The following is a 115343-nucleotide window of genomic DNA, read 5'->3' as shown; positions in this document are numbered from 1 at the left end:
AACCTTGGGTGATGGTATTAGTGGCGTCTTTAGAGGGGTTGTTACCGATGTTGGTGGTGTCCACATAGGTACGCTGTATATTGACGTGAATGCTAAAAATGGTGAGTCGTGGAGAATTCCGTTAACGCAAGCGACGGCAAAATTTGATGATAGCGGAAGGTTTAGGGGGACCGCCCGAATTAAGAGCCTTAAGTTAGGTAATGGTGATGGCGAACAGTTAGATTTTGGGCAAGAGGTTGAGCTGGATTTTGGGATTGATCAAGGTAAAAATTTATCAAATTTAGATGTGCCTTTGGTAGATGAAAAAGATTATGTCTTTTTCAAGTTTAAAAACGAGACAGTTTTGAAGCTTGGCGATATTGCTTTAAATTCAGGCCTTGTTCCGCAACAAAAAATTACCTTAGCAATGGATCCTAATGACCCCTTCTTGTACGGTCGTATTAATGGTTCTAGCGAATTAAGTGGGAGTAAGTATTTTTCGTCTATTGATAATGTAGGGATTGGTATTTCTACCCAGGGTAATATCCCCTTCGAGGCCGATGTTGGCCTGCTCGAAAATATTACAATTTCCGATAGCGATAAAGAAGTGCTAGGCGCATTTGACAATGCTAACTTGTTACTGCGGGGTGATATTCCATTAAAGCAGTTCCCTGGGGTGACTGTTGGCGGTGATATTTATGTTTCTGCACCGATGGATGATGTCTTTAATGGTGATGCTTCTGGTTTTGCTTTTGGGGCTAATGGCACAGTAACGTTTAGCACAGCATTATCCGATGATGAAAATTCACTATTATCACTGCTAAATGCTGATTTAAAGCTTGGTCAGGCAACGGTTGGGGCATCTTCTGATGGTTTGATTGTAGCGGGTATTTCTAAATCGCTGAGTGCTGCGAATCTGTTGCCAGACGAAATTGCCGATATTTTAGGCTTTGGTCAAACCACAGAAACCGAGCTACTTGCAAAAATATCGGCCGATAATATTTCTGATTCGTCTTTTGAGTTTTATAACGATGTGAGTTTTGCAGCACCGTTACTAAAAGATTTGGGTATTATTAAAACAAGCAGCATTCCCATTGCCTCAGCATATTTTAAAATCGATTCCGATGCCGTTAGTTTTTCGGCCAAGAACCGCACAAAAATGCTGTCTGGGTCAGCTTCAAGAGAAATCGACTTCTCCGGTACTTTCCCGCTTAAAGAGGATGACTGGGATGAGTGGGAATTAAAAATCGTCGGTCGAGTCAGTACGGGTATTCCGGGTATTAGTTTTGATAGTGATGCAACCGCAGTGTTACGCGCGGACAAATTCACCATTGAGGGGAAATCGGATTTTGCTGGCTTGGCTAATATTAAGCTGAAAGGGGAGGCGACACGCAAAGACCTGACATTAACGGGGTCTTCCTCGGTGAAAATTCCGTTGTATATAATTATTGCCGGTGAACGCACCAAAGTGGCCGAAATTTCCGCCAAATCTAAATTCACGGTCAGCACGAAAAAAGGCGTCACCGCAAAAGTTTCAGGCTCGATAAGAGACGGAAATGGCAAGGTCATAGCCAGCTCAAAACTGTCGGCATCCGTTAGGGGGGATTCTATGACTATTTGTGTTGATTTGGGCGATATCTTAGGTAAAGCCTGCGGAACCATAGATTAAGTTAAATAAACGTTTCAAAGCTCATTGAATCCTTATCGCGAGGCTTGCCTATTTATTAAAATGGGCAAGCTACATTTTTTGGGGCAGTGGGCCTGCAGTCTCGAACTCTACCCTATTCGATTGAATATCATTGTGAGCTTTACCACCCCTTTTACTCAACATAGCGAAGTTTAATGATTTAGCCGCGTGGGCAACTGCCCCTTGATTCCTGACGAGAATGATGGCCTCTTCTTGCAAGTTATCGAATACCGCTTGTATTGGCGTTTCTGGTTTATAACGCACTGCAATAATTGAGGAGAATTGCCTCTCATTAACGTGCTCGGTGGTATTAGATTGTGGGCGGTGGTATGGGGCACCGGTTTGGTTCCCGCAATATGAATTGAATTAGTCCATAAATTTAATTAGTAAGCTAATGCGGGTTTATGCTTACGCAGGATCTTCGGAACCCTGTTTGTCAGAAGCTAGCAGAAACTCTGTTGACATAGCCGAACAAAATTTGTTTTATAGGTATCGCCTATTTAGAGTGTGAGTTTAGGTTTATCGCCGAACGCTTACTATCCGAATTCATCCATCAAAAAATCAATGAAGCAGCGTACTTTTTTCGATAGGTACTTCCTATGGGGATAGATGGCGAATAGACCAAATTCAAGTGTTCTGTAATTGGGTAATACTTGAGTCAACGTGCCATTCTTCAATTCTTCTTCGACAATAAATCGAGGAATCATACCGATGCCTCCATGCGCTAACGTCATTTCCTTCACGGCTCTTGGGCTATTTGCAGAAGCGCGAGACATCACATCAATGGATGCCGTTTCGCCGCTAGGTGTGACAAAAGGCCACTTCTTACCAATACGGAAATTACTGTCGATGATGCAAGTGTGATTTTTTAGATCGTTTGGAGAATCTGGTGCTTTTTTTGATTCTAAATAAGTGGGTGACGCGCATAGTATCAAGGGAAAGGTGTTGATGGATCTTGCCACCATGCTGGAATCATCAACGCCACCGATTAGAATACGGACATCAATACCTTCTTCAAGCATATCAATTGCTTTGTCACCCAAAAGTAGTTCGACCTGCATCTCTTTATGCTTATCGAGAAATTGGGGTAACACTGGAGATAGCTTCATTTCGCCAAAGGTTTGCGGGGCGCTAACCCTAAGCAACCCCCTTGGTGATCCCTGTTCTCCTGTGACATCATCGACCAGTGCATTAAAGCTATCAATCAGGGGAAGTGCGTTTTCATAATAATTTTGCCCGGCTTCGGTTAGCGCTAATCGACGGGTAGACCGGTTAAATAGCCTCACCCCCAATTGTTTTTCCACCTCTCCGACATATTTACTGACCAAGGCTTTCGAAAGCCCTAGCCGGTCGCTTGCTGCGGTAAAAGAGCCGGTTTCAACTACGGCCACAACCGTTCTCAATCCATCTAATGTATCCATGATTGTCAATATATCATTGACAATCATTCAACAGCAAGCCGGTTTTTCCCAAAGTCGATTTTTTGGATACTGATCTTCATCGGCAGTAAGCACCAAGTTGAGTGCTGAAACAACAGGAGGCCAGATATATGAACAAAATTGAAATTTACACAAGACCAGGATGCGGCTATTGCACGCATGCTAAACGTCTTCTTGAAAGTAAAGGTTTGGACTACAGCGAGTATGACACTTACGCGCAGCCTGAGAAATTCCAAGAGCTACGTAGACGTACTCAAGCGCGAACCTTTCCTCAAATTTTTGTTGATGATCTGGCGGTAGGAGGGTTCGAAGACCTTTTAAAGCTTGAGCAGCAGAATAGATTGCCTAAGTAAAGTAAGCCGCTTGCAACAGAAACTTAAGTAAAAACTTTTTAATCACAAACTCACTCAGGAGCTAAATCATGTCAACAATCAAACTATATCGTCATCCACTTTCCGGTCACTCACATCGCGTTGAGGTGTTCTTGTCATTGCTTGGTTTACCGACCGAGTTAGTGAATGTGGACTTGGCAAATGGCGCACACAAACAAGCTGACTTCTTGAAAAAAAATCGCTTTGGTCAGGTCCCGGTAATTGAGGATGGTGAAGCAACGCTTTCAGATTCTAATGCCATCTTGGTTTATTTGGCCAGTAAGTATGACACTAACCACGAATGGTTACCTCGAGACGCGAAGGCAGCTGCAGACGTTCAACGCTTCTTATCTCTAGCGGCAGGAAAGATCGCTTTTGGTCCTGCGGTCGCAAGACTGGTTAACGTGTTTGGTGCTGGTTTGGATCATGAAAACGCCAAGGCTATCGCACACCATACTTTTGAGCTGCTTGAAGCTCATCTATTGGAGCAAGATTGGTTAGTGGGCAGTACGCCGACTATTGCTGACGTTGCCAACTATACGTATACCGCTCATGCACCGGAAGGTGATGTGTCACTTGAACCTTATCCGAATATTGTCGCGTGGTTGAATAGATTTGAAGCGCTTGATGGCTTTGTGCCAATGCAAAAAACGGCCGTTGGCCTGAATCGATAAGACAATCAAAATGTCGAAATGATTAGGAGATGAAACTATGATCACTGAAATTCAAATGCTTGCTGGTGCAGGCGGACTACTACTCGCGCTCACCCTTATTCAAGGTACGCGCAACGTTATACTTTTAGGGCTTCCGGTTGCTGCAGGCAATCAACACGACATTGCACCTTGGTCCGGTTGGAATGATAGGCTGAATCGAGCCATCCGAAACTTGATTGAAGCCATCGCCATATTTGCGCCCATCATGCTAGCAGTGCACGGGTTAGGATTAAACAATGACGTCAGTGCCTTGGGTGCTCAGATTTTTCTGGTGAGCCGCATTGTGCATGCGGTGATCTATACACTTGGGGTGCCTTGGATTCGCACACTTGCATGGTTTACCGGCATCATAGGTATTGTGATGGTGGGCGCTCCACTTTTCACATAAGTCGTATCTAAAACGGTTTACCTAATGATTCAAAAGGGTCAGACCAAGGAGGAGTCTCCGATGGTCGGCCCAATAAAAATTATGTGCATATACTTAGCCAATTAAGTGCATAGTCAGTTAAGTTCTGCGTAGTGAGGATTACCTTATGACAAACTCAATACAGGATATTAAACCTTCACCCTTTCATTCGGGCGAACAAAAAATCCAGGCTCGCATGGGCGTTAGGGAAAAAATGGAACGTTTTGGTCGAAAGGTTATTCGAGACTTTATGCCAGATCAGCATCGAGAGTTCTATAATCAGTTGCCGTTTGTCTTTGTCGGGCATGCCGATGGTGAAGGTTGGCCGTGGGCTTCCATCTTGTTCAATTCACCTGGGTTTATGCACTCGAAAAATGAACGCTCGCTATCGATTAATACCTTACCTGTAGAAGGCGACCCTCTTCAGGAAGCCATTGTGCCTAAGACTCGACTCGGTTTACTCGGAATAGAATTGCCAACACGGCGGAGGAACCGATTAGCGGCACACATTAAGCGTAAAACGGAACAAGGGTTTGAGCTGAATGTAGATCAAGCGTTTGGTAACTGTCCACAATATATTCAAACTCGTGAATTGGAATGGCTGGGTGCTGATTCAATACCGAAGCCTGAAGTTCAAGAAATCACGTTGTTTGATCAGGGTGTACAGGCGCTGATCTCGAATAGTGATACTTTTTTTGTGGCTAGCTACCTTGCTAATGGTAGTGAAGAGGCCAGCGAAGGTGCAGATGTTTCTCATCGAGGCGGTCGGCCAGGTTTTGTCCGGGTGGATGATGACAAGACGCTGACCATTCCAGATTACATGGGCAACAACCACTATAATACGTTTGGGAACTTTATTGAAAATGCCAAGGCTGGTTTGCTCTTTCTTGACTTTGAAAACGGTCACCTTGTGACATTGACAGGCACCGTAGAGATTTTGTGGGATTCGCCTGAGACAAAGTATTTTGAAGGTGCAGAGCAGCTATGGAGATTCCACCTTGATCATGGGCGAAAACTCAAATATGCACTTCCGCTCAGATGGAAATTGCAGGCGTTTTCTCCTAACACGTCTTTGACAGGTAGCTGGCAAGAAGCCAAAGCATCGGAAGATGCTGCAAAACTTAAGAACGAATGGCGGCCTTATAAAGTTGAGAAGATTGTTCGGGAAAGCAGTGTCATCAAATCCTTCTATCTCTCTGCTGTTGGGCATCAGGCGCTAAAGTTTATCCCTGGGCAATTTCTTACCCTGAAGGCTGAACTTGAAGGTAAAAAACAAATACGTACTTACACCTTGTCGAGCGCGCCGGCTGATCATCAGTATCGAATCAGTGTAAAGCGCGAAGATTCACCAGATGGTAAGCGCCCTAAAGGGACTTTTTCCAGTTACTTACATTCAGACATAAATGTAGGGGATACGATACTCGCTAAAGCCCCCACGGGAGCATTTCAATATAATTCAGAGAGTGATCGTCCGGCTCTGCTTCTTGCGGGTGGTGTCGGCATTACGCCGATGATCTCGATGGCACGACATGCATTGAGTGAGGGGCTTAGAACGCGAAAAATGCGTTCGATCACCTTCATTGGTGCTGCGCGCAGCCATCAACAAAGGGCATTCTTTGAAGAATTTAATGGGATTGCTGAGGCGTCTCAAAATCAGATACAAGCCTATTGGGCATTGAGTGAAATCAGTCCAGATTCAAAACCCGGAAAAGACTTTCAGCACGTCGGTCATATTTCAAAAGACCTGCTTCAAGCAATATTGCCACTGGATGAATACGATTGTTATCTTTGTGGTCCGGCCGGATTTATGCAGGCAAGCTATGATTTATTGCGCTCGTTAGGTGTCAGCGATTCTCGTATTCATGCCGAAGCATTTGGCCCGGCGTCATTGAAACGAAATGCTGATGAGGCAACGAAAAGCGTCGTATCGCAACCAGTTGCTTATCAAGCTATTGTGGAGTTTTCCAATTCTAAAGTTGAACAGGCCTGGTCAAAAGAAGATGGCAACTTATTGGAATTTGCAGAAGCGCATGGGTTTGCTCCTAAGTTTGGTTGTAGAAGCGGACAATGTGGTGCATGCAAAGTGAAACTGACGTCAGGCAAAGTCGCTTATGAAACGGAACATCCAGAGGGGGTGGACGATGGAGAGGTTTTATTGTGCTGCTCGGTTCCGGCTAGGGTTGAAGGAGAAGAGGTTGCTAGGATTTCTATTGGACTTTAGGTGTTTAGGTTTTACAAAGCGTTACTCTAGCATTTGTGAACCATTCGATTGCAGTGATTTCTATCTCGGAGGGTGGGTGATGATATTTCAAGAGCTGGTTAAGGTTCATGGCCTGAAAGCAGGGCAAGTCGCACTAACCGTAGGAACGTTATTAATATTAGTAAATCAGTACGATGGAATCTTTGGTCAGGAGAATTTTCTACTTTTGCCGGCCTTGATAACCTACGTTGTACCTTTTCTAGTATTTCTGCTGGGTAAAAGAAAGGAAGGTGTTGGATGTTAAACATAGATCTTTCCCAGCGGTTGGTGATCGAAACCTCAGCTATGAACTGGACTGAAAGCCCAGTTTCAGGTGTATCACGTAAACCGCTTGAAAGAGAGGCTAAAGAGTCTGGGCATACAACAAGTATTGTGAGGTACGAAACGGGCGCTAGTTTTTCAGAGCATGGTCATCCCTTGGGTGAAGAAATCTATGTGTTAGAGGGAGTGTTTTCCGACGAAACGGGCGATTTTGGACCGGGCACTTATATTCGCAACCCTCCAGGCAGTGTTCACTCCCCTTTTAGTAAAGAGGGCTGCACTATTTTCGTAAAACTGAATCAATTCAATCAGAAGGATTCAACTCAAGTTCGGGTCGATACAAAAACATTTCCTTGGCAACAGGGCATAGGTAGCCTAGAGGTAATGTCGCTGTACAGTTTTGAAAGTGAGCATGTCGCCTTGGTTAAGTGGCCCGCAGGGGAAGTGTTTCAGCCACATCGACACTTTGGTGGAGAAGAAATTCTGGTTCTCTCGGGAATATTTAGAGATGAGTGTGGCATGTATCCGAAGCATACGTGGATTCGCAACCCTCACATGAGCCAGCATCATCCTTATGTTCATGAGGACACCGTCATTTTGGTCAAGACAGGGCATTTGCCAATAGAGTGATTTACTTTGAGCTAGCTTTTGAGTTTGAAGGTTAATAAAAAGCCCTAAAGGCCAGTAAGGACTCATTAGGGCTTAAAAATTTGGTGGTGGGGCGGGACGCGGGTTCAGTTCCCCCTTTCGCAACTGAACAAGTCCATTAAATACCTGCGATTAGCTATCGATATTTGTGCCCCTAAACGGCCCTAATTAGCTTGATTTGATCCGTAGTTGTGAGCGTTCATGGTGGTTACCAAATTGTCCAACAAAGGAGTTTTGTAAACGTCTCGCCAGCCACACCTTTTAAGCTTTATTCAAACGCCAAGGCATAAGCTCATCCAAGCTGCAATTTTCCTTCGGTATCTGATTTAACAGACTACGAAAAAATCTTTATATTCAATAATATAGGTTATCTATTCAACTCCCGCCGCCAACTTAACCAAAGATACTGTTGTGCTCAAGGGGCAAGATTTTGATGGGCGGCGGGAAATCCGTTTTGGGTAAAGCCAATCATGCGGTAACTAGTGGGTGCAAGGTAATTGTGCGGGCCGTCGCGTGTATGGAACACGTGTAGAGATTCCATGGATGGCTTGCGCGCCTGCGAAATGATTATCTTATGCTCGGCTGCTGGGGCTGCTGGTGGGAATTTATATTGAGCTAACTTGGTAAACTTCAAACTTCATTTCTGAATTAATTGCTCTACATCGCTTAGATTGGCTATGCTCCTTCGGTAATTGATTACGCCCGATATGAGACATGAGACGGCTGGACCGGATATTGAGCGAATCTCATTATTGTGGCGGCGGGAATATACTCAGGGCCATCCATGGCCCTGACCCTTCGGGCGCCGTTCGGCGGTGCAAAACGTTCCGGACGTTTTGTGAACCCGCTACGTATTAGGTGCAAACCAGCGCTTTACACCACCCATAAAAAAACCCATTCAAAAAAGACTGTTGCTTCGCTGGGAGTTTATAGCGAGGCTTGATGCGGTGGCGGGAATATACTCAGGGCCATCCATGGCCCTGACCCTTCGGGCGCCGTTCGGCGGTGCAAAATGTTCCGGACGTTTTGATTTGTACCGCTCTTGCGCATCCTGCGCCCGCGGTATTAGCGCATCCATGCACGTCAACCCGTTACGTATTAGGTGCAAGCCAGCGCTTTACACCACCCATAAAAAAACCCCATTCAAAAAAGACTGAATGGGGTTTTTTTATGGGTGGTGGAGGCGGCGGGATTTGAACCCGCGTCCGTCAGCACTCCGTCTTCGGCTCTACATGCTTAGTTTCCGTTAATTAATTTAACCCAATCACTACCCAACGGGCAGGGCGTGGTGGGCGAGTTCGCTTAAAGTTTTGCAATGTTGCCACGATCTAAACAACACAGCTATCCAGTTCTATATGACAGTCGTTAACGCGGTACTGGCACCTTGCTAAAGACCGCTAGCGGCGAACCGCTAGGTAGTGCTTCACAGGCTACTTACGCAGCTAGTTGGGCACCGTAGTTGTCATCGTTGGCAACTAATTATTGTGCAGCTTTGGATTAACGTGATTGGCTACCATCACGACATGCACCTTAGATTTTGTTACCGGCGTCGAATCCTAATCGCCCCCTTTTCGGTAGCAAGCTGCTTGCACAAAATAGTGAGGTAAGCAGCTTGATGTGAAAAGTGTTTCTTTCAATGCGCGGATCTTGCATCTACTTGAAGAGTATTGCCAATAGGCTGTTAGTTGGCCTTTGGTTCATCAAGCAGGCCATTATAGGCGTGCTCGGCAGTGGCAGCAAGCGAAGTCTGCATTGTGGTGTAAATGTGTTCTATTGGCGGTTGCTTATAGAGTCTGTTTGGTTGCGGCGTAGGCCGGTAACGACTTCTTCCAGAGCTTTGTCAAACACCCTATTATTTTCGAGCGGAATAAGTTGTTCGCTTTTAATGGCAGTTATTACATCATCTATGGCCATATCGATGACTTTGATGCCATTGCGGTTAATAAAAATATAGCGATTGGTTTGCTTGATAATGGCGGCTAATTGGCAGCGGATTGTGCCTTTGTCGGGCGCTTCCCAGTTAAATAGTGCGCCGCGGGGGAATTGCGCTACCTGTTCGCGCAATAGAGCATCGGCAGGGGTGTCTTGTTCGGTTTTTGGTTGTGCCGTGTTAGCGCTTGCTGGGGTGGCCGCAGTTGTTTGGTACTGAGATTTAAGTACTCTATTCGTTTTTGGTGATACTTCTAAGCTGCCTGGTGCAGGCGCTTCGTTTTGGTGGCTATTTTTAAGCTGGTAATGTGTGGGCGCAGGCTTGCCTTTTAGGCAGCTGCACAATGTTCGGTGCAGTTCTTCGAGTATTTCGGCGGTATCGAATGCGTTGTGTGCACAAGTGGTTAGCGCTTGCTGAATGTATTGCATAGCTTTAGGTAGGGCGTTACTGCGCTCTATTTTATCGGCGGTGTTAGTGCAGGCGGTTGTTAGATGGCAAATGTCTTCGAGTAGATGAATATGTGCAAGCCATTTAGGCGAGGTAATGCTGTCGCGCATGGCGGTTACTAGCATTACGTTGCGCCAAAGTTTGGTGGCAAATGCATGTACAACCGGTGCCGCATTGGCAGTATTCAGTATTTTGGCAATAAGGGTGTCGGTGATAAGTTCGGTTTCTTTGGCTTTGGCTTTGCCTTGCGCACTACCGTGTAAGCGAATGCCCAGCAGGGATAATTGCTGGCGTTCGTTGTTAAGTGTTTTGCGTAAAACCGCGAGCGCCTCTATGAATATGGTGATATCGGTGCCGTAGTTTTCGACAATATTGTGCGTAATGCGGTCTAGGGTGCGAATAGTTTCGGACTTTAAGTGCGGGTCTTGTTTTTGTTGCCAGCCAAGGCCTGCTAAAACGAGTTCGTTTAATAAACTGCGTGCTGGGTGCTGGTTATTAATAAGAAACGTTTTGTCCAGCAGGGCAACTTTAATGGTGGTGACTTGTAGGCGGTTAATGTAACCCTTGGTCATGGGTTCTAGATTATCGTTGCGGGTGACGACCTCAAACATCACGCCAATAAGTTTGATCAATTCTTGGTCGTGGTTGCATAGCTCACCAGAAATATTTAAGCGTTTTTGCGTTTGCTGTAAAAGTTGCGTCATGCAAGTTGACGATTCTAGAGCTGTGGCGCTGCTAAGCTCGCGCTGTGCGACTTGTATAATTGTTATGAGTTCTTTGCGCGTTACCAGCTTAGCGGGCTTTTTTTCCCCAAGTACGCTATCGAGAATGCTGGCGGTCACTTCGTTGAGCGGTGCAGTATTTTTAGGTTGGCGCTGGCTAAGCTGTGATATGTGCTTGCTACTAAAGTGCTTGTCGAATTCTTTGGCTTTGGCTACGCCAATTTGGTCCAGCAGGTTATCTACAGCTTGGTAAATGTTGTGTAGCTGGTCAAATAGGGATGCTTGAAAAACATCACTAATGCATTGCATGGCCGGCGCAGGCAGTTGTAGGCGTGTTATTTGTGTGCTGTACAGACGTGATAATACCGTTGGGTGTAGCGGGTTGGTCTGGTGCGCGTCGTTACTGCTGTGTTGCTCAATATTATGGGCGGTAAGTACACCTTGTATGCGTGTACTGATGCTAGCCAGCCGGTTTTTGTTTTGCGCTATGGTTTCGTTTTCCAGCTTTTCTAAGTTAATGCTCCAGCGGCTTGCGCTATCGGTTGCTTCCGTGTTGGATGTTGGCGCGTTACTTTTGTTGTGGTTATCGACTAGCTGGCTAAAAGCAATATCAATGCCGCCGAGAAAGTGTTGGCAAAAGTGCGGCTGTTGCGCGCGCAGCAGGCGGTTAGCATCAAATAGTTGGTTTTGTATGTCGGTTGAGGTTGCGCAATCTGCGGCGTGAAAAATGCTGTCGTTGCATTGTTCGAAGCAGTGATTAAGCAGTGCCTCTAGCACCATGCGTGTTTTTTGGTTTAGGCATGTTAAAGCTGATGGTAATTTGCCCAAGTTGGCTCGCTCTTGCGGGCTGAGTATTGGGTTTAGGGCGATTACATTGGTGACTGCTTTGGCGGCTTCTGTCACTTGGGGCTCCTGTCTCACGCATCGGCGTATTACTACTGCTTCATTCTGATTTCAAAATGGAATAAAAGCGTACTTCTCTTAATTCAATATTAACAATATCACATGCTTAAGTATGAGTTGTGAGGGGCGGCTCATTTTAGAGATAAGCGTTAGATTATTAGGGCGTAAGCGGCAGTTTAAAAATACTATTGGTTATATGGGGTAGTGTAAGCGCGCTATTGCAGGCACCTTAAGTTATAAGTTGTGGTGTTTTAGGTGTTGCTTATAACTTAAGGGGAAGGAGGCAGGGGTTAGCTTATGCGGAAGTACAGTTGGTTGAGCACTTTACCGGACACTAGTATTTCGATGCGGTAACGCCCTGCTTGGGCACCGCCACGGGCAAGGTCAAAAACAAATTCGTTTTCGCCCTGTGGGCCTTTAACAAAGATATGTTTGGAGCCAAGAGGCTCGCTATTGTCGTCGCGATAGAGTTTGGCCGATAGCACAATCTTGGCGTTCTCAAAATTTTGGTAGTCAAACTTAAAAAAGATTTTGTCGTTAACAGCAATGGTGCGCGGCTGTTCGCGATCGATTTGTACTTTGGGTAAGCCCGAGGCCCGGATCGTATCGATACGAGGTTGGTGTTGGTACTGGTGCTGGGCAATAGCTTTTTGAATGTTGGCCGCTGCGGTTTGAACAACCTGTGTTTTGGGGAAGTTTTCCAGTGCATTATCGGCAAGTGCGAGTGCTTTAGTGTAGTTGCCGTCGTCTATGTGCTGCTGCGCGCTATTTTGCAGTTGTTCGGCCAGTAGGTCTCGTCGTTCTTTGGCTAGGCCGTTGCGTTTATCCAGTGCAAGTATAGCGGTGTAAGTTTGGTAGGCGTTGCGGTTTGCTGGTGCGTAATAATTGCCTTTGCTCGCGTAGCGTTGGGCTTGAATCATTAGAGCTTCGGTTTTTTCCTCAATAGAGGCCGAGCTGAGCAGGTTGCTCTCCATCTCTAGCGCTGGCACATAGTTGGGTAAAATGGTTAGCGCTTGATGGGTGTAATGGCGGGCGCCTTTAAGGTTGTTTTCACGCAGGGCGCCAGCGGCTTGCTTTACTAGCATCTTGGCAATGCGTTCTAAGCCTTCGTGTGCCGGTTTTAGTTCGGGGGCTATTGCCAACGCGGCTTGGTATGCGGCGGCGGCGTTATCTTGTTCTGGCTCTACGTAATTGCGACGTTTATATAGGCGGTGGCCATCTTCGAGTAGTTTTTCTAGTTTGCTGCGCTGTGTCATTTGGGCGCGGGCTTTATCCATTGCCGGCGAGCTATGGCCAGGGAATATTTCAAGCACGCTAGCGAGTGTGCGCTGGGCTTGTTTAAATTCGCCTTTGTTGAATTGGGGCTCCAGTTTGGCTATTTCTTCGTCAGCCAGTAATGCGAGTGTTTCTTGCGCGGTTTGGTCGTTAGGGATAAGCGTTAAAATAGCGCGGTAACTTGTAACCAACTGTTGTAGGTTTTTTTCTGAGGCGTAATTTTTGTAGGCCTCGTGAGCCTGTTCGACCTGATGGGTTAGCTGCGCATACTGGGCTTGTTGTTCTTTGCTGAGCTTGGGGTGTTTACCTAATACGAGCTGGGCTATTTTGCTTTGTGCATTGGGTGATTTCACCTGGGGGGCGGTAGCTTCAATGGCCGCCGGTTGATAACTGGCGACAAGGTAAATTCCCACTGCGGCCAAGCTGGCAACGCAACCACCGGCGACATATAAAGGCCATTTAAGGTTTAGTGAGGGTGGCTCTTCGGTTTTAAACGAAAGAGTAAAATCTTCGGGGCCATCGTCATCGCTGGGTGTGCTATCGCCATAGCGGTGAACCGGTTGCTCGCTGACCATGGTGGGGGTGTCAAAGTCAGAGGTGTCGTCACTATTGTATTGTGCGACTTGCTCTGCAATGTAGGCTAGATCTAGGTCGTCTAGCGCTTTGATAAACTCAGCGCCGCTTTGAAATCGGTCGTCAGGGCTTTTTGCCATAGCTTTATCAATTAGCCACTGCATCTCACGCGCATAGTGGGGCAGCTCGGGCACGGCTTCTGTAATGTGGCGAATACCAATGGCCACCGCCGAGTCGCCCTCAAAGGGAACATAACCGGCGGCAAGGTAAAACAAAACAACGCCCAAACTGTACAGGTCGGCTCTTGGGTCTACATCATTGCCTTTGGCTTGCTCGGGGCTCATGTAGTGGGGGGTGCCAATTGCGGTGCCGGCTTGGGTTACGCTGATGTCCGCTTCGCTGGCGCGAGCAATGCCAAAATCCATCAATACGGCGCGATTAGTGCCGCTTTCAATCATGATGTTTTCGGGTTTAATATCGCGGTGTACGTAGCCTTTGCCGCCAGAAACATCCAGTGCGCTGGCGATGTCTTTGACGGCTTGGATTTTTTCTATAAAGGTTAGGCTTTTACGGGAGTGCTTAAGGTCCGCGCCGTCGATGTATTCCATCGAGAGGTAGTAGGCGCCATTGGATAACCCGACATCGTAAACCGTGACAATATTGGGGTGTATCAGTTTGCTAACAATTTGTGCTTCGCGCATAAAGCGCTGACCAAAAGTTGGATCTTCGGTGAGCGCTTTCGACATAACTTTTAGCGCGACTTCGCGCTCGAAAATATCCTGCACTGCCAAATAAACAGTGGCCATGCCGCCTTTGCCCAGGGTTTTGATGATTTTGTAGCCTGGGATCTCTACCGCCATGATGTGTCGTGTTCCAGTCAAAGGTATTGGTGTATTTGTGGGTGGCCATCATAGCCTAAGCGCCCACGGTTGAGTAGTTCGGCGCATAATCGATCGAGGGTTTTGCGGGCAATTGCTGCAGCGCGCATCAATACGGTGCAGCATCGCAGTGGTGGCGAATTATTCGTAGTGTGGGTCGTACATTCTTTGGGCGATGGTTTCTCGCAGGTTAAGTGGTGGCTCGGACTGAGCGAGTGCTTGTGCGTAGGCTGTTTTGGCAACGGCCACGGCAATATCTAGCGATACCTCACGGATGCGCGTTAGCTTGGGGTAAACCGAGCCTGCGGCTACTTCTTCTTCGGTGACGCATTGGGCTAGTGTGCTTGCGGCGGCTAAAAACATTTCGTCAGAAATCAACTTCGCCTCGGCCACAATAGCGCCTAGGCCAATACCTGGGAAAATGTAAGCATTGTTACCTTGGCCCGGTTGGTAGCGGTTGCCGTCATATTCCACCGGCGCAAAAGGGCTACCACTGGCAAAAATGACGTGGCCATTGCTCCAAGCATAAGCTTGTTCGGCAGTGCATTCTGCTTGAGAGGTTGGGTTTGATAGGGCAAATATCACTGGGCGTGCATTGTGTTCGCACATTTTACGAATCACGCTTTGGTTGAACGTGCCGGGGCAGCCTGTTGCACCGATTAGCACATCGGGCTTGATGTCTTCTATGGCTTCGATAAAAGGCATTTGCGTGTGTGCGTGGGCATAGGGCAGGTTGTGGGACATTAAGTCGGTGCGGCCTTTAACGACTAAACCGCTAACATCAACAAACCACAGTCGGGCCAAGGCTTCGGGTTCACTAAGACCTTCGGCCATTAAGGCGACTTTTAATAGGTCGGCTATCCCTGTAGCGGCAGAGCCTGCGCCTAAAAACATTACTTTTAGGTCTTTGAATTGCTTGCCGGCTGGTTTGCAGCTGGCATATACGCCGGCAAGTGCTACGGCTGCCGTGCCTTGAATGTCGTCGTTAAAACACAGCACTTGATTGCGGTAAGTATTTAATAATGCGTAGGCATTGGGCGTTAGGAAGTCTTCAAATTGAATTAAAGCCTTGGGGAAAGCATCTTGAATAGCGGTAACGAATTCGTCGACTAACTGAATGTAGTCTTCCCCGCGAATGCGCGGTATCGGTGTGCCAAGGTAAAGTGGGTCTTCACGTAGGGCTTGGTTATTAGTGCCAACATCCAGCATAACAGGTAGGCATTGCTCCGGTGGAATGCCAGCGCAAGCGGTGTAAAGCGCTAGCTTGCCAATGGGGATGCCCATGCCATTGGTACCTAAATCGCCTAAGCCGAGTATGCGTTCACCGTCGGTGATAACGACAACGCGAATGTCTTTTTCGGGCCAGTTATTCAGAATTGTACGAATGTCGCCTTTATCGCTAGGGCTAATATAAAAGCCGCGCGGTTGGCGAAATATATGGGCAAACTCGCGACAAGCTTGGCCTACGGTGGGGGTGTAAATAATGGGCATTAGCTCTTCTATGTGGTCAATTACCAAGCGATAGAACAGCGTTTGGTTGCGCCCCATAAGCGACTGCATAAATACGTAGCGTTCGATGTCGCTGTCTTTTCGCCGAATATTGGCCAGCGCTCGGCGCTTGTGATCGTCCAAGCCAAAAACAGCGGGCGGTAACAAACCGCGCAGCCCAAGCGCTTCGCGCTCTTGATGATTAAAGGCAGTACCTTTGTTGTGACGAACACTGGAGAGCAAGTCAAAACCGCGAAGGTTATGTGCGCTCATTGATTTCTCCTTGACCATTTCTGGGCTTTGGTAGGGCGTGCTTGCTATAAGTATGTGCGCTAATTGGCATTTTTCCCAACACTCAATAGAGATTTATTTACTCAAGTGTTGCTGCTGCAGGCTATGCGCGCTAGCGCAAGCCACACATTAACCTAAGAACAGCAGGAATTAGGCCACTTGCCGTTGCCGCTGGCGGTATTGGGATAGTTTTATTGTGGGGGTGGGGTTGTTGTATCGGCAAACCGAAAGTGAGGGCGGCAATGCAAGATGCCAATGGTCGAACGGCTTTAGCCTAATAGCTTTGTTTTTTAAATTGTAACTATGCAGGCATCTACGAATTTGTGCTTCGCTAAAGCGGCCCTGACAGTCAAGACCAATTTCACTCTCCCGCAATGTCTACCTTCACGCATCCTTGCTGAGGCTGAGGCTGGGCTCTATGTACGCGATCTTGATACGTGAATGCCTAGAAAGTAATCAGTCAGCTCTCCGAGTGAGCAATTTTTTTTTATGGCTGAATAGTGACTTCAAATTAATAGAACAATAAGTGATATAGCTGCCTTTTAAGGCATTACTTCGGTTTTGTGGCCTCTTATTATCGAATTTGACGCTAAGCTTTAGGAGGCTGGGGCGAAGCTTTGCCTATTGGAAGCTGTGAGTCTTGCCGTGTGGCATGCAAGGTGAACTTAGTGAGTTGTAAGTTTTAATGGGTTAATAGCTTAATGGGTGTATTAAAAAGTACCGAGAAACCAAACCAGAGCGAGCGTATTTTTGCCGCTTTGTTGCGCGGCGTAAATATTGTGCACAGCCCATTTACCGGCTGGTTAGTGCTTGGCTTGTCTTTGCTGATTACAGTATCGGCATATTGGGTGGCTAGCCGGCAAATGGATATTCTTGCGAAGCAGCAGTTTCACGCGCATGCCGATGAAATTCACAGCGCCATTCGAGAGCGCATGCTGGTATACGAGCAAGCATTGCACGGTGCGGTTGGGCTGTTTAACGCATCGCAAAAAGTTGATCGCGATGAATGGCGCTCGTATGTGAACTCTATGAATTTAAAAACGCGCTTGCCGGGTATCCAAGGGGTTGGCTATGCCGCGCAGCTTTCCCCCGAGCAATTGGCCTCCCACGAAAGCGAAGTGCGCAGTGAAGGCTTCCCCGATTATTCTGTGCGGCCGCAAGGGGCGCGCGAGTACTACTCTTCGATTGTCTACTTGGAGCCATTTGATTGGCGCAATAAGCGGGCCTTTGGTTATGACATGTGGTCTAACGAGGTCCGGCGTGAAGCCATGCGTCGTGCGCGTGATACCGGTGAGGTGGCCACCTCAGGCATTATCACCCTAGTGCAAGAAACCGATAAAGACGTACAAAAAGGTTTTTTAATGTATCTGCCTTACTATGGTGGCCATCAAAGTTTTACGGACTCTTCTGAAATACACAACATTCAAGGGCGGCGTAAGCATTTTGCCGGCTGGGTTTATGCTGCGTTTCGTGCCAATGATTTAATGACCGGAATTTTAAATGGCAATGATCCAAATCTAGGTTTTACGATTTACGATGGTGACAGCGTTGTGCCTGAAGAAAAATTGTATCGCTATCGAAAAGCCAGCTCGACCGCGCGGACTAATACATTTTCGTTAATAAAACCTATTAACGTTCAGGGGCGGCTGTGGTCAGTTGCTTACGAAGGTGATGCAAGTGCCATGTTAAGTTTGCAGCAGGCGCAGCAGCCTTTTTATATTTTAATGGCAGGCATTGTTATTGATGTACTGCTGTTTTACGTGATTATGTCGCTTCACTTCGTGAATAAATATGGCCGAGAGCAAGCCTTAAAATTACAGCAATCACAAGAAGCCAGCGAGAAAAATTTAGCGCATCAGGCCCGTTTAATTGACGAGGCCGAACGCGCATCGCAAACGTTTTTTGAAATAGCACCCGATGCACTTCTGGTGGTTTCGGCTGACGGGCATATTGTGCAAGCTAACCAGCGAGCCCACGACCTTTTTGGCTATTTACCGAATGAGCTAACAGGGAAAAATATCGATGCTTTAGTTGATACGTCTGTAGCTGGACGGCATGCCGAGTTACGTGCTTCTTACACGGCAAAGCCGGTTTCTCGCAACATGGGAGCAGACAGCGCATTGGCTGCGGTTAAAAAAACTGGCGACTCGTTTCAGGTAACGGTTAATCTTGTGCCTTTAGAGTACCGAGGTGAATTGCATACTGTGGCTGCGGTACACGACGTAACCGATCAAAAAGCTGCTGAAGAAGCCCTAGCGCAGGCGAAAGAAAAAGCCGAATTAGCCAATCAGTCAAAAAGTGAATTTTTGGCAAATATGAGCCACGAAATTCGTACGCCATTAAATGCAGTGCTGGGTTCGGCGCAGCTGCTGGAAAAAACGTCTCCATCTGCGGCGCAGCAAAAATACGTCAGTATGATTAGAGGGGCGGGTGAATCATTGCTCGGTATTATTAACGATATTTTGGATTTTTCTAAGGTCGAAGCCGGTTGCATGGAGTTGTCGGCCGCACCGTTTGATTTGGATGAACTGCTAGAGCGCTTATCGATGATGATGAGTGTTAATGCGGGCGATAAAACCTTACAGCTGGATATTACCGTTGCGCCTTCGGTGCGTCGTTCCTTGGTTGGGGATGCGCTGCGGTTGCAACAAGTACTAATTAATTTAACCTCTAACGCGATTAAATTTACAGCGCAAGGCAGCGTTAAAGTATTAATTGAAGGTGATTTTAACGCGCAAAATCAGCTACAGAATATTGTATGTACGGTATCTGATACTGGCATTGGCATGACTCCTGAACAGCAGGGGCAATTGTTCAGTGCATTTTCGCAAGCCGATGGTTCTATAACGCGTCGTTATGGCGGTACGGGTTTGGGGTTAGTAATTTCTAGCCGCATTATAGATTTAATGGCGGGCCGAATTTTTGTGACCAGCGAGGCTGGCACAGGCACCGTTTTTGGCTTCTCGATTGATTTACCCGTAGCGCAACAACAGCCGCGCATACCTTTTATTACCGATAAGCCCTCGCGGGTATTATTGTGCAGCGGGCACGAAGGTACTTGTGCGAGCATAAAGGCAAGCATTGCTTATTGGCAGTGGCAGTTAAGTGTTCTTTCGCCCAAGCAGTTGTTGAATGCGCAGGGGCTAAACGGTGTGGATTTAACCTCGGTCGATTTTGTGTTAATCGATGTTGATGAACTTGGCTGTACCTTGGCGCAAGCGCATGAAAGCCTAATAACGCTAGGTTTATCGGCGAATACGCCGTTTATTATTTTGTTGAGTGGCTGCCAGCGTGGAATACTTTTAGAAGAAAATAATCACTCTTATTTTTCAGCGCATGTGACCAAGCCGGTTGCAGCCCAAACATTATTGGCAGCGCTTAATGAAAACTATATGGCCAGCCATAATAATCATCGTTTAGTGGCCGAAAAACATGACGATGAACACGTGTTGACTTCGTTGCATGGCATAACGGTTTTATTGGTAGAAGACAATATACTCAATCAAACGATTGCACTGGATGTGTTGTCGGATTTTGGTGTTACAGCCACTGTGGCAAACAATGGTCAAGAAGCTATTGATGCTTATCTGGCGGCCTTAGCTTCTGATAATGGTGTGCGATATTCGGTGATATTAATGGATGTCCAAATGCCGGTAATGGATGGTGTAACAGCGACTAAAATACTAAAAAATGAACATCAGTGCGCTTTACCCATTATAGCGATGACAGCTGGGGTGCTGGAGTCTGAGCGTGAACAGTACAGCGCTGCAGGCATGGATGGCTTTGTCGCTAAGCCTATTGATCATGACGAACTGTATCGTGAAATAAAAAAATGGCTACACAATGCGCCGGCTGATAATGACGATAGTCAGCAATTGCAAACAGTGAGTGACCAACAAGAAGGAGAAAATGTGGAAATATTAAACCTTGAGCGTTTAAATGATTTAACGCGTGGCCGCGCGTCTAGAGTTACGCGTTTATGCCAGTCGCTTAGCGCTGTTATTGAAAGTGGTGATGTGCCGCTAAGTGATGCCGAGCGCGCTGTAAATGAAGGCGATTATCAACAGGCCAAGTTTTCTTTGCACAGTTTAAAAGGCCTGGCAGGCAATTACGGCGCAGACCGCTTACATACACATATTCAAAATGTAGAGGCCATGATTGAAAGCGATCAAGTGCAGAGTTTAGGGCAGGAAATCGAAGTATTAAAAACTGAAATGGCCGAATTTATTGAGTGTGCTCAGCGCTGGGTTGATGATAATCAATCGGCTTAAAAACTAGATAACTTATAGCGCCTACCAAAGGCGCTATAGCGTTGAGTGCCTTGTGAAGGGCTTTTAGTCAGGTAGCAAGTGCGGTTACAGCTTGATATCAGGTACAGGGCAATCGAGCACTAATGCGACCATGCGCAGTAATGTAATTTCATCGTCGGTAATGGTGCCATCACTTTTTATGCAGGCCACTAAAGCTTTCAGTAATGCCGGTTTGCTAAGCGGTTTAAGTTGACTTAGTTCGGTGAGCGCCGCGTCTAATTTTTTTAGCGATACAGCTTCTGGGGGTGTTAGGTTGACCGCTAAAATAGTATTTACATTATTCAATAATTGTATGCGCTCGGCAGCATTGGTATGGCTGGCGGCATAGTAAAATAGAACGCCCAGCGCTTGTGCGCAGTCACTCAGCTTCTTATTACCGCTTAAGCTTGCCTTAAAAGGTGCAATGGCTAATCGGTAAATACACCACTCAAATAACGAAAGTTGTTTATCTGCTTCAATCAGCGCTTTAGCGCAGGATTTAAAAACACCGGCTTGCGTAGCGGATTGATCTTGCAGCGCACTTTCTGCCATTAATAAAAGGTTGTAACAATCGCTTTGGCTAAGGGGGTATATTGCCGGCAACAAATTGGCTAGGGCTTTAACGGTTGCTGGGTGTGCATTGTTACCTAGGTGGTTATGTTGTGCTTCATGAAACGCTTTGGGGGTGTTAGCGATGATCAGCCCGTAAATTAAGGCGCGGGCACTGAATGCGTTATGGCTAGCTTCAATTAACGCGCTAGGTAGCTGTTTGATATGGGCTTTGGCGGCGTTAAGGTTTTGTGCAGACGGTTGGCCCACACAATTGACCAGTGCATCGCCGGCTTGTGCTGCCGTCATGGTATGCGCAGTAGCGCTGCCATTTGATCCGGCAAAGCCCACTGTATTGTCCATGGTACTGTCGGTTGCGGTGTTACTGAATTGTTGGTGTTTGTTGCTGCCAGAAGCGCTTGCATCTAACGAGTGACCAAGCCGGCTTATGCGCTCTTCAATATCGGGGTGAGTGGAAAAGAGGCGGCTAAAAAAACGTGCATGCAAGCTTGAAAAATAGAAGTGACTATACTGCTCGGCATTTTCAGCATCAATGCCGGCATCAGCTGGTCCGCGCGCGATTTTTTTTAAAGCATTGGCTATGCCCTCGGGGTTGCGGGTAAATTGCACGGCGCTGGCATCGGCTAGGTACTCGCGCTGGCGACTAACGGCGGCTTTAATTATATTGCCACAAAAAGTGCCGGCATAACCTATGGCCATTAACGCAAGCCCAACCCCTGCTGATTTATTATCCGAGCGTGACCTACTGCTGTGATACCGCCGGCGGCCAAACATAGAGCCGCCCACCATGTGTTGGCCTATCAGACCAATTAATAAAATGCCGTGTAATAGCGCAACAAGGCGCATATTGATTTTCACATCGCCAAAGTTGATATGGCTAAATTCATGGGCAACAACACCTTGTAATTCGTCGCGGGTAAGCTGCTCCAGCGCGCCTTCAGTAGCAGCAACAACAGTTTGGTGGCGATTAAACCCCGCGGCGAATGCATTAATGCCTTGGCCGGGGATTACAAAAACCTTAGGCACAGGGTTGCCAGATGCTAGCGCCATTTCGGTCACTATATTAAAAAACTGTTTGTGTTGCGGGTTGTCGGTTTCGGGGTGAACGTGTTTGGCGTTCATAGACAGTGCGACTTCAATACCGTTGCCGCCAAGCTGAAAGCTTTTATAGGCGCTGCCTAATAGTATTACTGTTAATGTCCCCAGTGCGGACCAGGCGAAAACAGGGCTGGTAAATAAGGTGGTTAAGTAGTCTAGGTTTGTCCATTGGGTGCCCATTGCGGTTTGTGTTTGAAAATAAGAGACAACGCCAGATACGACAATGGCCGTAAATAATGCAACGGCGGTTACCGCTAAAGCGAGCAGCAGCACAAGGCGAGTGGTTTGGCGTCGGGCTTTATCTTGATGTTCAAAAAAGTTCATGGCGGCTATTGCATCTCGGTCGATGAATAAACAGCCCGTAATGTTAGGGCTGTTTATGGCAGCTAGGCAGGGGACATCGTCTTGTTAGAAAGACACCCGTTAAAAAGACACTTTAGGCGCTTCTGCAATGGCGGCGCTGTCTTCAAATTCTAATAAGGCGGCTTTTTGATTATGGCCAAACATGCTGGCAAAAATAACAGTAGGGAAGCTTTCGCGAAAAATGTTGTAAGCCATAACGGCATCGTTAAACGCCTGGCGTGCAAAACTAACGCGGTTTTCGGTAGATGATAGTTCTTCGGTTAATTGTTGCATGTTGGTGCTGGCTTTAAGGTCGGGGTATGCCTCCATTACCATGTTAAATCGGCCCATGGCTTGCCCCAATATTTGCTCTGCACCGGCAAGCGCATGAATGTGGCTGCCATCACCGGGGTTTTTACCTGCCGCGCTAAGCTCGGAGGCTGCCGCATTACGTGCTTTTACTACTGCCTCTAAGGTTTCGCTTTCGTGCTTAAGGTAGGCCTTAGCGGTTTCGACAAGGTTAGGGATTAGGTCGTAACGGCGCTTAAGCTGGACTTCGATCTGGGAAAAGCCATTTTCAAATTGGTTTTTTAGTTTGACCAGTTGGTTGTATAGGTAGATGACGTAAAGTGCAAAAATCACAACAACGCCAAGAGTTATCAAGCCTGAGGTGCCCATAATCAATTCCTGTTACATGTAAGTTTTTGGTGAGTCTAATCCAGTTTTACGTGACTGCCAAGCCTTTGTTGTTCGGTGCTAGGTTGTTGTCAGTCGTTTCGCAGCGTTAGCAACTTGAAGCGTAGCCGCCAAAGCAGCACAAGGCTAGGGGTAACCATTAAGGCCGTAATGGCGAAAAAGAGCGCCCAGTCACCGTTGAAAATATCGACTAATAAGCCGCTATTGCTGGCTAATAGTGTCCTCCCTAGATTGCCAAGCGAGGCCAAGAGTGCGTATTGCGTTGCCGAAAATTGGTGGCTACAAAGATGTGAAATAAAGGCCACAAAAGCAACCGTTGCCCAAGCACTGGTGAAACCATCAATAACGACAGTGACAAAATAGAGCCATTCAACGGGCCCAGCGATGGCTAGCAGGCAAAACATTAAGTTGCTCGCAGCCATAAACAGGCCGCTAACCATTAGGCCTTTTAGTAAACCTAGGCGAGCATTAAGTATGCCGCAGGGGATTACGCAAGCCATGGTTACAAGCCATGTGAGCATTTTAGAATAGGTGGCTATTTGTGTTTTGCTAAAGCCAATTTCTTTGTAAAACACTATCGACATTCGGCCTAAAAATGCTTCGCCAATTTTGAATAGAAAAATAAACCCCAGCAAGCTAATGGCAATGGCCGGGCCGTTGCGCATAAAAAAGTCGCGCAGCGGCAGAATAAGGGTGTGGTAAGTGTTGGCGAGTAGTTTTTCATTAAATGAAGCGGCATGTGATAACCCTTGGCTGGGAAGCTGGCTAAGGGTGTGCAGCAAAAAGCCAGCAAGAAAAATCTCGATAGCGATAATTACCGGGATAAACCCTTGTGATTGCTTAAAGCCTGCGGGAATACCCCAGCCACCAACAGCCCAGATGGCAATGCACCATGGCAGGGCCATTAATAGGAGTAGAGCCTTTTGGTGAATTTTTGAGCGACACTGGGGCAGTAGCAATGCTGCTGCTTCAGGTTGAGATGTCGTAGTTTGGGCGGCGGGCATTAAAATGCATAGCACTGTTGTGATCGCGGTAATTGTGGCTAGTAGCAGGTATAAGCTTGGCCAGCTCCAGCCGACATCCGATAGTGCCAAGGGAATAAAGCCAATAGCCGCGTAACCTGTCCACCAGCCGCCGGTAGCGGCCGCGGCACCGGCAGAAATTAAGGCTTTTTCTTGCGGTTTAAAGCTTTGTACTCGGTAGGCATCAATGGCGATGTCTTGCGTCGCAGAGGCGCAAGCGAGTATTAAGGCAATAAGGATGAGTGTCTTGGCTGCATCTGTTGGGGCAAAAAGGCTCATGCTTAAACAGCAACAGGCAATAATAATTTGACAGGTAATAATCCAGCTTTGCTTATTGCCGGTTTTGTTGCGCGTACCCAGTACGCGAGCAAGTGAAAAACGATCGACCAGCGGCGCCCATAAAAAGTTGATGGAGTAGACGGCAAATATTAGACCGGCAAAACCGATGCTGCTGCGGCTTAACCCGGCTTCTTGCAGCCAAAGTGTTAGCGCAGAGCCAATCATTACCCACGGGAGACCGCTAATAATGCCGAGTAAAAAGATACTAATGATGCGGCGATCTAAATAAATATTTGCTGTTTTAAACGTTGTGAGCACAAGAACCACTCGTGTTATCTGATCGAAACTGCGGTTTTTGGTGGTTACCTCAGCATGAGAGCCATAATGTAGCAGGAATTTTGAGAGGAGAGTCTCACTAAAAAGCATTTTCGGTTATTATGCACACATTCTAATCTGTTGGGAGACGCGTCCGTGAAGTTAATTTTAGGTATTGCATCGAGCTTATTAGCTGCATCTGCTATGGCTGGTCAAATTGAATTGAAAAATGGTGACAAAATAGGTGGCCAATTAAAATCTGTACACGGTGAAAAGCTCGTGTGGAAGGCCGATAAAGTGGGTGAAGTGACTGTCCAAAAAGCGGACATTCAAAACATCACCTTACCGGAGCCGGTAAAACTGCGCGGCTACGACGAGCCTTGCCAGCTAACCGAATTCGCCGGCGGTATGGTTCGTTTTAACTGTGCTGAAGAAGCAAAAGAGTATTCTCTATTAAGTTTGCACGATGTTGTGCCTTTTTCGTCTTATGAAGATTCCCTGCACAGCTACAGCGGCAAGCTAACACTGGTTGGTACTGAAAAAAGCGGTAACGTTGAATCGAGCGACTGGTTGGCTGCATCGCAGGTTAAGTTGCGCATCAACGACTTTAGGCACGATTTTGAATTGCGCTACACCGGTGAATATTTAAAGGTTGAAACCGAAGAGGGGCAGGCCCCAGTGAGAAGCAGCGTGAGTGAATACTACAAAGGTTTTTATGGTGTTAACTGGTTCTTTAAGCCGCGCTGGTATTTGTTGGGTGATTTAACCGCCGAAAAAGATGATGCCAAACAAATTTCAGAGCGCTATGTGCTTGGTCTGGGTTCGGGTTTCCAGTGGTGGGAATCGGATATTACCGCGCTTAAATTGGAGGCCAGCTTACTAGAGACCAAAGAGCACTACGACCTAAGCGCTGCCGATATCGCTTTGGGCACTGAAGGCCGCAAAGAGTTTTCTTCTGGCCGTATTGCTGTTGATTTTCGCTATTTGTTTGCTCGCGATATTGCCTTTTTTCACCGCAGCAATGTATCGCAAAACCTAGACGACAGCGATGATTGGCGTGCTAATGCTGATACGGGCTTATCGGCTCCATTGGGCTTTGGTATATCGGCGAGCTTACTAATGACATACGATTACTTGAATCAGCCTCAAGAAGGCGTTGAGAAATCTGATACCACTTACCGTGTGGGTGTTACCTATAAGTGGTAGAGTACTGAATAGATAGGCTTGCCTTGAACTTTATGCTGTAAGCCTCATTGTTGTTTTACGACAACCCATAAAAAACCCCGTCTAGTACGGGGTTTTTTATGGGTTCAACTTTATACATGGTGTTGTTATGCGTGGGTTTTTACTGTTTGTGGTGTTATTGCCGGTTTTTGACCTGGCCCTAATGGGACACTTAATTGGCTTTTGGAATACCATTTTTCTTGTCTTGGGCTCTGCCGTTATAGGCTTTGCGTTGATTCGCTATCAAGGTATAGCGGCGTTGAATGCAGGCCGGGCCAAACTTGCCGCTGGGCAAATGCCTTTATCGGAAATGACAACGGGGTTGTTTTTGGCGTTTGCTGGCGTGCTGTTTATTCACCCTGGCTTTATTACAGATTTGCTGGGGCTCATTTGTTTGATTCCTGGTGTGCGTCAACTGATGGCAAGTTGGGCTTTGGTGCGTTTTTCGAAAGGAGGGCGCAACCCCTTCGAGTCGCAAGAGACAATCCTTGAGGGGGAGTTCGAGGAAGTTAGGCCCCGAGATGCAGCGCACATTGAGCAACACGAATCGAAAAAAAACTAAAAAAAACAGTTTGCGGGTGTTGAAATCGATGATTCCGCTCCCATCATGGCTGCACATCAGTTCTGCGTAGTTGTTGAGTTGTCACTGCGCAACCCCGCATCTGCGGTTTTAATAACAGTTCTACTCTATTAAAAGGTAGAACCATTTACAGTAAATCGTACACTTTGGAGATTCGTCGATGAAAATTCGTCCCTTACACGATCGTGTTGTAGTGCGTCGCAAGGAAGAAGAAAAAATGAGCTCAGGCGGTATTGTGCTTCCTGGTTCAGCCACGGAAAAACCTAACCAAGGTGAAGTGGTTGCCATTGGTTCTGGCCGAGTGTTAGACAATGGCGAAAACCGTCCTCTTGACGTTAAAGTGGGTGACATTGTAGTTTTCGGCAAATACGCCGGTACAGACACCATTGAAGTTGATGGCGAAGAGCTGATCATTATCAGCGAGAGCGACATCAAGGCCGTTGTTGAAGCATAAATCGCAATAGCGATATCTCTTCCAACTCATTGAATTATAACCCTACTGACAAATTAGTAAGGAACCAGGATCATGGCAGCTAAAGAAGTATTGTTTGGCGACAGCGCTCGTCAGAAAATGTTAAAAGGCGTGAACGTATTAGCGGACGCAGTAAAAGCAACTTTAGGCCCCAAAGGCCGTAACGTTGTATTAGAAAAATCTTTCGGCGCACCAACAGTCACCAAAGATGGTGTTTCTGTTGCTAAAGAGATCGAGCTTAAAGATAAGTTCGAAAACATGGGCGCGCAAATGGTTAAAGAAGTTGCATCACAAGCTTCAGACGAAGCGGGTGACGGCACAACCACAGCGACTGTTTTGGCTCAATCTATCGTTAACGAAGGCCTTAAAGCAGTAGCCGCTGGCATGAACCCGATGGATCTGAAGCGCGGCATCGACAAAGCAGTTATTGCAGCGGTTGCACACATCAAAGAAATTTCTAAGCCTTGTGAAGACACTAAGTCTATTGCACAGGTAGGTACTATCTCTGCAAACAGCGATACCGCTGTGGGTGACATCATTGCTGAAGCCATGGAAAAAGTGGGTAAAGAAGGTGTTATCACTGTAGAAGAAGGCAGCGGCCTTGAAAACGAACTCGACCTTGTTGAAGGTATGCAGTTTGATCGTGGCTACTTGTCGCCTTACTTCATTAACAACCAAGACAGCATGAGTGTAGAGCACGATTCGCCGTTCTTGCTTTTGGTTGATAAGAAAATCTCTAACATCCGCGAACTTCTTCCTGTATTGGAGGCTGTTGCTAAAGCTGGCAAGCCTTTGGTTATTGTTGCTGAAGATGTTGAAGGCGAAGCGTTGGCAACTTTGGTTGTTAACAACATGCGCGGTATTGTTAAAGTTTCTGCTTGTAAAGCGCCTGGTTTTGGTGACCGTCGTAAAGCGATGTTGCAAGATATTGCAACTTTGACTGGCGCTACTGTTATCAGTGAAGAAGTTGGCCTAGACCTAGAAACCACAACGCTTGAGCACCTTGGTCAAGCTAAGCGTGTAACTATGTCTAAAGAGAATACAACTATCGTTGATGGCGCTGGTAATGCAGACGAAATCAAGGGTCGCGTTTCTCAAATTCGCGCGCAAATCGAAGATACTTCTTCTGATTACGACCGTGAAAAACTTCAAGAGCGTGTTGCTAAATTAGCTGGCGGTGTAGCCGTTGTTAAAGTTGGCGCTGCAACTGAAGTCGAAATGAAAGAGAAAAAAGCACGTGTTGAAGATGCATTGCACGCAACACGCGCCGCTGTAGAAGAGGGCGTTGTGCCTGGCGGGGGTACTGCTTTGATTCGCGCTGTTGCTTCTATTGTTGACCTTGTTGGTGACAACGAAGATCAAAACGCGGGTATCGCTATTGCACGTCGTGCGATGGAAGCGCCTTTGCGTCAAATCGTAGCAAACGCTGGTGAAGAAGGCTCTGTTGTTTGTGACAAAGTGAAGTCACAAAACGAAGCGACTTATGGCTACAATGCCGGTACTGGTGAGTACGGTGACATGATCGCAATGGGTATTCTTGATCCTGCGAAAGTAACACGTACTGCGCTTCAAGCAGCGGCTTCTATTGCTGGCTTGATGATCACTACCGAAGCTATGGTTGCTGATGCACCTGAAGATAAGCCTGCAGCAGCTCCAGACGCTGGCGGCATGGGTGGTATGGGCGGCATGGGCGGCATGATGTAATCTTTGCTCCCACGCAAACCAAAAAAAGCGGCTTTTTAGCCGCTTTTTTTTGGTTTAAAAGTGGGTGTTTTATGCGCTAGCTAAAGTTGCTCGCGCTTGTTTTTATAGCTGTCGTAATTGGGAATCATACGCTCCAGCGGGCTATTAAATAGCGGGCTTGAAATAATCAGGTCGGCGCTTGCGCTATTGCAGGCAATGGGAATATTCCAAACGGCGGCTAAGCGCAACAGGGCTTTTACATCTGGGTCGTGGGGCATTTGAGTGAAAGGGTCCCAAAAAAAGATTAAGCAATCAATTTTCCCTTCTGCGATTTTACTGCCAATTTGTTGGTCGCCGCCGAGCGGCCCACTTAAAAACTGTTTAACCTGTAAGCCCAGCGCAGTAGCGACTTTGCCGCCAGTGGTGCCCGTACCGCATAAGTGGTGGTGTTCGAGTAGCGCTTTATGTTTAGCTACCCAGCTTAATAAATCTGGTTTTTTATTGTCGTGGGCAATCAGTGCGATGGTTTTTTTAGCGGGCAATGCAGCTGCAATATATTCCATAAACCTACCTGTTGAGTGATTACTGGGGTTTTGTTGCTCTTATTACAACACGTTTTGGGGCAGGGTAGCCTTCAATGGTTTTGCTGGTGTCGTTAGGGTCTAAAAAGTCCTTCAGTGATAAAAATTGCATCCATTGTGTTGCGCGCTGCTCATCAAGGCTAGTGGTATTAATATCAAGACAATGGATGTCCTTAAAGCCCGCTCGCCTTAACCATAATTCCAGCGTTGGTATCGAGGGTAAAAACCATACATTGTTCATCATTGCGTAACGCCCTTCAGGCATTAGGCTGTAGCCGAGCTCACCATCAGCAATAAGGGTTTCTAGTACCAGTTCGCCGCCAGCTTTTAGGGTGTCTTTTAGCTCCCTTAAATGATCAATAGGTGAGCGCCGATGGTACAGCACGCCCATTGAAAAGGTCGTATCAAAAGCGTTTAGCGAGCTGGGCAGTGCCTCAATGCCCATAGGCAGTAAGTCAACCGGGGCCGTCGCTAAATACTTTTTGATTTGATGAAATTGGACAACAAATCGTGGCGACGGGTCGATGCCTATGACGCGTGCGGCGCCTTCGCCATACATTCGCCAGCAGTGGTAGCCGCTGCCGCAACCTACATCTAAAACCGTTCGGTTTTTCAGTGGGCTAATGCCTTTAATCACTCTGTCCCACTTCCAATCAGAGCGCCATTCAGTGTCAATGAAAGTGCCAAACACCTGAAAGGGACCTTTACGCCAAGGGATTAGTGCGCGCAAGCTAGCATCTAGTTGCGCCTGTTGTTCGCCGGTGAGGTCTTCAGGTAAACCGATTTGTACGCGGTCGGTCAGTGTGACTTGGCTTGGATTTATTTCTGGCATAGCAGCAAGCGCATCTAGCCAGCTTGGCAGGTCGCCATAGCGTTTGGTGCAAAGCCCATTTTGGGCGGCGCTTGGGATGGCATCGGCAAGGGCTTGCAATTTGCTGCCTTGCAGGGCGGTAATTAAAGGGCTGTAATCAATCATAGGTGCTTATGGGCCATTATTTAAAAGCAATCATGGAGGCAAAGTTAAAGCATTGGAACCATAGCTCAACACCGCTAAAACCTGCTTCTTTTAGGCGCGCTTGGTGGCTGGGGAAGCTTTCGGGGATAAGTACGTTTTCGAGTGATTGGCGCTTCTGGGCAATTTCTAAATCACTATAGCCTTGGCTGCGCTTGAAGTTGTGGTGTAGCTCGATCATTAATTCGTGGTGACGTGGATCATCAAAGGCCAGTTTCTCAGACAAAATCAAAACGCCGCCAGGCACGAGTGCTTGCGCAATGCGCTGCAGCAAGGCTGTGCGCTTTTCGATAGGTAAAAACTGTAAGGTGAAGTTGAGTACAACAACGGACGCAGGTTTAAAGTCTACGCCGTCAATATCGGCTTCAATAATGCGAATATCAATGTGTTCGGGCGTATCCTCTTTTACCAAGCTTTGGCAGCGCGCAACCATTTGAGGAGAATTATCGATGCCGACAATATGGCATTTTTTGGCGCCTAGGCCATTGCGCATTGCCAAAGTGGCTGCGCCCAGCGAGCAGCCTAAATCGTAGCAGTGGGTATCGTGTTGCGCATACCGTGCGGTGAGCTGGCTGATCATGTGGATAATGGTGCTATAGCCGGGTACCGAGCGCTGGATCATATCGGGAAACACCGATACCACTTTGTCATCAAAACGAAAGCCTTCAACGATATCGCTAGGGCTGGCGTAAAGGGTGTCGGTGGTGGGCGTATCCGCGTGCTTGTCCTGAGTATTGTTCGATGGGGTCATTGTGGGCCTCTTATCTATGTTGCCATTTTACCTGATGCCAGTACAAAAGCCGAAATCTGCTGTTGTGCAGTGATATTGGCTTTGCTTAAGGCGGCGTGAGTAATCGGCAAGGCCTTGCCGCTTTGGCTGGTTCGGCAAAATATTGGCGATAAAAATAATTAGCGCAACCTTAATAATTTTTATATATAACAATAACTTAAAAAAATTATTGGGCGTGAAAAAGGGCTTGGCCTTGCGCTTGCATTCACCTTACTGCAAAGACAACTTTACTATTTAAGTGGGTAATAATTGACGAACCCTGCAAATAGTTAATTGAGCAGTGAGGGCTAACATGGCGATCTCGTTTAAAGACACTACCGGTATCTATGAGAGTGCGTTAAGTCTTCGTAGCAAGCGTTCCGAAGTTTTAGCGGGCAATTTAGCCAATGCCGATACCCCTAATTACAAGGCGCGCGATTTTGATTTTCACTCGGCACTCAATGCCAGCATGGCAACACCGAATGCCTCCGGTGGTCATATGCGTGTGACACATCAAAATCATTATCAAATGAATGGCGGCTCGCCTTTGGGTGGCGAGTTGGAATACCGAATACCTACCCAGCCGAGTATCGATGGCAATACCGTTGAAGAGCAGGTAGAGCATGCGGCATTTATGGAAAACACCTTAGAGCACCAAGCGGCTTTTACCATGTTGAATAGCCGTTTTAAAGGCCTTAAGGCCGCTATAAAGGGTGAGTAATTACACTTTAAGGCCGTAAAAATAGTTTTAGTGATGTATATGGGGAGTAATAACGATGAGCTTAAATAATATTTTTGATGTGGCAGGTTCTGGTATGAACGCGCAAAGCGTGCGGCTAAATACTACCGCGAGCAATATCGCTAATGCCGATACCGCATCATCAAGTACCGAAGATGTTTACCGTGCTCGTCATCCTGTATTTAAAGCGAGTTTCAACCAAATGTTAGGCCATTCACAAGAGGGGCTAAACCCGCAAGACGAAACTGCTGGCGTGGCTGTGTTGGGAATAGTGGAGTCGGATGCGCCTTTACAACCTCGTTACGAGCCGGATCATCCTATGGCCAATGAAGACGGTTATGTGTATTACCCCAACGTTAATGTTGTTGAGGAAATGACTAATATGATTTCGGCCTCACGATCTTTTCAAATGAATGTTGATGTCTTGAATTCGGCAAAACAAATGATGCAACGTGTTCTTTCTATTGGCCAATAAGCGTCGGAGTTAATATGACAGTTTCAGCGGTAGGTCAATCATCGGCGATTGATGAATTAGGCATTGCAAATAAAACGAAAGACGATCCGAAATCGGGCGAGCTAGGGCAAAAAGCTTTTTTAAAGCTCATGATTACTCAAATGGAAAATCAAGACCCGCTTAGCCCGCAGGAAAACACCGAATTTATTGCTCAATTGGCGCAATTTAGTTCTGTTGAAGCGCTTGACAGCATGAATAATAAATTCGATAACTTGACCGAAAATTTTGTCGCCAATCAAGCATTGCAAGCGTCTTCGTTAGTTGGCCGCTCGGTGGCTGTTCCCAGTGAAATTGCCCAATTAGACCCGAATAATGTCGTGGCGGCGAGCGTCGATATTCCCGCAAGCACACAAGATGTATCGGTGAAGATTTACAGCGAAGGTGGTGCCTTGTTGGATCAAGCAAATATTGGGGCGCATAGCGCCGGCGAGATGGTTGTACGCTGGAACGGTCAGCAATTGGAAGTGAATGGTACGGTAATGGATTGGGAAAGTAGTGCTGAAGGTGGTCAGCCTGCAGGTATTTATCGCATTGAATTTGAAGCCTCAATTGATGGAGAACCGACCCAGTTAGAGGCTGCGTTAAGTGCTAATGTCAATAGTGTAACCGTCGGTAAAGATGGCATGTTAACACTGAATCTAGCCGGTATTGGCCCTGTGAAAATGTCTGATGTTAAGCAGTTTAATTAAATGGCATTTCTAAATTTTTTAGCGTGATTTTTTAGTTGTAACCAAGGTGCTTTGTAAATTATTGCAATGCTACCCCCAGAAGTATAGGAGCGTTTTATGCCTTTTAATACAGCCTTAAGTGGTATTCGTGCCGCTTCCAGTGATTTAAAAGTCACGGGTAATAATATTGCGAATGCCTCGACATCGGGCTTTAAGCGGTCGCGTGCAGAATTTGGCGATGTGTATGCCATCAGTGTTTTAGGTTCAGGGTCTAATGCAATCGGTAGCGGGGTGCGCTTACAAGATGTGGCGCAAAACTTTAACCAAGGCAGTATGGCATTTACTGAAAACTCTTTAGATCTTGCAGTTAATGGCAATGGTTTTTTTGTTGTTCAGCAAGGTGGTGAACAATTTTACACTCGCGCTGGCACATTTGGTTTAGATAAAGACGGCTACATTGTTAATAATGTTGATGCTCGCTTGCAGGGGTTTCCCGCCGATGGGTCGGGGAATATCAGTGGCCTGCAAGGTGATATTCAAGTGCGCACCAGCAATTTAGCACCGCGTGCAACAACCGAAGTGAATATGCTATTAAATCTTGATGCCTCTGAACCTGTATTGCAAACAACCGGTACTGCGTTTTCTACCGATGGTAATGCGGTGGGCGTAACGCAGGCCGGTTTGAGTGATGATACGGTTACAACGATTGAGGGCACCTCCTTTACATTTCCAATAACAAATGATTTTAGTAGTACGCCGATGACATTCGATGTCGAATTAACGGCTTCAACAGGGAATAATGGTACAGCATCTGTCAATTTAACCACCGCATCTGGTACCCCAGCAACAATTACAAATTTTAATGAGTTGCGTACATTAGCTGGTGTGATAAATGCTCAATTGTCGCAGCCTACACCACCGCAATCGAGTATTGATGTACTGGCAGAAGCGGTCGATTTAGGGGGCGGTAGTTATCGCTTAGATTTCGTGGCCGCTATTTCTGGTGAAGCATCACAAGTGAGAGTATCCAATGGTTCTGCAAATACCATTGAGATTGGCATGGCGCCATCGCCTGCAATTAGTACTTCTGTTGCCGGTATCGCTGCAGTTGATAACGGCTATCCTCGGCAAGCGATTGATGTCACCGATGACGAAGGTAATACAATTACTTATACAGCGGAAAAAGGCGCTACTGCTGCTGAGACTGCATCAGAGTTGAATTCTTTAACGGGTGTAACGGCTTCTGCTTCTTCGACGTTAACAATCCCATTTAGTGGTTTTACCAATAGCAACGGCAACATGACCGTGACGGTAAACGGCGTTCCCCTTGGGGCTGATAATTTATCCTCTTTAGAATCGAATATTAATTTATTATCGCGGACAACCTTGCCTGGTATTTCGGCTTTAGTGGATCCTGACACGGGAGATTTAACGATTTCATCAAGTGTTGGCGATAATTTACAAATTAGTATTGATAGCTTGGATGATGGCGATAGTGTGGAAGTGCTGGGTAATCCAAATGCACCCGGGGCCATACTTGAAGTGGATGATGACGGCGTGTTGAATAATCCGTCGGCACTACCATCGGATGCAAATTCTGTTGTTGTTGGCGGTAGTATTGATATCGTTTTAGATGAAGGGTATTCGGTTGCCAATGCAGTGCCCCCTTCGGTAGGTTTATTTGGGCCTTTAACGAGTCAAGCTTTTTCAGATGTGGTTCTGAATGATTTCGATCCGGCCGATCAAGACACTTATAATTGGGAAACACAATTAACTATTTTTGATAGCTTGGGTAATTCTCATGTTGTTACGCAATATTATGTGCGTCAGGAGTACGATGTAGCTGATCCCGCCACGGCGCCAAACCATTGGCAAATGTTTGTTCGCATAGATGGTGAGGATGTTGGCGATCCAGATACCTCCTTACCACCGCCGGAAAATACTTTGCCTACGCGTGCAGGCTACGACGTATATTTTAATGATGACGGTTCTTTAAATCGCTTGTTAACAGAAGATATACTTATTTCGAACTGGACGCCAAAGGATGTCAATGGTGAGCCTAATGGCGCTATGGGGCCGACGAATGTATTAAATGGTGGGTCTACATTAATTCCTGATCCACCAACGAGCTCTAATTTTGTAATTAATCTTGAAGGTACAACGCAGTTTAGCAGTGATTTTTCCGTTAACGATGTTGACCAAAGTGGTTTTACTACAGGCCGTTTGTCTGGCCTAAATATTGGTGACGACGGCGTTATTTTTGCTCGCTTTACCAACGGCGAATCTCAGGTGTTGGGGCAAGTGGCGCTAGCTGATTTTGCCAACATGGAAGGGTTGCAACCTGCAGGCGATACGATGTGGGCAGAAAATTATGAATCAGGTGCCCCTAATATTGGCGGCCCCCAAAGCGGTGCTTTAGGGGCTATTCAATCCGGTGCTTTAGAAGAATCTAACGTGGATTTATCGGAAGAGTTGGTGAACCTAATTATTGCGCAACGCAATTTTCAGGCAAGTGCTAAAACAATTGAAACGGCCGATGCCGTGACGCAAACGATTATTAATTTACGATAGTTTTTCTTTAACATTTATTATTTACCACTATTTAAACGGGGCCTTTTGGCCCCGTTTTTTGTTGGCACTGGCCTTGCATTTCAACTATTGAATAGAATTTAAACAGCAAATAGTTGACGCGGGTGAATAATGGATAAAGCGCTTTATATAGCAATGACTGGTGCCAAGCATAATATGCTGGCACAAACCGCACATGCAAATAATTTAGCTAACGTCAATACAACGGCGTTTAAGTCTGATTTTGCCGCTGCGCGCAGTATGCCGGTATTTTATGGTGAAGGTTTACCTACACGGGCCTTCAGTATGACCGAACGACCCGCTACAAACCTTGCCCATGGTGCTTTACAGCAAACCGGTCGCGATCTTGATATTGCTATTGAAGGCGATGGTTTTTTAACGGTGCAAGCACCGACCGGAGAAGAAGCCTACACCCGTGCCGGCAACTTGTTTATTGATAGCGTAGGTATGTTGCGTACCGGCAACGGGTTGCCGGTAATCGGTAACGCGGGGCCCGTTGCCGTGCCGCCTAACTCTAAAGTCGAAATTGGTACCGATGGCACAATTTCCATTATTGCTGCTGGGCAGGGTGTCGACGCCCCAGCAGCAATCGATCGCATTAAATTAGTCAAGCCAGATCCCGGGACTTTAAGTAAATCTGAAGACGGTTTGTTTCGCCAATTGGATAACCCAGAGCCATTAGACCCCGACGGTGCTGTTAGTGTGATATCAGGTTTTTTAGAAGCCAGTAATGTAAGCGCTGTCAATGAATTAACCAGCATGTTAACGCTGGCACGGCAATACGAAATGCATGTGAAACTGATGGCAACAGCAAAAGAAAACTCAGAAAGCTCTGCACGTTTAATGCAGTTTAATAATTAATTCATTTTAGCCGACGTTATGTCGCTAATAGATTGGCCATTTTGGCATTGAGGTGATTTATGCACGCAGCATTGTATGTCAGTAAAACAGGGCTTTCGGCTCAAGATAAGCAGTTAACGACTGTTGCGAATAACTTGGCGAATGCGTCGACCATTGGTTTTAAACGTGATACCGCGGTATTTGAAGACTTGCTGTACCAAATTCAGCGTCAGCCAGGCGCCGATTCAACCGCTGATACTCAGTTGCCTACAGGTTTGCAGTTAGGGACGGGGGTGCGTGTTGTTGCAACGCAAAAACAATTTACCGAAGGTAGCTTACAGGTTACCGATCAAGCGCTAGATGTTGCAGTCGATGGCCGCGGTTTTTTACAAATATTGCAGCCTTCCGGTGAAATTGCCTATACCCGCGACGGCCAATTTCACTTAAATCGCGATGGTCAGTTAGTGAATGCCGGTGGTTTATTGCTAGAGCCCAATATTACTATTCCAGAAGGCGCAAATAACGTCACTATTGGTACTGATGGCGTGGTTTCGGCCTCTATTCCCGGTAACCCCACACCGCAAAACATCGGCAATATTGATCTTGTTGATTTTATTAATCCCGCGGGCCTACAAGCTATCGGTAGTAATTTATTTGTTCAAACCGGCAGTAGTGGCGACCCCATTAATGGTGCGCCCGGACAGAATGGCATGGGCCAATTAATGCAAGGTATGCTGGAAAATTCCAATGTCGATATTGTACAAGAGATGGTCAATATGATTACCACGCAGCGGGCCTATGAAATGAATTCCAAAGTGGTATCAACAGCTGATCAAATGCTGCAGTTTATTACACAGAATGTTTAATTTGAGTTATTTGGCATTGCAGGTGGTGAATATGAATTTAAAATATTTACGCATACCGTTAGCGGGCGCTTTAAGTGGTCTTGGCCTGTTACTGGTAGGCTGCGCGTCCCAGCCTACACCGCAGCCAGGCGATCCACATTTTGCACCGGTCGTTATGCCTTCTGTGCCGCCCGTACCTGCCACAAACGGCTCGCTATTTAGTGAGCGCTCAGCGATGCAGCTATTTTCCGATCAAAAGGCTAATCGCATTGGCGATTTGGTTACTGTGGTATTAAGCGAGCAAACGGTTTCAAATAAATCGGCCAATGTCGAGGTTTCGAAAGAGTCTGATATTTCGTTGCCGTCACCGACTGTTTTTGGCGCCCCTGTAACAATCGGAGGCAATACCTTAGCGACGAGTGTTTCTGCTGAGCGCGATTTTACCGGTGAAGCCGATGCTGCGCAAAGCAATAGTTTACGCGGCAATATTACCGTTACTGTGATGGATGTATGGCCAAACGGTACTTTGGTTATTCGTGGCGAAAAATGGATGACACTTAATCGCGGTGCCGAGCTTATTCGTATTAGCGGTTTAGTACGGCCAGACGATGTTTCCAGCGATAACGAAGTACTATCGACAAAAATTGCTAATGCGCAAATTACTTACACCGGTACAGGGGAATTGGCATCTTCGCAAACAATGGGTTTTATGAGCCGTTTCTTTAATAGCGGTTATTGGCCGTTCTGAGGTGATTATGTGGCAGCGTGGCTTATTATTTTTAGCGATTTTTATACACGCTTTCGGGTTTGTACCTTTAGTGTATGCCGATCGAATAAAAGATCTGGCTAGTATAGAGGGTGTGCGTGCTAACCAATTGATTGGCTATGGCCTTGTAGTAGGGCTTGACGGTTCTGGAGATAAAACAAATCAAGCGCCATTTACGACACAATCTTTTAATGCCATGTTAAAACAATTTGGCATTACTATTCCGCCGGGTACTCGCTTCCAGTTGAAAAATGTCGCCGCGGTTGCTGTACACGCAGAATTGCCGGCTTTTTCCAAGCCTGGACAAACTATTGATATTACAGTGTCCTCTATTGGCGATGCAAAAAGTTTACGCGGTGGCAGCTTATTAATGACGCCGCTTAAGGGGATTGACGGTAAAATCTATGCGATAGCGCAAGGCAACTTGGTGGTTGGTGGCTTTGGCGCCGAGGGGCGAGATGGTTCTAAAGTGACAGTGAATATTCCCAGCGTTGGGCGTATTCCCAATGGTGCTTTAGTCGAGCGTTCAGCGCCCAATACATTTGCGGAAAAAGAAACTATTGTTTTCAATTTACATACCCCCGATTTTACAACCGCTAAAAGGTTAGCCAAAAGTATCAATAACCTCGTTGGCCCAGATACGGCTAAACCGTTAGATGCCGTGTCTATTTCTGTACAGGCACCAAGGGATACAGGGCATCGGGTAGATTACTTATCGTTGTTAGAAAATATCGAAATTGTACCGGCCGAGGCCGCCGCAAAAGTCATCATTAATTCGCGTACAGGTACCATTGTCGTCGGGCAGAATGTGCGTGTTTTCCCTGTTGCAATTACTCATGGTTCATTAACCGTCACGGTTGACGAAAGCTTAGCGGTGAGCCAGCCCAATGCCTTTGCCGATGGTGAAACAGCGGTAGTACCAGAAACCGATATTGATATAGAAGAAGAGTTATTGCCCATGTTTAAGTTTGCGCCGGGGCCTACTTTAGATGACGTTGTTCGAGCGGTAAATGAAGTAGGCGCTGCGCCAGGGGATGTTATGGCCATATTGGAAGCTTTAAAACAAGCCGGTGCTCTGCGGGCAGAGCTTATAGTAATATAGAGGGTCTTTATTATGTTACCTGCATCTTCGCGCGCGCCGGTTCAAACGACAGCGGCTTATACCGATTTAAACAGTTTGCAAAAAATTAAAGCCGAAGGCGATAAAGATGTTGCCTTACACAAAGTGGCCAAACAGTTTGAATCTATGTTTGTCAGCTTACTCTTTAAAGGTATGCGACAAACCAATGCCGTTTTTGAAGAAGGGAATATGGGGCATAGCAATGCCGAGAATATGTACCGTGATATGCACGACCAGCAAATGTCGCTGAATATATCGGAAGGCCGAGGGATGGGTATCGCGGATATGGTATACCGCCAGCTTAAAGGTAATATTCAGCCTGAAAAAGTCAATTTACAGGGCTTAGATCATAGTCAGATGCATAAAAATAGAAGCTTATCGCCATCGAATAATGCTCAGCTACAAGCCACATTAAATTTAACCGATAAAAATGTTACCGAAAATCCACCGGTTAAAACTAAAACCATGGAGAAGCCGCTCGACTTTTCACCCAAAACACCACAAGAATTTGCCCAAGGCCTGTTACCTGTTGCCAAAAAAGTAGCTAAGTCTTTAGGTTTGGACCCGCTGATGATGGTTGCGCAAGCCGCATTAGAAACCGGCTGGGGTAAACATATGGTTAAAGATGCTTACGGCAAAAATGCTAATAATTTATTTAACATTAAAGCCGATTCACGCTGGCAAGGCGATAGTGTTAAAACGCAGACTATCGAGTATCGAGATGGCATTGCTGTGAAGGAGTCTGCGCGTTTTCGGCGTTACGATTCCATTGCGAGCAGTGTTCAAGATTTTGTCGGTTTTTTACAGGCTAACCCGCGTTATGGTGATGCGCTAAAAAATGCCAGTAATGGACACCAGTTTGTAGAAGCCTTACAGCAAGCGGGCTACGCAACGGACCCCCAATACGCGAATAAAATTAAAGCTGTTTATCAAAAAGTGCAGACCTTAAACGATGCCGAGCAAAAGCCAGCATCAGATAACAACACGGCTTCGACAACTGGCTGGAAAAGCTAGGAGGGCGCATGGGTAGTGATTTATTAGGCATTAGCGTTACCGGTTTACGGGTTAGCCAAGCAGCATTAAGCACTACCGGCCACAATATATCCAATGCCGGTACTGAAGGTTATAGTCGCCAGCGGGTAGATCCCATTACTAATCCTGCGACGGTTCAGGGCGGGCGCTTTGTGGGTAATGGGGCGAATGTAAATTCGGTAGATCGGATCGCCAACAGTTACGTCTCGCAGCAGTTGCGCATCGATTCTAGTTTAGCGGCAGATTTAACCGCCTTTTTTGATCAAAGCTCGCAATTGGATAACCTTTTATCTAACGAGTCAACGGGTTTAACCGGTGGTTTACAAACCTTTTTTGCGGCTATGCAAAACGGCGCCGATGATCCTACCTCAATTCCAGCTCGGCAGTTAATCGTCAGTGAGGCCGAAAATTTAGCGGATCGCTTTAATAGTATAGATGCGCGTTTTCAGGTGCTTGAAGGTGGCGTGCGCGATGGTATGGAAGTGGCCGTTGAGCGAGTTAACGCACTAGTGACTAACATTGCCCAGCTAAATTTGCGTATTACCGATGCTATTGGATTAAGTTCTGGCGGCGACCCCAACGATTTATTAGATCAACGTGATGAAGCCCTACGCCAGCTTTCTAAACTTGTACCCATACAAACATTTGACCAGGGGCGCGGGCAAACAAACGTACTTATTGCCGGTGCTTTGCCGCTTGTGGTCGGTGTAGAGGTAAATACTTTATCACTAGAGCCTGGGCGAAATGGTAGTGGCGTGGATGATGTAATTTTATCTGACGGCAAAGCAGGGCGGGTCGTTACCCAAGCTGTAAATGGCGGTGAATTAGGCGCCTTAATACGTTTTAGGGATGATAGTTTGCAGCCTGCCTACAATAGTTTAGGGCGTGTTGCAGTGGTTATGGCCGACGAATTTAATCGTATCCATCAACAAGGCATTACGCCTGAAAATGAATTTGGAAGTCGATTTTTTACAGATATTAACGACCCTGTAAATGTCCGCCAGCGTGCGATTTCATCCAGTGAAAATACATTACCAGCCGATAGGCAGCTTGGTGTTTACATTAAAGACACCGCTAACTTAACAACCAGTAATTATCTTGTTGAAATAAAATCAAATGGTTTATACAGCATTACGCGCAATGACGGTGGTGTTGAAGTTGCTTCGGGTTTATTACCCGGTGATTACCCTTTCTCAGTTGAATTTGATGGTTTAGAGCTAGAATTTGTTGGTGGTAGCTTTACAGAGGGTGACGAGTTTACATTAAAGCCTCTTGCTAATGGCGCGCGCAATTTTGGCCGTGTAATTGCAAACCCTGAGGATATTGCCTTTGCTGCACCAGTGGTAACCGATGCTGAAATTGGGAACACTGGCAGTGGTAAAATTACTGCGGGGAATGTGATCGGATTAACGAATAATGAGGGTGAAGCTTTACCGTTATTTGAGCATGTAGGGGAAATGTCGCCTCCGCTGGTTATTCAATTCACCTCTGAGCGAACTTATGATGTGTTAGATAACTCGGACCCTGCAAGCCCTAAGCAGCTCGATCCGCCAATAAGAAATCAGCGCTTTATTCCGGGCGTGAGTAACCCTATTTTCCCCACAATTGAAGGTCAGCATCAGGTATCGATGGCTGGCGAAATGGTGGGTTTGCCTGAAGGCCGTTCGCCAGTAACACAAGCGCTGGTTAACCCGCCTTACATTAATACACCGAATCCCGTATCGGGCGTTAGCGAGTTGGACTTCAGTGTTAATGATTTTTCTGGCGTTAATCAGTTTTCGTTTGTCGTCGGTTTAAGTGATACTGTTCTTGGCGCACAAGATACCTTAACGACAGTGACTGTTAGTGGTTCAGATATCTCTTCTGAAGATGAGCTTTTACGACACATAAATAGTCAGTTGGGGCCTTCTGGTGTTCGCGCCTATGTTGCCATTGATGGTGTAGGTAACCGAAGTTTGGCGGTTCATGCTGTAGATGAGGGCTACGGTAATGTAAGTATTCAAAGTTACAGTGGTCCTGCGAATGGTACAGCAAATAATTTATTGAATATTGGTATCGAAAGTGGTTTGTCTTATACCAGTAATGATGGTCTTAATGGTATTGAGGGTGTCGGAACGCTAAGTAACGGTTACCCAGCAGAGCGTATAACCTTAACTAAAGCTCCAGCGCAAGCGGGTTTACCACCTACAACTTACACTGTGTTCAGTAATTTACATGGCAGCGCAAGAGAACTAGCCAGCCAGTTAAGTAATATTCCAGGGGTGGATGCCAATGCGTTTACCTATGCGCAAATGTCAGATTTTAATTTATCTCGTAATGAACCGCTGCAAATTTCACTGAATGGACACGAACTAGTCGAGTACCGTGCCGGTGGTGTAGAGGGAAGCCGTTCGATGGTACAAAGTGTACCGGACCCCGACACAGATCCTGTGGCTTTTAATCAGTATTTAGCGGCGCGCATTAATGGCAATGAAACCTTAAAGCAGCAAGGCATTTATGCTGTTGCGGGGCAAAATACCGTAACGGGAAAAGCGGAATTACGCGTTTACAGCTCGGAAGGCGACGATTTAGCTTTTAGTGTCGTTGCGCAAAATGGTGATGGTGTCCGCGTGAGCGATGGTGAGCACAACCCTGTGACACTAATTGGTAGTGGCAATAATTCGCCAAGCCAAATTGTGGTTGGCGGCACAATGAATGTGCGTATGGACGAAGACATCACATTAACAACGCGCCCACCCACAAGTTTATTATTTGGCAATACAAGTGCGTCTGATTTTTCTGCCTCTACGTATTTGGGTATTGATGTTAGTTTGTCTGGTGTCCCTGATACTGGTGATCGCTTCACGTTGGATTTTAATCAGGATGCGGCATCCGATAACCGCAATGCCTTAGCGTTAGTCAATGTTGAAAGCGCACGTATTATGAATGGTAATACTGCAAGCTTAACCGATGCTTACGGCACGTTAGTGGAAGAAATTGGGATTACAACCAATGCCGCTAAAATTAATTCTGAAGCAGCAGAAGCCGTATTGGAGCAAACCGAAACATTACGCAATTCTATATCGGGGGTTAACCTCGATGAGGAAGCGGCAAACCTTATCCGCTTTGAACAGTTTTTTCAGGCGAATGCTCAAGTGATTTCGGTGGCACGAAGTTTGTTTGATACTTTGATCAGTTCTTTTTAACGACGGTTAATCGAGTAGGGCGCTAGTTCTATTGAGTAGGTAAACATTATGCGTATATCTTCACTGCAGGTTTTTAATATCGCCGATAAGAATCTAGCGCGCGTCAATAAAGAGGTGATTGAAACGCAAGAGCAAATGTCTACAGGCAAACGAGTATTAACGCCAGCGGATGATCCTGTGGCGGCCACTAAAATTATGCAAATTACGCAAGAGCTTGAAATAACCGCTCAGTACCAAAAGAATATTGATATTGCTGAAAATAATTTAACAATCGAGGAGTCTGCATTATCAGCTGTTAATAGCTTGTTGCAGCGCACGCAAGAGCTGGCCTTAAAGGCTGCGAATACGGCAACTTTAAGCACTGATGAATACGCTGTGCTATCGAGTGAAGTGGACGAGCAGCTAAAAGAATTATTGAATCTGGTAAATACTAAAAATGCCAATGGCGATTACATTTTTGGTGGTTACCGTACTGCGGGAGTGCCTTTTTCCGGCGACGCCTCTACGGGTTTTCGCTACCAAGGCGATGAAGGTCAGCAATTTATTAAAATAGCGAATAATACAACAGTCGCAGCGACGGATTCGGGAAAACGAGCATTTTTAGATGTGGCGAGCGAGCGCAATACCGTTAGTACTTACGAGGCCAAAGGTAATCTATCATCTCCAGCGGCCAAAATTAATGTGGGGCAGGTAGTTGATCAAGCGGCCTATGATAGGTTCTATCCTAATGATATTGTCATTACTTTTAATTCAGACGACGCAGTCTCACCAGCCAATAAAAATTACACGGTCACCGAGCGTGGCAGCAATCGTATATTAGCAGAGAATCAAATTTACTCCGGCGGCGATGAAATTGTTGTGCAAGGTGTTTCGGTGCGCATTAGCGGGTCACCAGCTTCTGGCACCCCAGTGCAGGTTGCTCGGTTCGATTATGGCGCTGAAGCGGCGCCAGTAATACCAACGGTTATTGCCGCCCCAGGGGAAACCTTTACATTGCGTGTGGGGGGTAAAGTTGAAACTTTTGTTTTAAGCGGTACCTTTAATAGCAATGCTGATATTACGGCAGCGTTAAATAATGTAGCCAATGGCAATGCAGAAAAACTGCAAAACTTAGGAGTAACGGCCAATAGTGAAGGTTTGCGCCAAAACTATGGCGTGAACATGCAGTTAGGTGATGCCTCTGGCGATATCGCTGGGCTTTTAGGGATTGCTGATCCTATCGCCGGCTATACCACCACCGACGGTGAGGTAGCCGGTGTAGGTGATCGGTTCTTTATTGATTCGTCTGAAAAACAAGATATTTTAACAACGTTAGCGCGTTTTAGTGAGGCCATGAAAAGCTATGACGGGAGTCAAAGCAGCCGCAACCAATTATCAGACCAAGTGGCCAGCACTATCGCCAACTTAAACAATGCGCAGACGAGTGTATTGGATGTGACAGCATCCATTGGCGCGCGAATGAATACGTTAGATAGTACGCGTAGCCTTCATTTTGACAGTGAGTTAGTCAGCCGCGATGTGCTTTCAAATATTCGTGACCTCGATTATGCCGAAGCCTCTACGCGTTTATCGCAACAAACGCTAATACTGCAAGCCGCTCAACAATCTTTTATTCGGGTTAGCCAACTAACATTGTTTGCCCGTTTATAATTATCTCGCCCCATCTTATAGGGTGGGTCTACTCCTTCTTAGCGCTGCAAGCTAAACGCTAGCCTCTTTAGAATTTGACTATCTAATCCGGTTAGATTACGTGATTGCTACTTCTCGACACTAGCTTAAACCATCTTTAGGTGAGATGTGCCCTTTAGGTTTTCCTGTGTAAAACGATGGCGTAAAGCTTTACTAAAAATTAGTGCTGCCAATTTTTAGCCCTTTAGTGACTGTCAAATTTCTTATTTTTAATCGAGCAGCGGAAATGTTCCGTCAAAGAAAAGCGGCAATGATTGTTCCTGTGCCTTGTTAAGCGTTGCCGCTTTGGCTTTTTCTCTATTGAAAACCCTTTAAAAACAGGGTTTTGAGCCTTTTAAACTACAAAATAAATAAAATATCAAGGTTGGCATAGTGGTTGCAATTTCCTTTATGACAAAGTCAATATTATTTTTGACATCACCCACCTATAACGTACGGGTGATTTAGTGAACACAGGAGATGAGTTATGCCTCTAGTCATTAATACTAACATTGCTTCTTTGAATGCTCAGCGACAGTTAGTGAATTCTGGAAATGAGCTGTCAACAGCAATGGAAAGGTTATCATCGGGTAAGCGGATTAATACCGCTGCGGACGATGCTGCAGGTTTAGCCATTTCTAATCGAATGACGGCGCAAGTCCGTGGCCTAAACCAAGCGGTAAGAAATGCCAACGATGGCATTTCATTAATTCAAACCGCCGAAGGTGCCCTGGATGAAACCACCAATATTCTGCAGCGTATGCGAGAGCTGGCAATCCAATCGGCTAACGGAATTTATGATGATTCCAACCGAAAAACATTGGATGCGGAAGTTCAGCAGCTTATTAGTGAGCTAGATCGTATTGCACAAACCACCACCTTTAATGGCCAAACATTATTAGATGGCAGTTTAGGGAATGTAGAATTACAAGTCGGTTCACAAGCAAATCAAACCATTGAATTTAATATTCAAGCGATGGATGCTAAAACCTTGGGTATGGGGTCTGTGAGTGTGGACGTGCTGGGGTCGGAAATTACTTCAACACTAAGCTCGTTAAGTTTAGATGAATCAGACATTCAAATAAATGGCCAATCTATTGGCAGTTTTGATGGCTCGTCAGATACCTTTCAAGATCTTATCGATGGTGTTAATGATAATGTACTGGGTGTCGAGGCCACAGGTTATACCTCACTCGAAGGGACAACCGTGGGTGACGGCGTATTGGAGAACGGTAATAAATTGCAAATTACCTTGGTGTCTGCTGATGGTAGCGGAAACAATGTATTTAATATTACTGATACCGATAATCTCGCTCAGCTGGCTGAAAAAATTAGCACCGTGACCGGCGGTGCGGTCAGCGCAGACATCGACGATAGCGGGCAGCTTATCATTAGTAATAATAGTGGTTCGACCATTGAAGTGATGGGCGTTGATGCAACTGGCTCCTCTAACGCGGCGGCAGAAATAATTGAACGGGCGACCGGTTTTAATACTTACGATGGCGCCGCGGCAACAACCGACCAAGCTTATGGGCAAATAATATTAACTTCCGAACACGGTGACCCAATTACGGTATCGCGTGGTGCGACGGGTACCTTGGAAGACCTACAAAACTTAGGCTTCCGCGAAAGTGATGAGGCGGGTGTTGTTAAAGGTGTGGGTTTAGGTTCTACCGGGGCGGCACAGGCTTGGAATGTCGGAGATTTGACGATAAATGGTATTGTGATTGATAACGACGATACCGATAGCTTGCAAGGTAAAGTCAATGCCATTAATGAACAAAGCGCCGATAGCGGTGTAGTGGCGCAAGCATTTGCTTCGTTATCTATCGATATTAGTACCGCCGATTTAACCGTAGTCTCAGCCGCGGCAGATAATCTGACACTTAACGGTGTGACTATCGACTTGGGCCTTTCGGCTAATGCGACAGCATCGGATATTGTCGATGGGTTTAATGCGAATACCGACTTAACAGGGGTAACGGCTAGGTTGTCGGGTACACGAATTATGTTGGAGTCCGATCAAGGCTCTATCAATATTACTAGCCCTTCAGCTAACAGTATTATTGCCAGCGGCACTGCGCTAGCTGGGGCGAATTTCCAATCGTACATTACCTCCAGTACGGGCACCTTGGTGAACTCTAGTGTTGCTGCAACGTCAGGGCTTTCGCTGGTGGTAGAGGCGGGGTTAAAACTGGTTTCTACCAGCGAGCAACCAATTAGTATTGAACTGGGTGACAATGCCGATCCGCAAACGCTTGGTTTAATTGAAGCTAATTCCACGGCGGGAGGTCGCTTTGGTACGGCCATTGCCAGTGTTAGTGTTGATACAGTCGCCAAAGCGCAAAAGGCTATCGGTGTAGTCGATAATGCACTGGATGCCATTAATGATGTGCGCTCGCAGCTGGGTGCTGTTAATAACCGGCTTGATTTCACCATTAATAATTTATTAGTCGTGTCGGAAAACACCTCGGCGGCCAAGTCGCGGATTATGGATGCCGATTTTGCAGCAGAAACCGCAGCGCTAAGCCGAGCACAAGTACTGCAGCAAGCCTCGCAGGCAATGCTGGCGCAAGCCAATGCGGCGTCGCAGCAAGTGCTCCAGTTGTTACAGGGTTAATAGCTCATAAATTTAAGTTTGGAAATTAAAGCTTGGATAGTATTTAGGTTCTATTGCTGCAATGAATTGTGAGAAGGGATAGGGACACGCGTTGATGGAGCAACGATCGGTAATTAATGGAAGGTTATAAAGGAAAGCTAGGTGTGAGGATTGGGTTATGACAAGGAGCGTGGCATAAGAGGGAGACGATCCAAAACAGGGGGCGCCAGTTTTACTGGCGCTTGTTTCCTTGAAAGTCGTATAGGTTTAGGTTCAACAGACAAACGCCTTTTGATACAGGGCCTCTAGAGGGTTTTATCCTTACAGTAAGTTGCCGATGGCTGCACGCATTCGCGTCGCGGCTTATTTTTATGTAAAAAAAGTTAAAGTTATTTGCCGCTAGGCCGAAAAGTGGATTAGAAGCGCTCAATAAGAGCATCTTCAAATTGAATGAGTGTAGATCTCTGCACTCGAGAGACTATCGGTGAGGAGGCAACCATGCCACTTTATATCAATACCAACGTTTCATCTCTGAATGCGCAGCGTCAGCTGAACAAAGCAGGTATGGGAGTTGACACAGCAATGGAACGCTTGTCTTCGGGTAGCAGGATCAACTCTGCCGCGGATGATGCTGCGGGCCTTGCAATTTCTAACCGCCAAACTTCACAAATTCGTGGTTTGGATCAAGCCGTACGTAATGCGAACGACGGTATATCATTAATTCAAACCGCTGAAGGCGCACTGTCGGAAACGACAAACATTCTGCAGCGTATGCGCGAACTGTCTATTCAGTCTGCTAACGGTATTTACGGCGATAACGACCGCGCCACCCTGGATGCAGAGGTGCAGCAGCTAGTATCTGAATTAGACCGTATTGCAGAAACCACCTCTTTCAACGGGCAAAACATTCTTGATGGCAGCACCGGTAAAATTGAGCTGCAAGTGGGTGCGCAAGCTAACCAAACCATTGGTTTTGAAGTGGCCGCTGTGGATGCTGATACTCTGGGCATGGGTTCGCTTAGTGCCGATGTGGTGAGTGACGAGATTTCTGCGACCTTCTCTACGTTGTCTTTCTCTGACCAAGATGTATTAATCAATGGCCAAGCCGTCGGTGCTATTTCTGCGGGTTCAACGGTAGAAGATCTTGTTACTAAGATTAACGATAATGTAAACGGCGTTACCGCAGAAACAGCGGTAGAGCTAACGGCTTCTAGTGTGGGCACGGGTGTTGTCGGTACGACAGCTTCTGTTGTAACCCTCACTAACAACGACGGTACTACCCAGTCAATCCAAATCAAAAACACCGACAGCTTACAAGAGTACGCCGATGCGGTTAACGAAGGCTTTGGTGGCCGTGTAAGTGCAACCATTGGTGACGATGGCAAGCTCAGTATGTCGGCTGAAGGCGCTAAAACATTGGCGGTTACTGGCACCGATACCACCGGTAGTGACGGTACTGCACAAGCCAAGCTTATTTTAACGTCTGACAGTGGCGATGATATTACGATTAAACGTGGCGCTACTGGCACCATGACGGACTTGAATAACCTCGGCTTCCGCGAAATGGATTCTGGTGGTGTTATTGAAGGTGTAGGTTTGGTAGCGACCTCTAACGGTGCTAACGAATCCCTAACCGCCGGCGATCTCACTATTAATGGTACGGTCATTGACCATAACGATACCGATAGCTTGCAGGGCAAAATCGATAACATCAACGATGTGTCGGATCAAACTGGCGTAACAGCGAAGGCTTATTCTACAGCCAGTATTGATATGACAAGCTTTGTGGCCACTGGTGGTGCTGGTACTGACAACCTTGAAATTAATGGTATTCAGGTAGATTTGGCCTTATCGAATACTGGTACTACTGAAGATGTCGTGACGGCGTTAAACACCTTTACTGACCAAACCGGTGTTTCGGCAAGGTTGCAGGGCACTAATATTATTCTAGAGTCTGACCAAGGCGCGATTAATATCAGTAATGCTACCGCTAACACGTTCTTTGGATCTTCAACAGGTATTGAGTCCATCACTAAAGCCACTATTACAACGGCTTCTGCGACAGGTACTTTTGCTGAAGCAACCACCACCATGACATCGGCAAACTCGTTTACCGCTGAAGCTGGTTTGAAATTGGTTAGCGAAAATGGCAACCCCATTAGCGTTGAGCTGAAAGACGGTTTCGACAATGCTCGCTTAGGCTTGAAAGAGTCGAACAACCTGGGTGAAGGGTCATTTGGTACATCACTATCTTCCATCAGTATCGACACCGCAGCAAACGCTCAAAAGGCGATTAGCGTAATCGATAATGCATTGGAAACAGTGAACGACATTCGATCTGACTTGGGTGCGGCGAGTAACCGGCTCGATTTCACAATCTCGAACTTGTCGAACGTATCCGAGAATACATCGGCAGCACGTTCACGAATTATGGATGCGGACTTCGCAGCGGAAACGGCAGCATTAAGCCGCTCGCAGGTTCTACAGCAAGCTTCACAGGCCATGTTGGCTCAGGCGAATTCTCGTCCACAACAAGTCTTGTCGCTACTGCAGTAAAAATAGAGGGCGAAAGCCCTTAGCAACAGGGACGTTGGATGCCGGAGAGGAGACTCTCCGGCTTGTATGGTTATAGAGAGGTAATTCTATGAACGATATCAGTGTTATTCGGCCCAGCTTTCCGACAGCGTCGGTAGCGTCTAAAACACCGGTTTCAACAGCGCCTGTGGAAGAAAGCGGCAAAGGTTTACCGCTATCAACAACAAAGCCTGCAAAAACAGAGTCAATACAATCGGAAAACCCTGTTGAAGATGTCGATAAGGTGAGCCAAGCAGCTGAAGTTGAACGCGATCGCGAGGCGGCTAATAAAGCGCTAGAAGAAGCGGTAGATACAGCAAATGACTTCGTGCAGACCGTACAGCGCGATCTACACTTTAGTATTGATGATGAAACCGAGCGAACAGTGGTTAAAGTTGTGGAATCGAGCAGCGGTGAGATTATCCGGCAGATCCCCAACGAAACCTTTTTAGAGCTGGCACGAAAGATGAAGGAAAACGGTGAGGTTAACTTGGTGAATGCAACAGGTTAAGTATTGCGTGTACAAAAATTTTGTAACGTAGGTTAAGCGTTACAAGTTACAAATAACACGTATAACGCATCGGCCGAGAGAGGGTTGGCATGTGTTAGAAACGTTGTATTTACCGGAATTGGTGATGGCACCATATTTCGGCGGCGTGGGTTTTGGCTTTTATAAATAGGCCTGCGCACTTAATTAACCGGTTCGAAATACAGTTGATATTTTTTGGTATGCAGTTGAAACAGGTCTAATTGCATTTATCCGCACAACGCGGCGGTTTTAGGTTTGAGTTAGGTTAGGGCAGGTGGGTTATGATTGAAAACAATATTATCCAATCATTAGGTGCCGGATCGGGTATCGATTCGCGTAATCTCGTTACGCAGCTGACCGAAATTGAGCGCTCTGCACCGCAAGCACGTATTGATACAAAAACAGAATTAAAAGAAACTCAAATTTCAGATTTTGGAAAAATTAAAAGTGCACTATCGACCTTTCAAGCATCTGTAGAAGCGCTGACCTCGGACGAAGGGTTATTTAGTAAAAGCGCATCGTTTACTGAAAGTGACGCGTTGGTGCCGACGGGCCTAGGTACCGACGTTGCCTCAGGTACTTATAAGTTTGAGGTGACCTCCCTTGCGCAATCACAGTCTTTAGCGTCGCCAGAGTTTTCCAGTGAAGATGATCAAGTTGGCGAGGGTACCTTAACGTTTAATTTTGGCCACTGGGATAGTGGCACCTTTGAAGGTGATGCTGATGCGACGCCTACCACAATAACCATTGACTCCACCAACAATAGCCTTAAAGGCCTAAGAGACGAAATCAATAATGCTGAAATGGGTGTAACAGCATCGATCGTGAATAATGGTAGCGGTTATGTGTTATTGATGACGGCAGAGTCGGGTGAAAATAATGAACTCGAAATAACCGTTGCGGAAGCGGGTGGTTCACCCACAGATACTGACGATAATGATCTTTCCCGGTTTGGTTATACGGCTGAATTGTTGTCTGACCCAATGGTAACACCCACGCGCTTAACCCAGCAGCAAGCCGGCACCGATGCCACTTTGGTTGTTAACAGTTTAACGGTTAACCGCAGTACTAATTCGGTCACCGATGTGGTTGATGGCTTAACACTTGATTTATTAAAGTCGTCCCCAGGTGAAATTATTTCGGTCACGGTATCGGACGATATCGAATTTGCCAAACAAACCACCCGCGACTTTGTTGATGCCTATAATGCCTTGCTCGAAGAGTTAGAACCTGTGATTGGCTACGACGAAGAGAATGAGCAATATGGTTCGTTAGTGAATGATTCTTTGGCGAAATCTGTGGTAGGGCAAATGCGTAATATCTTTGCTTCAAGCGTGACAGGTTTGCCAGAAGATGCGACTTTTAAAGCGTTAACAAATTTAGGTATTCGTACAGAGTTAGATGGCACATTAAGCATTACCGACAAAGAATTTGATGCCGCCTTCAAAGACAACCTAGAAGACGTTCAAAATTTGTTATCAGCCAGTACCAAATCCAGTGCTAGCGATATTACGGTGAACAGCTTTGGTAAACAAACGGTTGCTGGTGAATACGATATCGTCGTTACTACAACGCCGCGTAAAGGTGCTTTTACTGGTGATACAGTTGCTCAGGGTTTTCCTTTCGATACTGACTCGTTATCGTTTGGATTGAACCTGATTGTCAATGGTGTGGAATCTGATTTAATTACGGTCCCTACCGATGTTACTTACGATACAGAAGCGGATTTGGCGGCTGCGATGCAAAGCGCCATTAATGCCGATGCAAACTTAAAAGCGGCGGGCGCTACTGTTACAGTAGCGTTCGATACAGATCACTTCGTGATGACATCAACAAAGTACGGTGCTAGCTCGAATGTTAATGTCGATTCTGTAACGGGTGATGTTGATTCCTTCTTGAAAATAGCACAAGGCAATGGCAGTGCAGGCCGCGATGTGGCAGGCACCGTTGATGGCGTGGTGGGTTTTGGCTTGGGGCAGGTGTTATTGCCTAAATTAGGCGAGGCTGCTGAAGGTCTAAGTGTAGTGGTGGGTGAAAATGCAACTAGCACGACGGTCAACTTCTCTCGTGGTGTGGGTGGGCAGCTGGACGAGCTAATTGATACCTTTTTGCAATCTAATGGCTTAATTGATAAACGTGAAGAAACATTAGAGCGTGATATTTCAACATTAGAAGGTGAAGAAGAGCGATTAGATCGCCGCATGAGCGCTTACGAAGAGCGCTTAATGCAGCAATTTATTGCGATGGAAAATATCCTTAACGGCTTGAACAACTCCGGTAGTTTTTTAGATAATTTATTTAAGTCGTTGCCATTTACTTCATCAAAAGATTAGCGCCTGTCTCGTTACAGCCCTATATTCCTACAGTCCTTAAGGTAATTTTCTTAAGCCATAATCCTCTACTATTTGATCATAAACGGCGAAGTCTTCGGGGTTCGCCTGGTAACGGTTGCCTTGCTGAGTAAATAAAGCATTGCCCCAAAAACCTGACTCTGTAGGCTCCCAAAAAAAGGTGCCTAAGCCACGATTGTCGGGTAGCTCGTGCATAATGTCGTTAAGCAATCGGCCGCGAGGGTTGTACTCGACAAAAGAAAACGATAATTGCGGGTAGCGGCTTGAAATGCGTTGCATAGTCGTGCGCCACTCGCTTGCTGGCCCTTGAAATTCTTCGTAGGCCGAAAGCCCCAAAACATCAAACGCAACGCCTTGCGCAAGGGCGCTATCGACCCACCACTCAAGCCCGTCTGGGTGATGAAAGTTCTCAATATGGAGCAGCGTTTTGATATTGGCTCCTACGCTGTTAACGCCAGCAATGCCCGCTTTTAATAGCGTTGCCAAATTGCCCCAGTTGTTATTATTGGCTGCACCATTAGGGCCTGTATGTGCTATGGAATTGTTGCCCCAGCAATCGGTTGCATTGGTTGCGCTGTGCACCAGTAAACCCGGTGTACTTTCATTACCTATTTGAACCATGTTGGGTAAGGCGTTTTCAGCGCGTAGTGCCTCTAATGTATCCATGGTGTACAGCCGTACTTGTTGGGCTAAAGCTTCAATACTGTTGCTGTTGCGCCAAGCATCGGGAATCACCTGTTTGCCTGGATCTGCCCAGGTGTCGGAATAGTGGAAATCGAGCAAAAAGCCCATGCCGGCGGCTTTAATGCGTTTGGCCGTGCGTACGATATCTTCCTTGCCATTATATGCTTGCGCTTTGCCGTGACAGCCAGCATTAGCGCCGCCAGCGGTTGATGTATACCCATGGGGGGACGTCGGGTCAACAAAGGTTCGCAAGCGAATAAAGTTAATGCCGTGGTTCTTCAGTAATTCGAGCAGGTCTTTTTCTTGGCCATCGGTATCGATGTAAATAGCGCCTTGGTCTAGCTGCTCTGACCAGTAAGAAATGTCCATTCCCAAAATAAAATCGCCGTCTGTATAACCTATAGGAGATGCAGAGGAAGAGACCGCGGCTGTGCTCGACGAGGACTGCACACTGGACGGTGCAATTGCGCTAGTACTAGATGCCGCGCTAGAAACCTGTATTTGGCTGGATGCTTGGCTTGAACGGCTACTGCTTGTGTTTTCATGGCTTGATGATGCGTTCGACCCTGTACATGCCGGTATTAAAGTAACTATCGCAAGGAGGGTAAAGCATTGCCAAGCATTTGCGCGTATTAGTGGGGTAAACATTCGGGTAACCATTGGTTGTGGGGTCGTGGGTTGTTTGCTTACGCGATTATACCAAGCTTGCGTTTTGCGGCTGAGGGTAACTGGCTAGCTTGTGATGCGCATCTCCTTGCGGCTATAAATCGTGCAGCCCCAAAGCGCTGTATTGCTTGCGCTAGGGCAAGTTATGGGGTGAATAGGGCGCCTAACCGTTTTAATTTGTGCCTTGCCGGTATCTTTTCTGTCGCTTGGCATAGCCTCTGCTATATATAAAGGTACACGTCAAGATATCGACACATTAGAAAAGACAATGTTTTACATTGACTGCGGATTCACGGTTGAGGTTGCTCATGTTTGAAAATAAAACACTTTTAATTACCGGCGGAACAGGATCATTTGGCAAAAAGTTGACCAAAACGCTGCTGGAGCACCATAAGCCCAAAAAAATCATTATTTTCTCGCGTGACGAATTAAAACAATTTGAAATGCAGCAGCAGTTTAATAGCGAAGTTATGCGCTATTTTATTGGCGATGTTCGGGATAAAGAGCGCATTTCGCAAGCGTGTGAGGGCGTAGATTATGTCATACACGCAGCGGCTTTAAAGCAAGTGCCGGCGGCAGAATATAACCCGACTGAATGTATTAAAACCAATATTAATGGTGCTGAAAATGTGATTCGCGCGGCACTTACAAATCGTGTGAAAAAAGTGATTGCGCTTTCTACCGATAAAGCGGCATGCCCGGTAAACCTTTACGGCGCGACTAAGCTCGCATCAGATAAGCTTTTTGTCGCGGCAAACAATATGGCCGCAGGTAAATCGGAATTTGCCGTGGTGCGTTACGGTAATGTTGTGGGCTCGCGTGGCTCTGTGGTGCCGTTTTTTCAGCAGTGGATCGCGGAAAACAAAGGTGATTTACCGATTACCGATTTAGAAATGACACGCTTTTGGATTACTTTGCAGCAAGGTGTCGATTTTGTGCTGACTAATTTTTCGCGTATGCATGGCGGTGAAATTTTTGTACCTAAAATACCTAGCGTAAGAATTACTGATTTAGCTGAAGCTGTAGCGCCAGGCGTTAAGACCCAAGTGATTGGTATTCGCCCTGGTGAAAAACTGCACGAAACCATGTGCCCGCAGGATGATTCCCATCTAACGGTAGAGTTCGATGATCACTATGTGATTACGCCAACGATTAAAATGTATCGTCCAGTAAATTTTGAACGCAATAAGCTTGATCAAACAGGTCAGCCTGTGGCTAAAGGTTTTTGCTATAACTCGGGTAATAACACCGACTTTTTAACCGTTAACCAAATACAAGCGTTACACGAGAGCGCGGATCTATGATCCCGTACGGCCGCCAGTGCATTGATGACGATGATATCCAGGCGGTAACGCAAGTATTGCGCTCGCCTTGGCTAACGCAGGGGCCCGTAGTACAGGATTTTGAAAAGGCGCTAGCAGCCAAGGTGGGTGCTCAGTACGCGGTCGCGCTAAGTAACGGCACCGCGGCGCTGCATTTAACATGCTTGGCCCTGGGGCTTGGCAAGGGTGATTATTTATGGACAACGCCACTTTCGTTTGTAGCATCGGCTAATTGTGGCCTGTATTGCCAGGCGCAAGTTGAATTTGTGGATATAGACCCAGCCAGTCGCAATATCTGCCCGGTAAAATTAGCTGATCAACTTGCGCAGGCCAAGACAGCTAATATTTTGCCCAAGGTCTTAGTGGTAGTGCATTTCGCAGGTTTGCCTTGCGATCTAAAGCCTATTCGAGAGCTAACAGACCATTACGGTATTTGTTTAATTGAAGATGCCGCCCATGCCATTGGCAGCTTGTACGAAGGCAGTGCAATAGGTAGTGGCGCATACAGTGATGCAACCATTTTTAGTTTTCATCCGGTAAAAACCTTGGCCGCCGGTGAGGGCGGTGCAGTGTTAACAAATGATGTCCAACTTGCCGCTAAAGTGCGCAAACTTGCGAGCCACGGGGTAGAAAGGGACAGTGAGCACTGGCAGAGTCCTCCTGCTGCCCCTTGTTATTACGAGCAGCAGGCACTGGGTTTTAATTATCGATTAAGTGATATTCATGCAGCTTTGGCTTTATCACAACTCAATAAGTTGGATGTGTTTGTCGAGGCGCGCCGCGAAAAAGCGGCAGCTTACTTAAAAGGCTTGCTCGACACGCCTTTGCAATTACCGGTAGAACCTTCAAATTGCTATTCGGCGTGGCATATTTATGTTGTAACTTTTGAATCTTCTGAAGTGCGTGATAGGTGTTATGAAACCTTGCGAGAGCACGATATTTTCACCAATGTGCATTATATACCTATTCACAAACAGCCCTTATATCGCCCATTAGCGCGTTACTTTGGTAGCCATTTTCCTAATGCAGAGCAACATTATGCGCGATCACTGACGTTGCCGTTATTTGTGACCTTGACTGAGCAAGAGCAAGCGCACGTAATTACCTGTTTAAAGGAAAGCTTATGACGCAATCAAAGCCAAGCGTATTAGGGTTAATTCCAGCAAGAGGTGGCTCTAAGCGAATACCGCAAAAAAATATCCGGCCTTTTTTAGGTAAGCCAATTTTGGATTATGCAATTAAAGCGGCGCAAGCTTGTGCCTTATTTGACGATGTTGTGGTATCTACCGATTGTGAAAAAATAGCGGCTATAGCGCGTGATTGTGACGCGAGTACGCCTTTTATGCGGCCGCCAGCATTAGCCGATGATTTTACCGGCACACAAGCTGTTGTAGAGCATGCGATTAAGGCATTAGCCGCGCACGGGCAGCATTTTGATTATGTTTGTTGTATTTATGCCACCAATCCATTGTTACAAAGCGCTGCGCTGGTGGAAGGTTTTAATCGGTTGCGGCAGGAGCAATGTGATTATGTGGTTTCTGCTGTGGCTTTTGATTTTCCTATCCAGCGCGCACTAGTATGCGATGGCAATAAAATTATGCCGGCTCAGGCAGAGTCAATGCTAGCTCGCTCGCAAGATTTAACGCCAATGTACCATGATGCAGCCCAATTTTATTGGGGTACAAGCCAAGCTTTTAGCCACGGTAAACTGCTGTGGGGCGATAAAACCCGCGCTGTAATTTTGCCAAGCACGCAAGTGCAAGATATAGACACCCTTGACGACTGGGTCATTGCCGAAATTAAATATCAGCGATTACAGGAGCAGTTAGGTGGCTAGCGGCACTGTACTTTTTCGCGTTGACGCATCCCATTTTTTGGGTAATGGGCATGTTGTGCGTTGCGTAGCGCTAGCGGAAACTTTAATTGAGCATGGCTATTGTTGTGTGTTTGCATGCCGTGATCTAGCCGGCAATGCAATTGATTGGTTGCAGCGGAAAAACTTTGATGTTGTCGTTTTACCAACACCAGAAAAAATTATTGAGCCTCAGCATAATGACTTTTCAACATGGGGGCAGAGCGATCCGCAATGGGATGCCCAGAACTCAGCATTTTGCTTGCAGCACTACTGCGCAGCGTGGCTGGTGATTGATCATTATGCATGGTCTGCTGCCGAGCATGAACTCTTAAAGCCGCTGGCGGCTAAAACTTTGGTGATCGATGATTTATGTAATCGCCCTTTAGCAGCCGATATCTTGGTAGATTCTGGGAGTCATATGAATGCGGATTACGACCCTTGGCTCAAATCGAGTAGTACACGACTGTTAGGGCGCGAATATTTACCGCTGCGAAAAAAATTTCGATCGTTACGTTCTGTAACTTACGCTAAGGCCGATATCCAATCGCATTTTTTAATCAGTTGTGGGGCGACGGACGCTGCCAATTATAGCCTCGCCTTGCTTAAAATTGTTGCTCCAGTATTAGCGCAAGGTAAGTTGCGCGTGACCTGTGTATTGGCTGCTAACGCGCCGCATATTCAGCAGCTTAAAGATTATTGCCAGTCGCATAGGGGAACTCAATTAGTGATTGACCCTGATGATATGGCTGGCCTTATTGCATCGACTGACTTTGTTATTGGGACTGCTGGCAGTGGTGTTTGGGAGCGTTGCGCACTGGGTAAGCCGAGCGCAGTGCTTATGGCAGGAGAAGATCAACGCAATAATTTTAATAGTCTCGTTCAGTTTGGGGGAGGTTGCGATATTACAAAGGCGGCTAATTGCTTTGCCATTTGCCGCGACAAAGTACTTTACCTGTTAAAGCAGTGGTATGAAAAGCCATATAGCGACCTTTACCAGCACCAAAAATCCGCTTGGGAGCTTTGTGATGGGCAAGGCGCGAAGCGTATCGCTCAAAAAATGCAGCAGGCTGCAGCATGACCACGGAAGCATTAAAGATAAGCTGTGTGGAAAACACCAACAATGCTTTGCAGATTAAGTGCGTTGTAGCGTTTGTTTTTGTTGTTTGCGCTTGTCTGGGTTTGTATTTTCAATATCCCTTTAACGCTTTACCGAATACTACCCCTTTTATACTGGCTTTTTTTCGAATAGTTTTTTTTGGTTTGGTAGTTTGTCGATTATGGTTTGGGCGCCATGCGGCTGCTTTATTGTGGGGGCACCAGAGCGTTAGCTATTTAAAGCCGATTGGGTGTTTGTGGCTACTTGTTGCTATTGCTGGGTGCTTAGGTATTGGCGGTGCCTATAGTCATTACCTTAACGCAATTTTGTTTTTTATCGTTTTTTACCGGTCAAAATACTATTCCATTGAAGATATTTATTATCAACTAGCTTCATTTGTTGTTATATTTTTACCGACTACTCAGGTTTGGTCGTTAGATTCTTTGTTGGGATGGGGGGGTAACGTTGGAGCTGTATTTGGGGCTGATATTACGTTGTTAGCGCTTAATGTCTATGCTTGGTTGCTGGCCTTAATGTTGTTGTCTGCCGCAACAGAAAAAGCCTTAACGGCTAATTGGCGAAAAGGGTTGAGCTTTTACTATTTTGTTGCTTTACCCCACTTAACCTTACCTTACTGGCGCTGGCTTAAAAACTATAAGTTATTGTGTCAGTTTTCTTCGTGGATGACGGTAATCGGGCAGGGTACGCTCTTTGTTGGTTACTTTATACCGGCATTGCTACCATTGTTGTGGTTAAAGCAATGCGCATTTGGTTTTTTGCTAATTTGTATCGTGGATTTATCGTTTATTGGGCAATTGTTTGTTGCGCAATTTGTGCTGTTTTTTCTTATTACCCTGGGTTCGCTAACCGATAGTGCGAGCTATGTACCTGCATCTACGCCTTTGCTAGGGGTTGGTATGGCGGCATTATTCATTGTTTTCGCGGCGATTCGCAGCTTTTTTTTAGAGCTTAAAGGCTACCATCAGTGGATGCCTAAGTGGTGTGATCAAAGCGTGCGAATTTTAAGTGGAAGCTGCCCAGTTAAGGTGTTTTCCGACGCGCATTTGTTTGGTCTGTATATTTATCAAGTCGTCGATGATTCGGGTAAAAATGTACTGCCAGCATTTATGGATGATGGAGGCCCAGGGCCATTACAGCGCTGGCACCCGCGGTATTACCAAGGGGCGATGTACAGTGTAACGGATGTTTGTTTAGCTAAGCGTTATTGGTCGGAATATAGCGGTAGCCGTGAGGACCGCCTTGACGACCTACTTGCGGCAGGTTTTACCTTGGCTGCCGATTCACAACGTTTAACCCTGCGTGTTAAAGCGATTAATCCATCAGAGCACTATGAGAAAAACACAAGTGCTTGGTTAGATGCGCAATGGACAAATATCTACGAAGGTGTGCGACAAAACGGCAAGGTGAGCACTCAGTGGCTTGGTCTTCCTCCGGCAGTTAAAAAAACAGCCAGAAATTTCAAGCGTTAAATGAATAAAAGCATAACGTCTGGTAGTCAGAATTGGGTGTAAAGGCATGGGTATGACAGCAGGTGATACGGGATGCAATGGTTTTAAGGTAGGCAAAAACTGTTACAACCAACAGCAGGTTTATATTATTGCGGAAATTGGCTCTAACCATAACCAAGACCTAGCAACCGCATTAAGCATGATTGAACGCTGTGCGCAGATGGGCGTTAATGCGGTTAAGTTTCAATCTATAAAACTTGACGGTCTTTATCAACCGGAGTTGGAATCGGATGAATTTAAACAATGGTTTAGCGCAATTGAATTAGATGAACAGTGGTATCCAGTATTGGCGGCAAAGTGCCAAGCGGTAAATGTCGATTTTTTGTCATCGCCGACATACGAGGGCTCAATCGCTTTACTAGAAGCGGTTGATGTACCTGCTTATAAAATTGCCTCGCCACAAGCGCAAGCGAACTTACCGTTAGTGCGGCAAGTGGCTGAACGCCAAAAGCCAATGATTATTTCGCTGGGTTATGGCACTTATCACGATATAGAAGCTGTAATTTCAGCGTGTGAAAGCGTGGGTAATCGCAAGCTTTCTTTACTGCATTGCGTTTCTCAATACCCTGTTAAACCTGAAGATGCCAACCTTGGTTTTATTCCAACGTTAGCGGCAATGACGGGTTACCCCGTAGGGTTTTCGGATCATTCGTTGGGTGATGAATTGGCGCTAGCTGCAGTGGCGCTTGGTGCTTGTGTATTGGAAAAGCATATTACTTTAGACCGTAACCAAACTGGGCCAGATCACAACTTCTCGCTGCAGTTTGATGAGTTTGAAAGGCTTGTAAAAAAGGTTCGCAACCTAGAAAAAGCGTTGGGTTCTACACGGCGACAAACGTTGGGGCAAGAAGAGATGGGCTACCGCTCATTTGTTGCCTTAAAAGTTATTGCAAAGCACGGTATTGCTCAAGGTAAAGTATTAACGGAAGGTGATTTTATTTTTCTGCGTTCGAATCACGATGGTATTTTGGCCAGTGATATTGAAATGGTGCAACGTTGTCGCACTGCGCAGCCAATTGCTAAAGGCCAGCTATTACAGTGGTCTGATTTAGCTATGGGGGGTTAAGGTGTCAAAAATATTGATGGTTATTGGCGGTAATTGGGAGCAAGAAATACTGGCTGAAACCGCAAAGTCGATGGGGTTAAGGTTGTTGTTAACTGACCCGGACGAAAATTGCGCGGCTAAAAAACATGCCGATATTTTTTATCGTGTAGAACCTAGGGATTTAACGCGCTTGTTAACTTTAGCAAAAAAGCACTCAGTGGCTGGCGTTATTGCTGACGAGTGTGATTACTCGCATTATGCGGCGGTGGTAATCGCCCACCATTTGGGGCTGCCTAGTGACGGCTTAGCTGCAGCGCAAGTGACGACGAATAAAGCATGGATGCGTGAAATGGTCCGCGAAGCGGCTGTTATGCAACCTCGTTTTTTTGCCTGTAATACATTGGAACAATCGCTTAAGGCTGTAAATTTGATTGGCTTGCCGGTTATTGTTAAACCTGTTGATAATCGAGGGGCATTTGGCGTTTCAATTGTACGCACTAATGCTGAGTTAGAAACCGCCTTTCTAGAGGCTTTGATGAATGCGCATTCCCGGCAAGTCATTGTAGAGGCGTTTGTTGAAGGAACGCATATTACGGTAGATGGTATTTGTGACGAAGCCGGATGCCATCACAACTTAGCAATGGCATCTAAAAAAATTCTGCCCGGTGAAAAGCCCGTGATTACAGATGTGGTTTACCCTGCGCGCTTAAGCGAAGAGCTAACGCGCCATGTTTATGATGTGAACCAGAAGGTAGTGGCAGCGTTAGGTATTCATGCAGGTTTTACACACTCGGAATACATTGTTGATGATAAAGGCCGCTGTTTTCTTGTGGAAACCGCAAATCGAGGGGGCGGTGTGCTTACGAGCGCAAAAATACTTCCCTTTTTGGCGGGTGCAGATTTATACCAATATTTAATACGGCGCGCTTTGGGCGAGACGCACAAGCTTGTGTTATCTCCTGTAGACCGACAAGTGTTGTTAACGTTTTTTGTCTTTGAAAACGGCGTTATTGATTCAATTAAGGGTTTTGATGCCGTTCACGCTTTGGATGGAGTGCTGCATGTTCAGCTTTTGGTTAGTGCGGGTCAAACTATTAATCGTCCTAAAAATGGTGCCCAGCGGCATGGTTTTGCCATTTTGTCGGCAGAAAGCGCCGCAGAATTGGAGCAACTGCAGGCATCGGTAAGATCAACATTGCAGGTGCATTATGCCAATAAGTGAGGTCGACATGACTCAAGCAACAGTAAATGCCGATGCCATAAAAAATACCGACGAACAACTAAGGGTGCGGTATTCAAATCGCTTACATTCGTTTGGTTATGATCCGAAAACGCTGGGTTGGGATACTGCCCAGCATCAAAATATTCGATTTAATGCAATATCTAGGGCGCTTCCCAAAAATAAAGCATTTAGTTTGTGTGATATTGGCTGTGGGTTTGGTGATTTGCGCACAGCGCTGGTAAATGCTGGTTTTTTGCTGGAGTATCACGGCATTGATATCAATGCGGATCTTATTCAGGAAGCCAGTCAACGTCATCCGGATTGTGATTTTTCTGTACGAAATATCTTACTCGATGATGACACCGCAACTGTTGCCGATTGGGTTTGTGCATTGGGTGTACTGAATTTTCGTTTTACAGAATTTGATAACGAAGTCTTTGCCCGGCAGTTTATTCGTCGCGCTTTTGCATTGGCGAAACAGGGGCTGGTTGTTGATATGCTCTCTAGCCATATTTGCAGTACTTATCCGCAAGAAGATTTCGTTTATTATTACTCGCCAGAAAAGATGTTGTCTTTTGCGCTAGAGCTAACACCGCATGTACAGCTATTCCACGATTGTGCCCCGATACCTCAGCAGGAGTTTCAATTGGTGTTAAAGCATGAGTCGGAGCATGCTTTATGAAAGTGATTGATAGCTTCTGTTTCCCGTTACTTTCGCGCAATGAGCAATCACTGTTGGACGAGCCGCCCGCTGATCTTGATCGCCTGCGAACATCAATAGCGCTCAAACGCTATTTTTGTTTATTTGGTCGCGATATTCGTTCATGCGAGCCATTTTTAATGGCGGTTTCACAAACACCTAAAGCGGGTGCTTTAGGTTTAATTCCATCAAAGCTTTCGCCAAATGACCCTTGGTGGGATTACCAAAGTCAGTTTTCGGGTTTTGTTTTACACCCCTATTTACAAGATTTAAGTGAGTTGCAAGGGCTGCAGCAATGTATAAGCGCCGGTATTATTGCTGGCCGTCCTGTATTTGTAAGTACTGCAATTGGTAGTCAAAAAATGTACCGCATATTCCCTTTGAAAGTGGCACATGCGGTAGCTCAGTTGTTATCTAGCCCTGTGGTTTTGGCGCATGCTGGCGGTGCTCAAGTCTTAGAGGCATTGCTGATTGCTGATGCTAACCCACATGTATATCTGGAAACGTCATTTTCGTTACATTATTGGCAGGGTAGCTCGGTAGAAAATGATTTAGCTTTTGCGATTAAAAAGCTTGGGGCGCATCGTTGTTTGTACGGTAGCGACGCACCTTTTTGTTCGGAACACGAGGCGCTAGAAGCGCATGTAAACTTCTTTAATAAGCACAATTTTTCTGATAGTTGCGTAAATAGCATAATGCATGAAAATGCACAGCAGCTAATGGGGTAGTTGGAGGGGATATGTTGACAGCGAATAATCCAGGAGCCACACCATTATTATTGGATTGCACATTGCGTGATGGCGGCTATTCAATCCATTTTCAGTTCTCGTTAATGGATACCAAGCGTATTTGTGAAGGTTTAGAAAAGTCGGGTATTGAATATATCGAAGTGGGGCATGGGCTAGGGCTTGGCGCATCGGGTGTTGAGCATGGCGTTGCCTTTGAAAGCGATGAGCATTATATCGTTGCAGCAAAATCTGTTGTAAAAAAAGCAAAGGTCGGAGCGTTTTTTATTCCTGGTGTTGGTTGCTTAAACGATATTGATGTGGCGGCAAAGGCGGGCTTAGACTTTATTCGCATTGGTGTTAATGTGACAGATATTGCGCCGGCGCAAGAGGCTTGTGTAAAAGCAAAATCTTTAGGGTTGGAAGTGTACCTTAACTTGATGAAGACCTATGCGCTGGATATTAAAGAGTTTCATAAGACAATAACACAGCTTGCCACTTGGCCCATTGATTGTGTTTATGTTGTTGATTCTTCTGGTTGTATGTTGCCAAGTGAAGTCAGTGAATATGTGCAAGTTATTGTTAAGCAGGGTATTAGCGCGGGCTTTCATGGCCATAATAATTTGGATTTGGTCAATGCCAATTGTCTTGCCGCGCTGGATGCAGGGGCTTCTATAGTGGATGGAACACTGCGCGGAATGGGGCGAAGTTCTGGCAATGCGCAAACAGAAGTGCTGGCGCATTTATTTAATCGTCAATTAAAGCGTGAAGCGTACGACGTATTTGATTTGTTTTCGACGATTGAGCAATCGGTAGAGCCATTAATGATAAGGTCACAAGGTCAGCCGAGTGTGGATGTTATTACTGGTATTAGTCGCTTTCACTCAGGTTTTTTGCCCCGCTTTAAGCGAGTGCAAAGTGAGTACCCTGTTAACCTTAACCGTTTAATTCTGGCGGTTTCAAAAATAGATTGCGTGGACCCTTCAGAGGCGCTAATTCGATCGGTGGCTAAAGATTTAACGCGTATGGAGGCATAAAAAATGGCTGAGCGGGTTTTATGTATTGCCGCACACCCAGATGACGAGGTGTTAGGTTGTGGTGCTACTTTGGCGTGGCATCGTAATAAAGGCGATGCTGTCGAGGTATTGTTTTGCGCTGACGGTGTCGGAGCCAGAGAAACCGGCTCCAATAAAAAAGAGGGCGCGCAGCACCAAATAAATCAACGCTTAGACATGGCGAAATCTGCATTATCCCATTTAGGTGTGAGCCAGTTGAGTACTTTGGACTTTAGTGATAACTGTTTAGACAATATGCCGTTATTGCAGTTAATTCAGGCCATTGAGGCGGTTGTGCAACGTGTAGACCCGACGATTATTTATACTCATCATGCGGGTGATTTGAATATTGATCATCGGCGTGTTTGTGAAGCGGTGCTAACGGCGTGCCGTCCCTTACCAGATTCACCTGTTAAAACATTATATGCTTTTGAAGTCGTTTCGAGTACCGGTTGGGGAGAGGGCGCGTTGCCTTCTTTTGTTCCAACTGTGTTTGTTGATATTGAAAAAACATTGCCCCTTAAAATGAAAGCGCTTGAGCAGTATGACGCTGAAATGCGGGCCTTTCCTCATGCTAGAAGTTATCAAGCCTTACAAGCTTTAGCGGCTTATCGTGGTAGTTGTGTGGGTTTGCCCGCTGCAGAGGCTTTTGTATTGTTGCGCCAAATATGCAAAGAGTAGACGGGGAGTTATTGGTGCGTAAAGCGGTATTTTCAGATACAGCTTTACTTTTTCAGTGGGCTAATCAGCCGATTGTTCGTTTTCAGGCTTTTGCTCAGCAGCCGATTACTTGGTTTGATCATACTTATTGGTGTCACCGCCGTTTTGTAGGCAAAAATGGTATTTGGGTAGGGGTATTGAATAATCGAGAGGTTGGTCAGGTTCGATTTGATGAGGACCTACAGGCAGCTTGTTGGTTGATCGATATCCATCTGGATGATAGCTACAAAGGTAAAGGTTTAGGCTTGCAGTTGCTAAATCAAGCGATGCAACAGCAAGCAGCTTTGCGGCCTTGCTACTATTTTTGCGCGTTGGCTAAAGTGAGCAACACGGCATCGTGCCGGCTTTTTGAAAAAGCCGGTTTCTCAATGGTTGGGCTCGTTTGTTTGCAGGGGCAATGGTGCTGGCAATACGAGCGATTCTAGGATGCTTCTAGCGCTTTAATTGTTTTTTGTGGCGTCGCTATTACTTTCACTTTCCTCTGCAAGCCTTACGGCATCCTTATCAACAGTGGTGTCGCATAATAAGGGTGTCTTCTCCATAAAGCTAAAAGCGTGTTCAAGTAATCGTTGATATTGCTTGCGGCCTTGTGTGAAGCTTTCTTGAAACTCTTGTTCATTTTTACTGAATAATGTGGACTGCACGACCAATGTGAAGGCGGAGTTAATACTGCCGCGAAATAGCAGCTTGTAAAGTGGTTTACATGCAATGATGGTTTTAAATATTTTTTGCATGGCTCTATGCAGCTCGGCCGAGGTTTTTATGCGGGCGGGCAAGTCCAATTTACTTTTTAGGGCCTTAAGATCTTTTAAGTGGCGCTGTTTAAATTTTTTCTCTGAAATCGTTTTAGGTGTTAGTGATTTTATGTTGTCTCTAAGAAGCTGCTGAATAATTGCTGCTTTGTTAGTGCCGCTAAAAGATGGTAAATCTTCTGCGGCTGTGGGCAGGGTGCCGTCAATGTAAGCTCCTTCGTTTGGGTTGTAGATGGTCAGCTCTATATTTTGTCTTTTGACTTGGGTGATTAGCATTTCCATACTGCTTCTGGTCGCGTGAAGGATGGCGTTTGTAGTGACTTCGCCGCCAAAGTTGCCAGCTATTTTGTAGTTGTTTTTATTGTTATTGCTTTTCTCTGCCTTTTTCTTTTCGATGTCGTAATAAATGCTGAGTGAAGAATGGTGATCTTCGTCATCTTTCATGCCGAGGTCAATACCGACTAGCACCATTGTGCGAAAACCCAACACTAATGCCGCCGAAAGGCCGGCATTAGTTACAGTGGGGTTACAGAGTACAAGCTTTGGTGGTCTGTTATTCGGATAAATATCTTCAATAAATAATGTACCTAAATCGTTAGGTTTTAATGCAAGGCATACATCGTCGAATAGTTCTGTCATTTGTGGTGCTGCGGTGTTTAGGCAAATTAATCGTATGCCTTGGCGGTACTGCTCTGTAGTGCCGTGCTTTATATAAGACGGTGTTGCCGCGCTACGTTCCATTTCGATATGGAAATCAGGTTTTATGCCTGTTTTGGCCAGCGAGCTAAGCGCTGTGCCGCAGGTAATAATAATGGCGTTCTCTTTGTTATTTTTAATGTAATCAATGTGTTTATCTAACGATGGCCCGTTACCAATTAATATTACTGGCGTATCGTGGATGGGTGGCGTATTGCCGTATAGGTAAGGAAAGTGCTGGTTAATGTTGTGTATTGTGTGCGCAAGGCTAATTTGCTCGTCGTCAAAAAAACCAGTGCCTGCCGCTGCCAGGTGAAACTCTTTGCGGTAGGTTTCTAAGAATTCACTTTCTTTTTTGCTATTGAAATGCCTGAATATAAAGGTGTAAACAATATTGAAAAGACCAATTTTATCGGTGAGCAGCTTCATGTCCGTCATTGCATCTTTAGGGTCGACACCGATAAACAATTTTAGCATTCGGCCTTTATTGCACATTTTTTGTAAAATCGGTATCCAGTCTATTGTGTGCAGTGCTGCATAAAAAGAGTCTTTATGTGGATCAAAAATGCAAAGGTTGTAGATGTCTAGTTCGTTTACGCACTTTTCAATATGATAACCAAGCCCGCAGCCTGTAATTATCATAAAGCCAATGGGGACATCGACATGCCGTTTTTGGTTGTTTCGAAGGGGAGCATGTTGATCGATTAAGTTATTGATAACAATAGGGTGTATGTGTTGTTCGTTGGTTATTTTTGTTTTTCCGAAGTGAATATTTGATAAGGTCGGTTGTTTTTTAAAGGCTTGGTACTGTTCCTCGCAGAAAACAGCTGGGTCACCGGTATAGACGGGCTTGTTATTCAGTTTGTAGTTAACAAGGTTTAGAAAACCATCTTCCGTGTATATCAGCCTAAGCTCTTCGGGTTGATAGTCTATAAATTGCTCGTAGATTTGTGGTGCAAGCTGTTTGAATGCTTCCATATTACGCTTAAAGGTAATCTCCAATTTCAATTGAACTTGCTGCATTTCGGCGTGACGCAACATCTGTTGGATATTTGACGTTGTATTCGATTCTGTATGCGTTTCGGTCATTGGAGATGCCTGTTTTCTGACGTATTTATGTTCAAAAGCCTGTTTTGCCGGTAATTTCGGGAAAAAGTAGGCTATTCACACGGGTGTGCTTACTTTGCAAAATGCAGGCCTAATCGCTTTTAAAATAAGTTGGCTTTATATATAGAGCCTGCTTGACCTTAACCGTTTATCGGCTACTGCTGTGGTTAGATAAGCTGTGAACTAAGCTAACGGAAAGGGTCATTTTTTTGTGGTTATTACATGCCAAAAACTCCTCGAAATAAAAGGCACGCAGGTCATGGTGTCCCGTCTAAGGTGGCTGTTGCAGGCGGTAGTTCTGTTGTGCAAAAGCAGGCGGTGAATGACGGTTCAAAGGGTAATGATGTACGTGCTTGCTTGAATTCAGCATTAGCTGGGTTGTTGATGGAGCTGCCGGTTTTTGTGTGCGTGCTCAATAGTCAAGGTGATATTGAATATGTTAATAATAGATTCGATGTCTTCGAAGGTGTCTCTCGGGATTACCGTTACCGTAACGATTTAGTCAGCTTGTTCCCCGCGGGTTATGAGGAACATATAGCCGGTTTGCATGCAGAAGATGATTTTGAAGCGGCAAAAGGGGTAGATTTAAATTTTAGGCATAAAGACCATACTACTCACAATTACCATGTTGTTAAGCTTCGTCATCGCATTGATACAGGTGAAATTTGGTACCTTATTGTAGGCGTTGATGTAACCGCTCATCGGCAGGCGGAGCATTCGTTGCGAGATCATAAATCGCGTTTGGATTATATGGTTTATCACGATCCGCTAACGGGGTTGGCTAATCGTTCGTTGTTCTACGATCGCATTTCTAAAGTGCTCAGTCGCGCCGAGCACACAGGCGATAATTTTGCTTTGGTGTTGATAGATCTCGACCGTTTTAAAAATGTTAACGATAGCCTAGGGCACGATGCTGGTGACGCACTGCTTAAAATCGTAGCTGAAGTACTCAGTGAAGAACTCCGCGAAACCGACTCAGTCGCTCGTTTAGGTGGTGATGAATTTGTAGTGGTTTTAGAGGGCGTGCGAAGTATTTCCGATGTGGAGCTAGTAGCGGGACGCATACTGAACCGCTTGGCATTGCCTACGCGGCTGCAAGGTCACGAGATTACATCTACGGCCAGTATTGGTATTAGCTTTTATCCGCGCGATGGCGATTCGATAGATCAGCTTCTTAAACATGCTGATATTGCAATGTACCGGGCTAAATCAGCAGGCAAAAACCGCTACGAGTTTTTCCTAAAAGAAATGAAAACCACATTGGTGGACTCGCTGCTATTGGAAAATGAGCTGCGCCGCTGCATCGAAAATGAAGAAATGCATTTGCACTACCAGCCGCAAATTGATTTGCGCACGGGGCGTATAGTGGGTTTAGAGGCATTGGTGCGTTGGCAGCATGCAGAGCGCGGAATGATCTCGCCTATGGATTTTATTCCCTTGGCTGAAGACACCGGGCTTATTGAGCCTTTGGGTGAGTGGGTATTAAAGCATGCCTGTGAGCGCTTCCAAGCGTGGCTAATGTCGGGGCTTAATTTTGGCAAAATAGCGGTGAACTTATCGACTAAGCAGTTTCGTTTGCGCCGTTTCGAGCAAACGGTGATGTCGATACTCATGGAGACTCGTTTAGCGCCTCAGTATTTAGAGCTAGAAATTACTGAAAGCTCTGCAATGGAAAACGCCGAAGAGGCCATCCATATGCTCAATTGTTTGAGCAAGTTAGGGTTATCTTTAGCTATTGATGACTTTGGTACAGGCTATTCATCGTTGGCGTATTTACGCCGTTTCCCTATTAATAAGCTCAAGATTGATCGCAGTTTTGTGAATGACATTGACGAAGATGGCAGTGATTCCGCCATTGCCAAATCGATTATTGATTTGGCACATAACCTAAAGCTGGATGTACTGGCCGAAGGGGTTGAACACCTCGATCAGTCGCACTGGCTGCTAAGTAAGGGGTGTAATCAAGTGCAGGGCTTTTATTACTCCAAGCCTTTACCAGAAGCGCAGTTGTTGGCGTTGGTGAATAGTGATCGGGCTGAACGGGATTCTGCTGGCGTGCGCTTACTGCTTTAGCCTGTTTGTGAATAGTTCAACCCTAGTCATTTAGGTGTTAATCGCCAAGCATAAAAAAAGCGGCTGCTGCCGCTTTTAAAATAAATTGGACTTAATGAATTGCGCTTAATAGATAATGCTGCTGTAACTATTCAGCTGGGTGCGAATAATGATCAGTTTGCCGACGTATTTGAACACGGCTGAATAGTTACATGCTGCTTTACAGTTTGCCGAGTAAAAAAAGCATTAATGCTTTTTGTGCATGCAACCGGTTCTCGGCTTCATCCCACACAATTGATACAGAATCATCTTCTATTAATTCTGCGCTTACTTCTTCGCCTCGGTGCGCTGGTAAGCAGTGCATAAAAACAGCATTTTTGTTGGCGTGGCTCATGAGTGAGTGATTCACTTGGAATGCGGCAAACTTTTCTTCGCGCTCTTGCTGCTCGTCTTCCTGCCCCATGCTTGCCCATACGTCAGTTACTACCCAGTCTGCATTGCTTACTGCTTCTGTGGGGTTGTTGGTAACAGTGACGATGTCGGCGTGCTTTGCCGCCAACTCGGCATCGGGCTCGAAGCCTTCTGGGCAAGCAATGTGAAGGGTAAAACCACAAAGCGCCGCGGCATTAATGTAAGAGTGACACATATTATTGCCATCGCCGACCCATGCTACCTTTTTGCCTTTTGGTGAGCCTCTGTGCTCAACGTACGCTTGTATATCGGCAAGCAGTTGGCAGGGGTGGTACATATCGGTAAGGGCATTAATTACCGGCACCTGCGAGTGTGCTGCAAAGCGTTCAACAATGTCGTGACCAAAGGTGCGAATCATGATGATATCGACCATGCGCGAGAGCACGCGGGCTGAATCTTCAATGGGTTCGCCGCGCCCAAGCTGCGTATCGCGTGAGGATAAGAACAGTGCCGAGCCGCCTAGCTGCGTCATACCTGACTCAAAGGATACGCGTGTACGTGTTGATGACTTTTCAAAAATCATCCCAAGTACTTTTTGTTCCAGCTGTTTATTAAGCTCGCCGCGATGGCGTGCCTTTTTTAAATCGATGGCCGCGGTAATGATGGTGTCTAGCTCGGCGCTGGTAATGTCTGTTAAAGATAAAAAATGGCGAATGCTCATGCTTAATTCCTATGCATAGAATTCGTTAATGAGGTCGACAACAGTTGCGATGATATCGTCAGCTTGAGCCTCGGTCAGGGTGAGGGGCGGTAGCAATCGTAGTGTATTGCCCGCAGTAACGTTTATAAGTAGTTGGCGCTGATTTGCTGTTGCCACCAGTTCTGTACAGGGTTTGTCTAACTCTATGCCAAGCATAAGGCCTTTGCCGCGTATGTCAGTGACATGGGTGTTGTTGCCAAGGGCTTCTTTGAAGTGCTTTAGGAAGTAATCTCCAAGCTTGGCGGCTTGGTCGCAAAGGTTTTGTTCGACAATGGTGTTAACCGTTGCAAGGCCGGCGGCGCAGGCAATGGGGTTGCCGCCAAAGGTCGAACCGTGATTGCCGGGCTGTAATACTGTTGCAGCAGCGCCTTGTGCTAAGCAGGCCCCTAAAGGTAAGCCGTTCGCTAAGCCTTTAGCGGTAGTTACTACATCGGGTTTAATTGCCGATTGTTGATACGCAAAAAAGCTACCGGTGCGGCCATTGCCGGTTTGGATTTCGTCGAGTATCAGCAGCCAACCCTTGTTATCACATAGGGCGCGCAAATTATTGAGGTAGTCGGCATCGGGTACGTGTACGCCGCCTTCGCCTTGGATAGGCTCTACCATAACGGCAACCGTGTTAGTGGTTGCAGCGGCTTCAATAGCGGCAATATCATTAAAGGGGACGTGGCTAAAGCCTTCTACAAGGGGTGTAAAGCCGGCTTTAACTTTATCGTTGCCGGTGGCTGTAAGCGTTGCCATGGTGCGGCCATGAAAGCTGCTTTCGGCGGTAATGATGTGTGGTGCGCTAATGCCTTTGTCATTGCCATACTTGCGCGCAATTTTAATCGCCGCTTCATTAGCTTCGGCGCCTGAGTTTGAAAAGAATACGCAATCCATACCCGAAAGCTCAACTAAGCGTTCTGCCAGCTGTACTTGAGGCTCGACTAAATAAAGGTTGGAGACGTGAACCAATGTTTGGGCTTGCTGCGAAACTGCTTCGGTTACAGCGGGGTGACAGTGACCAAGTCCGCAAACGGCAATTCCCGATAAGGCATCCAAATAACGTTTGCCATCGGCATCCCAGACGTAGGCGCCTTCGCCTTTTACCAATGTGGTCGTTCTTTCGCCGTAGGTATTCATTAAGCTCATTTCCGGTTTCCATGCAGTCGGGCTAGATTAAGCACGTTGTTATTGGGTATTTGGCTTTCGCGTTGACCAAAACAAAAAGGCAGCCAAGGCTGCCTGAAGGGAGCGTATTCTAGGGGGTATTTACAAGTTTGTAAATTTTACTGGCTAGGTGCGCAGCAGCAGGGGTGTGAGATTAGCTAGCTTCGCTCTCATCGGGCTTGTTTTCTTGGCTGGGGGCAGGTTTGGGGGCGCTGGGTTGGTCGTCACCGGCTAGTGCCGTTTGGATCTTTTTCTCGAGGATGGCGGCATCAATGGGCTTGATGACATAGTCCGTAATGCCTTCGCCTATCGCTTCTTTGATGCGCGCGGCTTCAGAAACGGCAGTGACCATAATGAAATGAGTGTCTTGTAGGCGAGCAAGGTTGCGGACTTGTCGCTTCACTTCAAGCCCCGTTAGTTCGGGCATGTCCCAGTCGCAAAGCACAATATCGAAGACAGGGGAGGCGTTTTTAAGCATGCTAACGGCTTCTCGGCCATCTTTGGCGCGCTCTATATGCTTTATGCCTAAATCTTCAATAATGCCTTCTAGCAGCATGGCAGAATCGGGGTCGTCTTCGGCAATAAGCACGTGAGCCTCGGCTAAAGCAATGGCGCGCTTTTGTCGCTTCTTAGGCGGGCTTTGCGGTGCTTGTGGGGGGATGGTCTTGGCAGGAGTAATCTTCTCGATTTTTTTGATGGCGCTGCTGAGTACGCGCAACATGGCTTTGTGTTCGGCGAGTGCTTTATCGTCTAGCTTGCCATCGTTAATGGTTTTCGATAACCACGTGCAGCGTTTGCTAACAGTATCAATCAGAAGCTTTTGTTCCAGTGTGTCAAACATAGTTATCTCTGAATGGTGTAACAGTAGAGTTAACTTTAGTTCACACGAAAGGATGTTGCAGGATACTGAGCCAAATTTGGCTCAGTATCGGTATGGTTCAATGCAGATGTGATTCGGTAAAGAGGGCAGTTTGCCCAAAAGTATTATTCGAAATGCTTGGGGTTATCTGATGCTTCGGGCTTAGAGGAAGAAAGGGCCTTTTGCATATAGGCGTAATAATCGTCGCTGAGTGAGCGGCTGACATCACGTCGGTCTTTGCTCTTGCGGCGCTTGCGATGAAACAGGTCAATATCCATGTTTCTGCAAGGATCTGCGTCTTCTCGGCGGTCTGAGCCTTTGCGGCGATCTATAAAAAATATCGGGTGATGCATAAGGAAGTCTCTCATCATTACGGCTTAACGCAACCAACTTTAGCGCGTTGAAGAAAAAAAGCCAGTGCTTTGACGGAGAATATCGCCAATTGGAGGTAAAAACTGCCAAATGGTGCCGTTGAGTGACTTTTCACCATAAAGTGTGAAACCGCGTCAAATAATAGTTATAAATAGTATATGCCGGTGAGTAATAAAGCGGTTGGTGGTACTAGTTAGCTGGCTCGCTAGTGCGTTTGCCAGTTGCAAGGTTAATTGCCGTGAGTTTGCCGCCCCAGACGCAGCCGGTATCGAGTGCGTGAATGTTATTGCGCCCTGTTTCGCCTTCCAGCGCTGCCCAGTGGCCAAATAAAATATCGTGACTTCGAGTAGCGTGGTGTTGAAACCATGGGCTAAAGCCTTGTGGCGCGGAACCGGCCGACTCTTTGACCGTTAAGTTTAGCTCGCCGGTTGCGCTGATAAAACGCATACGGGTGAAATAGTTAGTGATGACTCTTAGGCGGGTGTTTCCTGTGAGGCTGTTGTGCCAGGCTGAAGGCTCGTTGCCATACATTTCAAATAAGAAGCTGCGGTAACGGGCGTTGTCTTTTAAGCAGCAGGCCACTTCTTCGGCCAGTGCAAATGCCCGTTCCGTCGGCCATATATGTGGCAGGCCGGCGTGACTCATCACAAATTGGTTGTTGTGCTGAATAAGGGGCTGTTGGCGTAACCAGTGAAGCAGTTCGTCACTATCATCGGCTGCGATGACATCGTGAAGGGTGTCTTTGGGGGATAGCTTGCGCGCCCCTTCGGCGGTGGCTAAAAGGTGAAGGTCGTGGTTACCAAGCACAACGCGGGCCTGCGGACCTAAGCTCTTAATAAATCGCAAAACGCTGAGGTTGTCGGGACCTCGATTAACCATATCGCCGGCCACCCAAAGAGTGTCTGCGGTGGGGTTGAATTGGATGCGTTCGAGTAGGCGAAAAAATGGCTTTGCGCAGCCTTGAATATCACCTATTGCCCATTCGGTCATAGATCACTTCTTTTTATTAGCAAGGTTGCTTCAGTGTAGTTTACTGGGCTGAATCAGCGTAAATGTCGGGACGACGGCTTCAAAGGTATCTCCGTCAAGTGTTTGCATTTGGTAGCTGCCGGCCATAGTGCCTACTGCGGTCTCCATAACCACGCCGCTGGAATAGGTGTGGCTTAAGCCTGGTTTTATAATGGGCTGCTCGCCAATAACGCCAGGGCCTTTGATTTCTTTAGTTTGGTCTTTCTCATCGGTGATGATCCAGTGGCGGCTAATCAGTTGAGCAGAGGTGTTGCCCTTGTTGGAGATCGTAATGGTGTAGGCGTAAACGTAACGAGACTGCTCGGGCCGAGATTGTTCGCGCAAATAGCGTGTTTTAACTTGCACCTCGATGGTGTCTTTTAGCTCTATATTTTCGTCTACTAGGTCTGTCATGGTAACTCGGCTCGGTATGGGGCTTAAGTCTCAGTGGTTCGGTAATGCGTGTAGCTTACTCGCTACCCGCTAGACTTTGGGTCTATTCTACCGCAGGTCTGTTGAAGACATAATTAGCTAAGGCGGCATAGGTTGCCAGCGGTAGGTTTTCCGGCCTAAGTGACGGGTCGACATTCAGTGCTTCTAATTCATCGCTGCTCATGAGTGTTTTTAGCGTATTGCGCAGGGTTTTTCGGCGCTGGCTAAAAGCTGTGCGAACGAGAGTGTCTAGGGTTTTATGGTCGTCCACGGGGTGGCGCGGTTGCTGTTGTGGTGTTAAGCGTACAATGGCTGAATCCACTTTGGGTTGCGGGTCGAAGCACTCAGGGCCCACATCAAACAGGTATTCCACGTCACAGCTGTACTGCGTCATAATACTTAAACGGCCATAATTATTTTCGCCAGCGGTTGCTGCCATGCGCATTACAACCTCTTTTTGCAGCATAAAGTGCATGTCTTTTACCATATGGCTGTAACTGAGCAGGTGAAAGATGAGCGGCGTTGATATGTTGTAGGGGAGGTTGCCAACAATACGCAGAGGTTTTTCGGCGCTGCCTAGTTGGGCAAAATCAAATTTTAGGGCATCGGCCTCGTTGATGTGAAACGACGGAATGTGGCCAAACTTTTCTTGCAGTATGGGGACAAGATCACGATCAAGTTCAACCACATTGAGCTGTTGGCAGGTGTCTAGAATTAGGCGCGTAATGGCACCTTTGCCCGGGCCAATTTCTACCATATTGTCGGTGGCGGCAGGCCGAATGGAGCGCACAATGTGATTGATGATGCTCTCGTCGTGTAAAAAGTTTTGTCCAAAGCGCTTGCGAGCGCGGTGTTGCTGTTCTGCTCGACTCATGTGCTTGTGGCCTGCTGTGTGTGAGTGGCTTCTATCATTGCTTCTGCGTAGGTAATCGCCGTTTTAAGGCTGCCTAAATCAGCGATGCCTTTACCGGCAAGATCAAGCGCTGTGCCGTGATCAACCGAGGTCCGAATAAACGGTAGCCCTAAGGTAATATTCACGGCGTTGCCAAAGCCCTTGTATTTCAAAACGGGCAGGCCTTGGTCGTGGTACATCGCCAGTACTGCATCGGCCTGCTTGAGGTGTTTGGGTGTAAAAAGGGTGTCTGCGGGCAACGGGCCGGTTAGGTGCCACTGGTATTGACTGCGTAGTTTAGTGAGTAGCGGTTCTATAACATCGATTTCCTCGCGCCCCATATGTCCGCCTTCGCCGGCGTGGGGGTTAAGTCCGCACACAAGAATGCGTGGTTGCGCGATACCAAACTGGCTGACTAAATCGTGATGCAAAATGCTAATGATCGATTCGAGTAATTCGGCGGTGATGGCATTTGGTACATCTTTGAGCGGTAAGTGAGTTGTCGCTAGTGCAACGCGCAGCCCTTCGGTGGCTAGCATCATTACTACGCGCTCACACTGGCTGCGCTCACACAAAAATTCGGTATGGCCGCTAAAGGTTATGCCGGCATCGTTGATCACGCTTTTTTGAACAGGGCCTGTCACCAAGGCCTCGAAAGTGCCATCAAGGCAATAATCGGTGGCGATCTCCAGTGTTCGCAATACATAGTGTGCATTGCTGGCATTTAGCTGTCCCGGTGTCGTAGGTACCGCAAGCGGCACATCTAGGACGTACAATGTTTTCGGTTTGTTTGTAACCGCTTGTGTGGGGTCAAAAGGCTCCAATACTAAGTCTATATCAAGCGCCTGGCAGGTGCTTTCAAGTAATGCTTGGCTGGCTATGGCCACTAAGGGCGTGCTGTTTTCGCTGGCATAGCGACAAACCAACTCGGGGCCAATACCTGCGGGTTCACCGGGGGTTACTGCAATCACTAACCTTGCGCCTCGGTTTTAATTTCAACAAAGGCTTCGTCGCGCAGTTCGCGCAGCCAAACTTGCAATTCGTCTTCAAAGCGGCGGTTGGTCAATATATTGCGGGCTTTGTTGCGAATTACGGCGTCGGTCATGTCTTCGTCGCGCTGCTCTTGTACTTGCAATATGTGCCAGCCAAAGCGGCTGCGAAACGGTTCGGATATTTCACCAAGGGGTGTTTCTGCCATGGCTTTTTCAAAGGCAGGGACAAATTGGCCGGGACTAGACCAGCCCAAATCACCGCCAGCAAGCATTGAGCCGATATCTTCGGAGTGCTCTTTGGCGAGTTTGGCAAAATCGGCTCCGTCTACAATTTGCTGGCGTATTTTGCTGAGCTTCGCCTGCGCCTGTTCGTCGGTAAGGATGGCTGAAGGCTTAATAAGAATATGGCGAGCGAGAGATTGCTTAATAACTTGCGACTCTTCACCGCGTTTTTCATAAAGCTTGATAATGTGAAAGCCGGCCGCACTGCGAGCGGGTTTAGATACCCCACCAATTTTTAGCTCTGGCGCTATTTGCGCGAACAAGCTGGGAAGGTCGCTTGTTTTGCGAAAACCTAGATCGCCGCCTTTAAGGGCGTTTGGACCTTTAGAGTTGGCAATGGCTAGCTCTGCAAAAACAGCGCCTTTGGAGGCTTGCTCATATATAGATTCGGCCTTTTCCTTGGCAGCAAGAATATCGGCATCGTTAGCCGATTGCGGCAATGCAATGAGAATATGGCCTAAATGATATTCCGGCGACAACCAAAATTGCGCTTCGGCCGATTTCAAAAAGTTATCAATCTCTAAATCGGAAACAGTAATGCGCTGTGAAACTAAACCGCGCTGAATGTTTTGAATCATCATGTCGCGCTCTATACGCTCGCGCAAGGTTGCAAGCGTTAAGCCTTCCATCGCAAGTTGGGCGCTGAATTGGGCCTCACTTAGTCCGTTTTCACTCATCATGTTGTTAATGACGTTATTGGTCTCGGCATCGTCAATGGTAACGCCGTAGCGGTAAGCCATTTGAACTTGTAGTTGTTCAACAATTAAGTGCTCAAGTACTTGCTCTTTTAGCGTGGCGATATCTGGAAGCCCCATTTGAGACCCACGTGCGCGCGCGGTAATGATTGCAAGGCGTTCATTGAGGCTGGACTCAAGAATAATTTGGTTGTCGACAATAGCGGCGATGCTATCAATCAATTTTGGTTCGGCTTGCGTGCTGGTAGCGCAAAGTACAAGGGCGCAAAGCAACGTTTTAATGCGGTTTTTCATAATGAATCCAAATGGTTTAGCGATCTTGGTCGTAACCAAAAATACTGTCTTTTAAGAGGTTTTCGATACGTTTGCCAGAGCTACCTAAGCCGAGAAGCTCAATTTCAAAAAAGAGGCCTTGGTCGTAAGGGCGGTCATCTTCGGTTAATGCGAGCTGCGCATCGAGCCAGCGACGGGCAACAGTGCGTATGCGGTAGCAACACGAGTCGTATTCGAAGCCGATAAAGGTCTCAAGTTCCCGTTGCTCATCAATGTCATAAAAACTGCGGCCTAATAGCCGCCATTGATTACCTGCTGGCAAAAAGAACGAGAGGTCGAGTTGGTCGATTTTTTGGCTCAAGTCGCCAGTGGCTAATTGCTGCTCGCGGGCGTAGCGGTAACCCAGATTAAACAGCCAATTATCATTGGTGTAGTGTAAGCCGTAGCTAGCGCGCATCAATTTTTTTGTTTTAGGATTGTACTGCACGCTGCCTAGCGAGCGGATGTTGTCGCTGAGTGAGGCGCTGAATTGACCGGCGATATCGGATTCTTGTGAAGTGTCCGATTCCTCGTTTAAGCCTACACGGCGATCATCAAAATAAAATAGCTGGCCCAGGCTCACATCCCATAAAGGCTCGCCATTACTGCGAAAATAGCGATGGGTTAAACCTAGGGTTAGTTGATTGGCGTCGTCTAGGCGGTCGCCGCCGGTAAAGCGTCGTTTGCGAAAGAGTTGGTCGTAACCAAAGGTAAGCGGCGATGTATCGAAGTTAACGTCTTGGCCGTCATCGGTCACATTAAACAGGGCTTTGTGGTCGGTATATTGCCGAAATAAGTAAAACAGGCGGGGCTCTAATGTTTGTTGCCCATTACTATTTTCGAATACAAGGCCGCTATCTAGGCTGGCGTAGTGAGTCGAGAGGGCAGGTTTATTGTCGGCATCGCTACGCAGCTGATCTTGGTCGAGTTGGTAGCTCATACCTTGAACACCCATACTGGGCCGAATAAAGCCCCAACTGGCATCGCGCTGATAGTTTAGCTGGTAGTCGATGCGTGCCCGTTCACCAGTAATAATGGTGTTGCCATTTAAACGATGTGTATCGCTATGCCCAAAGTGAACATACTCGTGGTACAGGCTTGTGCCGAAGTCACCTAGACGGTAATTGCCTTCGGCCTGAATTTGCGGCAGTCGGCGGTAAGAATCGTCTACATCGACCAGTAGGTTTTGCGCGTTATACACGTTGGCGGATACATGCCAGTTGGTGAAATCGTAGCCAAAGCGGGCTGCTTGAGTTAAGTAGGTTTCGTTGGCCACGTTGAAGCTTGCAGCGGGCAGCTCGCGAAGGAAGTCAATATCGCTGACTTCACCGTAATTAATATCACTATACCAAGGCTGCTGAAAGCCTCCGCGGTGGTCAAACTGCATGAGCCAGCGCGTTTCATCTTTGTGAGAGGTGAGCGTTTCGTCGCCGCTCGCGATGAGAGCCTCGTTGTCTTCGTCGCCGCTATCTTTAGGCAGGGTGGAAAACTGCACGATATTTTCGCTGGTATAGCCTAAATGGCGATATTCTAGCTCTAGCATGGCGCCGCGGCCGGCGACATACCGTGGGGTAATGGTGGCGTCTTGGTTGGGGGCGATATTCCAGTACCATGGCTGGGCAATATCTAAGCCACCATCAACAGTTCCAATGCTTGGCGTCAGTAGGCCGCTTTGGCGGGTATTCCCAATCGGAAAGCGTATATAGGGTGTATAAAGAACTGGCAGGCCACCAACATACACAACAACATCACGGCCATAGCCTTGCAGCGATTCTGGGTCGATGGTGAGGTTTTTGCCCGCTAGCAGCCAAGCCTTGTCGTTGGGCTCGCAGCTGGTAAAAGTGCCATCTTCTAACACAAGCTTGCCCGACGCTTCGTGTGCTAGCCTTCCTGCGGTGCCGCGCATGTGCGTTTCGTGGGCAACAAAACTACCGTTGGTAAATTCAGCTTCATTGCCCACCATATTAACGCTGGCGCTTTCACCGGTAATTAAGCTGCCGGCTTGGCGAATATAAACATCCCCCGTCATAGCCGCTTTTTCGGTGGCCTTGTTAAACAGCATGTGTTCTGCCTGAATAACGCGCGGGCCTTGCTGTACGCGTACCCCCTTGCCAAGCTCAATATGCGTCTCGTTCATATCGGCGCTGCCAGCTTCTATTTCGATTAGCGTATTCGCTGGGTCTGGTGCTGGGCTGTTGTCAAAAGGGTCTACATAGGCTCCGTGACATGCGGGCTTCAAAAGTTGCAGCTGGGCGGGTGTTAGCAGGTTGCGCGGTTGCCAATCCATTTCGGCCGCAGTTTCTGATCGCGCACCACTGCTGTTGCCCACAATTAGTAGCATACTGAGCAGTTTTATGAGTTGACCCCTAGCCGCACGAAAGGGCCTTGCTGGCTGCTGCGCGGGTATTTTAAAGGGCTTTGCGTTGTCGCAAGCATTGGGGTTAGGCATACTGCGGGGTCTTTTGCGGCTCATCTTATTGTCTTGGGCGCAGATTGTAATGGCGCGCACTGCTTAATGAAACAGCAAAAGTGCATAAACCTTGCTTGGTGATAATTTCTTATGTCCATATATGAGTCTTTGGCTGCTTGGGTTAGCCAGCAGCTAGTAAAGCGTTCAATGCCGAATGCCGCGCTGACACCGATAGTCGGCGATGCGGGTTTTCGTGAATACTTCCGTCTAGCCACCGTGCCACCGTTGCTGGCGGTGTATGGTCCGCCTGATGTCGAAAAACACCAAGCCTTTGTGCAAATCAGTGAACACTGGCGTCAATTGGGTGTGCCTGCGCCTGAGGTTATTGCTTATGATTTTGCTCAGGGTTTTTTACTGATTGAAGATTTTGGCGCAACGTCATTAAGTGCAATGTTAGAGGTTCAAGGCGCTAAGCCTGCATGGCTGGATGCTTGTTATACCTCGGTGCTTGCTCAACTACACCGTTTACAGTGCTCTCCAACGCCAGCTTGGTATCCTCGCTACGACAGCGCTGCACTGCAGGCTGAGCTTGATTTATTCATCCCTTGGTTTGTTGAAAAACTCTTAGGTTATGTTTTATCGACCGATGAGCGAGGAATGCTGCAGGAGCTATTTGATGTGTTAATCGCTCGGGCCCAGGCCCAGCCGCAAGTCATTGTGCACCGCGATTTTCATTGCCGTAATATTCATGTTCAAAGTGGTGATCTTAATCAATTAGGTTTTATTGATTTTCAAGATGCCGTTGTGGGGCCGGTGACCTACGACATTGTGTCGCTCTTAAAAGATTGTTATCAGTGTTGGCCTGCAAGTTTTGTTCGTTCGCAAGCCTTGGCGTATCGAAAAGCCCTGCCACCATTGTTGCAAATGAGTTCCGAAAGCGAATTTTTACAGGCGCTCGATATGATGGGCCTACAGCGTCATTTAAAAGTATTGGGGATTTTTTCTCGCTTGCATTTAAGGGACGGTAAAGCGCAGTACTTACAGGATCTACCCCTTGTACTTGCTTATGTGCTGCAAGTGCTAGAAGGCTACCCCGAGGGCAAGCCGGTAGCGCAATGGTTTGAGCAACAATTGATGCCGCTAATAAAACAGCAGCCTTGGTATCGTTCAGTGGAAATTCAGCCGTGAAAGCTATGATCTTAGCCGCTGGTAAAGGCGAAAGAATGCTGCCGCTCACGCGTACTTGTCCGAAGCCTTTGTTGCAGGCTGGTGGCAAACCTTTATTAGAACATTGGTTGCAAAAACTTGAAGCGGCAGGGGTTCGCGACATTGTTATCAATACGGCTTATTTGGGCGAACAAATCGAGGCCTATGTTCGCGCTCGAAAAGGTTTGGCTACGATAACAATCAGCCAAGAAAGCGAACCGCTGGAAACTGGCGGCGCATTACATTTTGCGCTGCCAATACTTGGGCAGGCGCCTTTTTTATTAGTTAATGGCGATGTTTTTTGTGGTGTCGATTTAAGCCGTGTTATTGCGCGGGCACAAGTGGCTGCCGCCGGAGCTTACTTTGTAATGGTGAATAATCCCGAACATAACCCAGAGGGTGATTTTGTTTTAGGGAGCGAAGGTTGCGTTTACGATAAAAAAATGGCGGCAGAGCAGGGTGGAGCATTGACGTTTTCTGGTATTAGCGTCATAAACCCTGAAATGATTCGGCGGTATCCAAGGTGCCGGCAAAAATTTCCGTTGCGTGAAATTTTTAGTTGGGGAATAAAAAATAGAACTATTCGGGGTGAACTTTATTCGGGTTACTGGCTGGATGTAGGAACCCCCGAGCGACTTGCCGAATTAAATCAATATATGAGGGAGACTCTATAGTGGAAGCCTACGAAAGTATTATTGCTACATTGGCGTTAACAATGGGAGCCAGTTGGGCTAGCGGGATTAACCTATATGCGGTGCTACTGGTGTTGGGTTTTGGTAGTGCTACGGGAAATATTGATTTGCCGCCAGACTTACAAATACTCGAGAACCCCCTTGTACTTGCGGCGGCAGGTTTAATGTATTGCGTGGAATTTTTTGCCGATAAGATCCCTGGTGTTGATACTGGCTGGGATGCAATTCATACCTTTGTGCGCATTCCGGCTGGCGCTTTGTTGGCGGCTGGTGCGGTGGGAGATGTGTCTCCAGTTATGGAGCTGGCAGCAGCGATTGTCGGCGGTGGTTTAGCTACAACAAGCCATGCCACAAAAGCTGGCACACGCATGCTTATTAACACTTCGCCGGAACCGCTGTCTAATTGGGGGGCTTCTTTTGCAGAAGACTTAGTGGTGCTCGCAGGATTGTGGGCAGCCTTAAACCATCCGCTGGTATTTTTGGCGTTGTTAATTGTGTTTGTTGCGCTGGCGATATGGTTACTGCCGAAACTGTGGCGACTGTTGAAGTACATTTTGCAAAAAATACGTGCGTTTTTTGGCGGTCAGGCGCCGGAGCCTTTATTGAATGTCCGTTTTGCTGGTGATGTTTTACCCTCGCCCCATGCTGGCGCTAGTGGCGATACAGTTTCTGAACTAGAGCGATTAAAAGCATTGCGAGATAGCGGTGCTATAACTGAAGAAGAGTTTGCGGCGGCAAAGAAAAAGCTATTGGATTAATAGCGCTAGGGTGCTTCTGGCAAAGCGGGGCGACCTAAAATAGTTTGGCCAATAACACAGGCACGGCAGTTTCTACGCGTAAAATGCGATCGCCTAATTGTACCGGGGAAAACTGGTTACTTAAAAAGGTATCGACTTCTTCTTGGGTAAAGCCTCCCTCTGGCCCTATGGCAAGTACAGAGGACTGCGCTGTTAGCGGTGTAGCTTTAGGGTAACTCCCTGGATGGGCAATAATTTTTTGTTGTTGTTGCATTAGGGGTAGTTGGTCTTGAATAAAAGGGCGCCACTTTTTGTGTTGAATAACTTCGGGGATTTGCGTGGCTTTGGCCTGTTCTAGCCCCAGTATTAGTTGTTCCGCAATAGAATCCTCTTTTAATAGTGGCGTTTGCCAAAAACTTTTTTCGACCCGCTGGGTATGGATTAAATGGAGTTTTTTTACTCCCATAGTCGCAATGGTTTGCAGGCTGCGTTGCAGCATGCGTGGCCTAGGTAGCGCTAGAATTAATTCGACATCAATTTGCGCTGGCGGCGGCGCTGTTAATGTTATGTTGCCAAGGGTAACGGTATTGTTCGCAATGGCTAATACTGTGGCGGTGCCCACCATGCCATTAATTGCCCCAATAGTGAGTGTGTGGTTAACGGGAAGTTTTAAAACCTTAATAATATGTTCGGCTCGATAATCATTGAGCACGGTTTGTGCGTTATTAATGACATCACTTTCACGTAGCAACAGTAAATTCATAGTTATTGAGTGTCGTTAGTATAGGTAAGAAGCTTAGGCGACTTAGCTTGGTTTGCGTCAACAATATAAAAGGTGGGGTGAGCGGTTAAAAGGCTGCGAGCGACAATTATTGGCTAGGTCGACTGTGATGTTTTGCGCGGATAAAATCGCCATGGGCAACATGAATTAAGTCTGCAACTTTGCGAATTACATACTCTTCATATTTGTCGAGTTCGCCATCAGCATATGCAATGCGCCACATGCCAACAATTAAATCGAACTTATCTTGTGGCGAACAGTGTAGGTTGATTTGCTGTGTAAACTGGTACATGGATGTAGATTCCATGCATTCGTTTTGTGCAAGGGTAATAAGTTCGGCACTTTGGTTTTTGGGGATATCAAAACTGTCTTCAAGTACGCGTTGTAAACAGGCGAGTTCTTTTGCATCAAACTCGTTATCAACAATGGCGACTTCAATAAGCAGCGCCGCACAGGCAAGGCGTTTTTGCTCCTCGCTGAGTGCGGCGTTAGTTTCAGGCCGCATTTCGGCCTGAAAAATGTCGAGTATTTTCGACAGCATAGGTAACGTCTTAGCCCTTTTTAGAGGCTAAGAAGTTTTCTAGGTTAACCATGTCAACAACAAAGCGACGGATGCCGTCTGCAAGTTTGTCGGTGGCCATTGCATCTTCGTTGTTGCTGAAGCGGAATTGTGCTTCGGTCTCAACGATTTTCTCGCCGCCAGACTTACCTTCAGCGCTTAAAGCTTGCTCTAAGGTGCCTTCGTCTTTTTGCAGTTGATCTAATAATGCTGGACCAATGGTTAAACGGTCACAACCGGCAAGGGCTTCGATCTCGCCGATGTTACGGAAGCTTGCGCCCATAACAACAGTATTGTAACCGCAAGATTTGTAGTAATCGTAAATTTTAGTAACGGACTGAACGCCTGGATCTTCAAAAGGGGCGTACTCTTTTTGATCGGTATTCGCTTTGTACCAATCTAAGATGCGACCTACAAATGGAGAGATCAAAAACGCACCGGCATCGGCACAAGCAGCTGCTTGGCTAAAGCTGAACAATAAGGTTAGGTTACAGTTGATGCCTTCTTTTTGAAGAACTTCAGCAGCTTTAATACCTTCCCAAGTCGAGGCAAGCTTAATTAAAACGCGGTCTTTGCTAATGCCAGCTTGCTCGTAAAGCTCAATTAAACGATGTGCTTTAGCGATAGATGCTTGAGTATCGAAAGATAAGCGAGCATCAACTTCTGTTGAAATTTTGCCTGGAACAATCTTGAGGATTTCACAACCAATAGCAACAGCCAAGATGTCACCAGCGTCTGCGATATCTTTACCGCGTGCTAGGGCGTCTTGTACCAAAGGAGCGTACTGCTCTAATTGAGCGGCGCTGTACAACAACGATGGGTTAGTGGTGGCATCTACGGGTTTGTACAGTTTAATAGCTTCGATGTCACCCGTGTCGGCAACAACGTCTGAGAATTTTTTAAGTTGTTCTAGCTTGTTAGTCATGGAGGTCCCCCTATTACATGAGGCGCGTATTATGGGCATAGCAGAGCATTTTCGCAATCTGAACGGAAGTACCAGTTTTATGTTTTGGCTTTGGAGGCTTGGAGGTAAGCCTCTCGCTTGGCTTGCAGGGCGATCATCTCGTCCAGCGCTTCTTGTAAAACAGCGGGTGTAGCGTCTTTTGGGCTGGCGTTATCGCTTAAAAAACGCCGGAACAAACGCCCGCCGTGTTGTGCGGTGTAAATACCTAATATGTGCCGCGACATATGATGCAATCTCACTCCCTTTTTATGTTGCTGCCAGCAGTAAGTCATAAACTCGGCCAGTATATCTTCACGACTAGCCGGTGCTGTGCCGTTAAATAGCAGGGCGTCTACGTGTGCGAAGCTATAAGGGTTGTGGTACATCTCTCGGCCGACCATGACTCCATCCAGCGGGCCCAGCTGTTGCTGGCATTGCTCTAGGGTATTCAACCCCCCATTAAGTACAAAGGTATGCTGCGGGTATAAGGTTTTGAGGGCGTAAACGGCCTCATATTGCAGTGGTGGAATTTCTCGGTTCTCTTTAGGGCTTAAGCCCTTTAGCCACGCTTTGCGCGCGTGCACAATAAAAACTTCGCATCCGGCAGTACTTAAGGTGCGAACGAAGTGTTGCAGGTGTTCTACGCTATCTTGATCATCAATACCTATGCGGTGCTTTACCGTGACGGGGATATCAACGGCATTTTTCATGGCTTGAATACAATCGCCGACCAGCTCTGGCTCCGCCATTAGGCAAGCGCCAATTTTATTTTCCTGTACGCGGTCGCTCGGGCAGCCGCAGTTAAGGTTAACCTCGTCAAAGCCCGCGTCTTCTGCCATCTTGGCGCATTCGGCAAGCTCCTGCGGGTTGCTGCCGCCGAGCTGCAAGGCAATGGGGTGCTCTTCTTTGTTGAATGCTAAAAAGCGCGCGCGGTTGCCGTGAATTAGGGCTGGCGTAGTGACCATTTCTGTATAAAGGCGGGCTTCTTTTGTGATAAGTCGCCAAAAAAAACGGCAGTGAGCGTCGCTCCACTCCATCATCGGGGCAGTGCAGAAGCGCCAAGGGTTATGGGGGGCGTTGGTCGGCGATGTGGTGTCAGAAGGTGAAGGCATAAAAACAACTGCGTAAAAAAGTCGCTCAGTATACGCTTGCAGGCCTTTGGGTTTAAGGGAAATTATTCGATTAGGCTTCGCCTAAGGTTCCGCGGGAGTTTTGGTTGTGTTTAGCGCCTTTGCCGTTATAAAGCGGGCTGTTATTGCCTTGGCCACGCAGAATATTCAATAGCCTTTCGTGTGTGGATTGGCTGCGCATCATCACTTTGCCGTTAACTTCGTTGGCATCTTGGCAGGCTTTAAAAAGTTGCTGCAGTTTTTGCCATTGTTCTGCCAAGCCGTTTTCGATGGCGTACTGGCTAAAGACTTGCTCGGCGCTAGAGGCGGTGCTTTGCTGTGCTTCTGATTGATATTGGCTTGTCCACTGCGTGCGCGTAAGTGCGCTTTGATGTAGTTGGTTAAGGAGTTTTGATTTTGCTTCGATGAGGGCGTCCAGGCTGTCTATTTCGCGTTTCTTTAGATGCTCACGCTCTTGCTCTAAAAGGGCTAGTAAGTTTTGGCAAGCGTTAATATCGTTGCTAATGCTTTTCGCTAGCCGGTCGTTATTCAGAGGGTGTGCAAAACTCATTGGAGTATTCTCTTAGTCAAACAAATGTCGCTTTTGCGGCTGTGTTAAGCGCCATGCAGGTTTTAAGCCTAGTTCTACATAATATGGGTTACAGAGCAGACGACTTGCCGGCTGTAATTAGCTAGAAACAAGCTAGAAACAAGATGGTGCGGTTTGTTTGGGTGGGAGGTCGATGCTATAGCGCTGGGCTTAGAGTGCTTTATAGAGGGAGGTGCTGCCTAAAAATCAGACAGCATCTTATCGGCAATGGCGGAAGGGTTAGGGCTAAAGCTTCCATTCGCAATAGATTGTTTGATTGCAGCGACTTTAGCTGTGTCTACTTCGGGGCTGCTTTGCACTTTACTTTCAAGGCGGCTCATAGCTTGGCCGGCGCCGCTTAACGAAACATTATCGCCGCTTGAGGCTTGCGCCGCATTTGCAGAGTTACTGGCATTATCCGCAGAGGGGCCACGTGTTTTGCCGGTATCTTGAGTTGGGGCATGAAGGCGGTTTTTGCCGACGCCGCCGGTGTCAATAACCATGTTGTATGCCTCTTTATCACATTAAGGGCTGATGCTTTGTGCTTAAATTCAGCCGGTTCACAGAGCTTGTCGGCCGCAATGGCTTTTACTTTAGAAGTTTTTTACTTTTTTTATAGTTTTTTAGTATTCGCGTCTTAATTAACTGAGTATTGATCTAAAGGTTAGCAACTGCGCGCCCAGGGGCAACTACAAATGCCTCGATAACGCGTTTGGATTGGGCATTCTTTACTCGTATTTGCTCGCCGATCTTGCCGTCGGACATCGCAATAGCTGAGGTCGCAACAGATAAGCCACCATTGCCGGCCTCTAAGGTGATTTTGTCGCCGCGGGTGATTGCGATGGGTTCACTCACATGCTTCAAACGTATTACGCCACCAGAGCTAATATTACGCGTTATGGCATTGCCTATGAGTGCGGTGGTGCTTTTGGCGTAACCGAAGCCGAGATTACTGGTATTGCGTACCGTCAATGATAGATCGTCGGCTTTAAGGATGGTGCCTTTATAAATGTCCCGTGTAGCGGTGACAACTTCTTGCAAAACGTCTATGCGGGCAGGAACAAAAATGCTCCATGGCGATTCCCCGTTACAGCTAACCCTAACAGAGATATTGGCTGTTTTGGTTTGGTTGCCGTTTACTTTAATGTTCTTACTTTCAGAGCACTTGGCGAGTTTTAGCCGCGGATCAAGGCGGGACACTTTAATGTCTAGTTGGGCGTCTTGAATTACAGAACTGTAGTGCTTGCTAAGAATGTCCTTTACCTGTGTGCGCATAGCGTCAATATCTTCGTAGTTTGCGCCACTCGACGCATCGCTGTGCGCTGCTATAGCGTGCATGAAGATGGAAAAAAATAGGCCGAAAGCAGCTAATTTCTTATCTATGTGGTTCAAGATTCACCTCCTGTATGAAAATTTTTGTAGCTGTAAGCTATGTCAAAAGTATGACAGGTTTATGTGTCTTTGGTAATTACTTGCTGTTTGTGCAAGTCTCGAGCCGATTAGTAAGCAGTCTAAAAGGAGTGGAAGGTATTGGGGCAAACGCTGTAGAGCGGAAGTGTGAGTTAGGTCTTTTTTGTATGAATTACTGACATACCGGTTAGGTTTTGCTTTTGGTTTGGCTTGCTTGCTGATCTTTTGACGCTCTGCGAGGGCATACTGTGCCGGAAAATCTACCGTTTGAACTTTTGCGGTATTTAGTTCGCCAAAACAAGAAATCACCGACTAGAGTTAGAGTATGTATGGGCGCCATTCTTTGGATATGCCTGTTTGATTGGTTGCAAGCTTTGGGCGCGAATTGTGAATTTCGCTCTGAACGGAGATTTTTATGGCTGGCGTTTTAGATAGTGTCAACCAGCGCACACAACTGGTAGGGCAGAATCGACTCGAGTTATTGTTGTTTAGCTTGGGCGGCTCTCAACAATATGGAATTAATGTTTTTAAGGTTAAAGAGGTACTGCAATGCCCGTACCTTAACGAAATCCCTAAACGTCATCCTGTTGTGCGCGGTGTTGCGCACATTCGTGGGGGCACTATTCCTATTATGGATATGCGCCAAGCGACTGGCAGCATGCCACTAGATAATATTTCTCAGTGCTTTGTAATTATTACTGAATATAACGGGTCTACTCAGGGCTTTTTGGTAAAGTCTGTGGAGCGTATTGTTAATATGAATTGGGGCGCGATTCACCCGCCACCCAAAGGCGCCGGCAGAGACAATTACTTAACAGCGGTGACGCAAGTTGATAATAAATTGGTCGAAATCATCGATGTAGAGAAGATATTAGCTGAAGTATCGCCCCTGCCTGAAGATGTGAGCCCAGAGGTTATCGAAGATTCTAAAGGCGATACGTTAGTCAATAAACACGTGCTTATCGTGGATGATTCGACGATTGCCCGTAAGCAAATACAAAAGGTTGTGCAGTCGTTAGGAATGACCACGACTGTGCGCAAAGATGGGCGCGAAGCACTGGACTATTTAGAGGGGTTAATCGGTGAGGGTAAAGACCCAGCGCATGAATTGTTGATGATTATCTCCGATATCGAAATGCCAGAAATGGACGGCTATACCTTTACCGCGGAAGTAAGAGCTAACCCGCAGTTGAGTAACATGCATATTATTTTGCATACATCGTTAAGTGGTGTGTTTAACGAGGCGATGGTTAAAAAAGTAGGGGCAAACGACTTTTTGGCCAAGTTCCACCCTGACGAACTGGCTAAACGTGTTAACTCGAGGGTGAAGGAAATGACAGGGAAAGGGATTGATGAAGCGTAGTCTAATTGTCTTGCAGTACACTTTACAGTTATAGGTAATCATGTGACTGCTCGCACGCCGCCGCCAACCCCTAAGGGTATTTGCTTTACTGATGTTGAGTATCAGGAGTTTCGCCTGTTTTTACAACAAGCGTGCGGCATTGATCTAGGGGCGGGCAAAGAATACCTCGTTGCCACGCGGGTTCGTCGTATTTTGGCGCAAGAGCATATTAGTTCGGTAACCAAGCTCTTAGAGCTACTGCGCAACCCTAGCCAGCGTGCGTTAAGGCAGGAGGTTGTCGATGCGATGACAACCAACGAAACGCTGTGGTTTCGCGACAATTACCCCTTCGAATATGCGAAAAACACACTGTTTCCTGCGTTGGTCGACGCCGGCGTGCAAAACATTCGCGTTTGGTGTGCAGCGTGCTCGTCTGGGCAAGAGCCTTATTCCTTGAGTATGACGTTAAATGAATTCAATCGGCAGCGTTTAGGTCGCTTGCCGCTTAATAGCCGCATAGTTGCGACAGATATCTCGAGCGAAATATTGGCAAGTGCCAAGGCTGGGTTATACGACAGGTTGTCGATTGCCCGGGGTTTGAGTCAAGAACGCCTGCAAACGTTTTTTTCTTCTACACCGGATGGCCGCTGGCAAATCAATGCCAACGTGCGTCAGTGTGTAGAATTTAAACCGCTTAATCTGCAGAGTGATTCGTACGGTTTTGAAAAATATCACATTGTGTTTTGCCGTAACGTTTTGATTTATTTTAATGCCGAGTTAAAAAGGCGCATTCTTCGAAATATTCACGGCGTTTTAGCGCCCAATGCCATTCTATTTTTGGGGGCCTCAGAAAGTATTAGTGGCGCAGAAGATTTATTTGAAGTGATTAATTGCAAGCCCGGTATCGCATTCAAAAAGAAATCTTAGTGCTCTTTTCGTAAAGGGCCCTCTTAGTTTATTGCAGCCGTTTGGCTTTTCCTTCGCCTAGTATTGCCTCCCTTTTGTCACATATTCCTACCGTTAATACAGTGACTTATTGATATATTGTCTGGCTGACAAAATCGCTCGTTTAATGCTTTGAAGCCATATGCTGCTCGTCGGTTTTAGCCAAGAAAAGGCAACAATGATTTGGGCGACTGCTAGGCTGAATAAAAGAGCAAGGGAAATGATTCTTGCTTAGATGTTGAGTGGTAGGCCCTTGGCGTAACCGCCTGAGGCAGTAGGGGCAATAATGATTAAAACCATATTGTATGCGAGTGATTTAGGCGTGTTAAGTGCTTATTCGCTAGTTTATGTGGAGCAGTTAGCTAGGCAGTTCAATGCCAAAATCGTTGTATTGCACGTAGTGCCTCCCATTGATGCTTTGGCGGCTGCGGTGGTGAATAGCCGCTGTTCTGAGCAAACCAAAAACGAAGTCCTGAGTAATGCGCATATCGATGGATTGCTAGAAAACATTCGAGAGCAAGCTTTTGAGCGTTTATTAGATGATGAATTTGGTGTGGAATTCAGTCGTTATTTAAGTGATATCGTCGTGAAAACGGGCGCGCCTGCAAAAACCATTATTGAATACGCCAAAGAAAATGCTTCGGACATTATTGTTATCGGCAATTGCAGCGATACTGACGGCGAGGCACCTGTGCTTGGGTCTGTTGCGAGCAAAGTTCTGCAGTTGGCTCAAATTCCCGTGTTTATGGTTCCTCTTAGTGCGGTTTCTGCGCTGCCCGCGCGCTATGCTTTGAACCCCAGCTCTTAATAGCGCTGCTGCGTGCAGGCATGTTACTGGGGTGTTTTCCTTATCGATTTGCCGATTTTTTACTGCCTGTTTGGCGCTAAGCCTTTCGGCTGTTGTGCCTCTAGGCGTTAAAACTTACAATTGCGCCCCTTTCTTAATGCCTCGGTGTCGGTATTGCTGCAGTCTTTGTGGCTAATCGGGCGCTAGTGGCTTACCAGTTGGTGGTGTAAAGCAAAATTATGTCTGAATTTGTACAGGGGCAGCGTTGGGTTGTCGATTCTGAGCCAGAGCTAGGTTTAGGGATTGTGGTATCGGTTGAAGCTCGCTCCGTGTCGATTTTTTTCCCGTTAGCAAATTGCGAGCGCATGTATGCCTTAGGGCAGGCGCCTCTTACGCGCATTGTCTTTGCTCAAGACGATGAAATCACTTTAGCTGATGGCGAAAAGCGCCGTGTTTTAGAGGTTAAAGATCATCAAGGTTTGATGATCTACGATGTTGGGACCGAAGGCTTGGTACCCGAAACGCAGGTGAGTGCTGAAATTCAATTGAACCAGCCGTTTATGCGTTTAATGACCGGCCAGCTGGATAAGGCGAAGTGGTTCTACTTTCGCCGTGAGCTAGATGCCGCCATGGCGAAAGTGTGGGGCTCTCGCTTAAATGGCTTGTTAGGCGTGCGCGCAAGCTTAATTGCGCATCAGCTTTATGTGGCACATACCGCTTGCGATCGGGATCGCGTTCGCGTTTTATTGGCTGATGAGGTTGGCTTGGGTAAAACCTTAGAGGCGGGAATGATTTTAAGCCGCTTGCTTAAGCTTGAGCGAGCCAAGCGTGCGCTGATTATTGTGCCTGACGCTTTGCAGGTCCAGTGGCTGGTTGAGTTAATCCGCCGTTTTAGTTTAACGCCTGGGGTTTACGATGGCCCAGGCTACGATTTTGAGCAAGGCCAAATTCATATCCTTAAGCAGTCTGCATTGGTAGAAGAAACCGAAAGCCTGTTAACGGCCGAGTTTGATGTGGTTATTGCCGACGAGGCGCATCACATTCAGCCAAATACGCCAGGCTTTGAGGTGCTGCAAGCGCTGTCTGATTTGTGCTTGCATATGGTATTGGTTACTGCAACGCCCGAGCAGCTAGGCTTTGAAAGCCATTTTGCGCGTTTGCAGTTGCTCGACCCCGATAAGTACACAAGCTTAGAAACGCTTGCCCAGGAGGAATCGGGGTACGCAGAGCTAAATGCTCTTATTCGCGACTTACCGGCTACCCGCGACGAGCTAGTTGCACGCTTTGACTTGGATGCGTCGTTAAGCGACGACGCCTTGCTCGATCAAGTACTTGATTGCCACGGTGTAGGCCGGGTGATGTTCCGCAATGTGCGCGCCTCGGTAAAAGGGTTTCCTGGCCGTTCGCCTCAAGCGCACGAAGTAGAAAGCGCTGACTGGAAGGATCGCTACGAATGGCTAGCGCGATTCTTAAAAGCTAACCCCGATGAAAAGGTGCTAGTTATTTGCCACGAAAAAATGCAGGTTATCGACTGCGAAAATTACTTGTGGCAAAAACACGGCATTGATCCGGCGCTGTTCCATGAAGATATGGACTTAATCGAGCGAGATCGCGCCGCGGCTTACTTTGCCGATTTTGAAAAGGGGGCTCAGGTTTTACTGTGTTCAGAAATTGGTAGCGAAGGCCGTAACTTTCAGTTTAGTCGCCATTTAGTCTGCCTCGATTTACCTGAAAACCCCGACATGCTGGAGCAGCGCATTGGCCGCTTAGATCGTATTGGTCAGGCAAATGATGTCAATGTGCACGCTCTTATTAGCACCAATGAAAACGGCGAGCCAGATGAGAACGCCTTGCGCTGGCATTGGTACCACGAAGTGCTCGATTGCGTTGGGCGCCAAAACCCTGCCGCCGGTAGCGTGCATGAACAGTGCTTCCCCGGTGAGTTTTCAGATTTAACTGAGGCTATTAAGCAAGAAGCTAAAACACAAGTAGCCATGCTGGAAGCTAAAATTCGAGATGGCCGGGATGCCTTGTTAGAGCGCAACAGTTGCCGCCAGCCGTTAGCAGGTGAATTGGTTGAGCGCATAACAGGCTTCGAAGAGTCTACGCCTGCAGCGTTGGTTGAAATGGCTAGCGAGCTTTTAAATTTCCACTTCGAGGATCTCGGTAATGGAACTTATTCGCTAATTCCGGCGGACAATATGTTACTGCCTTCACTGCCGGGCATCCCCCCTGAGGGTTTTGAGGTAGCGTTTGAGCGCAGTATTGCGTGTGTTCGTGAAGATGTTGTCTTTATGACTTGGGACTCGCCTTTTATTAGTGGTTTGTGGGAGTTACTGCATCACAGTGAGCTAGGCTCTGCGTGCGTGGCATTGTTGCCCAGTAAGCAGTTGCCAGCGGGTAAATGCCTGCTAGAGGCTTGTTTTGATGTTGTTGTGCAGTCAGAGCATGCCAGCGAGTGTTTGCCGTTTTTAGAGAGTTACTCTGTGCGGACCTTAACACTTGATATTAGCGATAAGGACTTGGCGGCCGTATTAGGAGAAAGCCAATTGCAGCAATCGTTGACTCATGTCGATAAGAAGTTGGCTCGCAAGATTATTCAAAGCAAAAAAGCCGAAATGCCCGCTTGGTATGCCAAGGCTGAAGCCTTTTCTGAGGTGCACAAGGTTAACCTTATCGAGGCGGCCAGTGCAAAAATCACATCGTTTTTCTCGCAAGAGAAAAACCGCTTAACGCAGTTGGCCAAAAAGAACCCAGCCATCGATATGGACGAGGTGCATAACCTTGCTGAAAAAGAGCGCCAGTTGCTGCACGCGTTAACGGCCCAAACTCACTTGCAGTTATCAGCTATTCGCTTAATCGTCACAACCGAGCCCAAAGCGCTTTAGTTGCAGGCTTAAAAAATCGGATAACCCTACATATAGGCATGAAATAGCCCCCACATTTATTTTCACCTTGACTACACTTTAATAGGTGACAGAAATAGGGGGCTCAATGGGCGGTTTTGCGTACGGAAATTTGCGGTTTTTGGTCGTGGACGACTTTAGCAGTTTCCGTACGACAATTAATGGCATGCTAAATTCGTTGGGCGTTATGAGTATCATGACGGCCAGCAATGGTATGGAAGCCCTCGAGATCTGCAAAAGCAAAAAATTCGATGTTATTTTATGCGATTACGACCTCGGCGTTGGCAAGAACGGCCAGCGCGTATTGGAGGCGCTGCGTCATCAAAAGCTCATAGATCGAGAGTCTTTATTTGTTCTGATTTCCGCCGATGTTTCTAAGCAGGCAGTGATGGCTGCTTACGACTGTACCCCCGATGATTACCTAGCAAAACCTATAAATACGCAAATGCTGGAGCGGCGAATAGGGCGCTTACTCGAACAGCGCGAGGCAATGCGCCCAGCGTATCGCGCTTTAGATAAAGGGGATTCTGAGCAGGCAATGGCCATATTAACGCGCATTGCGTTAAGTGGTGGCCGTGTTGCCTTGCCTGCGCAAAAGTTTTTGGGCGAGTTGTTTGTTGAGTTTGACGAGCTGACAAAAGCGGAAAAGCTCTACCAAAAAGTGCTTGAAACAAAGCCGCTAGATTGGGCTCGCCTGGGCTTGGCGTATGTGCATCAGGCAAAGGGGCAGCTAGAAGAAGCTGGTGCTGCTTTTTGCGAGCTAACCAGTGAGAATCCACTTTATTTGCCGGCTTACGATGGTATGGCAAGCAATTGGTTTTTACGTGACGATACGGCAAAGCTGCAAGATGCTATTGCGCAATCTGTGCAGGTCTCGCCAATGTCGATTCTTCGGCAAAAAAACCTCGCGAACATAGCAGAAAAAAATGGCGATTATCCTACGGCGTTAAAAGCGTTGCGCGAGTGTGTTCGGTTAGGGCGAGAAAGCTGCCATGGCTCGTGGGATGATGCTTATCACTTTGGTATGGCTACGGCATCGGCGCCAGAACAAGTTATTGAAAACAACAGAAAGCTTCCACAGGAAGCGTTGGAAATGCTGTCTGACGCTACCAATCACTACGACGTAAGCCCCGATCAGCTATTGCGCCTGCAATTCTTACAGGGCCGGCTGCAGTTTTTGGCCAAGCACTCCTTGGCAGGGCGTCAAGCAGTAGAAAAAGCCGAGCAAAGCTATGCTAAACAACCGCAAGACATAGAAACAGACATTGCCCGCGTAAAGGCGCTGCAAACTATTGGCGATGCAGAGCGCGCCGATGAGCTGGTGCACAGCTTAATTCAGCACTATACCTACGACCAAGAGGCGTTAGAGCGCCTTGATGAGCTATTGAATGAGCCGGTGAGCGAGGCAAACCGAGCACTAGTGGCGCAAATTAACCGCGAAGGTATCGAGCTATACAATGGTTCGTTGTTTGATGATGCCATTACGTGTTTTGAGCGGGCACAGGTTTTATTCCCTCGGCATGTCGGCATTCAGTTGAATATTGTTCAGGCGCTAATTGGCAAAATGAAAAGTGGCGACAACGATGCGCGCATAAAAATGGCAGTCGATAGTGCGCTTAAGGCAATTGGCGAGTCTGTCGATGACGAGCATTCGCAATATTCACGCTATAAGAAACTCAACGCTATGTTTAATGGTTAGTTTTTAAACTGAGCGCTTCAAATACTCGGCAAGCTGCTTTTGTCGCAAAGTCACTAGATGGGAGGAGGTTATGATAGAGCCGAACGATATCGACTTTTCAACGGTATTAGCGTCTAGCGTGCATGATATGAAAAACTCCGTAAGCATGCTGATAGCCTCTTTGCAGGAGGTGCTTGAGAGTATGCCTGTTGAAAATACCGAGCAATCGCAGCAGATGAACACCCTGCATTACGAAGCTTCTCGCATTAATAACGAACTAGTGCAGTTGTTGTCGATTTACCGCTTACAGCAAAAACGCTTGCCAATGCATGTGGATCAGCACTTTGTCGTGGATGTGCTAGAAGACCAGATTGCGCGAAACCACCCGCTAATTGATAGTCGTAATGTAGAGCTCATTCTTGATTGCGACGCTGACTTGGAAGCCTATTTTGATGCTGACTTAGTCGGCAGTGTTATTCAGAATGTTTTGGTTAATGGTTGTCGTTATACAAAAAGTAAAATCGTACTGGCTGCTAAATGCGATAAAAACGTTCTTTGTTTGACGGTGGCAGATGATGGCGATGGTTTTCCTGCGGGTATGCTGGACTACCCCGAGCAACTTCGCTCCGGCGAGGGTGACAGTACGCAGCTGGGGTTGTATTTTGCGAGTATTATCGCCTCCATGCATCAATCTAAGCATGGCGTGGGCCGCATTTCACTACGCAATGGACAGCCTCTTGGTGGTGGCGTTTTTGAACTGTTTATACCCAATTGAAAGGTTAAAAAAATAGCCTAATTGATTGAATTATATGCATATTTTGTTGTTTTCAGTTTTTTTACAAAAAAGGTTTGACATGCCATGCGCAAACTGTAAAATGCGCGTCACTCCTCGGGTGGTTAGCTCAGTTGGTAGAGCGGCGCCCTTACAAGGCGTAGGTCACAGGTTCGACCCCTGTACCACCCACCAAGACTTTTTAATCGGTATAATCAACGCCGGTTAAGCTAAAAAGTTTTAGGTGCTAACGTTAAGTTAGTGTCCTGAGTAGTCTACCGCGGACTGGTAGTTCAGTTGGTTAGAATACCGGCCTGTCACGCCGGGGGTCGCGGGTTCGAGTCCCGTCCAGTCCGCCACTTATCTAAAAAGCCGCACAAGAAATTGTGCGGCTTTTTACGTTCAAGGTCTTGTTGTTTTCCTTTTTCGAATTCTCTGCTACAGTTTTGTTGTGATGTTAATGTCTTTGCGACTTTTTGAATGTCTTCGTCGTTTTGTATTTGTAGTGTTTGTGTTGTCATCACACTGCAATATATATCTAAGACACTAACCTCACTTGCTAACTAAACCTATATGGAGGAGAGATTATGCAAGATTATTTGGAGGAGTTGTTGGAAGCTCCTGATGATGTTTTGAGTGATGATGATTTTGAATATGTGGATGATTATTCCGAACTATAAAATGGCAGCTTAGGCTGCCATTTTTATTTGCCTTTCTCTTGTTCCCTTCCTGTAACAAAGAACAAACTTCTACTGTTTTTGCTTGGTTTGGCTTTTTAGTCGCGCCTTAACTTTTCGCTGACAGCGATAGGGTTGGGGAAGCAAAAAATCACGATATAGCTCGATACCAAAAAAGTCACAATTGCAGCGCTTTGGATGACGACGGTTACCTTTTCGCTAATGATGTCGTTGGTGCTGGCTACAAGGGTTAAAAGTAGCGAAAACTCACTGATTTGCCCTAATCGAAAGCCTATATCCCACGCCAACCCCTTGCGTTCGCTCTTTCTGCACAGTAGCCCGTAAAAAACAACGGGCTTGACGATAAGTACAACGGCGGAAACGGCAATGATCGGAAGAAATAGGGTGGGTAGCAGGCTAATGTTGAGTTGTGCGCCAAGTGCGAAAAAGAACAGTATCAGGAAGAAGTCTCGCAAGGGTTTAAGGTTAAGTGCAATAAATTGCGATATGGGGCTGGTCGCAAGGGTGATGCCCGCAATAAAGGCGCCGATTTCCGCAGATAAATGCATAAATTCGGCAAGTTTGGCTAGGCCGAGGCACCAGCCGATTGCCAGCAAAAAAATGTATTCGTGGAAGCGATCAAAGCGTGAAATAAGGTGTAAAAGTACATACTTAACAAATGCAAACGCAATGACGCCAAGTGCGGGTAGGGCGGCAAACGCCATGCCGAGTTCTGGCAGGTTTAGCTCGCCAGGCGTCCCGCTGGCAAGGATGAGCAAGCATATGATGGCTAGAAAATCTTGAAACAACAGTAGGCCAACCATTAGCTCGCCGGTGTGTTTGTGGTGTAGTACGGTGGTGGGTAGCAGCTTTATGCCTATGATGGTGCTCGAAAATATGAGCGCCATGCCGAGCACGACAGATTCTGTTTGGTTAAAGCCAAAGGAGAGTCCCAGCAAATAACCAAGCCCCGCGAAAAGCGTGGAGCTGGCGATGGCGACTATGGATATTTCTTTAAAAACGCTTTTAAGCGCCTTGGGCTGCATGTCTAACCCAAGTAAGAAAAGTAAAAAAACGATACCTATATGGGATATATCGCTCACGATATTGAGGTCTGGAACGATTTTTAAGCCGAAGGGGCCAAATAACATGCCAATGGCAACATAGGCCACCAGTAAAGGTTGGCGTGAATATAGTGCAACCGAGGCAACAATGGCGGAGCCGGTGAAGATCAAAAAGAATGCATCAAAGAGGTGCCCGGTCATATCGCTCTATTCTTGTGGTGTTAGCTAATTTTAGATCAAAAAAAGGGGCTTATTTAGCCCCTTTCCTATATGTGCGACGGTACGGCTGTTATCGGCGCCTAAAAAGCGGCCGAGGTTCGTCGTGCGAAGCTTGGTAGTTGTTTGTGAAATCTTGCAAGCTAGCGAGCATGGAGTCAATATTTGCGTCGTCGGGAACGGCGAAAGCGTCAAAGCCGCAGCGCTTAAGGTAATACAGTTGGTCTTGCATGTATTCACCTGTAGCTTGAAGTTCGCCGCTAAAATCGCAGTCTTCTCGCAGGATGCGCGCTAGGGAAAAACCGCGTCCATCAGCAAATGCCGAGAACTCAATGGCGATAGCTGGTGCGCTTTTTAGCTGTTGGGTAAGCAGGCTTGGGTTGGTGTCGCCGTTTAGCCATACGCCGATATTGGCGTTGTGCAGCTCGGTGTTTTGTTGCCACAATTCCAGCGGCACAAGGTATTTCCCGTTGGCGAGATCTGCTTTGGCCAAACCTTCTTGGTCTGCAATTGTTACCCAGCTGTTATCTTGGGCGGCATTATTTTTAATTAGCTTTGGCATATACGCGCTCCTTAAAGGGGGCTAAACCTAGGCGGTTGTAGGTTTCAAGGAAGGTCTCTTCGTTTTCGCGCTTATCGACGTAGGTGTTGAGTATCGTCTTTACGGCGTTGGTGACTTCGGCTCGGGAGAAGGCTGGGCCCAGTACTTTGCCAAGCGCGGCATCGTTTTTAGAGTTGCCGCCAAGCTGGACTTGGTAGAACTCTTCACCTTTCTTGTCGACACCCAAAATGCCGATGTGGCCAATATGGTGGTGGCCGCAGGCATTCATGCAGCCTGAAATGTTAAGGTCTAGTGGCCCTAAGTCGTAAAGGTAATCGAGGTCGTCAAATTCGCGTTGCAGTGCTTCGGCAACGGGGATGGACTTAGCGTTTGCTAGCGAGCAAAAGTCACCGCCTGGGCAGCAAATCATGTCGGTTAGGGTGCCCACGTTGGGTGTGGCGAAGCCGTTTTCGCACAGTTTTTGCCACAACTCGAAAAGCTTGTTAGCTCTAACGTCGCCAAGCACCATGTTTTGAAGGTGTGTTGCGCGGATTTCGCCAAGAGAGTATTCGTCGGCAAAGTCGGCAATGGCTTCTAGTTGCGAGTCGGTGATGTCACCGGGCGCAATGCCGGTTGGCTTTAGCGATAACGTGACGGCGCGGTAGCCTGCCACGCGATGGCTGTGTACATTGTGGCTAAGCCAATGTCCAAAGGCGGCGTTCTCGCTGCGTAGAGCGTTGATCTCGGCAGTTTCGCTAAGGTCGTCTAGTTGGGCGTAGTCGGGCTCGGTGAAAAAACTCTTGGCGCGCTTAATCTCTTTGTCGGTAAGGCGTGTTGGGCTATCTTGTAGTTTTTCCCAAGTGCTTTCGACGGCTTGCGTAAAGGCCTCGACGCCCATTGCGTTAACTAAAATCTTAATGCGCGCTTTGTATTTGTTGTCGCGGCGGCCATTGAGGTTGTATACCCGCAAAATGGCTTCGAGGTAGGTTAGTACGTCGTGCTCGGGTAGGAATTCGCGAATAACTTTGCCGATAACGGGTGTTCGCCCAAGGCCACCGCCAACAAGGACGGTAAAGCCAATTTCGCCTTCGCTGTTTTTAACGAGCTGCAGGCCGATGTCGTGAAAGCGGATTGCGGCGCGATCTTCTTCTGTGCCCGAAACGGCAATTTTGAACTTCCTGGGCAGGAAGGCGTATTCGGGGTGGAAGGTAGACCACTGGCGAATAATTTCGCAGTAAGGACGCGGGTCGATAAGCTCGTCGGTAGCAATGCCTGCGAAATGGTCGGAGGTTACATTGCGAATACAGTTGCCGCTCGTTTGCACTGCGTGCATTTCAACAGAGGCTAGCTCTTCAAGGATGTCTGGCACCTCTTCGAGTAGGGGCCAGTTGAGCTGGATGTTTTGGCGCGTTGTAACGTGCACGTAGCCTTTGTCGTAATGGCGGCTAATGTGTGCCAGTTTGCGCAGCTGCTTGCTGTTAAGTAGCCCGTAAGGCACAGCAATGCGCAGCATTGGCGCTAGGCGCTGAACATAGAGGCCGTTTTGTAGGCGCAGTGGTAAAAATTGTTCTGGGGCAAGAGTGCCCTCTAAGTAGCGCTCGGTTTGGCGGCGAAATTGCGCCACGCGCTCTAAGATCAGCTGTCGATCATGTTCGTCGTAAACGTACATGGGGTTTGGTTACCTTTTCCGAGTCTATCGATGGGAGTGGCTTGGCGCTGCAGGTAGCGCTTGGGGTAGCCACAAGCGCATTGCAGTTGGTTGACTGGTCTTTAGAGGCAAAGTGACTTTTTGAGCAAAAGCAGAACTTTAAGCTCAAAAGGTGTCGCTCGCTAAAAGGCCTTTGCAACCCAGCGCGTAAGCGGACGCGCAGCATACAGCAAAAGCGCTAATGCCGCGAGTGACGTATGTGATCTTTGATTGGCGCATTGGTGTAAAACGCGGCGCCTCAATTGGAGTTTTTAACTAGTTGTAGCTGGCAAGCGTGCTGTCGCTGGTAGATAGTTTTTGTTTGGCGATGACATCTTTGGCTTCGCGATACAGAGTATTCGCTTCGCTAAGCTCGCCAACGCAGCGGCGGCGTTGCTCGTAGGTGCCAATTGCGCAAGATTCACGCAGCTCGCGGTATTCTTGAATCACGTCAAAAGCCTCAGCAAGCTCCATGCTTTGATCGGCTGTATCGCTGTTGCCTGCATTGGCGGTCATTGCTAAGGGGGCAGCACATAAGGCGAAATAAAGAGAAGGGAGAATCTTTTTCATGAGGATACCCAAGGGTAGTTAAACACGCTGTTACTTGCCGCGCATTCTAGCAACTCTAAAGTGTGTATAAAAGAAACATCTTTGCCTGAACTTGTCTTTTTTTAACTTTTTTTAGTCTTTTTGACTATTAAGGCGCCACACAGTGGTTGCGCATGCATTGATTCGCCTATTTTTTGATCTGTTAGGTTTGTGCGGCAGAGGTAGCGCTGCGTGAAGAAGAGTAACGTTTAGCGCATCTAGTGACTAACCGGTAGAGTGAAGCTGGCGATGAAGGTCTCGGGTGATTCATCTATGGCTAACGAGCTATCGTGCGCTTTTAATACTTCTTGAACAATGTCGAGGCCGAAACCAACACTTCCATAGACCTGCCCATCAAGTCTTCGGCCTTGTTGTGTTTCGGGGGACGTTGGGTTTTTTATCTGTATTTGAGTGCCGCCTTCAAGGGGAGTTGCAGAACATTGAATAAGAGAGTTCTCCGGCGAGTATTTAATCGCGTTAATCAGTAGGTTGGTTAGGGTTTGATGCAGGCGATGCTTGTCACACAGCAGCGCAGCCTGATCAGGAGCATCCAGCGTTATTGTAATGTTTGACTCGGCTGCAAAGTGTTCCACGGCATCCTGGGCCTCTTCGATTAACTGCTTGGCATTAACTTGGGTTTTGCTCAGCGCAATTTTGCCGGTGCTTAGCGCGGCGTTCTCTAAAATGGTATTCACAAATTCGAGAGCGTTTTCAGCCGGGCGTGCAATCTTTTGCGCTATTTGTTGGATTCTTTCGGGCGAGGCGTTGGGTTTTGTTGCCATTTTAGTTAGCCCGATAATAGTGCCTAGCGGGTTGCGTAAATCGTGCGCTACGTAGCCAACAAAGCGTTTCATTTTTTGGTTAAGGGCCAGCAGGTGATCCTCTTTGTTGCGCAAAAGAATGAAGGCGCCAATGGCGTTGGCCATTAACACAATAAGGTTTCTTTCGTGTGTGGAGAAGCCGTTTTCGCGCGCCGATACAGAGGTGAAATTTAGTGTGCCAAACAGTTCGTCAGCCACAAAAATAGGCGCTGACAAATAGGATTCTAACTTAAGGTTTTCGTATACCGGGTGGCACCGCATATATTCTAAAGCCCCCACTTGTGGAAAGCCTAAAACCTGTTGGCTTTTAATGACTTCGCGGCAGTAAGTGTCTTCCAGCCCAAATTCCTGTCCTTTTTCGAGTACGTCTAGTGGGCTTATCACATCACATACTGTGTAGCTGTTGCCAACAATGCGGCTAACAATACCTGTTTCTAACCCAAACACCTCTATACCAGAGACTAAATATTCGTGAATCAGGTCGTCAAAATTTTCAAATCGGCTAGCGGTTAGTAAATGGATGCGCGTTAGGTTGCTTAGCATGGCGCGTAGTTGTTCGTTTTCGCTGGCGGATGCATCCATGCTGATGTAAGTCGTATCTTCTATAAAAGAGGGGTAGTCCATGGCGAATCCAAGTTTGTAGTGTTGGCTATGTAGCCAATTATAGTCAACGCTTGCGGGTTTTGTGATGTGAGGATAAGTAGCTTTATTGGGTAGCTTTTTGTCGCTTGAAATTTATCGTATCCCTCGGTGTTTAAGTTTCTGGCCTGCTTTGTGCTCTTGTGTGTAGTAAGGGTAAAAACGCCAAACCTTTGGCAGGGTAGAACAATGACAGATCGTGTTGACATTAATCGTTTATTGACAGAGATGCGCTCCATTAAATCGCAAACGCAGGCTTTTGGCGGCGTGGAGGGCGCTAATGGCATTCGCCCTGGCGGAATCAACCCTGTTGAAAATAAAAATCGCGTTGATTTTGGTGATGTTTTTAGTCAAGCAATTAATAAGGTGAATAATATTCAACAAGAATCTGGCGCGGTTTCAAAAGCTTATATTCAAGGTGACCCCAATGTGAGTATCAGCCAAGTAATGATCGCATCGCAAAAATCCAGCGTTGCTTTTCAAGCGGCGACCCAAGTCCGAAATAAGCTTGTTGAGGCTTATAAAGACGTCATGAATATGCCAATTTAATGGTGTGAGGTAGCGTTAAATGGCAACGGCAGAAGCAGCAGGTGAAACAGTACAGGTTAAATCCAGTGGTGTTAAAAGCGATTTAATTGAAGGCTTTAATAATCTGAATTTGGTTCGGCAAGCTGGCTTAATGGTTGGCATTGCAGCCAGTGTGGCTATTGGTTTTGCTGTGGTGCTATGGACGCAGGGCGACGATTACAAACCCTTGTATGGCAGCTTGGACCGCCTTGATAGTAGCGAAGTGGGTGAAATCCTCGATTTTAATGATATCGCTTACAAGGTCGACCCGAAAACGGGCGCGCTGTTGGTCTCTGCCGATAAAGTGCATCAGGCGCGCTTAAAATTAGCGGAACGAGGAATTCCGGGGAATCAATCAATTGGCTTTGAGCTGCTTGATCAGGAGCAGCCGCTTGGAACCAGCCAGTTTATGGAGTCGGCGCGTTATAAAAGAAGCTTAGAGGGAGAGCTTTCGCGCACTATTTCTAGTATTAACTCAATTCGAGGTGCAAGGGTGCACCTCGCCATTCCTAAAGCTTCTGTATTTGTGCGTGATGGGCGCGAGCCGTCGGCCTCTGTATTTTTAGATTTATTCCCTGGGCGCAATATCGAAACGCGCCAAGTTAAGGGTATTGCCAATTTAGTGGCCTCAAGCATTCCCGAATTAAAAATTGAAAACGTCACGGTGGTCGACCAGAAAGGCAACTTGTTATCTGTTGGGGTAGAGGACGAGAGGCTGGTAATTGCTGCTCAGCATTTGGATTACACCAAAAAAGTAGAAAACGATATTATTTTGCGGGTTCGCCGCTTGTTAACCCCCATTATTGGCGATGGAAAATTTAAAACAGAAATTGCTGCTGATTTAGATTTTACCGAGGTTGAGCAAGCCGAAGAATCTTTCAATCCAGACTTACCGGCAATACGCAGCGAGCAAACGGTAGAAGAGTTGCGCAAGGGCGCAGGCGGCCCAATGGGGATTCCTGGGGCGTTAACGAATCAGCCACCGGATGGAGGCAATGCCCCTGAAGTTGCCAACGGACAAGATGGCGAAGGCGGTGGTGCAAGCCCGTCTAATTCACGCAAGCAAGCTGTCCGCAACTATGAACTGGATCGTACGGTTAGTTATACCAAGCATGAAAAAGGGCGCGTGCGGCGGTTATCTGTGGCGGTAGTTGTCGACGATAAAATGCAACCAAACCCAGAAACTGGCGAGCTAGTTCGCACGCGCTGGACTGATGCAGAGTTAGAGCGCATAGCCATATTAGTGCGCGATGCGGTTGGTTTTTCGGCGGCGCGTGGTGATAGCGTCAATATTCTGAATGAATCCTTTATCAATGATTTAAATACCCTCGACTACACCATGCCGTGGTATCAAACGGCGTGGTTTAAAACGCTGGCCAAGCAATTGGCTGGGGTATTTATTATTGGCTTATTAATTATTGGTTTGTTGCGCCCGGTACTTAAAAGTTTGGCGCAATCGGGCTTAAAAGCGCGAGCAGAAGATGAAGCAAAAGAGCTAGCGGCATTGCAAGCGGCAGGTGTGGATTCGTTCGACTCACTAAGTGATGAAACCGTTACCTTAACCGGTGGTGATGCCATGGCCTTGCCCAGCCCAGAAGAAAGCTACGAGCAGCAATTAAATGCTGTAAAAGGTTTAGTTGCAGAGGACCCAGGCCGTGTAGCGCAAGTAATAAAACGTTGGATTAACGAAGAATAATGCCGAGGATTAATAATGCCTAATAACCCGCCGGCACAGGAAGAAGCCAAAAAAGTTAATTTGCCCAAGCTGGATCAGGCTGCGATTTTGTTAATGTCGTTGGGTGAGTCCACCGCGGCAGAAGTGCTTAAACATATGGGGCCAAAAGAGGTTCAGCGTTTGGGTACGGCGATGAGCCAGCTAAAAAACGTACAGCAGTACGAAGTGGAAGTGGTGATTGCCAATTTTATGGATGAAGTGCGCACCCAAACGGGCTTGGGTATGGGGGCAGATAACTATATTCGCAATATGTTGGTAACGGCATTAGGGTCGGATAAGGCCAATGGCTTAATCGATCGCATTTTAATGGGTGGCAATACCACCGGGTTGGATACGCTTAAATGGATGGAAGCGCGTTCTATTGCCGACATTATTCGCAACGAACACCCGCAAATTCAAGCCATTGTATTGGCGTATTTGGATGCTGATCAGTCTGCAGAAATTTTGGCTTACTTCCCTGAAAAAGTGCGTTTAGATGTAATGATGCGCGTTGCATCGCTCGATACAGTGCAGCCGAGCGCCTTACAAGAGTTGAACGATATTCTTGAGAAGCAATTCTCTGGTAACGCCGGTTCGCAGACTAAAGATATTGGCGGCTTTAAAACGGCGGCTGAAATTGTCAATAATTTGGATAGCTCTATTGCTAATGAGTTAATGGAGTCGATTAAAGAAGTTGACGAAGATATGGGTACGCAAATTTCCGATTTGATGTTCGTCTTCGAGAATTTAAAAGATGTAGACGACCGCGGTATACAGGCTATTTTGCGCGAGGTGTCTTCAGAACTATTAATTACTGCCTTAAAAGGTGCCGACGAAGATCTACAAGAAAAAGTATTTGGCAATATGTCTAAGCGTGCTGCCGAATTAATGCGCGATGATTTGGAAGCTAAAGGACCGGTTAAATTATCTGAAGTGGAAACGGCGCAGCGAGAAATCTTGGCAATATGCCGCCGCATGGCCGATGCGGGTGATATTTCGCTCGGCGGCGGTGGTGAGGCAATGGTTTAATGAGTGCTCAGCCCCCAGGACGCATTCCTTTTGAGGATATCGCAAGTGCTAAATCGTGGCTGTTGCCTGAAGTTAATGGCAAGGTTATTAATGGCGACGAGCAGCGCAAGCGCAAAACCCAAGCGGGCAAAAATAAGGCACAGCAAAATAAGCGCTCGGCACCAGAATCGCCTGTTGTTAGTGAAGATGTTGATCCTCCGGAGCCCGAGCAGGTTAAAGGGGTAACCGCTCAGCAGCTAGAAGAAATTACACAAGCGGCAGAGCAAGATGGTTTTGATAAAGGTTATGCCGAAGGTTTAGAACAAGGCAAGCTGGATGGCCGAAAAGCCGGCTACAGCGAGGGCATAAAAGCAGGCACTGAGCAGGCAGAAAGTGAGCATGGCCAGTGGCTAAAAGAGCAAGGGCAGCACTTGCAGCAGTTATGCGAAGCGTTATTTTCGCCGCTTGAGCATCAGCAGCAAGCACTCGCAGATACCACGTTGGATTTAGCGTTGGGGCTGGCAAAGCATATTCTTCAACAAGAGTTGCAATTAGATTCGCGCAAGATCATTGCCGTTGTCGATCGTGCTCTAGAGGCCTTACCGCCTGTCGAAAAAAATATTGCCCTGTACCTTCACCCTGATGACGCCAATGCCTACCGCGATTACGCACCGCAACCGATAGCTGCCGATGTGATTCACGAGGATGCCTCGCTTACGCGTGGCAGTTGCAGTGTAAAAAGCGAGCATAGCTATATTGATTACTCGGTAGCTGCGCGGCTTGATGAGTTTGTCGCTGCGTTGGCTGATAAACCCTTTGATAGCAGCGCTGCAACAAGCGAGGTGCCATCGTTCGAGCGGGAGCCTGTTTCCCAGCCAATTTCCCAGCCAAAAGAGCCGCAAGCAGCTATTGCCGCAGAGGTTCCCCAGCAAGCGCAGGCAGAGGCCTCCACGCTTTCGCCTCAGCCAGAAAATAAAGGGGCAGAGGGTGAGGGGGGCGATGATGGCCGCGATGATTGGAGAGATGGTGAGGGCCCCGAGGTAAATAAAAAAGAAGGTGTAACCGGTGGCGGGTCAGACACTGAGGCACAGGAAGAATTACTTAAGGCGCCGCTAGAAAAACAAGCGGATCAAGCCCAAGGGCCAGTAAGGCCTGAATCACAAGCGCCAGCAGGCGAAGGGCGTGCAGTAGATGATTGACCTTCCTATCAGCGCTAGCGAACGCTTAGCCGGCAAGCGGCAATATGCCAGTTTCGAGCGCTTACCTCTAGCGGCCGGGCGGCTAACGCGAATGGTGGGCTTAACATTAGAGGCTGTGGGACTAAGTGTGCCGGTGGGCACCTATTGTGAAATTATTCGGCCCGGGCGCTCGCCTGTAGAGGCGGAAATTGTCGGTTTTAGTGATAGCACGACTTACCTTATGCCTATTCGAGCGGCAGAAGGGCTAAAGCCGGGCTTGGTGGTAAAACCGGTTAATGGCGCTGACCGCATACGCATAGGTGAGGCAAGCTTAGGGCGAATTATCAACGGTTTGGGGCACCCTTTAGACGGTAAGGGGCCGCTAGAGGGCGATGCCACGCTCGATATTAAACCGCAAACTATTAACCCAATGGATCGCGAGCCGGTTGTTACTCCGCTAGATGTGGGTATTCGGGCAATTAATGCGCTGCTTACGGTGGGCGAGGGCCAGCGCTTGGGGCTATTTGCCGGTAGTGGTGTCGGTAAAAGTGTACTTTTAGGCATGATGACAAAGTTCACCGAAGCGGATGTTGTGGTTGTGGGTTTGATTGGTGAGCGCGGCCGTGAGGTAAAGGAATTTATCGAGCATATTTTAGGTGAGGAGGGCCTTAAGCGCTCGGTGGTCGTAGCGGCCCCCGCCGACGAAGCGCCCTTAATGCGTTTGCGGGCTTCCTATTTGGCAACTCGCATAGCCGAACACTTTCGCGACGAAGGCAAAAAAGTGCTGCTGTTAATGGATTCGCTTACCCGCTTCGCGCAAGCGCAACGCGAAATATCCTTAGCCATCGGCGAGCCGCCGGCCACAAAAGGGTATCCGCCCTCGGTGTTTGCACGCTTACCCGAATTGGTGGAGCGCGCCGGCAATGGCGCCAAAGGGCAGGGCTCGGTTACAGCCTTTTATACCGTGCTGACCGAAGGCGACGATTTACAAGACCCGATAGCGGATTCTGCGAGGGCTATTCTGGATGGTCATATCGTATTGTCGCGGCAATTGGCCGAGGAGGGGGTGTACCCCGCAATCAACATAGAGGCCTCGATCAGCCGTGTAATGCCCAATATCGTGCCGCCAGAGCAGCTTAAAATGATGCAAAACTTCAAGCAGCTATTGGCTGCTCATCGTCAAAACAAAGATTTAATTTCAGTGGGGGCCTATGTACCTGGCGCCGATGCAACCATTGATCGGGCCATCGAGCGGCACCCGCACCTTATCCAGTTTATTAGCCAGGGGCTTACTCAAAAGGCGCAGTATGCCGAGAGTGCCGCTCATCTTAAAAATGTTATCGCCGGTCCAGTTCAGGCCAAAAGTTAGGGGTAGGGCGCGTATCTTTGTGTGACGGAGCTGTAATTTAAGTTGCACGCAGGTAGGCGTTGCTAATCTCGCAGGAGAGTACGCATGTCAGATAAAACAAAGCGAATGAGTTTGATTCTAGAGCTTGCAGAAAAAGACGTAGAGTCCGCGGCAAATACCTTCGCCGATGCCAAAGCGCGGCTCGCTTCAGAGCGACATAAACTCGATGATATTCTCAATTACTTAAACGATTACGCAGCCGCGAACGAAGCCGGTAATTTGCGGCTATCATCAGAGCAGCTAATGCGTCAGCGTGCTTTTGTAGGCCAGTTATCACAAGCGCAATCACAGCAGCGGTTACTCATCGCGCAAAACGAGCGCGACGTCGAGCATAAGAAATCACTCTGGCAAAAAGCCCACCTCAAACAGCGCGCCATGCAAGATTTGGTTAAGCGCATGAGTGACGAAGCCCAAGCCCAAGCCGATAAAAAAGAAGAAAAGCTACTGGACGAGTGGGCGCAGCAACAATTTGTCCGTTCGGAGTCCCACGCTAAGCTGCATTAACCTTAGTGCTAAAGGTTGCCGGCTAGGTGCTTGCTATGTTTAGGGCAAATCAAGTCGGAATAAATGCTTGCAAATTCAAATGATTGGCGTAATATTCGCGCCCAGATCAAGGCGGCAACCTTGCGGTCGACAGACTTGGTCTTTGGGTAGTTATACCAATCTCGGGGCATAGCGCAGTCTGGTAGCGCACCACACTGGGGGTGTGGGGGTCGTAGGTTCAAATCCTGCTGTCCCGACCAAACACTTAGTGTTCACGGTTGGTGATCACTAACTGGGGAAAAACTATTTCCGCAAGTGGGGAAAAACTCCAGTCACGTTCAAAAAAGGCTCGCTTCGGCGGGCCTTTTTTGTGTCCGGAGAAAAATCTCTCTACCGATTAAGTTCCAGCTGAGATGAAGCACCGACTCAAAGTCTGCGTTGCTACTAGAGTAGAGTTTGGGCGAGGGTATTTTGTTGTGAACCTTGCCGGAAACTGGCGAGTTTCAATGCTGGCGCATTATCGTCGGACAATCAACTTCGCGACTCTCCTGTAGCAGACACGGAAGTCGTGTTTAAGATGGAAGGGTTTGGAGGTCTCTACATGTTGTTAAGGGGCGGGCACGGAATAAGTTGCTGGAATTTGGGTTTGTGGGTACTTGCTTGGCAAGGTGAAAATATGGCGTAATAGCTGGCTATTGCAAATATTTCCAACGAAGGCAAGCGTGCACCCAGGAAGTCAAAAATGGCAAGTTATTTAGTGCCCGCCCCTAAGTAGTGTATCGGGTGTCTCTTAATGCTGGCAGGCTCGTAGCTTGCCAGCGGATCGGATTCAGCTGAATCTTCCATCTAGCATCTCAGGTGTGAACACCACCGCAACCTCCTCATAAGGTAGGTCGTGATTAGCCTGATACAGTGCTGTCATTGCCGAGTTGCCGTGCGCCATGGCGTGTTGAATGGTTGAAATGTCAATACCCGCTTTGCTGGCCATGGCGTCGCTAAGCGAACGAATCTCATGGAATGTAGGTGGATTCGGGTGAGTTGACCATAGCCCTGCAGCGCTTCTCGCATCCCTAAATTGCTCGCCTAATCGCTCTTTTGTGAGTTGAGCGTGATGCTTTTTGTTACGGCTTTTATAAATTTTCTTCGGCATATGGCTCACCAGATAAGGGCAGTTGCCATTGCGCAGCGCAGACGTTTTGGCCTTTTCCAATAGCGGCTTTAGCAACACGTGCGTTTCAATATGCCATTGAAGTCTCGATGCGCGTGCGAAGCCTCTTTGAGCTTCCGATTTGCTTATGGTGCGTTGCAGAAACCCGTCGTTACAATGTTCATCAAAGCGCAACGACAGAATATCTTGCTCTCGCATAAAAGTGACAAGCGAAAGGCCCATGGCAACCTGAAGCCCTTCGTAGCCAAGTTCGCCAGCGGCGGTATAGATTGCCCAAAACCCTTTAATGTCGAGCCGCGCGCGTTTACGTTTTGGTCGAGATTTGGCATATAAGCGTGGGCGCTCGTCAGAGGTTGTAAATGGGTTGTAAGCCAATTTGGGCGTTAAGTTATTACCCATTAAAAAGTTAAAAAACTTCCTAAACTCGGCGTGCCGTAATTTCTGCTCGAAATGGCTGAGTGTATCCCACCACTGCTGGATTTCTCCGCGGGTAAGGTCTCTGGGAGGCTTGCTAAAGCCTCTGGCAAATTTGTGCAATGCGTAGCAGCGATTTTCCCAACTCCGAATGAGCTTCAGGTCAGGATCTATTTGTTCTCGGTACGCGATGAAATCGGCGGCTTTGTGGCCGAGCGGTGTGAGTGCTTGGAGGTTTTTCTTGGGCCGATAGGTTTCGCGTCGACTATTTGCGTTGCTAGCATATTCATTCGCCAGATTAACAGAGTCGCACTGAAATATTTTTTTCTTGCCGTTGGGTAATAGGTAACACCAATAACCTTGTCGTCGTTTGTTATCACGATATAGGTTATCAGCAAGCTGAACACCCTCGAAAAACCGAGGTTTTCTAGGTCTGGCCATAATACTCTTCTCACGTGAAACATTTTTTATGCGAGAAGATCAATAAATTCAAAATTAGGTGTTACTTCTTTTTCGGCTAAATTTTTATCTAAATCTTGTCGAGATAAAAATTCATCCTCATCAATATAAACAATTCCGTCCAGTATCAATCCATTGATTGCGCTGCGTTCTACGGCGTCTCGCCATGCTTTCTTGGCGGGACGGCTTCCTGTTGCAAAATAACGTGCATTTAGCACGGTATGCTTTAGTAGTTTCATTTTAGCGGCTCCCGCAAAGGTAAAAGCTGGCCGCTATTGGTCGGTAAAAACGTAATCATCATTATTATTTTTATGGTTTGATTTGTACGCTATGGTTAAATTGTATCGTGCAAAAAACGAACGACGCAACAGTTTTTATGATTATTTAGCACTTTTTTAATGCGCATACCCTTAATGGGTTTATTTTTCAGATTTTTTATTTCGTGGCGACTAAATAACTGGTGTGTAACTTAAATGATGATCAGAATGTTTGCAGATTTAAATTTATTAGGAATAAATAGCCTAAGGAAATTCTTTATTTAATTTTCGTTTTCTTTAAGATAGGTAATGAAAGTTATCAAAGGGTAAAAAAAGTTATGGTTATTCTTGTGGCAATTATTTTCTTTGGGGTACCTTGGTTTCAGGTTCAGTGCGGCGAAGCGTTACTTGAGCTAGGGCGTTATTTAGGTTGGTATTCAATCATCGAATTAGGTTACGACCTTAGAGCGGGTGACGTTATGCTAGAGGCAATTTTTTCTACCCCTTTCATTCCCCTGATGCTATTTATGCTCCGTATAGCGTGGTCGACCGGGGAGGTACATTTTTGGTCGCGGGCATTGAACCAGCGTTAGAGGTACCCATTAGTTAAAGGTGATTTTACCAATCGATGTGAGGTGAGTATGAGTCAGCAATACGATTTTGAAGAGCTGAATGGTCAAGAATATTTTCACGCGCCTTTACCTAAGTGGCGAAAACTGCTTCGGTGTATTGGCTGGGTTTCGGTTTGGTTCGTAATGGCTTTTATCTGGCGAGCGTTTCTAGATTACTCCCTTTAAGGCGTCTATTTTTATTAAGGCGCGCTCTAGCAATCGCTACGAGCGGTCCTTAGTGAATGCGCTAAATTTCGTTTATTGCTGCGAGAAAATCTTATGCTTTACCTATTTCTTGATATTGATGGCGTGCTGCGGCCCGATTCTAAGCCCAATAATTATGTTTTGTCCAATCACCTTTTAGGCAGCCTTTACCAAGTCGTTGCTTTAACTGACGGTAACCTCAAAATCGTTGTTACCTCTAGCTGGCGCCTGGTGATGGATCGCGCCTCAATCGCTAAAAAGCTCAAGTTGCCTGCTAATATGGTTGAGGTTATGCCGGTACTGGATGATGAGAATGCTCGAGGTGGTGGGGTGATCGCTTACATGGCTAAAGTATATGCCGAGAAGGGCGAAACACCTTTTATGGCGCTAGATGATCAGCCGGATCTGTACGAGGGGTTTTGGGATGGAGTGTTGTTCCCTTGTGAGCCGGATTCAGGATTCGATGATGGTGTTCTGGCGCTGCTCAAGAGTCGGCTCTCTCAAAAAACTGCGTTGTTCAAAGCCTGCGCTAGCCTAATGTTGTAGTGCTGAGTGACGGCTTCCATATTAAGGTGCGCTATAAAAAAGGAGCGCTTTTTAATTTTGATGTTTATTTAAAGGCTTTTTTATCGTACATCTACTCACAAGTTTTATTAATTAAATAAGAAATTTCCGTTAAGTTTTTGATACTACCACCTGCAGTTGGTGAGGTACGGTTTAAATGCAAAGCCGAAAATCCAAATTCGATGGGTCCCGTATAGTCTGCATCTACGGTATCGCCAACAAACAAAACCTCATCGCGTGAAGCTGATGTTAAGCTAATAACGTGATCATAAATCTTAAATTCCGGCTTAACGGCGCCCACCTCGCAGCTCAAAGAAAGATCAAAACTAAAATTGGCTAAATGACGATCGATTACGGCGCTATAGGGAGTGGCCAAATTTGAGCAAAGAGCCAGGTCAATTCCGAGTGCTTTAATATTTTCGAGTGTGCTCTCAACATCATTGTAAAGAGATGTGCATTCAACCTCTTTGACGATATCGTTACTTATTTCCTCAATAAGTGACTGGGGGACTGTGATGCCCAGTGCGCTAGCGATGTCGTCAATAGATCCCGGCGTAGTCATTATCGTGCGAGCGTCCGACGATGTTGGCCGGCGACCGTTATTGCGAGCCCATATAAGGAGTTTACGAAAAGGGTGGCGATAAATGCCTGGACAAATTAGCGTTCCAAACAGGTCAAAAACCATCAATTTAGGTTTTATCGTTAAAGGTGGGGTGTTCATGGGGTGGGGTGTCCTGGCGAAAGTAGCGTTGCTATTTTAAGCCTATTTTCTGCCGGCTGTGCGCAATGTTTTATTGATTCTGATGACTGGTTGAATGGCTTGAGTTGCCGCGCGACCATACTTCGGTTTTGTTTCCTGCTCCCAGCGAAAAATAGTTTCGCTGCGCGAAGCATTACCATGATGTATGCAGATTCACGGCTCTGAATGCATGCGTCATTTTGTATGGGGCAGGCGAAGCGCTAGCGTGTTTGTTTGTGCGTCCCTATTTATGCGCCACTAGGTTGCCCTTGGTGTTTCTGGGGGCCAAATAGGGCTAGTCAGTAGCTTGTCGTTGGGTATACTTCATAAAAATAATTACCGATAAGCAAATAATTTTATGTCCTCGATTCTTGTTTCATGGGTGGGTAAGGCGGATTGCGACTGTGCCGGCACCCCCGGTTCGCCTGGGCCGTTGCACCGTATTTTACAAGCCGAATTTTTTGAAGAGGTCCACCTGTTATCTGGCTACCCCAAGCGCGATACAGAAGCGCTTCTGCGCGTAATAGAGGGCGTTGTCGATAACATCGTGCTTCACTCAGTTAAGCTGAAAAGCCCGATTCATTTTGGCGATATCTATCACGCGCTCGATGGCGTGCTTAGTGAGCTGAGTCAAAAACACCAGCACGCTCAGTTCACCATTCAATTAACGTCTGGCACGCCGGCTATGTCTGCCGTCTCCATTCTGGTGGGTAAAACCAAGTACGCTGCGCGTTTTGTGCAAGCCTCTCGAGAGCAGGGTGTCCAGATCGAAGATATCCCTTTCGATATCGCCGCCGACTTCCTGCCTGCCATTTCAAAACGCCAGGATCAAAAACTGGAGGGCCTGTTCGCGGGCCT

Annotated in this window: 95 protein-coding genes, 3 tRNA genes and 1 other RNA gene (2 of these 99 cut by a window edge); 61 read left to right on the top strand and 38 right to left on the bottom strand. The window is 47.0% G+C overall.

The window, feature by feature from the left end:
- Positions 1 to 1648 carry the end of a thrombospondin type 3 repeat-containing protein gene (locus MARGE09_RS18370; RefSeq protein WP_236984504.1) on the top strand. 3971 nt of this gene lie to the left of the window's left edge, so only the last 1648 of its 5619 coding nucleotides appear in the window; its start codon lies off the left edge, out of view; the stop codon is at positions 1646 to 1648.
- Between the two features lie 554 nt (positions 1649 to 2202).
- On the opposite strand, the gene MARGE09_RS18365 is transcribed toward MARGE09_RS18370, so the two are convergent.
- Entirely contained in the window at positions 2203 to 3087 is an 885-nt protein-coding gene (locus MARGE09_RS18365; protein ID WP_236984502.1) for a LysR family transcriptional regulator, read from the bottom strand.
- Positions 3088 to 3215: 128 nt separating this feature from the next.
- Here MARGE09_RS18365 and MARGE09_RS18360 point away from each other — a divergent pair, with 128 nt between their 5' ends.
- The 5 genes from MARGE09_RS18360 to MARGE09_RS18340 all read left to right on the top strand — a co-directional run bounded on the left by MARGE09_RS18360 (position 3216) and on the right by MARGE09_RS18340 (position 7746).
- Complete coding sequence (locus tag MARGE09_RS18360) at positions 3216 to 3458, top strand: glutaredoxin (protein ID WP_236984500.1); 243 nt, start codon at positions 3216 to 3218, stop codon at positions 3456 to 3458.
- Positions 3459 to 3526: 68 nt separating this feature from the next.
- The gene (locus tag MARGE09_RS18355) at positions 3527 to 4150 is read left to right on the top strand and encodes a glutathione S-transferase family protein (RefSeq protein ID WP_236984498.1); all 624 of its coding nucleotides are present in this window, start codon (positions 3527 to 3529) and stop codon (positions 4148 to 4150) included.
- 37 nt (positions 4151 to 4187) lie between these two features.
- On the top strand, positions 4188 to 4577 hold the full coding sequence (locus tag MARGE09_RS18350; protein WP_236984496.1) for an MAPEG family protein: 390 nt from the start codon (positions 4188 to 4190) through the stop codon (positions 4575 to 4577).
- A gap of 145 nt (positions 4578 to 4722) precedes the next feature.
- On the top strand, positions 4723 to 6816 hold the full coding sequence (locus MARGE09_RS18345) for a pyridoxamine 5'-phosphate oxidase family protein (protein WP_236984494.1): 2094 nt from the start codon (positions 4723 to 4725) through the stop codon (positions 6814 to 6816).
- 276 nt (positions 6817 to 7092) lie between these two features.
- Positions 7093 to 7746: a cupin domain-containing protein gene (locus tag MARGE09_RS18340; RefSeq protein WP_236984492.1), complete on the top strand. Its 654-nt coding sequence runs from the start codon at positions 7093 to 7095 to the stop codon at positions 7744 to 7746.
- A 1193-nt stretch (positions 7747 to 8939) separates the two neighbouring features.
- Here the strand turns inward: MARGE09_RS18340 and ssrA are convergent.
- The 4 genes from ssrA to MARGE09_RS18320 all read right to left on the bottom strand — a co-directional run bounded on the left by ssrA (position 8940) and on the right by MARGE09_RS18320 (position 16271).
- Positions 8940 to 9332: a transfer-messenger RNA gene (gene ssrA, locus MARGE09_RS18335) on the bottom strand.
- Between the two features lie 202 nt (positions 9333 to 9534).
- Positions 9535 to 11766: a DUF1631 family protein gene (locus MARGE09_RS18330; protein ID WP_236984490.1), complete on the bottom strand. Its 2232-nt coding sequence runs from the start codon at positions 11764 to 11766 to the stop codon at positions 9535 to 9537.
- Between the two features lie 290 nt (positions 11767 to 12056).
- Complete coding sequence (locus tag MARGE09_RS18325; RefSeq protein ID WP_236984488.1) at positions 12057 to 14474, bottom strand: protein kinase domain-containing protein; 2418 nt, start codon at positions 14472 to 14474, stop codon at positions 12057 to 12059.
- A gap of 159 nt (positions 14475 to 14633) precedes the next feature.
- Positions 14634 to 16271 carry an NAD-dependent malic enzyme gene (locus MARGE09_RS18320; protein ID WP_255711730.1) on the bottom strand — a complete coding sequence of 546 codons (1638 nt, stop codon included), beginning with the start codon at positions 16269 to 16271 and terminating at the stop codon, positions 14634 to 14636.
- 701 nt (positions 16272 to 16972) lie between these two features.
- On the opposite strand from MARGE09_RS18320, the gene MARGE09_RS18315 reads away from it, so the two are divergent.
- Positions 16973 to 20542 (top strand): CHASE domain-containing protein, encoded by a 3570-nt coding sequence (locus MARGE09_RS18315; protein WP_236984484.1) that lies wholly within the window; start codon positions 16973 to 16975, stop codon positions 20540 to 20542.
- Between the two features lie 84 nt (positions 20543 to 20626).
- On the opposite strand, the gene MARGE09_RS18310 is transcribed toward MARGE09_RS18315, so the two are convergent.
- The 3 genes from MARGE09_RS18310 to MARGE09_RS18300 all read right to left on the bottom strand — a co-directional run bounded on the left by MARGE09_RS18310 (position 20627) and on the right by MARGE09_RS18300 (position 24885).
- Positions 20627 to 22552 carry a M48 family metallopeptidase gene (locus MARGE09_RS18310; protein ID WP_236984482.1) on the bottom strand — a complete coding sequence of 642 codons (1926 nt, stop codon included), beginning with the start codon at positions 22550 to 22552 and terminating at the stop codon, positions 20627 to 20629.
- A gap of 99 nt (positions 22553 to 22651) precedes the next feature.
- Positions 22652 to 23248: a LemA family protein gene (locus MARGE09_RS18305; protein WP_236984481.1), complete on the bottom strand. Its 597-nt coding sequence runs from the start codon at positions 23246 to 23248 to the stop codon at positions 22652 to 22654.
- Positions 23249 to 23337: 89 nt separating this feature from the next.
- On the bottom strand, positions 23338 to 24885 hold the full coding sequence (locus MARGE09_RS18300; protein WP_236984479.1) for an MFS transporter: 1548 nt from the start codon (positions 24883 to 24885) through the stop codon (positions 23338 to 23340).
- Positions 24886 to 25038: 153 nt separating this feature from the next.
- On the opposite strand from MARGE09_RS18300, the gene MARGE09_RS18295 reads away from it, so the two are divergent.
- The 4 genes from MARGE09_RS18295 (at position 25039) to groL (ending at position 28862) form a co-directional block, all read left to right on the top strand.
- Positions 25039 to 26088 carry a DUF481 domain-containing protein gene (locus MARGE09_RS18295; RefSeq protein WP_236984477.1) on the top strand — a complete coding sequence of 350 codons (1050 nt, stop codon included), beginning with the start codon at positions 25039 to 25041 and terminating at the stop codon, positions 26086 to 26088.
- Between the two features lie 127 nt (positions 26089 to 26215).
- Entirely contained in the window at positions 26216 to 26668 is a 453-nt protein-coding gene (locus MARGE09_RS18290) for an FxsA family protein (RefSeq protein WP_236984475.1), read from the top strand.
- 178 nt (positions 26669 to 26846) lie between these two features.
- A complete protein-coding gene (locus MARGE09_RS18285; protein ID WP_236984473.1) occupies positions 26847 to 27140 on the top strand; it encodes a co-chaperone GroES in 294 nt (97 codons plus the stop codon).
- A gap of 72 nt (positions 27141 to 27212) precedes the next feature.
- Positions 27213 to 28862, top strand: a complete 1650-nt coding sequence (gene groL, locus MARGE09_RS18280) for a chaperonin GroEL (protein WP_236984471.1) — start codon at positions 27213 to 27215, stop codon at positions 28860 to 28862.
- 80 nt (positions 28863 to 28942) lie between these two features.
- Here groL and MARGE09_RS18275 read toward each other — a convergent pair whose 3' ends face one another.
- From MARGE09_RS18275 to cmoA, 3 genes are read right to left on the bottom strand one after another with little or no spacing between them, the layout of a single operon-like run.
- Complete coding sequence (locus MARGE09_RS18275; RefSeq protein ID WP_236984469.1) at positions 28943 to 29404, bottom strand: methylglyoxal synthase; 462 nt, start codon at positions 29402 to 29404, stop codon at positions 28943 to 28945.
- A gap of 19 nt (positions 29405 to 29423) precedes the next feature.
- Positions 29424 to 30398 (bottom strand): tRNA 5-methoxyuridine(34)/uridine 5-oxyacetic acid(34) synthase CmoB, encoded by a 975-nt coding sequence (gene cmoB, locus MARGE09_RS18270; RefSeq protein WP_236984467.1) that lies wholly within the window; start codon positions 30396 to 30398, stop codon positions 29424 to 29426.
- A 16-nt stretch (positions 30399 to 30414) separates the two neighbouring features.
- The gene (gene cmoA, locus MARGE09_RS18265; RefSeq protein WP_236984465.1) at positions 30415 to 31185 is read right to left on the bottom strand and encodes a carboxy-S-adenosyl-L-methionine synthase CmoA; all 771 of its coding nucleotides are present in this window, start codon (positions 31183 to 31185) and stop codon (positions 30415 to 30417) included.
- A 331-nt stretch (positions 31186 to 31516) separates the two neighbouring features.
- On the opposite strand from cmoA, the gene flgB reads away from it, so the two are divergent.
- From flgB to fliD, 15 genes are all read left to right on the top strand, one after another.
- Complete coding sequence (gene flgB / locus MARGE09_RS18260) at positions 31517 to 31924, top strand: flagellar basal body rod protein FlgB (RefSeq protein WP_236984463.1); 408 nt, start codon at positions 31517 to 31519, stop codon at positions 31922 to 31924.
- A gap of 55 nt (positions 31925 to 31979) precedes the next feature.
- Entirely contained in the window at positions 31980 to 32417 is a 438-nt protein-coding gene (flgC, locus tag MARGE09_RS18255) for a flagellar basal body rod protein FlgC (RefSeq protein ID WP_236984462.1), read from the top strand.
- A gap of 14 nt (positions 32418 to 32431) precedes the next feature.
- Positions 32432 to 33145 (top strand): flagellar hook assembly protein FlgD, encoded by a 714-nt coding sequence (locus tag MARGE09_RS18250; protein ID WP_236984460.1) that lies wholly within the window; start codon positions 32432 to 32434, stop codon positions 33143 to 33145.
- A gap of 96 nt (positions 33146 to 33241) precedes the next feature.
- Complete coding sequence (locus tag MARGE09_RS18245) at positions 33242 to 35695, top strand: flagellar hook-basal body complex protein (RefSeq protein ID WP_236984458.1); 2454 nt, start codon at positions 33242 to 33244, stop codon at positions 35693 to 35695.
- Between the two features lie 129 nt (positions 35696 to 35824).
- A complete protein-coding gene (locus MARGE09_RS18240; protein ID WP_236984456.1) occupies positions 35825 to 36574 on the top strand; it encodes a flagellar basal body rod protein FlgF in 750 nt (249 codons plus the stop codon).
- A gap of 59 nt (positions 36575 to 36633) precedes the next feature.
- Positions 36634 to 37419, top strand: coding sequence for a flagellar basal-body rod protein FlgG (flgG, locus tag MARGE09_RS18235; protein ID WP_236984454.1), 786 nt, complete (start codon positions 36634 to 36636; stop codon positions 37417 to 37419).
- A gap of 31 nt (positions 37420 to 37450) precedes the next feature.
- Entirely contained in the window at positions 37451 to 38146 is a 696-nt protein-coding gene (gene flgH, locus MARGE09_RS18230) for a flagellar basal body L-ring protein FlgH (protein ID WP_236984452.1), read from the top strand.
- Between the two features lie 7 nt (positions 38147 to 38153).
- Positions 38154 to 39266, top strand: coding sequence for a flagellar basal body P-ring protein FlgI (locus MARGE09_RS18225; RefSeq protein WP_236984445.1), 1113 nt, complete (start codon positions 38154 to 38156; stop codon positions 39264 to 39266).
- A gap of 12 nt (positions 39267 to 39278) precedes the next feature.
- Complete coding sequence (flgJ, locus tag MARGE09_RS18220) at positions 39279 to 40298, top strand: flagellar assembly peptidoglycan hydrolase FlgJ (RefSeq protein WP_236984438.1); 1020 nt, start codon at positions 39279 to 39281, stop codon at positions 40296 to 40298.
- A gap of 8 nt (positions 40299 to 40306) precedes the next feature.
- On the top strand, positions 40307 to 43501 hold the full coding sequence (gene flgK, locus MARGE09_RS18215; protein WP_236984436.1) for a flagellar hook-associated protein FlgK: 3195 nt from the start codon (positions 40307 to 40309) through the stop codon (positions 43499 to 43501).
- A 48-nt stretch (positions 43502 to 43549) separates the two neighbouring features.
- Positions 43550 to 45151, top strand: a complete 1602-nt coding sequence (gene flgL / locus MARGE09_RS18210; protein WP_236984434.1) for a flagellar hook-associated protein FlgL — start codon at positions 43550 to 43552, stop codon at positions 45149 to 45151.
- A gap of 505 nt (positions 45152 to 45656) precedes the next feature.
- The gene (locus MARGE09_RS21655; RefSeq protein WP_275068733.1) at positions 45657 to 47789 is read left to right on the top strand and encodes a flagellin N-terminal helical domain-containing protein; all 2133 of its coding nucleotides are present in this window, start codon (positions 45657 to 45659) and stop codon (positions 47787 to 47789) included.
- A 477-nt stretch (positions 47790 to 48266) separates the two neighbouring features.
- Positions 48267 to 50324 carry a flagellin N-terminal helical domain-containing protein gene (locus MARGE09_RS21650; RefSeq protein WP_275068732.1) on the top strand — a complete coding sequence of 686 codons (2058 nt, stop codon included), beginning with the start codon at positions 48267 to 48269 and terminating at the stop codon, positions 50322 to 50324.
- A gap of 88 nt (positions 50325 to 50412) precedes the next feature.
- The gene (locus tag MARGE09_RS18185) at positions 50413 to 50853 is read left to right on the top strand and encodes a flagellar protein FlaG (RefSeq protein ID WP_236984432.1); all 441 of its coding nucleotides are present in this window, start codon (positions 50413 to 50415) and stop codon (positions 50851 to 50853) included.
- Between the two features lie 299 nt (positions 50854 to 51152).
- Positions 51153 to 53204 (top strand): flagellar filament capping protein FliD, encoded by a 2052-nt coding sequence (gene fliD / locus MARGE09_RS18180; RefSeq protein ID WP_236984430.1) that lies wholly within the window; start codon positions 51153 to 51155, stop codon positions 53202 to 53204.
- A gap of 36 nt (positions 53205 to 53240) precedes the next feature.
- On the opposite strand, the gene MARGE09_RS18175 is transcribed toward fliD, so the two are convergent.
- On the bottom strand, positions 53241 to 54554 hold the full coding sequence (locus MARGE09_RS18175; protein ID WP_236984428.1) for a glycosyl hydrolase 53 family protein: 1314 nt from the start codon (positions 54552 to 54554) through the stop codon (positions 53241 to 53243).
- A 326-nt stretch (positions 54555 to 54880) separates the two neighbouring features.
- Between MARGE09_RS18175 and pseB the strand changes: the two genes are divergently transcribed.
- The 12 genes from pseB (at position 54881) to MARGE09_RS18115 (ending at position 66266) form a co-directional block, all read left to right on the top strand.
- The gene (gene pseB / locus MARGE09_RS18170) at positions 54881 to 55876 is read left to right on the top strand and encodes a UDP-N-acetylglucosamine 4,6-dehydratase (inverting) (RefSeq protein WP_236984425.1); all 996 of its coding nucleotides are present in this window, start codon (positions 54881 to 54883) and stop codon (positions 55874 to 55876) included.
- Positions 55873 to 57021, top strand: coding sequence for a UDP-4-amino-4,6-dideoxy-N-acetyl-beta-L-altrosamine transaminase (gene pseC, locus MARGE09_RS18165; RefSeq protein ID WP_236984418.1), 1149 nt, complete (start codon positions 55873 to 55875; stop codon positions 57019 to 57021). Before pseB ends, pseC begins: the two co-directional genes overlap by 4 nt.
- Entirely contained in the window at positions 57018 to 57731 is a 714-nt protein-coding gene (gene pseF / locus MARGE09_RS18160) for a pseudaminic acid cytidylyltransferase (protein WP_236984408.1), read from the top strand. The genes pseC and pseF overlap by 4 nt, the downstream gene beginning before the upstream one ends.
- Positions 57724 to 58827: a UDP-2,4-diacetamido-2,4,6-trideoxy-beta-L-altropyranose hydrolase gene (gene pseG, locus MARGE09_RS18155; protein WP_236984406.1), complete on the top strand. Its 1104-nt coding sequence runs from the start codon at positions 57724 to 57726 to the stop codon at positions 58825 to 58827. Before pseF ends, pseG begins: the two co-directional genes overlap by 8 nt.
- 272 nt (positions 58828 to 59099) lie before the next feature.
- Positions 59100 to 60335 (top strand): hypothetical protein, encoded by a 1236-nt coding sequence (locus tag MARGE09_RS18150; protein WP_236984404.1) that lies wholly within the window; start codon positions 59100 to 59102, stop codon positions 60333 to 60335.
- Between the two features lie 52 nt (positions 60336 to 60387).
- Positions 60388 to 61440 (top strand): N-acetylneuraminate synthase family protein, encoded by a 1053-nt coding sequence (locus tag MARGE09_RS18145; protein WP_236984402.1) that lies wholly within the window; start codon positions 60388 to 60390, stop codon positions 61438 to 61440.
- Position 61441: 1 nt separating this feature from the next.
- Positions 61442 to 62641, top strand: coding sequence for an ATP-grasp domain-containing protein (locus MARGE09_RS18140; RefSeq protein ID WP_236984400.1), 1200 nt, complete (start codon positions 61442 to 61444; stop codon positions 62639 to 62641).
- On the top strand, positions 62628 to 63323 hold the full coding sequence (locus tag MARGE09_RS18135) for a class I SAM-dependent methyltransferase (RefSeq protein WP_236984398.1): 696 nt from the start codon (positions 62628 to 62630) through the stop codon (positions 63321 to 63323). The genes MARGE09_RS18140 and MARGE09_RS18135 overlap by 14 nt, the downstream gene beginning before the upstream one ends.
- On the top strand, positions 63320 to 64069 hold the full coding sequence (locus MARGE09_RS18130; protein WP_236984396.1) for an amidohydrolase family protein: 750 nt from the start codon (positions 63320 to 63322) through the stop codon (positions 64067 to 64069). The genes MARGE09_RS18135 and MARGE09_RS18130 overlap by 4 nt, the downstream gene beginning before the upstream one ends.
- A gap of 11 nt (positions 64070 to 64080) precedes the next feature.
- The gene (locus MARGE09_RS18125; RefSeq protein WP_236984394.1) at positions 64081 to 65103 is read left to right on the top strand and encodes a beta/alpha barrel domain-containing protein; all 1023 of its coding nucleotides are present in this window, start codon (positions 64081 to 64083) and stop codon (positions 65101 to 65103) included.
- A 3-nt stretch (positions 65104 to 65106) separates the two neighbouring features.
- Positions 65107 to 65802, top strand: a complete 696-nt coding sequence (locus tag MARGE09_RS18120; protein ID WP_236984391.1) for a PIG-L deacetylase family protein — start codon at positions 65107 to 65109, stop codon at positions 65800 to 65802.
- Positions 65790 to 66266 carry a GNAT family N-acetyltransferase gene (locus MARGE09_RS18115; RefSeq protein WP_236984389.1) on the top strand — a complete coding sequence of 159 codons (477 nt, stop codon included), beginning with the start codon at positions 65790 to 65792 and terminating at the stop codon, positions 66264 to 66266. Before MARGE09_RS18120 ends, MARGE09_RS18115 begins: the two co-directional genes overlap by 13 nt.
- A gap of 15 nt (positions 66267 to 66281) precedes the next feature.
- Here MARGE09_RS18115 and MARGE09_RS18110 read toward each other — a convergent pair whose 3' ends face one another.
- Positions 66282 to 68378, bottom strand: a complete 2097-nt coding sequence (locus tag MARGE09_RS18110; protein WP_236984387.1) for a motility associated factor glycosyltransferase family protein — start codon at positions 68376 to 68378, stop codon at positions 66282 to 66284.
- A 240-nt stretch (positions 68379 to 68618) separates the two neighbouring features.
- Here MARGE09_RS18110 and MARGE09_RS18105 point away from each other — a divergent pair, with 240 nt between their 5' ends.
- A complete protein-coding gene (locus MARGE09_RS18105) occupies positions 68619 to 70469 on the top strand; it encodes a putative bifunctional diguanylate cyclase/phosphodiesterase (RefSeq protein ID WP_236984385.1) in 1851 nt (616 codons plus the stop codon).
- A gap of 199 nt (positions 70470 to 70668) precedes the next feature.
- On the opposite strand, the gene argF is transcribed toward MARGE09_RS18105, so the two are convergent.
- From argF to MARGE09_RS18055, 10 genes are all read right to left on the bottom strand, one after another.
- Entirely contained in the window at positions 70669 to 71580 is a 912-nt protein-coding gene (argF, locus tag MARGE09_RS18100) for an ornithine carbamoyltransferase (protein WP_236984383.1), read from the bottom strand.
- 9 nt (positions 71581 to 71589) lie between these two features.
- On the bottom strand, positions 71590 to 72750 hold the full coding sequence (locus tag MARGE09_RS18095) for an acetylornithine transaminase (RefSeq protein ID WP_236984381.1): 1161 nt from the start codon (positions 72748 to 72750) through the stop codon (positions 71590 to 71592).
- A gap of 172 nt (positions 72751 to 72922) precedes the next feature.
- Positions 72923 to 73609, bottom strand: coding sequence for a response regulator (locus MARGE09_RS18090; protein WP_236984379.1), 687 nt, complete (start codon positions 73607 to 73609; stop codon positions 72923 to 72925).
- Between the two features lie 143 nt (positions 73610 to 73752).
- Positions 73753 to 73980 (bottom strand): hypothetical protein, encoded by a 228-nt coding sequence (locus tag MARGE09_RS18085; protein ID WP_236984377.1) that lies wholly within the window; start codon positions 73978 to 73980, stop codon positions 73753 to 73755.
- A 208-nt stretch (positions 73981 to 74188) separates the two neighbouring features.
- On the bottom strand, positions 74189 to 74989 hold the full coding sequence (locus tag MARGE09_RS18080; RefSeq protein WP_236984375.1) for a symmetrical bis(5'-nucleosyl)-tetraphosphatase: 801 nt from the start codon (positions 74987 to 74989) through the stop codon (positions 74189 to 74191).
- 30 nt (positions 74990 to 75019) lie between these two features.
- Entirely contained in the window at positions 75020 to 75421 is a 402-nt protein-coding gene (gene apaG, locus MARGE09_RS18075) for a Co2+/Mg2+ efflux protein ApaG (RefSeq protein ID WP_236984373.1), read from the bottom strand.
- 82 nt (positions 75422 to 75503) lie between these two features.
- Positions 75504 to 76313: a 16S rRNA (adenine(1518)-N(6)/adenine(1519)-N(6))-dimethyltransferase RsmA gene (rsmA, locus tag MARGE09_RS18070; RefSeq protein WP_236984371.1), complete on the bottom strand. Its 810-nt coding sequence runs from the start codon at positions 76311 to 76313 to the stop codon at positions 75504 to 75506.
- Positions 76310 to 77302, bottom strand: coding sequence for a 4-hydroxythreonine-4-phosphate dehydrogenase PdxA (gene pdxA, locus MARGE09_RS18065; RefSeq protein ID WP_236984369.1), 993 nt, complete (start codon positions 77300 to 77302; stop codon positions 76310 to 76312). Before pdxA ends, rsmA begins: the two co-directional genes overlap by 4 nt.
- The gene (locus MARGE09_RS18060; protein WP_236984367.1) at positions 77302 to 78594 is read right to left on the bottom strand and encodes a peptidylprolyl isomerase; all 1293 of its coding nucleotides are present in this window, start codon (positions 78592 to 78594) and stop codon (positions 77302 to 77304) included. Before MARGE09_RS18060 ends, pdxA begins: the two co-directional genes overlap by 1 nt.
- A 16-nt stretch (positions 78595 to 78610) precedes the next feature.
- Entirely contained in the window at positions 78611 to 81061 is a 2451-nt protein-coding gene (locus MARGE09_RS18055) for an LPS-assembly protein LptD (protein ID WP_236984365.1), read from the bottom strand.
- 111 nt (positions 81062 to 81172) lie between these two features.
- Here MARGE09_RS18055 and MARGE09_RS18050 point away from each other — a divergent pair, with 111 nt between their 5' ends.
- Genes MARGE09_RS18050 through MARGE09_RS18040 form a run of 3 tightly spaced genes read left to right on the top strand, consistent with a single transcriptional unit; the run spans position 81173 to position 83678 of the window.
- Positions 81173 to 82210 carry an aminoglycoside phosphotransferase family protein gene (locus tag MARGE09_RS18050; protein WP_236984363.1) on the top strand — a complete coding sequence of 346 codons (1038 nt, stop codon included), beginning with the start codon at positions 81173 to 81175 and terminating at the stop codon, positions 82208 to 82210.
- A gap of 5 nt (positions 82211 to 82215) precedes the next feature.
- Positions 82216 to 82902, top strand: coding sequence for a nucleotidyltransferase family protein (locus tag MARGE09_RS18045; protein ID WP_275068750.1), 687 nt, complete (start codon positions 82216 to 82218; stop codon positions 82900 to 82902).
- On the top strand, positions 82902 to 83678 hold the full coding sequence (locus MARGE09_RS18040; protein ID WP_236984359.1) for a DUF4126 family protein: 777 nt from the start codon (positions 82902 to 82904) through the stop codon (positions 83676 to 83678). The genes MARGE09_RS18045 and MARGE09_RS18040 overlap by 1 nt, the downstream gene beginning before the upstream one ends.
- A 34-nt stretch (positions 83679 to 83712) precedes the next feature.
- Here the strand turns inward: MARGE09_RS18040 and MARGE09_RS18035 are convergent, their stop codons facing one another.
- From MARGE09_RS18035 to flgA, 7 genes are all read right to left on the bottom strand, one after another.
- Entirely contained in the window at positions 83713 to 84420 is a 708-nt protein-coding gene (locus MARGE09_RS18035; protein ID WP_236984357.1) for a 16S rRNA (uracil(1498)-N(3))-methyltransferase, read from the bottom strand.
- A 106-nt stretch (positions 84421 to 84526) separates the two neighbouring features.
- Positions 84527 to 84979 (bottom strand): tellurite resistance TerB family protein, encoded by a 453-nt coding sequence (locus tag MARGE09_RS18030; RefSeq protein WP_236984356.1) that lies wholly within the window; start codon positions 84977 to 84979, stop codon positions 84527 to 84529.
- 10 nt (positions 84980 to 84989) lie between these two features.
- Complete coding sequence (gene tal / locus MARGE09_RS18025) at positions 84990 to 85922, bottom strand: transaldolase (RefSeq protein ID WP_236984354.1); 933 nt, start codon at positions 85920 to 85922, stop codon at positions 84990 to 84992.
- Positions 85923 to 85999: 77 nt separating this feature from the next.
- Entirely contained in the window at positions 86000 to 87052 is a 1053-nt protein-coding gene (dusA, locus tag MARGE09_RS18020) for a tRNA dihydrouridine(20/20a) synthase DusA (protein WP_236984352.1), read from the bottom strand.
- Between the two features lie 70 nt (positions 87053 to 87122).
- Positions 87123 to 87620 carry a flagella synthesis protein FlgN gene (locus tag MARGE09_RS18015; protein ID WP_236984350.1) on the bottom strand — a complete coding sequence of 166 codons (498 nt, stop codon included), beginning with the start codon at positions 87618 to 87620 and terminating at the stop codon, positions 87123 to 87125.
- Between the two features lie 218 nt (positions 87621 to 87838).
- The gene (gene flgM, locus MARGE09_RS18010; protein ID WP_236984348.1) at positions 87839 to 88141 is read right to left on the bottom strand and encodes a flagellar biosynthesis anti-sigma factor FlgM; all 303 of its coding nucleotides are present in this window, start codon (positions 88139 to 88141) and stop codon (positions 87839 to 87841) included.
- 154 nt (positions 88142 to 88295) lie between these two features.
- Positions 88296 to 89030, bottom strand: coding sequence for a flagellar basal body P-ring formation chaperone FlgA (gene flgA, locus MARGE09_RS18005; protein WP_236984346.1), 735 nt, complete (start codon positions 89028 to 89030; stop codon positions 88296 to 88298).
- Between the two features lie 433 nt (positions 89031 to 89463).
- On the opposite strand from flgA, the gene MARGE09_RS18000 reads away from it, so the two are divergent.
- The 8 genes from MARGE09_RS18000 (at position 89464) to MARGE09_RS17965 (ending at position 97837) form a co-directional block, all read left to right on the top strand.
- Positions 89464 to 90411 (top strand): chemotaxis protein CheV, encoded by a 948-nt coding sequence (locus MARGE09_RS18000; RefSeq protein WP_236984344.1) that lies wholly within the window; start codon positions 89464 to 89466, stop codon positions 90409 to 90411.
- A gap of 42 nt (positions 90412 to 90453) precedes the next feature.
- Entirely contained in the window at positions 90454 to 91317 is an 864-nt protein-coding gene (locus tag MARGE09_RS17995) for a CheR family methyltransferase (protein ID WP_236984342.1), read from the top strand.
- 304 nt (positions 91318 to 91621) lie between these two features.
- A complete protein-coding gene (locus MARGE09_RS17990) occupies positions 91622 to 92143 on the top strand; it encodes a universal stress protein (RefSeq protein ID WP_236984340.1) in 522 nt (173 codons plus the stop codon).
- Positions 92144 to 92361: 218 nt separating this feature from the next.
- Positions 92362 to 95010, top strand: a complete 2649-nt coding sequence (locus tag MARGE09_RS17985) for a helicase-related protein (RefSeq protein WP_236984338.1) — start codon at positions 92362 to 92364, stop codon at positions 95008 to 95010.
- 106 nt (positions 95011 to 95116) lie between these two features.
- On the top strand, positions 95117 to 96727 hold the full coding sequence (locus tag MARGE09_RS17980) for a response regulator (protein WP_236984336.1): 1611 nt from the start codon (positions 95117 to 95119) through the stop codon (positions 96725 to 96727).
- A gap of 70 nt (positions 96728 to 96797) precedes the next feature.
- Complete coding sequence (locus tag MARGE09_RS17975) at positions 96798 to 97481, top strand: sensor histidine kinase (RefSeq protein WP_236984334.1); 684 nt, start codon at positions 96798 to 96800, stop codon at positions 97479 to 97481.
- Between the two features lie 116 nt (positions 97482 to 97597).
- A tRNA-Val gene (locus MARGE09_RS17970) sits at positions 97598 to 97673 on the top strand.
- An 87-nt stretch (positions 97674 to 97760) separates the two neighbouring features.
- Positions 97761 to 97837 (top strand) — tRNA-Asp (locus MARGE09_RS17965).
- A gap of 416 nt (positions 97838 to 98253) precedes the next feature.
- Here MARGE09_RS17965 and MARGE09_RS17960 read toward each other — a convergent pair.
- From MARGE09_RS17960 to MARGE09_RS17940, 5 genes are all read right to left on the bottom strand, one after another.
- Entirely contained in the window at positions 98254 to 99420 is a 1167-nt protein-coding gene (locus MARGE09_RS17960; protein WP_236984332.1) for a cation:proton antiporter, read from the bottom strand.
- An 88-nt stretch (positions 99421 to 99508) separates the two neighbouring features.
- On the bottom strand, positions 99509 to 99997 hold the full coding sequence (locus MARGE09_RS17955; RefSeq protein ID WP_236984331.1) for a DUF934 domain-containing protein: 489 nt from the start codon (positions 99995 to 99997) through the stop codon (positions 99509 to 99511).
- Entirely contained in the window at positions 99981 to 101645 is a 1665-nt protein-coding gene (locus MARGE09_RS17950) for a nitrite/sulfite reductase (protein ID WP_236984329.1), read from the bottom strand. Before MARGE09_RS17950 ends, MARGE09_RS17955 begins: the two co-directional genes overlap by 17 nt.
- Before the next feature lie 294 nt (positions 101646 to 101939).
- Positions 101940 to 102233: a hypothetical protein gene (locus MARGE09_RS17945; RefSeq protein ID WP_236984327.1), complete on the bottom strand. Its 294-nt coding sequence runs from the start codon at positions 102231 to 102233 to the stop codon at positions 101940 to 101942.
- Positions 102234 to 102469: 236 nt separating this feature from the next.
- Positions 102470 to 103696 carry a GAF domain-containing sensor histidine kinase gene (locus MARGE09_RS17940; protein WP_236984325.1) on the bottom strand — a complete coding sequence of 409 codons (1227 nt, stop codon included), beginning with the start codon at positions 103694 to 103696 and terminating at the stop codon, positions 102470 to 102472.
- Between the two features lie 204 nt (positions 103697 to 103900).
- On the opposite strand from MARGE09_RS17940, the gene fliE reads away from it, so the two are divergent.
- The 7 genes from fliE (at position 103901) to MARGE09_RS17905 (ending at position 110329) form a co-directional block, all read left to right on the top strand.
- Entirely contained in the window at positions 103901 to 104260 is a 360-nt protein-coding gene (gene fliE, locus MARGE09_RS17935) for a flagellar hook-basal body complex protein FliE (protein ID WP_236984323.1), read from the top strand.
- Positions 104261 to 104279: 19 nt separating this feature from the next.
- Positions 104280 to 105974, top strand: a complete 1695-nt coding sequence (gene fliF / locus MARGE09_RS17930; protein WP_236984321.1) for a flagellar basal-body MS-ring/collar protein FliF — start codon at positions 104280 to 104282, stop codon at positions 105972 to 105974.
- A 15-nt stretch (positions 105975 to 105989) separates the two neighbouring features.
- Positions 105990 to 107021 carry a flagellar motor switch protein FliG gene (gene fliG, locus MARGE09_RS17925; protein ID WP_236984319.1) on the top strand — a complete coding sequence of 344 codons (1032 nt, stop codon included), beginning with the start codon at positions 105990 to 105992 and terminating at the stop codon, positions 107019 to 107021.
- Positions 107021 to 108199 carry a flagellar assembly protein FliH gene (locus MARGE09_RS17920; protein WP_236984317.1) on the top strand — a complete coding sequence of 393 codons (1179 nt, stop codon included), beginning with the start codon at positions 107021 to 107023 and terminating at the stop codon, positions 108197 to 108199. Before fliG ends, MARGE09_RS17920 begins: the two co-directional genes overlap by 1 nt.
- The gene (gene fliI, locus MARGE09_RS17915; RefSeq protein WP_236984315.1) at positions 108192 to 109547 is read left to right on the top strand and encodes a flagellar protein export ATPase FliI; all 1356 of its coding nucleotides are present in this window, start codon (positions 108192 to 108194) and stop codon (positions 109545 to 109547) included. The genes MARGE09_RS17920 and fliI overlap by 8 nt, the downstream gene beginning before the upstream one ends.
- Positions 109548 to 109631: 84 nt before the next feature.
- The gene (gene fliJ, locus MARGE09_RS17910) at positions 109632 to 110090 is read left to right on the top strand and encodes a flagellar export protein FliJ (protein ID WP_236984313.1); all 459 of its coding nucleotides are present in this window, start codon (positions 109632 to 109634) and stop codon (positions 110088 to 110090) included.
- Between the two features lie 162 nt (positions 110091 to 110252).
- Positions 110253 to 110329 (top strand) — tRNA-Pro (locus MARGE09_RS17905).
- A gap of 569 nt (positions 110330 to 110898) precedes the next feature.
- On the opposite strand, the gene MARGE09_RS17900 is transcribed toward MARGE09_RS17905, so the two are convergent.
- Together MARGE09_RS17900 and MARGE09_RS17895 are read right to left on the bottom strand one after the other, a co-directional pair.
- Complete coding sequence (locus MARGE09_RS17900; RefSeq protein WP_236984311.1) at positions 110899 to 112092, bottom strand: tyrosine-type recombinase/integrase; 1194 nt, start codon at positions 112090 to 112092, stop codon at positions 110899 to 110901.
- A gap of 26 nt (positions 112093 to 112118) precedes the next feature.
- Entirely contained in the window at positions 112119 to 112349 is a 231-nt protein-coding gene (locus tag MARGE09_RS17895) for a hypothetical protein (protein WP_236984309.1), read from the bottom strand.
- Positions 112350 to 112705: 356 nt separating this feature from the next.
- On the opposite strand from MARGE09_RS17895, the gene MARGE09_RS17890 reads away from it, so the two are divergent.
- The 3 genes from MARGE09_RS17890 (at position 112706) to MARGE09_RS17880 (ending at position 113728) form a co-directional block, all read left to right on the top strand.
- Positions 112706 to 112960: a hypothetical protein gene (locus MARGE09_RS17890; protein ID WP_236984307.1), complete on the top strand. Its 255-nt coding sequence runs from the start codon at positions 112706 to 112708 to the stop codon at positions 112958 to 112960.
- A gap of 48 nt (positions 112961 to 113008) precedes the next feature.
- A complete protein-coding gene (locus MARGE09_RS17885; RefSeq protein ID WP_236984305.1) occupies positions 113009 to 113164 on the top strand; it encodes a hypothetical protein in 156 nt (51 codons plus the stop codon).
- A gap of 93 nt (positions 113165 to 113257) precedes the next feature.
- Positions 113258 to 113728 carry an HAD domain-containing protein gene (locus MARGE09_RS17880; protein ID WP_236984303.1) on the top strand — a complete coding sequence of 157 codons (471 nt, stop codon included), beginning with the start codon at positions 113258 to 113260 and terminating at the stop codon, positions 113726 to 113728.
- Positions 113729 to 113819: 91 nt separating this feature from the next.
- Here MARGE09_RS17880 and MARGE09_RS17875 read toward each other — a convergent pair whose 3' ends face one another.
- The gene (locus MARGE09_RS17875; protein ID WP_236984301.1) at positions 113820 to 114467 is read right to left on the bottom strand and encodes an HAD family hydrolase; all 648 of its coding nucleotides are present in this window, start codon (positions 114465 to 114467) and stop codon (positions 113820 to 113822) included.
- Between the two features lie 376 nt (positions 114468 to 114843).
- On the opposite strand from MARGE09_RS17875, the gene MARGE09_RS17870 reads away from it, so the two are divergent.
- A protein-coding gene (locus MARGE09_RS17870; protein WP_236984299.1) for a sigma-54 interaction domain-containing protein crosses the window boundary here: on the top strand, positions 114844 to 115343 show its start. It continues 1012 nt past the right edge of the window; 500 of the gene's 1512 nt are visible here — the first part of the coding sequence; its start codon is at positions 114844 to 114846; the stop codon falls past the right edge of the window.

Source organism: Marinagarivorans cellulosilyticus (assembly GCF_021655555.1).
GTDB classification, from domain to species: domain Bacteria; phylum Pseudomonadota; class Gammaproteobacteria; order Pseudomonadales; family Cellvibrionaceae; genus Marinagarivorans; species Marinagarivorans cellulosilyticus.
This window is presented reverse-complemented; position numbering and strand designations above follow the sequence as displayed.

Bases quoted from the DNA above. Each gene is read 5' to 3' on its own strand.
- MARGE09_RS18365 (WP_236984502.1), bottom strand. From the start codon at position 3,087: ATGGATACATTAGATGGATTGAGAACGGTTGTGGCCGTAGTTGAAACC.
- MARGE09_RS18360 (WP_236984500.1), top strand. From the start codon at position 3,216: ATGAACAAAATTGAAATTTACACAAGACCAGGATGCGGCTATTGCACG.
- MARGE09_RS18355 (WP_236984498.1), top strand. From the start codon at position 3,527: ATGTCAACAATCAAACTATATCGTCATCCACTTTCCGGTCACTCACAT.
- MARGE09_RS18350 (WP_236984496.1), top strand. From the start codon at position 4,188: ATGATCACTGAAATTCAAATGCTTGCTGGTGCAGGCGGACTACTACTC.
- MARGE09_RS18345 (WP_236984494.1), top strand. From the start codon at position 4,723: ATGACAAACTCAATACAGGATATTAAACCTTCACCCTTTCATTCGGGC.
- MARGE09_RS18340 (WP_236984492.1), top strand. From the start codon at position 7,093: ATGTTAAACATAGATCTTTCCCAGCGGTTGGTGATCGAAACCTCAGCT.
- MARGE09_RS18325 (WP_236984488.1), bottom strand. From the start codon at position 14,474: ATGGCGGTAGAGATCCCAGGCTACAAAATCATCAAAACCCTGGGCAAA.
- MARGE09_RS18320 (WP_255711730.1), bottom strand. From the start codon at position 16,271: ATGGTCAAGGAGAAATCAATGAGCGCACATAACCTTCGCGGTTTTGAC.
- MARGE09_RS18315 (WP_236984484.1), top strand. From the start codon at position 16,973: ATGGGTGTATTAAAAAGTACCGAGAAACCAAACCAGAGCGAGCGTATT.
- MARGE09_RS18310 (WP_236984482.1), bottom strand. From the start codon at position 22,552: ATGAACTTTTTTGAACATCAAGATAAAGCCCGACGCCAAACCACTCGC.
- MARGE09_RS18305 (WP_236984481.1), bottom strand. From the start codon at position 23,248: ATGGGCACCTCAGGCTTGATAACTCTTGGCGTTGTTGTGATTTTTGCA.
- MARGE09_RS18290 (WP_236984475.1), top strand. From the start codon at position 26,216: ATGCGTGGGTTTTTACTGTTTGTGGTGTTATTGCCGGTTTTTGACCTG.
- MARGE09_RS18285 (WP_236984473.1), top strand. From the start codon at position 26,847: ATGAAAATTCGTCCCTTACACGATCGTGTTGTAGTGCGTCGCAAGGAA.
- groL (WP_236984471.1), top strand. From the start codon at position 27,213: ATGGCAGCTAAAGAAGTATTGTTTGGCGACAGCGCTCGTCAGAAAATG.
- MARGE09_RS18275 (WP_236984469.1), bottom strand. From the start codon at position 29,404: ATGGAATATATTGCAGCTGCATTGCCCGCTAAAAAAACCATCGCACTG.
- cmoB (WP_236984467.1), bottom strand. From the start codon at position 30,398: ATGATTGATTACAGCCCTTTAATTACCGCCCTGCAAGGCAGCAAATTG.
- cmoA (WP_236984465.1), bottom strand. From the start codon at position 31,185: ATGACCCCATCGAACAATACTCAGGACAAGCACGCGGATACGCCCACC.
- flgB (WP_236984463.1), top strand. From the start codon at position 31,517: ATGGCGATCTCGTTTAAAGACACTACCGGTATCTATGAGAGTGCGTTA.
- flgC (WP_236984462.1), top strand. From the start codon at position 31,980: ATGAGCTTAAATAATATTTTTGATGTGGCAGGTTCTGGTATGAACGCG.
- MARGE09_RS18250 (WP_236984460.1), top strand. From the start codon at position 32,432: ATGACAGTTTCAGCGGTAGGTCAATCATCGGCGATTGATGAATTAGGC.
- MARGE09_RS18245 (WP_236984458.1), top strand. From the start codon at position 33,242: ATGCCTTTTAATACAGCCTTAAGTGGTATTCGTGCCGCTTCCAGTGAT.
- MARGE09_RS18240 (WP_236984456.1), top strand. From the start codon at position 35,825: ATGGATAAAGCGCTTTATATAGCAATGACTGGTGCCAAGCATAATATG.
- flgG (WP_236984454.1), top strand. From the start codon at position 36,634: ATGCACGCAGCATTGTATGTCAGTAAAACAGGGCTTTCGGCTCAAGAT.
- flgH (WP_236984452.1), top strand. From the start codon at position 37,451: ATGAATTTAAAATATTTACGCATACCGTTAGCGGGCGCTTTAAGTGGT.
- MARGE09_RS18225 (WP_236984445.1), top strand. From the start codon at position 38,154: ATGTGGCAGCGTGGCTTATTATTTTTAGCGATTTTTATACACGCTTTC.
- flgJ (WP_236984438.1), top strand. From the start codon at position 39,279: ATGTTACCTGCATCTTCGCGCGCGCCGGTTCAAACGACAGCGGCTTAT.
- flgK (WP_236984436.1), top strand. From the start codon at position 40,307: ATGGGTAGTGATTTATTAGGCATTAGCGTTACCGGTTTACGGGTTAGC.
- flgL (WP_236984434.1), top strand. From the start codon at position 43,550: ATGCGTATATCTTCACTGCAGGTTTTTAATATCGCCGATAAGAATCTA.
- MARGE09_RS21655 (WP_275068733.1), top strand. From the start codon at position 45,657: ATGCCTCTAGTCATTAATACTAACATTGCTTCTTTGAATGCTCAGCGA.
- MARGE09_RS21650 (WP_275068732.1), top strand. From the start codon at position 48,267: ATGCCACTTTATATCAATACCAACGTTTCATCTCTGAATGCGCAGCGT.
- MARGE09_RS18185 (WP_236984432.1), top strand. From the start codon at position 50,413: ATGAACGATATCAGTGTTATTCGGCCCAGCTTTCCGACAGCGTCGGTA.
- fliD (WP_236984430.1), top strand. From the start codon at position 51,153: ATGATTGAAAACAATATTATCCAATCATTAGGTGCCGGATCGGGTATC.
- MARGE09_RS18175 (WP_236984428.1), bottom strand. From the start codon at position 54,554: ATGTTTACCCCACTAATACGCGCAAATGCTTGGCAATGCTTTACCCTC.
- pseB (WP_236984425.1), top strand. From the start codon at position 54,881: ATGTTTGAAAATAAAACACTTTTAATTACCGGCGGAACAGGATCATTT.
- pseC (WP_236984418.1), top strand. From the start codon at position 55,873: ATGATCCCGTACGGCCGCCAGTGCATTGATGACGATGATATCCAGGCG.
- pseF (WP_236984408.1), top strand. From the start codon at position 57,018: ATGACGCAATCAAAGCCAAGCGTATTAGGGTTAATTCCAGCAAGAGGT.
- MARGE09_RS18145 (WP_236984402.1), top strand. From the start codon at position 60,388: ATGACAGCAGGTGATACGGGATGCAATGGTTTTAAGGTAGGCAAAAAC.
- MARGE09_RS18135 (WP_236984398.1), top strand. From the start codon at position 62,628: ATGCCAATAAGTGAGGTCGACATGACTCAAGCAACAGTAAATGCCGAT.
- MARGE09_RS18130 (WP_236984396.1), top strand. From the start codon at position 63,320: ATGAAAGTGATTGATAGCTTCTGTTTCCCGTTACTTTCGCGCAATGAG.
- MARGE09_RS18125 (WP_236984394.1), top strand. From the start codon at position 64,081: ATGTTGACAGCGAATAATCCAGGAGCCACACCATTATTATTGGATTGC.
- MARGE09_RS18120 (WP_236984391.1), top strand. From the start codon at position 65,107: ATGGCTGAGCGGGTTTTATGTATTGCCGCACACCCAGATGACGAGGTG.
- MARGE09_RS18115 (WP_236984389.1), top strand. From the start codon at position 65,790: ATGCAAAGAGTAGACGGGGAGTTATTGGTGCGTAAAGCGGTATTTTCA.
- MARGE09_RS18110 (WP_236984387.1), bottom strand. From the start codon at position 68,378: ATGACCGAAACGCATACAGAATCGAATACAACGTCAAATATCCAACAG.
- MARGE09_RS18105 (WP_236984385.1), top strand. From the start codon at position 68,619: ATGCCAAAAACTCCTCGAAATAAAAGGCACGCAGGTCATGGTGTCCCG.
- argF (WP_236984383.1), bottom strand. From the start codon at position 71,580: ATGAGCATTCGCCATTTTTTATCTTTAACAGACATTACCAGCGCCGAG.
- MARGE09_RS18095 (WP_236984381.1), bottom strand. From the start codon at position 72,750: ATGAGCTTAATGAATACCTACGGCGAAAGAACGACCACATTGGTAAAA.
- MARGE09_RS18090 (WP_236984379.1), bottom strand. From the start codon at position 73,609: ATGTTTGACACACTGGAACAAAAGCTTCTGATTGATACTGTTAGCAAA.
- MARGE09_RS18085 (WP_236984377.1), bottom strand. From the start codon at position 73,980: ATGCATCACCCGATATTTTTTATAGATCGCCGCAAAGGCTCAGACCGC.
- MARGE09_RS18080 (WP_236984375.1), bottom strand. From the start codon at position 74,989: ATGACCGAATGGGCAATAGGTGATATTCAAGGCTGCGCAAAGCCATTT.
- apaG (WP_236984373.1), bottom strand. From the start codon at position 75,421: ATGACAGACCTAGTAGACGAAAATATAGAGCTAAAAGACACCATCGAG.
- rsmA (WP_236984371.1), bottom strand. From the start codon at position 76,313: ATGAGTCGAGCAGAACAGCAACACCGCGCTCGCAAGCGCTTTGGACAA.
- MARGE09_RS18060 (WP_236984367.1), bottom strand. From the start codon at position 78,594: ATGAAAAACCGCATTAAAACGTTGCTTTGCGCCCTTGTACTTTGCGCT.
- MARGE09_RS18055 (WP_236984365.1), bottom strand. From the start codon at position 81,061: ATGCCTAACCCCAATGCTTGCGACAACGCAAAGCCCTTTAAAATACCC.
- MARGE09_RS18050 (WP_236984363.1), top strand. From the start codon at position 81,173: ATGTCCATATATGAGTCTTTGGCTGCTTGGGTTAGCCAGCAGCTAGTA.
- MARGE09_RS18045 (WP_275068750.1), top strand. From the start codon at position 82,216: ATGATCTTAGCCGCTGGTAAAGGCGAAAGAATGCTGCCGCTCACGCGT.
- MARGE09_RS18035 (WP_236984357.1), bottom strand. From the start codon at position 84,420: ATGAATTTACTGTTGCTACGTGAAAGTGATGTCATTAATAACGCACAA.
- MARGE09_RS18030 (WP_236984356.1), bottom strand. From the start codon at position 84,979: ATGCTGTCGAAAATACTCGACATTTTTCAGGCCGAAATGCGGCCTGAA.
- tal (WP_236984354.1), bottom strand. From the start codon at position 85,922: ATGACTAACAAGCTAGAACAACTTAAAAAATTCTCAGACGTTGTTGCC.
- dusA (WP_236984352.1), bottom strand. From the start codon at position 87,052: ATGCCTTCACCTTCTGACACCACATCGCCGACCAACGCCCCCCATAAC.
- MARGE09_RS18015 (WP_236984350.1), bottom strand. From the start codon at position 87,620: ATGAGTTTTGCACACCCTCTGAATAACGACCGGCTAGCGAAAAGCATT.
- flgM (WP_236984348.1), bottom strand. From the start codon at position 88,141: ATGGTTATTGACACCGGCGGCGTCGGCAAAAACCGCCTTCATGCCCCA.
- MARGE09_RS18000 (WP_236984344.1), top strand. From the start codon at position 89,464: ATGGCTGGCGTTTTAGATAGTGTCAACCAGCGCACACAACTGGTAGGG.
- MARGE09_RS17990 (WP_236984340.1), top strand. From the start codon at position 91,622: ATGATTAAAACCATATTGTATGCGAGTGATTTAGGCGTGTTAAGTGCT.
- MARGE09_RS17985 (WP_236984338.1), top strand. From the start codon at position 92,362: ATGTCTGAATTTGTACAGGGGCAGCGTTGGGTTGTCGATTCTGAGCCA.
- MARGE09_RS17980 (WP_236984336.1), top strand. From the start codon at position 95,117: ATGGGCGGTTTTGCGTACGGAAATTTGCGGTTTTTGGTCGTGGACGAC.
- MARGE09_RS17975 (WP_236984334.1), top strand. From the start codon at position 96,798: ATGATAGAGCCGAACGATATCGACTTTTCAACGGTATTAGCGTCTAGC.
- MARGE09_RS17960 (WP_236984332.1), bottom strand. From the start codon at position 99,420: ATGACCGGGCACCTCTTTGATGCATTCTTTTTGATCTTCACCGGCTCC.
- MARGE09_RS17955 (WP_236984331.1), bottom strand. From the start codon at position 99,997: ATGCCAAAGCTAATTAAAAATAATGCCGCCCAAGATAACAGCTGGGTA.
- MARGE09_RS17950 (WP_236984329.1), bottom strand. From the start codon at position 101,645: ATGTACGTTTACGACGAACATGATCGACAGCTGATCTTAGAGCGCGTG.
- MARGE09_RS17945 (WP_236984327.1), bottom strand. From the start codon at position 102,233: ATGAAAAAGATTCTCCCTTCTCTTTATTTCGCCTTATGTGCTGCCCCC.
- MARGE09_RS17940 (WP_236984325.1), bottom strand. From the start codon at position 103,696: ATGGACTACCCCTCTTTTATAGAAGATACGACTTACATCAGCATGGAT.
- fliE (WP_236984323.1), top strand. From the start codon at position 103,901: ATGACAGATCGTGTTGACATTAATCGTTTATTGACAGAGATGCGCTCC.
- fliF (WP_236984321.1), top strand. From the start codon at position 104,280: ATGGCAACGGCAGAAGCAGCAGGTGAAACAGTACAGGTTAAATCCAGT.
- fliG (WP_236984319.1), top strand. From the start codon at position 105,990: ATGCCTAATAACCCGCCGGCACAGGAAGAAGCCAAAAAAGTTAATTTG.
- MARGE09_RS17920 (WP_236984317.1), top strand. From the start codon at position 107,021: ATGAGTGCTCAGCCCCCAGGACGCATTCCTTTTGAGGATATCGCAAGT.
- fliI (WP_236984315.1), top strand. From the start codon at position 108,192: ATGATTGACCTTCCTATCAGCGCTAGCGAACGCTTAGCCGGCAAGCGG.
- fliJ (WP_236984313.1), top strand. From the start codon at position 109,632: ATGTCAGATAAAACAAAGCGAATGAGTTTGATTCTAGAGCTTGCAGAA.
- MARGE09_RS17900 (WP_236984311.1), bottom strand. From the start codon at position 112,092: ATGGCCAGACCTAGAAAACCTCGGTTTTTCGAGGGTGTTCAGCTTGCT.
- MARGE09_RS17895 (WP_236984309.1), bottom strand. From the start codon at position 112,349: ATGAAACTACTAAAGCATACCGTGCTAAATGCACGTTATTTTGCAACA.
- MARGE09_RS17890 (WP_236984307.1), top strand. From the start codon at position 112,706: ATGGTTATTCTTGTGGCAATTATTTTCTTTGGGGTACCTTGGTTTCAG.
- MARGE09_RS17885 (WP_236984305.1), top strand. From the start codon at position 113,009: ATGAGTCAGCAATACGATTTTGAAGAGCTGAATGGTCAAGAATATTTT.
- MARGE09_RS17880 (WP_236984303.1), top strand. From the start codon at position 113,258: ATGCTTTACCTATTTCTTGATATTGATGGCGTGCTGCGGCCCGATTCT.
- MARGE09_RS17875 (WP_236984301.1), bottom strand. From the start codon at position 114,467: ATGAACACCCCACCTTTAACGATAAAACCTAAATTGATGGTTTTTGAC.